This is a genomic window from Streptomyces sp. NPDC052701 (assembly GCF_040678355.1).
Taxonomy (GTDB): domain Bacteria; phylum Actinomycetota; class Actinomycetes; order Streptomycetales; family Streptomycetaceae; genus Streptomyces.
In genome coordinates this window covers 71,953-183,515 of sequence record NZ_JBFATO010000004.1, presented here as the reverse complement: position 1 = coordinate 183,515, position 111,563 = coordinate 71,953, and the positions used below count along the sequence as shown (strand labels likewise).

At 71.5% G+C, this 111,563-nt stretch carries 114 protein-coding genes, 2 tRNA genes and 1 pseudogene (2 of these 117 only partly in view); 54 read left to right on the top strand and 63 right to left on the bottom strand.

Annotation, left to right across the window (positions count from 1 at the left end; all coding sequences use genetic code 11):
* The 5 genes from proB to AB0L29_RS07630 form a co-directional block, all read left to right on the top strand.
* Positions 1-335, top strand: partial view of a glutamate 5-kinase gene (proB, locus tag AB0L29_RS07650; protein ID WP_365824402.1) — the 3' portion only. It extends 811 nt beyond the left edge of the window; only the last 335 of its 1,146 coding nucleotides appear in the window; the start codon falls outside the window, past its left edge; its stop codon occupies positions 333-335.
* A gap of 193 nt (positions 336-528) precedes the next feature.
* Positions 529-987, top strand: coding sequence for a hypothetical protein (locus AB0L29_RS07645; RefSeq protein WP_365824670.1), 459 nt, complete (start codon positions 529-531; stop codon positions 985-987).
* A gap of 106 nt (positions 988-1,093) precedes the next feature.
* The gene (locus AB0L29_RS07640) at positions 1,094-2,380 is read left to right on the top strand and encodes a glutamate-5-semialdehyde dehydrogenase (protein ID WP_365824400.1); all 1,287 of its coding nucleotides are present in this window, start codon (positions 1,094-1,096) and stop codon (positions 2,378-2,380) included.
* Between the two features lie 117 nt (positions 2,381-2,497).
* The gene (locus tag AB0L29_RS07635) at positions 2,498-3,094 is read left to right on the top strand and encodes a hypothetical protein (RefSeq protein WP_365824398.1); all 597 of its coding nucleotides are present in this window, start codon (positions 2,498-2,500) and stop codon (positions 3,092-3,094) included.
* A gap of 100 nt (positions 3,095-3,194) precedes the next feature.
* A complete protein-coding gene (locus AB0L29_RS07630) occupies positions 3,195-4,265 on the top strand; it encodes a hypothetical protein (protein WP_365824396.1) in 1,071 nt (356 codons plus the stop codon).
* A gap of 80 nt (positions 4,266-4,345) precedes the next feature.
* Here AB0L29_RS07630 and AB0L29_RS07625 read toward each other — a convergent pair whose 3' ends face one another.
* Positions 4,346-5,476, bottom strand: a complete 1,131-nt coding sequence (locus tag AB0L29_RS07625) for a M48 family metallopeptidase (RefSeq protein ID WP_365824394.1) — start codon at positions 5,474-5,476, stop codon at positions 4,346-4,348.
* Between the two features lie 457 nt (positions 5,477-5,933).
* On the opposite strand from AB0L29_RS07625, the gene AB0L29_RS07620 reads away from it, so the two are divergent.
* The 9 genes from AB0L29_RS07620 to AB0L29_RS07580 all read left to right on the top strand — a co-directional run bounded on the left by AB0L29_RS07620 (position 5,934) and on the right by AB0L29_RS07580 (position 10,969).
* Positions 5,934-6,101, top strand: a complete 168-nt coding sequence (locus tag AB0L29_RS07620) for a hypothetical protein (protein WP_365824392.1) — start codon at positions 5,934-5,936, stop codon at positions 6,099-6,101.
* A 120-nt stretch (positions 6,102-6,221) separates the two neighbouring features.
* Positions 6,222-6,944 carry a nicotinate-nucleotide adenylyltransferase gene (gene nadD / locus AB0L29_RS07615; protein ID WP_365824391.1) on the top strand — a complete coding sequence of 241 codons (723 nt, stop codon included), beginning with the start codon at positions 6,222-6,224 and terminating at the stop codon, positions 6,942-6,944.
* Positions 6,945-6,960: 16 nt separating this feature from the next.
* A complete protein-coding gene (locus AB0L29_RS07610) occupies positions 6,961-8,709 on the top strand; it encodes an LCP family protein (protein WP_365824389.1) in 1,749 nt (582 codons plus the stop codon).
* Positions 8,710-8,817: 108 nt separating this feature from the next.
* Complete coding sequence (gene rsfS, locus AB0L29_RS07605; protein WP_365824387.1) at positions 8,818-9,264, top strand: ribosome silencing factor; 447 nt, start codon at positions 8,818-8,820, stop codon at positions 9,262-9,264.
* Positions 9,255-9,932: a histidine phosphatase family protein gene (locus AB0L29_RS07600; protein ID WP_365824385.1), complete on the top strand. Its 678-nt coding sequence runs from the start codon at positions 9,255-9,257 to the stop codon at positions 9,930-9,932. Before rsfS ends, AB0L29_RS07600 begins: the two co-directional genes overlap by 10 nt.
* Before the next feature lie 95 nt (positions 9,933-10,027).
* Positions 10,028-10,100 (top strand) — tRNA-Ala (locus tag AB0L29_RS07595).
* 242 nt (positions 10,101-10,342) lie between these two features.
* A complete protein-coding gene (locus AB0L29_RS07590) occupies positions 10,343-10,516 on the top strand; it encodes a hypothetical protein (protein ID WP_365824383.1) in 174 nt (57 codons plus the stop codon).
* 3 nt (positions 10,517-10,519) lie between these two features.
* Complete coding sequence (locus tag AB0L29_RS07585; RefSeq protein WP_006136074.1) at positions 10,520-10,753, top strand: hypothetical protein; 234 nt, start codon at positions 10,520-10,522, stop codon at positions 10,751-10,753.
* A gap of 143 nt (positions 10,754-10,896) precedes the next feature.
* Positions 10,897-10,969, top strand: a tRNA-Ala gene (locus tag AB0L29_RS07580).
* Positions 10,970-11,084: 115 nt separating this feature from the next.
* Here AB0L29_RS07580 and AB0L29_RS07575 read toward each other — a convergent pair.
* Positions 11,085-12,695: an NADH-ubiquinone oxidoreductase-F iron-sulfur binding region domain-containing protein gene (locus AB0L29_RS07575; RefSeq protein WP_365824381.1), complete on the bottom strand. Its 1,611-nt coding sequence runs from the start codon at positions 12,693-12,695 to the stop codon at positions 11,085-11,087.
* The gene (locus tag AB0L29_RS07570) at positions 12,692-13,975 is read right to left on the bottom strand and encodes a cytochrome b/b6 domain-containing protein (protein ID WP_365824379.1); all 1,284 of its coding nucleotides are present in this window, start codon (positions 13,973-13,975) and stop codon (positions 12,692-12,694) included. Before AB0L29_RS07570 ends, AB0L29_RS07575 begins: the two co-directional genes overlap by 4 nt.
* Positions 13,976-14,398: 423 nt before the next feature.
* Between AB0L29_RS07570 and leuS the strand changes: the two genes are divergently transcribed.
* The 6 genes from leuS (at position 14,399) to AB0L29_RS07540 (ending at position 23,800) form a co-directional block, all read left to right on the top strand.
* Complete coding sequence (leuS, locus tag AB0L29_RS07565) at positions 14,399-17,275, top strand: leucine--tRNA ligase (protein ID WP_365824377.1); 2,877 nt, start codon at positions 14,399-14,401, stop codon at positions 17,273-17,275.
* A 377-nt stretch (positions 17,276-17,652) separates the two neighbouring features.
* Positions 17,653-18,390 (top strand): hypothetical protein, encoded by a 738-nt coding sequence (locus AB0L29_RS07560; protein WP_365824375.1) that lies wholly within the window; start codon positions 17,653-17,655, stop codon positions 18,388-18,390.
* Between the two features lie 72 nt (positions 18,391-18,462).
* Complete coding sequence (locus AB0L29_RS07555; protein ID WP_365824373.1) at positions 18,463-19,308, top strand: DegV family protein; 846 nt, start codon at positions 18,463-18,465, stop codon at positions 19,306-19,308.
* A gap of 486 nt (positions 19,309-19,794) precedes the next feature.
* Positions 19,795-20,832 carry a ComEA family DNA-binding protein gene (locus tag AB0L29_RS07550; protein ID WP_365824371.1) on the top strand — a complete coding sequence of 346 codons (1,038 nt, stop codon included), beginning with the start codon at positions 19,795-19,797 and terminating at the stop codon, positions 20,830-20,832.
* A gap of 86 nt (positions 20,833-20,918) precedes the next feature.
* Positions 20,919-23,468 (top strand): ComEC/Rec2 family competence protein, encoded by a 2,550-nt coding sequence (locus AB0L29_RS07545; protein WP_365824369.1) that lies wholly within the window; start codon positions 20,919-20,921, stop codon positions 23,466-23,468.
* Entirely contained in the window at positions 23,438-23,800 is a 363-nt protein-coding gene (locus AB0L29_RS07540; RefSeq protein ID WP_365824367.1) for a hypothetical protein, read from the top strand. The genes AB0L29_RS07545 and AB0L29_RS07540 overlap by 31 nt, the downstream gene beginning before the upstream one ends.
* Before the next feature lie 117 nt (positions 23,801-23,917).
* Here the strand turns inward: AB0L29_RS07540 and AB0L29_RS07535 are convergent, their stop codons facing one another.
* The 35 genes from AB0L29_RS07535 to AB0L29_RS07365 form a co-directional block, all read right to left on the bottom strand.
* On the bottom strand, positions 23,918-24,100 hold the full coding sequence (locus AB0L29_RS07535) for a hypothetical protein (protein ID WP_365824365.1): 183 nt from the start codon (positions 24,098-24,100) through the stop codon (positions 23,918-23,920).
* Positions 24,101-24,183: 83 nt separating this feature from the next.
* Entirely contained in the window at positions 24,184-24,732 is a 549-nt protein-coding gene (locus AB0L29_RS07530) for an NUDIX hydrolase (protein ID WP_365824363.1), read from the bottom strand.
* 5 nt (positions 24,733-24,737) lie between these two features.
* The gene (locus tag AB0L29_RS07525) at positions 24,738-25,862 is read right to left on the bottom strand and encodes an adenosylhomocysteinase (RefSeq protein WP_365824361.1); all 1,125 of its coding nucleotides are present in this window, start codon (positions 25,860-25,862) and stop codon (positions 24,738-24,740) included.
* Positions 25,863-25,982: 120 nt separating this feature from the next.
* Positions 25,983-26,402, bottom strand: coding sequence for an ATP-binding protein (locus AB0L29_RS07520; RefSeq protein WP_365824359.1), 420 nt, complete (start codon positions 26,400-26,402; stop codon positions 25,983-25,985).
* A gap of 156 nt (positions 26,403-26,558) precedes the next feature.
* A complete protein-coding gene (locus AB0L29_RS07515) occupies positions 26,559-27,407 on the bottom strand; it encodes a helix-turn-helix transcriptional regulator (RefSeq protein WP_365824357.1) in 849 nt (282 codons plus the stop codon).
* Positions 27,408-27,417: 10 nt separating this feature from the next.
* On the bottom strand, positions 27,418-27,942 hold the full coding sequence (locus AB0L29_RS07510) for a DUF6879 family protein (RefSeq protein WP_365824355.1): 525 nt from the start codon (positions 27,940-27,942) through the stop codon (positions 27,418-27,420).
* The gene (locus tag AB0L29_RS07505; protein ID WP_365824353.1) at positions 27,914-28,156 is read right to left on the bottom strand and encodes a hypothetical protein; all 243 of its coding nucleotides are present in this window, start codon (positions 28,154-28,156) and stop codon (positions 27,914-27,916) included. Before AB0L29_RS07505 ends, AB0L29_RS07510 begins: the two co-directional genes overlap by 29 nt.
* Before the next feature lie 184 nt (positions 28,157-28,340).
* The gene (locus AB0L29_RS07500) at positions 28,341-29,141 is read right to left on the bottom strand and encodes a peptidoglycan-binding protein (RefSeq protein ID WP_365824351.1); all 801 of its coding nucleotides are present in this window, start codon (positions 29,139-29,141) and stop codon (positions 28,341-28,343) included.
* 85 nt (positions 29,142-29,226) lie between these two features.
* Positions 29,227-29,547, bottom strand: a complete 321-nt coding sequence (locus tag AB0L29_RS07495; RefSeq protein WP_365824349.1) for a hypothetical protein — start codon at positions 29,545-29,547, stop codon at positions 29,227-29,229.
* A gap of 15 nt (positions 29,548-29,562) precedes the next feature.
* The gene (locus AB0L29_RS07490; protein ID WP_365824347.1) at positions 29,563-29,787 is read right to left on the bottom strand and encodes a hypothetical protein; all 225 of its coding nucleotides are present in this window, start codon (positions 29,785-29,787) and stop codon (positions 29,563-29,565) included.
* A 2-nt stretch (positions 29,788-29,789) separates the two neighbouring features.
* Positions 29,790-30,134: a hypothetical protein gene (locus AB0L29_RS07485; protein ID WP_365824345.1), complete on the bottom strand. Its 345-nt coding sequence runs from the start codon at positions 30,132-30,134 to the stop codon at positions 29,790-29,792.
* A gap of 95 nt (positions 30,135-30,229) precedes the next feature.
* Positions 30,230-31,225, bottom strand: coding sequence for a hypothetical protein (locus tag AB0L29_RS07480; RefSeq protein ID WP_365824343.1), 996 nt, complete (start codon positions 31,223-31,225; stop codon positions 30,230-30,232).
* Positions 31,226-31,326: 101 nt separating this feature from the next.
* Positions 31,327-31,488, bottom strand: coding sequence for a hypothetical protein (locus AB0L29_RS07475; RefSeq protein ID WP_365824341.1), 162 nt, complete (start codon positions 31,486-31,488; stop codon positions 31,327-31,329).
* A 21-nt stretch (positions 31,489-31,509) separates the two neighbouring features.
* Positions 31,510-32,886, bottom strand: a complete 1,377-nt coding sequence (locus AB0L29_RS07470) for a hypothetical protein (protein WP_365824339.1) — start codon at positions 32,884-32,886, stop codon at positions 31,510-31,512.
* A 10-nt stretch (positions 32,887-32,896) separates the two neighbouring features.
* Positions 32,897-34,912, bottom strand: coding sequence for a polysaccharide deacetylase family protein (locus AB0L29_RS07465; protein ID WP_365824337.1), 2,016 nt, complete (start codon positions 34,910-34,912; stop codon positions 32,897-32,899).
* A gap of 18 nt (positions 34,913-34,930) precedes the next feature.
* On the bottom strand, positions 34,931-36,241 hold the full coding sequence (locus AB0L29_RS07460) for a hypothetical protein (RefSeq protein WP_365824335.1): 1,311 nt from the start codon (positions 36,239-36,241) through the stop codon (positions 34,931-34,933).
* Positions 36,242-36,308: 67 nt separating this feature from the next.
* On the bottom strand, positions 36,309-37,334 hold the full coding sequence (locus AB0L29_RS07455; RefSeq protein ID WP_365824333.1) for a hypothetical protein: 1,026 nt from the start codon (positions 37,332-37,334) through the stop codon (positions 36,309-36,311).
* A gap of 7 nt (positions 37,335-37,341) precedes the next feature.
* On the bottom strand, positions 37,342-38,586 hold the full coding sequence (locus AB0L29_RS07450; RefSeq protein ID WP_365824331.1) for a siphovirus ReqiPepy6 Gp37-like family protein: 1,245 nt from the start codon (positions 38,584-38,586) through the stop codon (positions 37,342-37,344).
* 9 nt (positions 38,587-38,595) lie between these two features.
* Positions 38,596-39,534 carry a phage tail family protein gene (locus AB0L29_RS07445; RefSeq protein ID WP_365824330.1) on the bottom strand — a complete coding sequence of 313 codons (939 nt, stop codon included), beginning with the start codon at positions 39,532-39,534 and terminating at the stop codon, positions 38,596-38,598.
* Positions 39,535-39,537: 3 nt separating this feature from the next.
* Entirely contained in the window at positions 39,538-44,349 is a 4,812-nt protein-coding gene (locus AB0L29_RS07440) for a peptidoglycan DD-metalloendopeptidase family protein (protein ID WP_365824328.1), read from the bottom strand.
* Positions 44,350-44,358: 9 nt separating this feature from the next.
* Positions 44,359-44,772 (bottom strand): hypothetical protein, encoded by a 414-nt coding sequence (locus AB0L29_RS07435; protein WP_365824326.1) that lies wholly within the window; start codon positions 44,770-44,772, stop codon positions 44,359-44,361.
* A gap of 50 nt (positions 44,773-44,822) precedes the next feature.
* Complete coding sequence (locus AB0L29_RS07430) at positions 44,823-45,257, bottom strand: hypothetical protein (protein WP_365824324.1); 435 nt, start codon at positions 45,255-45,257, stop codon at positions 44,823-44,825.
* 58 nt (positions 45,258-45,315) lie between these two features.
* Positions 45,316-45,903 carry a phage tail protein gene (locus tag AB0L29_RS07425; RefSeq protein WP_365824322.1) on the bottom strand — a complete coding sequence of 196 codons (588 nt, stop codon included), beginning with the start codon at positions 45,901-45,903 and terminating at the stop codon, positions 45,316-45,318.
* 54 nt (positions 45,904-45,957) lie between these two features.
* Entirely contained in the window at positions 45,958-46,377 is a 420-nt protein-coding gene (locus tag AB0L29_RS07420; protein WP_365824320.1) for a hypothetical protein, read from the bottom strand.
* Between the two features lie 9 nt (positions 46,378-46,386).
* Positions 46,387-46,614, bottom strand: coding sequence for a hypothetical protein (locus AB0L29_RS07415; protein ID WP_365824318.1), 228 nt, complete (start codon positions 46,612-46,614; stop codon positions 46,387-46,389).
* Positions 46,615-46,627: 13 nt separating this feature from the next.
* Positions 46,628-46,930 carry an HK97-gp10 family putative phage morphogenesis protein gene (locus AB0L29_RS07410; protein ID WP_365824316.1) on the bottom strand — a complete coding sequence of 101 codons (303 nt, stop codon included), beginning with the start codon at positions 46,928-46,930 and terminating at the stop codon, positions 46,628-46,630.
* Positions 46,931-46,933: 3 nt separating this feature from the next.
* Positions 46,934-47,266 (bottom strand): hypothetical protein, encoded by a 333-nt coding sequence (locus AB0L29_RS07405; protein ID WP_365824314.1) that lies wholly within the window; start codon positions 47,264-47,266, stop codon positions 46,934-46,936.
* Between the two features lie 9 nt (positions 47,267-47,275).
* On the bottom strand, positions 47,276-47,665 hold the full coding sequence (locus AB0L29_RS07400) for a hypothetical protein (RefSeq protein WP_365824312.1): 390 nt from the start codon (positions 47,663-47,665) through the stop codon (positions 47,276-47,278).
* A gap of 8 nt (positions 47,666-47,673) precedes the next feature.
* A complete protein-coding gene (locus AB0L29_RS07395; protein ID WP_365824310.1) occupies positions 47,674-47,910 on the bottom strand; it encodes a hypothetical protein in 237 nt (78 codons plus the stop codon).
* Positions 47,910-48,065 carry a hypothetical protein gene (locus tag AB0L29_RS07390; RefSeq protein WP_365824309.1) on the bottom strand — a complete coding sequence of 52 codons (156 nt, stop codon included), beginning with the start codon at positions 48,063-48,065 and terminating at the stop codon, positions 47,910-47,912. Before AB0L29_RS07390 ends, AB0L29_RS07395 begins: the two co-directional genes overlap by 1 nt.
* A gap of 23 nt (positions 48,066-48,088) precedes the next feature.
* Entirely contained in the window at positions 48,089-49,048 is a 960-nt protein-coding gene (locus AB0L29_RS07385; RefSeq protein ID WP_365824307.1) for a major capsid protein, read from the bottom strand.
* Between the two features lie 61 nt (positions 49,049-49,109).
* The gene (locus AB0L29_RS07380) at positions 49,110-49,847 is read right to left on the bottom strand and encodes a hypothetical protein (RefSeq protein ID WP_365824305.1); all 738 of its coding nucleotides are present in this window, start codon (positions 49,845-49,847) and stop codon (positions 49,110-49,112) included.
* Positions 49,848-49,865: 18 nt separating this feature from the next.
* Entirely contained in the window at positions 49,866-51,437 is a 1,572-nt protein-coding gene (locus AB0L29_RS07375) for a phage portal protein (protein ID WP_365824303.1), read from the bottom strand.
* Positions 51,434-52,777: a phage terminase large subunit gene (locus AB0L29_RS07370; RefSeq protein ID WP_365824301.1), complete on the bottom strand. Its 1,344-nt coding sequence runs from the start codon at positions 52,775-52,777 to the stop codon at positions 51,434-51,436. The genes AB0L29_RS07375 and AB0L29_RS07370 overlap by 4 nt, the downstream gene beginning before the upstream one ends.
* A 3-nt stretch (positions 52,778-52,780) precedes the next feature.
* Complete coding sequence (locus AB0L29_RS07365; RefSeq protein ID WP_365824300.1) at positions 52,781-53,272, bottom strand: DUF3240 family protein; 492 nt, start codon at positions 53,270-53,272, stop codon at positions 52,781-52,783.
* 153 nt (positions 53,273-53,425) lie between these two features.
* Here AB0L29_RS07365 and AB0L29_RS07360 point away from each other — a divergent pair, with 153 nt between their 5' ends.
* The gene (locus AB0L29_RS07360) at positions 53,426-53,617 is read left to right on the top strand and encodes a hypothetical protein (RefSeq protein ID WP_365824299.1); all 192 of its coding nucleotides are present in this window, start codon (positions 53,426-53,428) and stop codon (positions 53,615-53,617) included.
* Positions 53,618-53,620: 3 nt separating this feature from the next.
* Here AB0L29_RS07360 and AB0L29_RS07355 read toward each other — a convergent pair whose 3' ends face one another.
* The 9 genes from AB0L29_RS07355 to AB0L29_RS07315 form a co-directional block, all read right to left on the bottom strand.
* Positions 53,621-53,830, bottom strand: coding sequence for a helix-turn-helix domain-containing protein (locus AB0L29_RS07355; protein WP_365824298.1), 210 nt, complete (start codon positions 53,828-53,830; stop codon positions 53,621-53,623).
* Between the two features lie 250 nt (positions 53,831-54,080).
* Complete coding sequence (locus AB0L29_RS07350; RefSeq protein ID WP_365824297.1) at positions 54,081-54,260, bottom strand: hypothetical protein; 180 nt, start codon at positions 54,258-54,260, stop codon at positions 54,081-54,083.
* 326 nt (positions 54,261-54,586) lie between these two features.
* Complete coding sequence (locus AB0L29_RS07345; RefSeq protein ID WP_365824296.1) at positions 54,587-55,312, bottom strand: hypothetical protein; 726 nt, start codon at positions 55,310-55,312, stop codon at positions 54,587-54,589.
* A gap of 93 nt (positions 55,313-55,405) precedes the next feature.
* Positions 55,406-56,260: a hypothetical protein gene (locus AB0L29_RS07340; protein ID WP_365824295.1), complete on the bottom strand. Its 855-nt coding sequence runs from the start codon at positions 56,258-56,260 to the stop codon at positions 55,406-55,408.
* Positions 56,261-56,265: 5 nt separating this feature from the next.
* The gene (locus AB0L29_RS07335; protein ID WP_365824294.1) at positions 56,266-56,916 is read right to left on the bottom strand and encodes a hypothetical protein; all 651 of its coding nucleotides are present in this window, start codon (positions 56,914-56,916) and stop codon (positions 56,266-56,268) included.
* A 112-nt stretch (positions 56,917-57,028) separates the two neighbouring features.
* Positions 57,029-57,403: a hypothetical protein gene (locus tag AB0L29_RS07330; RefSeq protein WP_365824292.1), complete on the bottom strand. Its 375-nt coding sequence runs from the start codon at positions 57,401-57,403 to the stop codon at positions 57,029-57,031.
* Positions 57,403-57,639 carry a hypothetical protein gene (locus tag AB0L29_RS07325; protein ID WP_365824290.1) on the bottom strand — a complete coding sequence of 79 codons (237 nt, stop codon included), beginning with the start codon at positions 57,637-57,639 and terminating at the stop codon, positions 57,403-57,405. Before AB0L29_RS07325 ends, AB0L29_RS07330 begins: the two co-directional genes overlap by 1 nt.
* Positions 57,636-57,896 carry a hypothetical protein gene (locus AB0L29_RS07320; protein ID WP_365824288.1) on the bottom strand — a complete coding sequence of 87 codons (261 nt, stop codon included), beginning with the start codon at positions 57,894-57,896 and terminating at the stop codon, positions 57,636-57,638. Before AB0L29_RS07320 ends, AB0L29_RS07325 begins: the two co-directional genes overlap by 4 nt.
* Positions 57,896-58,765 carry a hypothetical protein gene (locus tag AB0L29_RS07315; protein ID WP_365824286.1) on the bottom strand — a complete coding sequence of 290 codons (870 nt, stop codon included), beginning with the start codon at positions 58,763-58,765 and terminating at the stop codon, positions 57,896-57,898. The genes AB0L29_RS07320 and AB0L29_RS07315 overlap by 1 nt, the downstream gene beginning before the upstream one ends.
* A 433-nt stretch (positions 58,766-59,198) precedes the next feature.
* Here AB0L29_RS07315 and AB0L29_RS07310 point away from each other — a divergent pair, with 433 nt between their 5' ends.
* Complete coding sequence (locus AB0L29_RS07310) at positions 59,199-60,524, top strand: hypothetical protein (protein WP_365824284.1); 1,326 nt, start codon at positions 59,199-59,201, stop codon at positions 60,522-60,524.
* A 109-nt stretch (positions 60,525-60,633) separates the two neighbouring features.
* Here AB0L29_RS07310 and AB0L29_RS07305 read toward each other — a convergent pair whose 3' ends face one another.
* Entirely contained in the window at positions 60,634-61,353 is a 720-nt protein-coding gene (locus AB0L29_RS07305; protein ID WP_365824282.1) for a TIGR02391 family protein, read from the bottom strand.
* Positions 61,354-61,407: 54 nt separating this feature from the next.
* Between AB0L29_RS07305 and AB0L29_RS07300 the strand changes: the two genes are divergently transcribed.
* The 3 genes from AB0L29_RS07300 (at position 61,408) to AB0L29_RS07290 (ending at position 62,858) form a co-directional block, all read left to right on the top strand.
* Positions 61,408-61,647, top strand: coding sequence for a hypothetical protein (locus AB0L29_RS07300; RefSeq protein WP_365824280.1), 240 nt, complete (start codon positions 61,408-61,410; stop codon positions 61,645-61,647).
* 226 nt (positions 61,648-61,873) lie between these two features.
* Positions 61,874-62,458: a hypothetical protein gene (locus AB0L29_RS07295; protein ID WP_365824278.1), complete on the top strand. Its 585-nt coding sequence runs from the start codon at positions 61,874-61,876 to the stop codon at positions 62,456-62,458.
* Positions 62,459-62,540: 82 nt separating this feature from the next.
* The gene (locus AB0L29_RS07290) at positions 62,541-62,858 is read left to right on the top strand and encodes a hypothetical protein (RefSeq protein ID WP_365824276.1); all 318 of its coding nucleotides are present in this window, start codon (positions 62,541-62,543) and stop codon (positions 62,856-62,858) included.
* A 4-nt stretch (positions 62,859-62,862) separates the two neighbouring features.
* Here the strand turns inward: AB0L29_RS07290 and AB0L29_RS07285 are convergent, their stop codons facing one another.
* On the bottom strand, positions 62,863-64,362 hold the full coding sequence (locus AB0L29_RS07285) for a recombinase family protein (RefSeq protein WP_365824274.1): 1,500 nt from the start codon (positions 64,360-64,362) through the stop codon (positions 62,863-62,865).
* Positions 64,363-64,399: 37 nt separating this feature from the next.
* Between AB0L29_RS07285 and AB0L29_RS07280 the strand changes: the two are divergent.
* The 5 genes and pseudogenes from AB0L29_RS07280 to AB0L29_RS07260 all read left to right on the top strand — a co-directional run.
* Positions 64,400-64,621 (top strand): annotated as a pseudogene (locus AB0L29_RS07280) (hypothetical protein); the annotation flags it as partial.
* 4 nt (positions 64,622-64,625) lie between these two features.
* Positions 64,626-64,781, top strand: a complete 156-nt coding sequence (locus AB0L29_RS07275; protein ID WP_365824272.1) for a hypothetical protein — start codon at positions 64,626-64,628, stop codon at positions 64,779-64,781.
* A 98-nt stretch (positions 64,782-64,879) separates the two neighbouring features.
* Complete coding sequence (locus AB0L29_RS07270; RefSeq protein ID WP_365824270.1) at positions 64,880-65,125, top strand: hypothetical protein; 246 nt, start codon at positions 64,880-64,882, stop codon at positions 65,123-65,125.
* Positions 65,126-65,227: 102 nt separating this feature from the next.
* On the top strand, positions 65,228-66,217 hold the full coding sequence (gene holA, locus AB0L29_RS07265; protein ID WP_365824268.1) for a DNA polymerase III subunit delta: 990 nt from the start codon (positions 65,228-65,230) through the stop codon (positions 66,215-66,217).
* A 218-nt stretch (positions 66,218-66,435) separates the two neighbouring features.
* The gene (locus AB0L29_RS07260; protein WP_365824266.1) at positions 66,436-66,831 is read left to right on the top strand and encodes a nuclear transport factor 2 family protein; all 396 of its coding nucleotides are present in this window, start codon (positions 66,436-66,438) and stop codon (positions 66,829-66,831) included.
* A 216-nt stretch (positions 66,832-67,047) separates the two neighbouring features.
* Here the strand turns inward: AB0L29_RS07260 and rpsT are convergent, their stop codons facing one another.
* A complete protein-coding gene (gene rpsT / locus AB0L29_RS07255) occupies positions 67,048-67,314 on the bottom strand; it encodes a 30S ribosomal protein S20 (protein ID WP_365824265.1) in 267 nt (88 codons plus the stop codon).
* Between the two features lie 378 nt (positions 67,315-67,692).
* Here rpsT and lepA point away from each other — a divergent pair, with 378 nt between their 5' ends.
* From lepA to hemW, 4 genes are all read left to right on the top strand, one after another.
* Positions 67,693-69,561 carry a translation elongation factor 4 gene (gene lepA / locus AB0L29_RS07250; protein WP_365824263.1) on the top strand — a complete coding sequence of 623 codons (1,869 nt, stop codon included), beginning with the start codon at positions 67,693-67,695 and terminating at the stop codon, positions 69,559-69,561.
* Between the two features lie 239 nt (positions 69,562-69,800).
* The gene (locus tag AB0L29_RS07245) at positions 69,801-71,675 is read left to right on the top strand and encodes an AMP-binding protein (RefSeq protein WP_365824261.1); all 1,875 of its coding nucleotides are present in this window, start codon (positions 69,801-69,803) and stop codon (positions 71,673-71,675) included.
* A 553-nt stretch (positions 71,676-72,228) separates the two neighbouring features.
* Entirely contained in the window at positions 72,229-74,178 is a 1,950-nt protein-coding gene (locus AB0L29_RS07240) for a SpoIIE family protein phosphatase (RefSeq protein WP_365824259.1), read from the top strand.
* A gap of 28 nt (positions 74,179-74,206) precedes the next feature.
* The gene (gene hemW, locus AB0L29_RS07235) at positions 74,207-75,439 is read left to right on the top strand and encodes a radical SAM family heme chaperone HemW (protein ID WP_365824257.1); all 1,233 of its coding nucleotides are present in this window, start codon (positions 74,207-74,209) and stop codon (positions 75,437-75,439) included.
* Here the strand turns inward: hemW and AB0L29_RS07230 are convergent, their stop codons facing one another.
* Together AB0L29_RS07230 and AB0L29_RS07225 are read right to left on the bottom strand one after the other, a co-directional pair.
* Complete coding sequence (locus AB0L29_RS07230; protein ID WP_365824255.1) at positions 75,440-76,246, bottom strand: DUF3097 domain-containing protein; 807 nt, start codon at positions 76,244-76,246, stop codon at positions 75,440-75,442.
* A 31-nt stretch (positions 76,247-76,277) separates the two neighbouring features.
* A complete protein-coding gene (locus AB0L29_RS07225; RefSeq protein ID WP_365824253.1) occupies positions 76,278-77,009 on the bottom strand; it encodes an MBL fold metallo-hydrolase in 732 nt (243 codons plus the stop codon).
* Positions 77,010-77,220: 211 nt separating this feature from the next.
* Between AB0L29_RS07225 and hrcA the strand changes: the two genes are divergently transcribed.
* The 9 genes from hrcA to AB0L29_RS07180 all read left to right on the top strand — a co-directional run bounded on the left by hrcA (position 77,221) and on the right by AB0L29_RS07180 (position 87,749).
* Positions 77,221-78,237 carry a heat-inducible transcriptional repressor HrcA gene (hrcA, locus tag AB0L29_RS07220; protein WP_365824251.1) on the top strand — a complete coding sequence of 339 codons (1,017 nt, stop codon included), beginning with the start codon at positions 77,221-77,223 and terminating at the stop codon, positions 78,235-78,237.
* A complete protein-coding gene (dnaJ, locus tag AB0L29_RS07215) occupies positions 78,237-79,370 on the top strand; it encodes a molecular chaperone DnaJ (protein WP_365824249.1) in 1,134 nt (377 codons plus the stop codon). The genes hrcA and dnaJ overlap by 1 nt, the downstream gene beginning before the upstream one ends.
* Positions 79,371-79,571: 201 nt before the next feature.
* Positions 79,572-80,702 carry a nitronate monooxygenase gene (locus AB0L29_RS07210; RefSeq protein ID WP_365824247.1) on the top strand — a complete coding sequence of 377 codons (1,131 nt, stop codon included), beginning with the start codon at positions 79,572-79,574 and terminating at the stop codon, positions 80,700-80,702.
* Positions 80,699-81,439, top strand: a complete 741-nt coding sequence (locus tag AB0L29_RS07205) for a 16S rRNA (uracil(1498)-N(3))-methyltransferase (protein WP_365824245.1) — start codon at positions 80,699-80,701, stop codon at positions 81,437-81,439. The genes AB0L29_RS07210 and AB0L29_RS07205 overlap by 4 nt, the downstream gene beginning before the upstream one ends.
* 122 nt (positions 81,440-81,561) lie before the next feature.
* The gene (locus AB0L29_RS07200; protein ID WP_365824243.1) at positions 81,562-82,065 is read left to right on the top strand and encodes a hypothetical protein; all 504 of its coding nucleotides are present in this window, start codon (positions 81,562-81,564) and stop codon (positions 82,063-82,065) included.
* A gap of 74 nt (positions 82,066-82,139) precedes the next feature.
* Complete coding sequence (locus AB0L29_RS07195; RefSeq protein WP_365824241.1) at positions 82,140-85,373, top strand: S41 family peptidase; 3,234 nt, start codon at positions 82,140-82,142, stop codon at positions 85,371-85,373.
* Positions 85,374-85,437: 64 nt separating this feature from the next.
* Complete coding sequence (locus AB0L29_RS07190) at positions 85,438-85,791, top strand: histidine triad nucleotide-binding protein (RefSeq protein WP_365824239.1); 354 nt, start codon at positions 85,438-85,440, stop codon at positions 85,789-85,791.
* 6 nt (positions 85,792-85,797) lie between these two features.
* Complete coding sequence (locus AB0L29_RS07185) at positions 85,798-86,703, top strand: ribonuclease Z (protein ID WP_365824238.1); 906 nt, start codon at positions 85,798-85,800, stop codon at positions 86,701-86,703.
* The gene (locus tag AB0L29_RS07180; RefSeq protein WP_365824236.1) at positions 86,700-87,749 is read left to right on the top strand and encodes an adenosine deaminase; all 1,050 of its coding nucleotides are present in this window, start codon (positions 86,700-86,702) and stop codon (positions 87,747-87,749) included. The genes AB0L29_RS07185 and AB0L29_RS07180 overlap by 4 nt, the downstream gene beginning before the upstream one ends.
* Here the strand turns inward: AB0L29_RS07180 and AB0L29_RS07175 are convergent.
* Positions 87,719-88,999 (bottom strand): MFS transporter, encoded by a 1,281-nt coding sequence (locus AB0L29_RS07175; protein ID WP_365824234.1) that lies wholly within the window; start codon positions 88,997-88,999, stop codon positions 87,719-87,721. The genes AB0L29_RS07180 and AB0L29_RS07175 overlap by 31 nt on opposite strands.
* A 175-nt stretch (positions 89,000-89,174) precedes the next feature.
* Positions 89,175-89,957, bottom strand: a complete 783-nt coding sequence (locus AB0L29_RS07170; protein ID WP_365824232.1) for an IclR family transcriptional regulator — start codon at positions 89,955-89,957, stop codon at positions 89,175-89,177.
* 142 nt (positions 89,958-90,099) lie between these two features.
* Between AB0L29_RS07170 and AB0L29_RS07165 the strand changes: the two genes are divergently transcribed.
* The 8 genes from AB0L29_RS07165 to era all read left to right on the top strand — a co-directional run bounded on the left by AB0L29_RS07165 (position 90,100) and on the right by era (position 97,593).
* Positions 90,100-91,395 (top strand): glucarate dehydratase family protein, encoded by a 1,296-nt coding sequence (locus AB0L29_RS07165; RefSeq protein WP_365824230.1) that lies wholly within the window; start codon positions 90,100-90,102, stop codon positions 91,393-91,395.
* 120 nt (positions 91,396-91,515) lie between these two features.
* Positions 91,516-92,625 carry a PfkB family carbohydrate kinase gene (locus AB0L29_RS07160; protein ID WP_365824668.1) on the top strand — a complete coding sequence of 370 codons (1,110 nt, stop codon included), beginning with the start codon at positions 91,516-91,518 and terminating at the stop codon, positions 92,623-92,625.
* 136 nt (positions 92,626-92,761) lie between these two features.
* Positions 92,762-93,832 carry a PhoH family protein gene (locus AB0L29_RS07155; protein WP_365824228.1) on the top strand — a complete coding sequence of 357 codons (1,071 nt, stop codon included), beginning with the start codon at positions 92,762-92,764 and terminating at the stop codon, positions 93,830-93,832.
* Positions 93,833-93,845: 13 nt separating this feature from the next.
* Complete coding sequence (gene ybeY / locus AB0L29_RS07150; RefSeq protein ID WP_365824226.1) at positions 93,846-94,343, top strand: rRNA maturation RNase YbeY; 498 nt, start codon at positions 93,846-93,848, stop codon at positions 94,341-94,343.
* 6 nt (positions 94,344-94,349) lie between these two features.
* Entirely contained in the window at positions 94,350-95,654 is a 1,305-nt protein-coding gene (locus AB0L29_RS07145; protein WP_365824224.1) for a hemolysin family protein, read from the top strand.
* Positions 95,651-96,010, top strand: coding sequence for an MmcQ/YjbR family DNA-binding protein (locus AB0L29_RS07140; RefSeq protein WP_365824222.1), 360 nt, complete (start codon positions 95,651-95,653; stop codon positions 96,008-96,010). The genes AB0L29_RS07145 and AB0L29_RS07140 overlap by 4 nt, the downstream gene beginning before the upstream one ends.
* A gap of 32 nt (positions 96,011-96,042) precedes the next feature.
* Positions 96,043-96,396, top strand: coding sequence for a cytidine deaminase (locus AB0L29_RS07135; RefSeq protein WP_365824220.1), 354 nt, complete (start codon positions 96,043-96,045; stop codon positions 96,394-96,396).
* Positions 96,397-96,639: 243 nt separating this feature from the next.
* Entirely contained in the window at positions 96,640-97,593 is a 954-nt protein-coding gene (gene era / locus AB0L29_RS07130; protein WP_365824218.1) for a GTPase Era, read from the top strand.
* Between the two features lie 39 nt (positions 97,594-97,632).
* Here the strand turns inward: era and AB0L29_RS07125 are convergent, their stop codons facing one another.
* From AB0L29_RS07125 to AB0L29_RS07115, 3 genes are read right to left on the bottom strand one after another with little or no spacing between them, the layout of a single operon-like run.
* Positions 97,633-98,943 carry a GH1 family beta-glucosidase gene (locus AB0L29_RS07125; protein ID WP_365824216.1) on the bottom strand — a complete coding sequence of 437 codons (1,311 nt, stop codon included), beginning with the start codon at positions 98,941-98,943 and terminating at the stop codon, positions 97,633-97,635.
* A gap of 56 nt (positions 98,944-98,999) precedes the next feature.
* Positions 99,000-99,266 carry a protealysin inhibitor emfourin gene (locus AB0L29_RS07120; protein WP_365824214.1) on the bottom strand — a complete coding sequence of 89 codons (267 nt, stop codon included), beginning with the start codon at positions 99,264-99,266 and terminating at the stop codon, positions 99,000-99,002.
* Between the two features lie 20 nt (positions 99,267-99,286).
* Positions 99,287-100,357 (bottom strand): M4 family metallopeptidase, encoded by a 1,071-nt coding sequence (locus AB0L29_RS07115; protein ID WP_365824212.1) that lies wholly within the window; start codon positions 100,355-100,357, stop codon positions 99,287-99,289.
* A gap of 327 nt (positions 100,358-100,684) precedes the next feature.
* On the opposite strand from AB0L29_RS07115, the gene leuA reads away from it, so the two are divergent.
* Entirely contained in the window at positions 100,685-102,406 is a 1,722-nt protein-coding gene (leuA, locus tag AB0L29_RS07110) for a 2-isopropylmalate synthase (RefSeq protein WP_365824210.1), read from the top strand.
* Positions 102,407-102,590: 184 nt separating this feature from the next.
* Positions 102,591-103,286 carry a TerB family tellurite resistance protein gene (locus AB0L29_RS07105; protein ID WP_365824208.1) on the top strand — a complete coding sequence of 232 codons (696 nt, stop codon included), beginning with the start codon at positions 102,591-102,593 and terminating at the stop codon, positions 103,284-103,286.
* A gap of 209 nt (positions 103,287-103,495) precedes the next feature.
* Here AB0L29_RS07105 and AB0L29_RS07100 read toward each other — a convergent pair whose 3' ends face one another.
* From AB0L29_RS07100 to AB0L29_RS07080, 5 genes are read right to left on the bottom strand one after another with little or no spacing between them, the layout of a single operon-like run.
* Positions 103,496-104,431 carry a dihydrodipicolinate synthase family protein gene (locus tag AB0L29_RS07100; RefSeq protein ID WP_365824206.1) on the bottom strand — a complete coding sequence of 312 codons (936 nt, stop codon included), beginning with the start codon at positions 104,429-104,431 and terminating at the stop codon, positions 103,496-103,498.
* Positions 104,428-105,495: an ABC transporter ATP-binding protein gene (locus AB0L29_RS07095; RefSeq protein ID WP_365824204.1), complete on the bottom strand. Its 1,068-nt coding sequence runs from the start codon at positions 105,493-105,495 to the stop codon at positions 104,428-104,430. The genes AB0L29_RS07100 and AB0L29_RS07095 overlap by 4 nt, the downstream gene beginning before the upstream one ends.
* The gene (locus tag AB0L29_RS07090) at positions 105,492-107,507 is read right to left on the bottom strand and encodes a dipeptide/oligopeptide/nickel ABC transporter permease/ATP-binding protein (protein WP_365824202.1); all 2,016 of its coding nucleotides are present in this window, start codon (positions 107,505-107,507) and stop codon (positions 105,492-105,494) included. The genes AB0L29_RS07095 and AB0L29_RS07090 overlap by 4 nt, the downstream gene beginning before the upstream one ends.
* Complete coding sequence (locus AB0L29_RS07085) at positions 107,504-108,463, bottom strand: ABC transporter permease (RefSeq protein ID WP_365824200.1); 960 nt, start codon at positions 108,461-108,463, stop codon at positions 107,504-107,506. Before AB0L29_RS07085 ends, AB0L29_RS07090 begins: the two co-directional genes overlap by 4 nt.
* Positions 108,464-108,473: 10 nt before the next feature.
* A complete protein-coding gene (locus AB0L29_RS07080) occupies positions 108,474-110,099 on the bottom strand; it encodes an ABC transporter substrate-binding protein (protein ID WP_365824198.1) in 1,626 nt (541 codons plus the stop codon).
* A 217-nt stretch (positions 110,100-110,316) separates the two neighbouring features.
* On the opposite strand from AB0L29_RS07080, the gene AB0L29_RS07075 reads away from it, so the two are divergent.
* The gene (locus tag AB0L29_RS07075) at positions 110,317-110,754 is read left to right on the top strand and encodes a protein phosphatase (protein ID WP_365824196.1); all 438 of its coding nucleotides are present in this window, start codon (positions 110,317-110,319) and stop codon (positions 110,752-110,754) included.
* A gap of 36 nt (positions 110,755-110,790) precedes the next feature.
* Here the strand turns inward: AB0L29_RS07075 and bla are convergent, their stop codons facing one another.
* On the bottom strand, positions 110,791-111,563 hold the 3' portion of the coding sequence (bla, locus tag AB0L29_RS07070) for a class A beta-lactamase (protein WP_365824194.1). Its footprint extends 97 nt past the window's final position; 773 of the gene's 870 nt are visible here — the last part of the coding sequence; its start codon lies off the right edge, out of view — the gene reads right to left on this strand; the stop codon is at positions 110,791-110,793.

Below are 111,563 nucleotides of genomic sequence, written 5' to 3'. Positions count from 1 at the left end.
AGCGGTCCGCCGACCGGCTGCTGTGGCTCCAGCACGCCTCCACCCCGCAGGGCGCGCTCACGCTGGACGACGGCGCCGTACGGGCGGTCGTGGAGCACCGCAAGTCGCTGCTGCCGGCCGGCATCTGCGCCGTCGAGGGCGAGTTCGGCGCCGGCGACCCGGTGGAGCTGCGGGACGGGGAGGGGCGCGCGGTGGCCCGCGGACTCGTCAACTTCGACGCCAAGGAGATCCCCCGGCTCATCGGCCGTTCGACCCACGACCTCGCCCGCGAGCTCGGGCCGGCCTACGAGCGCGAGGTCGTGCACCGGGACGACCTGGTGGTCCTGCACCCGTGAGCGGACCGGCGCGGGGCGCCCGCGGGCACCCGTGAAGGACCCGCGCGGGCATCCGCAATGAGTTGAAACGTCCGCCCTCGGCGGTGGACGTTCCGCAAAACCGCCCCCGCGATCTCCCCCGGCCTGCTCAACTTTGTCCCAGGGACACGAACCGCACGAGCACCGCTGTGTGAAGGAGGCCGTCGTGAGACGAGTGCGCCCAGGGACGGCGGCGTCCCTCGGTGGTGCCGGCTCCCGGGCGGCCGGCGAGCAGCGCCCCCTGACGAGCGTGGCCGCCGGGGCCCGGTTCCGGGGCGATGAGCCGCAGGACACCCCGCGCCTGTGGCACGTCACCCTCAGCGTCTCCGGGCGGGAGGCCCCGCTGACCGAGGTCCGCCGGGCCCTGGAGCAGCTCGCCCACGACCATCCCTTCCTCCTGACCAGCAGGTACGCGGGCGACCACGCGGAGATCCGCTACTGGGAGGAGGCCCGCGACCTGCACGACGCGGCCGCCGTCGCGCTGCGCCTGTGGGGCGAGCACCGGCAGACCGCCGGGCTGCCGCCCTGGGAGATCGTCGGCCTGGAGGTCATCGACCGCGCCACCTACCACCAGCGCGTCGCCGAGGGCTACGGGCCGGCCCCGGCGTCCCCGGTCGGAGTCCACCCCTTCTGATCCCACCCTCGATCCGTCCCGGGAACGTCCCGGGAACGTCTCGGAGGACGTCTCGGGGTGTGGAACGAGCGGTGAACGGGCCCCCGCGGCGCACTACCCTTCCCTCATGACCACGCTCTCGCCGTACGACTCGATGTCCCCGGTCACCCAGGCCGCCTACCGCGCCAAGGCCGCCGCGGCGACCCTCGCCCCGCTGCCGCGGGCCGAGAAGGACGACGCGCTGCTCGCCGTCGCGGACGCGCTGGAGGTCCGCACGAGCGAGATCGTGGAGGCCAACGCCCAGGACGTCGCCAAGGCCCGCGAGAACGGCATGAGCGAGGGCATGGTCGACCGGCTCACGCTCACCCCGGAGCGGGTGCGCGCCATCGCCTCCGACGTGCGGGACGTGGTCGCCCTGCCCGACCCGGTGGGCGAGGTCGTACGCGGCTCCACGCTGCCCAACGGCATCGACCTGCGCCAGGTCCGCGTGCCGCTCGGCGTCGTCGGGATCATCTACGAGGGCCGGCCGAACGTCACGGTCGACGCCGCCGCCCTGTGCCTGAAGTCCGGCAACGCGGTCCTGCTGCGCGGCTCCTCCTCGGCGTACCGGTCGAACACCGCGCTCGTGCGCGTGCTGCGGGACGCCGTGGGCGGGGCGGGCCTGCCCGCCGACGCGGTCCAGCTCGTGCCCGGCGAGAGCCGCGACAGCGTGCGCGAGCTGATGCGCGCCCGCGGCCTGGTCGACGTCCTCATCCCGCGCGGCGGCGCGTCCCTGATCAACACCGTCGTGCAGGAGTCCGTCGTGCCCGTCATCGAGACCGGCACCGGCAACTGCCACGTCTACGTCGACGCCCGGGCCGACCTCGACACGGCCGTGGAGATCCTGATCAACTCCAAGGCCCAGCGGGTCGGCGTCTGCAACGCCGCCGAGACCCTCCTGGTCCACCAGGACATCGCCCCCGAGTTCCTGCCGCGCGCCCTGGACGCCCTCGCGGACGCGGGCGTCACCGTGCACGCCGATGAGCGCGTGATGGCGTACGCCAAGAACTCCCGCGCGACGGTCGTGGAGGCGACCGCCGAGGACTGGGAGACCGAGTACCTCTCGTACGACATCGCCGCCGCCGTCGTCGACTCCCTCGACAAGGCCGTCGAGCACATCCGCCTGTGGACCTCCGGCCACACCGAGGCCATCGTCACGACCTCCCAGCAGGCGGCCCGCCGCTTCACCCAGCTGGTCGACTCCACCACGGTCGCGGTGAACGCCTCCACCCGCTTCACCGACGGCGGCCAGTTCGGCTTCGGCGCGGAGATCGGCATCTCCACGCAGAAGCTGCACGCCCGGGGGCCGATGGGGCTGCCGGAGCTGACCAGCACGAAGTACATCGTGACCGGGGACGGGCACGTACGGCGCTGAGGTGTGCGGCGGGGCGCGCCTGCGCGGGCCGGGGGCGCCGCGGCCGGGTGCCTGCCGCGCGCGGCCGGCCGGGAGCCGTCTCGGCAGGTGGATGAATTTCCATACCGTCTGCCCAAAATGACCCCCCAGGTCTACTCTGGATCCGTGCCGGAGGACATGGGGGGCACGCCGTTCCCTGACGGCTGGAAGCCCGACGACGACCACGACCGCGGGGTGTCGGACGAAGAGTTCGCCTCCGTGGTCTTCGACGAGGCCTTCGTACGCGCGGCCGTGGTGCACGAGCCGACCGCCGTCGAACGCCTCCTGGCCGCCGCCCAGGCGAGAGCCGAGGCCGAGGCCCGCCGGGCCCGCCCCGGAGGCGAGCGGTACGACGACGGGTACGGCGGCGACGGGCGCCGCGGTTTCGGCCACGACGCCGCCCTCGACGACCCGGACGATCCCGACGTCCTGGAGGACCGCTACGGGGGCGCCCCGGGACCGTACGGCAAGCAGGTCCGCTGGCACCGCCCCGTCGCATGGATCCTCGCCCTGGTGATGGGCGTCGGCATGGTCGCCCTGGCCTTCGCGGCCGTCTACCGGGGCGCCTCCTCCCACCGCCAGGACCAGGTTCCGCCGCCCGCCTCGACCGGTCCGGAGCAGGGCGGCGCGGCGGCCCCCTCCGCCTCCGCCGACTCCTCCCGGCCGGCCGTCTCGGTGATCCCGCGCAGCCCCTGAGCCGGCCTGCCGGCACACCGGCGATCCCCGGTGAGAACCTGTCAGAACTTGGCGTTCGGCAGGGCGTTTACCTGGGCTCCCGGCGACCTACCCTGAAGATATGGGAGGGCCTGGAGATCCACCGGAGGGGACACCCGAGGGCGCCCCAGGAGGTGGAGAGGACGAGTACCGGTCCGTCGTCTTCGACGAATCGTTCGTCCGCGCTGCCCGGCTCCAGGAGTACTCCGCCCAGGAGCGCATCTCCGACCACGCCCCCGCCGTACGCCGTCGCCCGCCCCTGCGCCGCGGCCTGCCCCGGCAGGCGCTCGTGCTGGTCCTGCTGATCGCCCTGGCCTTCGGCACCGCGATCTACATGGGCGTACGCCACCCCTACCAGACCCCCGTCGCCCAGAAGCCCGCCGAGCCGCTGCGGATGACCGTCGTCCCGCTCGCCCCGCAGGGCGAGGTCCCCGGCACCGCCGACGTGGAGCGGCTGTACGCGAGCAGCCCCGCCGCGCAGTTCCGGACCGGCGCGGAGGGCATCCCGCTGCCCGCCTCCCGGCGCACCGCGCACTTCTCCGACAGCCAGGTCGTCGCCGCCCTGACCACCGCCAAGGACTACATCGTCCGGTCCGCGCTCGACCCGGCCGTGCTCACCGGCGGGCAGATCCGCCCGGTGCGCGCGCTGCTCCACCCCGACCAGCTCGACCAGTTCGGCCGGAGCTTCACGCATCCGGCCGCCGACGGCCGGCACGCGCCGACGGGGTGGCTCGTCCGCTTCGACTCCTCCCGCGCCGAGCTGGCCGACCTGAAGATCCGCGTCCAGGGCACCCTGCGGGCCACCGAGGCCGACCCGGCCACCCTCGAGGTCACCGCGGACCACACCTTCGTCTACGCGCTGCGCCCGGCCGGCGCCGGCGACGGCGCCGAGGCGTCGCTGTTCACCGTCCGCCGCGAGCTGCAGTTCCGCTTCGACCGCGAGGACCTGCGCCTGCACCAGGCCCGGCTCGTCGTCTCCTACGTCCGGGCCGGCCCGCTGGCCTGCGCCGAGGACTCCGCCAACCGCCTGCGCCCCCTCCTCGCCGGCCAGACGGCCGAGGCGGGCGCCCCGGCCGGCACGGACCCGTACGCCACGGACGGCGCGACGGCCCTGTGCGGCTCACTGGCGACGAGCGCGCAGCCGAAGGTGTAGACGCGGGTCCCTCCGGCACCGGACCCGGGGCCGGGAGGCCGGCCGGCGACGGGGCCGGCCCGGTCGTCCTCGCGGACCCGTCACACGTCCCCGCGCGGCGGCCGGTCCCCCGGCGCGTCCGACGTGCCCGGCGCCCCCGGCGTCTCCGGGCCCCCCGGCGGCTTCGGCGCGGAGCCGGTGAAGCCGCCGAAGCCGCGCCGCATCCGGTCGCCCAGGTCGCCCGCGCCGCCGGTGAGATCGCTGACCAGCTTCATCAGCGGGTCCTTGGAGCTCTTCACCTGGCTGGCGTAGGCCGACGCCGACTCCCGGAACGAGTCCCGTACCGAGGTGTCCTTGTCCTCGTCCCGCCGCGGGTAGTGGCCGTCCATGAGCCGCTGGTAGTCGCGGGACCCGGCCCACTCCTTCAGCTCGGCCGCCCGCACGGTGGTGAAGGGGTGGGAGCGCGGCAGCACGTTGAGGATCTTCAGCACGGAGTCCCGCAGGTCCCCCCCGGACTCGTACTCCTCGGCCTGCTCCAGGAACGCGTCGACGTTCATCTCGTGCAGGTGGTTGCCGCCCGCGATCTTCATCAGGCCCCGCATGGAGGCCTGCAGGTCCTGGCCGACGAGGAGGCCGGCGCGGTCCGCCGACAGCTCCGACTTGCGGAACCACTCCCGCAGCGCGGTCACGATCGCCATGATCGCGAAGTTGCCCAGCGGGATCCAGGCCACCCGGACGGCGAGGCTGGTCAGGAACAGCAGGATCGTGCGGTACACCGCGTGCCCGGACAGCGCGTGCCCGACCTCGTGGCCGACGACCGCCCGCATCTCCTCCTCGTCGAGCAGCTCGACGAGCCCGGTGGTGACGACGATGATCGGCTCGTCCAGGCCGATGCACATCGCGTTCGGCCGCGGGTCCTGCGTGACGTACATCGGCGGGACCTTCTCCAGGTCCAGGATGTAGCAGGCGTCCCGCAGCATGTCGTTCAGGTGGGCGAACTGCCGGTCCGAGACGCGCACCGAGTCGGACAGGAACAGCAGCCGCAGACTGCGCTCGGGCAGCAGCCCGCTGAGGGCCTTGAAGACCGTGTCGAAACCGCTCAGCTTGCGCAGGGCCACCAGGGCCGAGCGGTCGGCGGGATGTTCGTACGCACGCGAGGAGATCCCGGGGAAGCGCCTGCGCTGTCTGCTCGGCACCTGCTCGGGTCCGTCGTGCTCTCGGCCGTCGGCCATGTCTTCCCCCATGTGCGTATGGATGGACCTTTGCGGCCCCTTGTACGGGCCTTCGCGTCCCGAGGCGGAGTCCAGCCTAGGCGGAGACACCGTGGACGGGCAGTACGGCGAAGGAGCGCGTGCGATGGAGCACCGCCCCCGGCCGCCCGGCTCGTCCGGGCCGCGAGCGCCGCCGGGCGGCAGGGGCGGGGAACCTGCTCCGGGGCGTTCCGGTCGTTCCGGTCGTTCCGGCTCGTGGTGGTCGTGGGCTGTGTGCTGACCGCGTGGTTCCTGTTGCGGGCCTACGGACGGAAGGACGACCGAGCCGGCGGGAAGGTTCCCCGCCGGGCCCGCGCGCCGCGGACCCGGCGCGATCCGGTGTGCCGCAAGGGCGGAGTCGGCGTGATCGCGCCCGGGCGGCCCGCTTACGATGAGCCGACGTCTTTGTCCCGCCGACACGCGATAGGTCCTGCCGAAGATGAGCTTCCACAGCACCGCTGCCCAGCTGGCCACCACCCTCGCCGCCGAGGGCGGGGAGCACGGCGGCAACCACGCGAGCCTCAGCCCCTACCTGACCGGCGGCGGCGCGCTGTTCGTCCTGCTGCTCCTGCTGTGGGTCACCACCCGCTTCAACCGCGACCGCTGAGCCCGCACGGCCCCCCTTCCGCGGGAGCGCCCGTGGAAGCACGGGGCGCCTCCCGCCGGACGGAGCGCAGGACGCGGGGGAGGACGGAGCCCTCGGACCGGGCCGGTAGGGTCTGCACGCATGGGAGAGCAGGACATGCCTACCGGTCCGGCGGACGACACGGCACGGGACCAGGTGCCCGGCGCCGGACGCCGCCCGGCGCCCCGTCGTGCCGACGCCCCGGGAAACGGCCCCGCGAAGGGCCCGTCGCACCAGGGCAGGCGCCGTCTCGGCGTCATGGGCGGCACCTTCGACCCGATCCACCACGGCCACCTCGTGGCGGCCAGCGAGGTCGCCGCGCAGTTCCGCCTCGACGAGGTGGTGTTCGTGCCCACCGGCCAGCCGTGGCAGAAGAGCCACCGCAAGGTCTCCCCGGCCGAGGACCGCTACCTGATGACGGTCATCGCGACCGCCGAGAACCCGCAGTTCTCGGTGAGCCGCATCGACATCGACCGCGGCGGCCCCACCTACACCGTGGACACCCTGCGCGACCTGCGCGCGCTCAACCGGGACACCGACCTGTTCTTCATCACCGGAGCCGACGCCCTCGCCCAGATCCTCACCTGGCGGGACAGCGCGGAACTGTTCTCCCTCGCGCACTTCGTCGGGGTCACCCGCCCGGGCCACCACCTCGACGATCCCGGCCTCCCCGAGGGCGGCGTCTCGTTCGTCGAGGTCCCGGCCCTCGCCATCTCCTCCACGGACTGCCGTGCGAGAGTCGCCGGGGGCGACCCCATCTGGTACCTGGTGCCGGACGGAGTCGTGCGCTACATCGACAAGCGCCAGCTGTACCGCGGCGAGTGAGCCGAGAGGGGCACCGGTGAACGACCGATACGACGCGGGCCACGAGGGCGACCAGTACGAGCTCGTCGGCTACGACGAGTACGGCCGGCCTGTCTACCGCCAGATCCCGGCCCAGCCGCAGACCCACGACCCGTACACGCAGGACGGGCAGTACACGCAGGACGGGCAGCACGGACAGTACGGGCAGCAGGGCTACGCCTACGACCCGTACACCACGGGACAGCAGCAGCCCGCGCACCCGTACACCCCCCACGACACCGGCCTGCAGGCTCCCGCCCCCTCGTACGACGGCTACGACCCGTACGACCCGTACGGCACCGGGGGCCACCCGGGCGCCGGGGCCGCCACGCCGTACGACCCCTACGGGCAGCAGGCCGCGGGCGGCGGCGCGCAGCCCCGTACCGCCGAACAGACCGCCCACATCCCGCAGCAGGCCGGCCCGCCCGAGGAGCCCCAGGCCCCGGAGCCGGCGGAGCGGGCCGAGGACGGCCGGGAGTACCGCACCGAGCAGTTCGCCTTCGTCGAGGAGCCCGACGACGACTCCGAGGACGTCATCGACTGGCTCAAGTTCACCGAGAACCGCACCGAGCGCCGCGAGGAGGCCCGGCGCCGCGCCCGCGCGCGCGTGCTCGCCCTGGCCGTCGTCCTGGCCCTGGCCGCGGCCGGCGGCGTCGGCTACCTCTGGTACGCCGGGAAGCTGCCGGGCCTGTCCTCGTCCGGCTCCGGGACCGGCACCACCACCTCCGCGGGCGCCCAGAAGCGCGACGTGATCGTCGTCCACCTGCACGACACCAAGAAGGGCGGCACCTCGACGGCGCTGCTCGTCGACAACACCACCACCAAGCAGGGCACCACCGTCCTGCTGCCCAACTCCCTCGCGCTGACCGGCGACGACGGCTCCACGACCACGCTCGCCCAGTCGGTCGAGGACGACGGCTCCGAAGGCACCCGCCAGGCACTGGACACGGTCCTCGGCACCGACATCGAGGGCACCTGGCGACTGGACACCCCCTACCTGCAGAACCTCGTCGACCTCGTCGGCACCATCGACATCGACACGAACACCGACGTTCCCGACCCGGCGGCCGAGAAGAAGGGCGAGGCCCCCCTGGTCAACCGGGGCGAGAGCCAGACCCTCAGCGGCAAGATGGCCGTCGCCTACGCCACCTACCGCGCCCCCGGCGAGGCCCAGAACGCGCAGCTGGAGCGGTTCGGGCAGGTCATGCAGGGCGTCCTGCGCAAGATGACCTCCGACCCGGACGCCGCCACGACCACCATCCAGACGCTGGGCCAGATCATCGAGCCGCCCCTGACGGACAAGGAGCTCGCGGGCTTCCTCGCCCGGCTCGCCGACCTCGCCAAGGGCGGCGACCACACGACCGCCCTGCTGCCGGTCCAGGCCGACGGCACGCTCAGCGCCCAGGCGAGCGACAGCGTGGTCAAGGACGTCCTCGGCGGCACCGCCAAGAGCCCCGACAAGGGCGCCGCCGTCAGCGTCTCCGTCCGCAACGCCACCGGTGTGGGGGACACCACGGAGAAGGCCCGCGTGGTGCTCCTCAACGGCGGCTTCACCTTCCTGGAGGGCGGCACGGCCGCCGCGCAGGCGACGTCCCGGGTCACCTACGCCGACGCCGCCGACAAGGAGAACGCCACCGAGGTCGCCAAGACCCTCGGCCTGCCCGCCGGCTCCGTCACGAAGGGCGAGGCGACCGCGAACGCGGACGTCTCGGTGGTCCTCGGCCAGGACTACGAGCCGTCGTCGTGACCGGCCGCCGGACGGCACGGCACGGCGGACCGCCGGGAATCACCCGGGATGCTCCCGGCGGTCCGTGAGACCCTTGATGGCAAGTGACCTCCGACCGAAAGCCGTGTAGTGACCGCGACCGACCGCTCTCTCGAACTCATCAACACCGCCGCCCAGGCGGCCGCCGACAAGCTGGCGCACGACATCGTCGCCTACGACGTCAGCGACGTGCTGTCCATCACGGACGCGTTCCTGCTGGCCTCCGCGCCCAACGACCGCCAGGTCAAGTCGATCGTCGACGAGATCGAGGAACGACTCCTGAAGGAGCTCGGCACCAAGCCGGTACGCCGTGAGGGCGACCGCGAGGCCCGCTGGGTCCTGCTCGACTACGTCGACATCGTCGTCCACGTGCAGCACAGCGAGGAACGCGTCTTCTACGCCCTGGAGCGGCTGTGGAAGGACTGCCCCGAGCTTGAGCTCCCCGAGGACGCCCGGGCCACCCGCGGCAAGGCCGAGGAGCACGCCAGGCTGCAGGCCGCGGAGGAGGCGGCGGACCTGGGCGGTGAGTGGCGGTGAGCGCCGCCGGTGAGGCGGGTGCCGGCGGGCCGCGCCGGGGCCGCCGCATCATCCTGTGGCGCCACGGCCAGACCTCGTGGAACGTGGAGCGCCGCTTCCAGGGCACCACGGACGTTCCGCTCACCGAGACCGGCGTCGCCCAGGCCCGCCGCGCCGCCCGGCTGCTCGCCTCCCTCAAGCCGGACGCGATCGTCGCCTCCGACCTCCAGCGGGCCGCCGGCACGGCCGCCGAGCTCGCCGCGCTCACCGGTCTGGACGTGACCCTCGACGAGGGCCTGCGCGAGACCTACGCGGGCGTCTGGCAGGGCCTGACGCACGAGGAGATCCTCGCCCGCCACGGCGAGGAGTACGCCGCCTGGAAGCGCGGCGAGCCGGTGCGTCGCGGCGGCGGCGAGCTGGAGACCGAGGTCGCCGACCGCGCCGCCCCCGTGGTACTCCGGCACGCCGAGAAGCTCGCCGAGGACGGCACGCTCGTCGTGGTCAGCCACGGCGGCACCATCCGCACCACCATCGGCCGCCTGCTGGGCCTGGAGCCCCGCAACTGGGAGAGCCTCGGCGGGCTCTCCAACTGCTGCTGGTCCGTCCTCGGCGAGGGCGCCCGCGGCTGGCGCCTGCTGGAGCACAACGCCGGCACCCTGCCCGAACCGGTGCTCGGCGACGACGACTGAGCCGGTGCCGGGGGCCCTGGGACCCGGATTTCACTTTCCGGCAGGTCACAGGCTAAAGTTCTTCTTGTTCGCCCCGCCGAGCGGGAAGAACACCAGGGGCTATAGCTCAGTTGGTAGAGCGCCTGCATGGCATGCAGGAGGTCAGGAGTTCAATTCTCCTTAGCTCCACGGTCGAATCCCGTCCCCCTCCCAGGGGGGCGGGATTTTTCGTTGCGCGCGCTTGAGCGGGTGGGCCCCGGCAGGCGTATACCTCGGTGGAGGCGTCGTCGGCGTGCGGAGACGCGCCGGCCGGGAGGGCCGCGGCGTGCGCCGTGTCCGGACCGGCACCACGGCGTCGCTGACCGTATCGGCCCGGCCGTGGCAGAATCAGACGGCCGGAAGGGGGCGCGGCCCGACGGGAGGGAGTTGCGATGCCTGCGAGCATCCTCGAGGAGGTCGACCGCCTTCTCGGAGCAGCGTTGACACGGGGGAAGCGGACCCGCCTCAGCTGCCCCTCCTGCGGCTCCGCGCACGTCGCCCAGGTCCTCGGCGACAACGGCGGGATCTCCTACGTGTGCACGGCCTGCGGCCACAGCTGGAGCTGACCGATGGGTGCACACAGGCGGAAGTGCGACTGGTGCGGCAGCGGGACCCCGATCGTCCGCGACATGGAGCCGATCAATCCCGACTACCAGTACTGGTGCGAGGAGTGCGCGCGGGCGCTGATCATAAAAGGCGACCCGATCGAGACGTACCGCGAGCTGGAGGGCGAGCCGATCTACGGCCGGCTCCTGGAGGAGCACTGCACCCTCAAGCGCTTCTACTCGTTCGTCACGGCCTGACCGGCGAGATCCGACATCGGTGCCGCATCCGGACAGAACGGAAACGATTTGGTGTTGGACCCGGTGGACCGTGTAATGTTGGCGTCGCCGCCGGGGAAACCGGGCGGCGAGGTCGAATACGCGGCTCCGCCGCGTGACCGCCAGGGGCTATAGCTCAGTTGGTAGAGCGCCTGCATGGCATGCAGGAGGTCAGGAGTTCAATTCTCCTTAGCTCCACAAGAGTCGAAAGAGGGCCATCCGATCGGATGGCCTTCTTTCGTTGCGTGGAGGGCGAGGCGTGCCGGCGGGACGGCGGGCCGCCCCGCTCGGGGCGTGCCGCCGTCCCGCGTGCTCAGCGGCCCAGGGCGCGGCGGCCGCGGCCCTGGGACAGGACCGGGAGGTTCCGGGAAGGCGCCTGGCCACGCGTGTCCTCCTCGATGCGCAGGGCCAGCGCCGGGCAGCGGCGCACCGCGCGCAGCGCCTTGGCCTCGGCGTAGCGCGGCACCGAGGCCTGCGCCACGGTCGGGAAGCCGTCGGCGCCGAGCTGGAAGACCTCCGGGAGGATGTCGGCGCACAGGCCGTGGCCCCGGCACAGCGTCCAGTCGACGTAGATCTTCTGGCGGCTGGGGCCGGTCTCCTCGGCCGCTCCGCCGCCCGGGACGCCCGTCGGGGCCCTGCCCCCCTCGAAGAGCGGCAGAACGCCCTCCACGGGCCGTCCGCAGCCGTTTCCGAGGACGTGGGCGGCCAGGTCGTCGGTGAACGCCTTGATGGTCGACTCCAGGAACATCGCCGAGCCGTCCGGGTGCGAGCACGCGCCGCGCCGCTTCACGTTCTTGGCGACCTGCTTGAGCGCCTCCAGCGCGGCCGGCCCGCCGCCGTTGAGGATGTCCTCCAAGCCGCGTGCGGCGGCCGGCAGGCCCAGGTAGCAGGGGCCGCACTGGCCCGCGCTCTCCTCGGCCAGCCACTGGGCCACCCGCAGCGACTCGCCCAGCGGGCAGGTCTCCTGACTGATCGGCAGGATCGCGCCGGCGCCGAGCGAACCGCCCACCGCGTCCAGGGAGTTGCGCGAGACGATCGCCTCGTTGACGGTCGCCGCGTCGATCCACTTGCCGTGGTAGCCGCCCGTCAGCACGCCCTGCGGCACCGGCGGGGCGCCGGCCAGCTGCAGGACGTAGCGCAGCGGCACACCCGTCGGGACCTCGATCACCATGGGGCGGGCGACCGCGCCGGAGACCGTGAGCATGACGGTGCCCGGCTCGTCGTACAGGCCGGTGTTGCCGTAGCGCTCCGGGCCGATGCGGGCGGCGATCGCCAGCTGGGCGAAGGTCTCCGCGTTGGACAGCAGGGTCGGCGCGCCGCCGACGCCGCTCTTGGAGGCGCTGATCTTGCGGCCCGGCGGGACGGCCGGGCCGCCGTCGATGGAGCGGATCAGGGAGGCGGCCGCCCCGGTGACCATGCGGACCGGATTGCGCTGCACCCGTGCGCGCAGCGCCGACCGGCGCCCGTTGCTCAGGCCGCGCTCGGCGAGCGCGGCCTCCATGGAGCGCTGGGTGGACTCGCGGGTGACCCCCACGACGAGCGTGCGGGCCCCCAGCGCCTCGGCGCACAGCAGCGCGCCGTCCAGGATGAGGTGCGGGGCACGGTTGATCAGCACCGTGTCCTTGCGGCAGGCCGGTTCGTCCTCGCTGCCGTTGACGACGACGACCGGCCGGACGCCGCGCTTGATCGCCGATTCGGCGACCGAGCGCAGCTTCTTGTGGAAGGGGAAGCCCGCGCCGCCGCGGCCCCTGAGGTTGATGCGTTCGGCGAGCTGCGCGAGCTGCTCGCCGCCCATCGGTTCGAGCGGCCCGTGCACCTTCAGGTGCATGGGCAGGTCAAGTCGTTCGACAAGGTCGAAGCCCGACGTGAGCTGGGGAAGACCGACCACGCGGACTTCGGGTACGTCGGGCAGGGCCTCGTTCACTTAAAGCCTCCGGAAGGCGTGTTCCAAGGTTCGCCCGAACCCGGTGCGCCGAAGTCGTAGGAGGCACCGGGCAGTGTTTCAGTGGCGGGACCGCTGTTGTTGTACGTGTCGCTCGGGTTGTACGTGCCGAAGGCGGCGTTCGTCTCAGCGGTGTCGTACACATCACTCGAGCCGTACCCGGAGGCGGCCGAATTGTCATAGACCGGGATGGTGTATCCGGTGTCGTTGAGCGGGTCGTAGGCGGACGGCGGGGCCTCGCCGACGGGCGGCGGGGACGGGATCGGCCAGTTGCCCGAGGTGCTGCCCGGGCCGTCGACGCGCGGGACGGCCTGCGTGGGCTGCATGTCCAGCGGCAGGTCCATGCGCGCCGTCTGGCCGGCGGCGAAGGGCTGCTGCGGGCGGGCGGGCGTCGAGACGGCCCGGTAGGCGGCCGCGAAGCCGTTCACGGCCTCCTGGGCGGCGACGGCGCGCTCGGCCGTCTCGTACAGCGGGCCGGAGGCCTTCGTGCGGGCGCGCCGGTCCTCGTAGCCGGGCAGCGCGGACTCGGTCGCCCGGGACCGGCTCTCCTCCAGCTCGTCGCGGGCCGAGCGCTCCTCGGTGCCGAGGAGGGCGGCGATCCGGTCGGCGACCCTGCGCTTGACCGGACGGGGCGCCGCGCGCAGCGCCAGGGCCGTCATGACCCCGAGCAGGGCCAGGCTGTACAGGAAGACGAAGATCGGCTTCGCGGCGCGACCCGCGTAGAGGCCGTGGATCAGCGCCGCGCACCAGGCGGGGTAGGCCAGCATGTGCATGGCGCGCCAGCGGGCGGCGACCGGGGCCGGGGAGGCGAAGGCGCTGCGCAGCGCGCCGGTGATGCCCACGAAGATCATGAGCAGGCCGGCCAGGGAGCCGAGGCCGATGAGCCCCTCGCTGCCGGTGAAGCCGAGCGAGAAGGGGATCAGCGCGGCGATCGGCTCGGTGTGGTCGAGCGCGAGCTTAGTGGTGATGTGCAGCAGCAGGAACGCGATCGAGGCGACCGCGGTCGTCCGGTGGACCGCCTGCCCGATGATCCGCTGGCGCGCGTTGAGGAAGATCCGGTCCTGGGCGAACAGGCCCCAGATGACCGAGCAGCTCAGCGAGACGAGGGAGAGCACGCCCGCGCCGAAGTTGAGGAACTCCTGGAACTTGTCACCTCCGACCAGCACGATCACGGGTATGAGCAGCAGGACGGCAGCCGTCGCCGCCCCGTAGGCCGAGCGGCCTGGTTTGGGGAGCGAGCTGTTACTGCGACGAGGGTTCATGGGGGCAACTCCGAGCGGTTCGGGAAAGCGGTCCCGGAGCGGCACTCTAAGCGGCGTCATACCGAGGAGTACGAGATTTGAGTTATTGCGCCGTTACCAAAGGACGATCTGGTCGTTGTGATGTCCCTTAGCGGATGTTACGCGGAGTAATTTTTGACTTGGGTTCAAGATTCTTTGACTTGGGTTCAGGGTTCGTCGGCCCGTCGCCCCGCCGGAAGCGCGTCGCGGGGCGCCGAGGGCCTGCGGTACCCTAGCGCCATGCGTGCCGTGCGCCTTCTGCTTAGCGGGCCGCGCTGATCAGTCCCGACCCCCGGCGTCACGGGTGGTCGGAATCGGCGCGGCGTCCCCTCCTGTGCGAGGGGATTTTTCGTTTCCTGAGTGTCACAGCCGCCGGCAGAGACGATCGATGGAGCTTTGAGGATCATGAGCGAGACGAACCCCGCCGCCGCCGAGGTGGCGGCGCCGCACCGCTACACGGCCGCCATGGCTGCCGAGATCGAGGCACGCTGGCAGGACTTCTGGGACGCCGAGGGCACCTACGAGGCGCCCAACCCGAAGGGTGACCTGGCGGGCGACCCCGAGCGGGTCGCCAAGCCCAAGAAGTTCATCATGGACATGTTCCCGTACCCCTCCGGTGCGGGCCTGCACGTCGGGCACCCGCTGGGCTACATCGCCACCGACGTCTTCGCGCGCTTCCAGCGCATGACCGGCCACAACGTCCTGCACACCCTGGGCTTCGACGCCTTCGGCCTGCCCGCCGAGCAGTACGCCGTGCAGACCGGCACGCACCCGCGCGTGTCCACCGAGGCCAACATCGAGAACATGCGGAGCCAGCTGCGCCGGCTGGGCCTGGGCCACGACAGGCGCCGGTCGTTCGCCACGATCGACCCGGACTACTACAAGTGGACCCAGTGGATCTTCCTGCAGATCTTCAACTCCTGGTACGACGAGGAGGCCGGCAAGGCCCGTCCGATCTCCGAGCTGGTCGCGCAGTTCGAGTCCGGTGAGCGTCCCGTGCCCGGGCACACGCGTGCGTGGGGCGAACTGAGCGAGGCCGAGCGCGCCGACGTCCTGGGCGGGTTCCGCCTGGCCTACGCCTCGGACGCGCCGGTCAACTGGTGCCCCGGCCTGGGCACCGTGCTGGCCAACGAGGAGGTCACCGCCGACGGCCGCTCCGAGCGCGGCAACTACCCGGTCTTCAAGGCCAAGCTGCGCCAGTGGAACATGCGCATCACCGCCTACGCCGACCGGCTGCTGGAGGACCTGGACGAGCTGGACTGGCCCGAGGCCATCAAGCTGCAGCAGCGCAACTGGATCGGCCGCTCCGAGGGCGCCCGCGTCGACTTCCCGATCGACGGCGAGCACGTCACGATCTTCACCACGCGCCAGGACACCCTGTTCGGCGCGACCTACATGGTGCTGGCGCCCGAGCACCCGCTGGTCGAGAAGTTCACCCCGGCCGCCTGGCCGGAGGGCACCCGTGAGGCGTGGACCGCAGGTCACGCGACCCCGGGCGAGGCCGTCGCCGCCTACCGCGCGCAGGCCGCCTCGAAGTCCGACGTCGAGCGGCAGGCCGAGGCCAAGGACAAGACCGGCGTCTTCACGGGCGCGTACGCCACCAACCCGGTCACCGGCGAGAAGATCCCGGTCTTCATCGCCGACTACGTCCTGATGGGCTACGGCACCGGCGCGATCATGGCCGTCCCGGCGCACGACAGCCGTGACTTCGCCTTCGCGCGCGCCTTCGAGCTGCCGATGCGCTGTGTCGTCGAGCCGACCGACGGGCGCGGCACCGACCCCTCGACGTGGGACGACGCCTTCGTGTCGTACGACGCGAAGATCGTGAACTCCACCGGTGACGAGGTCTCCCTGGACGGTCTGGGCGTCGTCGAGGCCAAGGCCCGCATCACCGAGTGGCTGGAGTCCAGGGGCATCGGCGAGGGCACCGTCAACTACCGGCTGCGCGACTGGCTGTTCAGCCGCCAGCGCTACTGGGGCGAGCCCTTCCCGATCGTCTACGACGAGGACGGCGTCGCCCACGCCCTGCCCGAGTCGATGCTGCCGCTGGAGCTGCCGGAGGTCGAGGACTACAGCCCGCGCACCTTCGACCCGGACGACGCCGACACCCAGCCCGAGACGCCGCTGTCGCGCAACGAGGAGTGGGTCAACGTCACCCTGGACCTGGGCGACGGGCGCGGTCCCCGCAAGTTCCGCCGCGAGACCAACACCATGCCCAACTGGGCCGGCTCCTGCTGGTACGAGCTGCGCTACCTGGACCCGCACAACGGCGACAGGCTGGTGGACCCGGAGGTCGAGCGGTACTGGATGGGCCCGGGCGAGGGCCGGCCGCACGGCGGCGTCGACCTGTACGTCGGCGGCGCCGAGCACGCCGTGCTGCACCTGCTGTACGCGCGCTTCTGGTCCAAGGTGCTGTACGACCTGGGCCACATCTCCTCGGCGGAGCCCTTCCACAAGCTGTTCAACCAGGGCATGATCCAGGCCTACGTCTACCGCGACAGCCGGGGCATCGCGGTGCCGGCCGCCGAGGTGGAGGAGCGCGACGGCGCGTACTACCACCGGGGCGAGAAGGTCAGCCGCCTGCTGGGCAAGATGGGCAAGTCCCTGAAGAACGCGGTCACTCCGGACGAGATCTGCGCCGAGTACGGGGCCGACACGCTGCGCCTGTACGAGATGGCCATGGGCCCGCTGGACGTGTCCCGGCCGTGGGACACGCGCGCGGTGGTGGGCCAGTTCCGGCTGCTGCAGCGGCTGTGGCGCAACGTCGTCGACGAGACCACCGGCGAGGTCACCGTCGTCGACGCCGAGCCGGACGAGGAGACGCTGCGCGCCCTGCACAAGGCGATCGACGGCGTGCGCGGGGACCTGGAGGGCATGCGGTTCAACACCGCGATCGCCAAGATCACCGAGCTGAACAACCACCTGACCAAGTCGGGCAACCCGGTGCCGCGGTCGGTCGCCGAGCCGCTGGTGCTGCTGATCGCCCCGCTGGCCCCGCACATCGCCGAGGAGCTGTGGCGCAAGCTGGGCCACACCGACTCGGTCGTCCACCAGGACTTCCCGGTCGCCGACCCGGCGTACGTGGTCGACGAGACCGTGACCTGCGTCGTGCAGGTCAAGGGCAAGGTCAAGGCGCGGCTGGAGGTCTCCCCGTCCATCTCCGAGGAGGAGCTGGAGAAGGTCGCGCTGGCCGACGACAAGGTCGTCGCCGCGCTGGACGGGGCCGGGATCCGCAAGGTGATCGTGCGGGCGCCGAAGCTGGTGAACATCGTTCCGGCGTAGGTCCGGGGCTGGGCCTGGGTCCGGGGCCGGGTCCGGGTCCGGGGCTGGGCCCGGTGTGAGCACGGGCTTGGTGCGAGTACGGGTCCGGTTCGGGTGTGGGTCAGGTTCGGGCGTGGGTCCGGACCCGAGCCCGGCTCGGGCGGGGGTCCGGCTCGGGCGTACGGGGTACGTGGGCTCGGGAGTACGTGGACTCGGGCGTACGGGGTACGTGGAGGCGTACGGCGTCGGCGCGGGCGTGTCGCGTACGCGGTGACCCCGGTGGGCTCGGGGTGATCCCCTACGGGCAGGTTCGGGGTTTTTCTGGAACTTCGGGCCTGCCCGTTGCGTTTACCGTTGAGAAGTGGCGCGGCAGGCCGAAGGGCCGGAGGAGGAGCATCGTGGAAGCAGTGATCGCAGTGTTCGCCCTGCTCTTCGTGCTCATCGTCGTGCTCGGCGCCTACGCGACGGTGAAGGCGGTCGGTGCCGCCAAGCGCGGCGTGGACCGCACCCTCACGCAGGCCCGCCGCACGGTCGAGGACCACACGCTGCGCGCCAAGTCCCTGGCGCAGTTCGGCCCCGGGGGCGAGATCGCCCAACTGCGCCTGAAGCTGCGCACGTCGATGCGTGCCACGCAGGACGCGCTGCACGCGGGCGCGGCCGAGGACGAGTCGCTCAAGGAGTCCCTCGCCCTCTTCGAGCGGCTCAGCGCGCACGGGCACGAACTCGACGGCGAGCTCAGGCGCCTGGAGTCCGAACCGGACCGCACCGCGCTCGCCGAGCGGCTGCCCGGCCTGCGCGAGCGCACCGAGCGCATCACCGGGGCGGCGGACTCCCTGCGCTGGGCGGCCCGCGACCGCGCACGCCGCTTCGCGGACGACGACCTGGACGCGCTCAGCGCGCAGATCGACATGGAGGCCGGGGCACTTCGGCACTGGACCGCGCCGGAGTCGCAGCCCACACCAGCGCCGTGGCCCGAGGCACCGGCCGCCGACCGTCCGACGCCCGGACAGACCTGGCGGGACGCCGCGCGGTCGGACAGCACGGCGGAGGAGCCCGCGCGGCCCGCCATCACCCCGCCGGCAGCCCGTCCCACGTACCCCTGGCAGAAGAAGCCCCGTCCCGAGAGCACCACTTGATCCGGTCGCGCGCGCCCCGGCCGGAGCGGGCCGGACTGCCGCGCGGGCGCTACGGCAGGTAACCTCCAGCTCATGTCCCGCCATGTCGCGATCGTTACCGATTCAACGGCCTACCTGCCGGCCCGGACGATGGAGCGCCACGGCATCACCGCGGTGCCCCTGACCGTGGTCCTCGGCGATCGCGCGCTGGAGGAGGGCACCGAGATCTCGACCCGCGCCCTGGCGCAGGCTTTGCAGAAGCGGCGTGCGGTGACCACCTCGCGGCCCGGTCCCGAAGTGTTCGCGGAGACCTACCGCAAGGTCGCCGAGTCCGGCGCCACCGGCATCGTCTCCCTCCACCTCTCCGCCGAGCTGTCGGGCACCTACGACGCCGCGGTCGTCGCGGCGCGCGAGGCGCCGGTGCCGGTGCGGGTGGTGGACACTGGCATGATCGCGATGGCGCTCGGATTCTGCGCGGTCGCCGCGGCGGAGGCGGCCGAGGGCGGCGGCACGGTGGACGACGCCGTCACGGCTGCGGAGAAGCGGGCCGCGGACACGTCCGCCTACTTCTACGTCGACACCCTCGACTACCTGCGCCGGGGCGGCCGTATCGGCGCCGCGCAGGCGCTGCTCGGCTCCGCGCTCGCCGTCAAACCGCTGCTGCAGCTGGCCGGTGGCCGTATCGAACCCCTGGAGAAGGTGCGGACGGCGTCCAAGGCGATCGCCCGCCTGGAGGAGATCGCGGCCGACCGTGCGGGCGGTGCCCAGGTCGACATCGCCGTCCACCATCTCGCCGCCCCGGACCGGGCGTCGGCCCTCGCGGACCGGTTGCGGGCGCGGGTGTCCGGGCTGACCGAACTGCACGTCAGCGAGGTCGGGGCGGTGATCGGGGCGCACACGGGGCCTGGGCTGCTGGCGGTCGTGGTCTCGGGGCGGTGACGCCGTGACGTGGTGACTCGCTGATGTGGTGGCTCGGTGACGTGCTGAGGCCTCCCTCGAGGGCTTGCGTCACTCGTGTGGGTGGCGGAGTTTTCCACAACCGGGGGGTTCTCCCCGGGAATTGACCAAGATCATCGCGAAGGGGCCGAGGCGGCGCATCCTCGGCGCATGGCACTTCGATCACGTTCACGCACAGCGACCGCGACGAGCGGCCCGGGCCGCGCACCCGCGTCCGACGGCCGCGTCCGCCATCACCCGCATCCCGTCCGCGCTCGCGCACGGCACCGTCACGCGTCGGCGGAAGAACTCCGACGGCGTGCCGAGACACTCTTCGCCGAACGGGGCGATCGGAGCGGGGAGCGCGTCGATCCGGCTGGGGAATGGGCCGATCGGGCCAGGGAGGGCGCCGAGCCGGCCAAGGAAGGTTCCGAGAGCGCCGGGGAGGGCCCTGAGAGGGCCGGTGAAGGCCCCGAGCAGGCCGGAACGGTGGCTGAACGGGCCGTGCGGTGGCGGGAGTCCGGTGCCGGACCGCCCGGAAGGGGAGGGCGTGCCGGGGGTGCCGGGGAAGGGGTGGCCCGGTCGGCCGGCGGCCCGGTGGCGGAGCCGGATGTGGAGCCGGAGGTGCCCGTCGAGGCGAGGACCGGGACGGGCGTCGGGGGCGCCCGCGGCGGGACGGCCCGGTCGGTGGGCGGCCCGGTCGCAGCGCCGGATGCGGTGCCCGCCGAGACGGCGGTCGGGGTGGATGCCGGGGCGGATTCCGGGACCGCCCCGGTGCCGGCGGGGGCCTGGAGGGAACGGGCCGGGATGGCGCTGCGGGAACGGATGCCGGTGTGGTTGCAGGCCAGGTGCGGCCTGGAACCTCGGAGCGTGCTGGCCCTCGCCGTGGTGCTCGTCGTGGCCGCCGGTTTCGCCGTGCAGCACTTCTGGACCGGCCGGACCCAGCCCGTGCGGGCACCCGAGACGGTGCGCGCGGCAACGCCCCACGGGGAGGACGGACCGAGCGGGCGGCGCGCGGCGGAGCACGGGCCGGGCGCCGCGGCCGATGCGGCACGGGCGCCGGGCACGGCCGGACCCGAGATCGTGGTGGACGTCAGCGGCAAGGTGCGTGACCCGGGGATCCACCGCCTGCCCGCCGGTTCACGGGTCGCGGACGCACTGCGCGCGGCGGGTGGGGTGCGGCCCGGTACGGACATCGACGGCCTGAACCGCGCCCGCTTCCTCGTGGACGGTGAGCAGGTCGTCGTCGGCGCCCCGGCTTCCGCCACGGGGACGGGTGCGGGCGGTCCGGCCGCCGGGGGACCGGCCGGAGCGGCGGCGGGAGCCGGACCCGCGGCCCCGGTCTCCCTCAACACGGCCACCCCGGAGCAGCTCGACACCCTGCCGGGCGTCGGCCCCGTGCTGGCGCAGCACATCGTCGACTACCGCACGCGGCACGGCGGCTTCCGCTCGGTGGAGGAGTTGCGTGAGGTCAACGGCATCGGCGACCGCCGCTTCTCCGACCTGCGTGACCTGGTACGGCCATGAGGCACCGACCTGCGGCGCCTCGCCGGGAGGCGCCCCGTGGGCCGGGGGCCGCCGCCGGTCGCAGGGGGCCCACCGCCAGGCGACCGGTGCACGCCGCGTCCGGGAAGCGGCCCGGGGCCGCTCGTCCGGGGAAGGAGGGGCCGACGGACCTCCGGCTCGTGCCGCCCGCGCTGGCGGCCTGGGCGACGGCAGCGCTGATGCTCGACGCGTCCCCCGGCCGGGTCGTGGGCGTCGTGGCGGTCTGTCTGGTGGCGGCCGGCGCCCTCCTGTCGCTGCGGCACCGCCGTGCACAGGGCCGCCCGGCGCGGGAGACCGCACCCGGGTGCGGTCCGGATCAGGAAGCCGGATCCGGGTGCGGTCCGGATGGGGAGGCAGGACCCGGGTGCGGTCCGGATCGGATCCGCGTGTGGCCGTGTGCCGCAGGCGCGGCCGTGCTGCTCTGCGTCGCGGCGGCCGCCGGCTCGGCCGGTCTGCACGGTGCGGATCTGCGCAGGGGCCCCGTGCCCGGGCTGGCGCGTCAGCACGCGGCGGTGACCGCGGAGGTCGAGGTCACCGCCGACCCCCGGTTGACCCGGCCCAAGGTCAGGGGCGATCACATGGCCCCGACCGCCGTACTGGTCGAGGCCGAGGTGCGGCGGGTCCGGGAGGCGGACGGGAGCACCGTACGGACCCGGACGCCGGTGCTGATGATCATCGACATGCGCACGGCCGGCCGGTCCGCCGACGGCGCGCCGAGTGGGGCACACCCCTCCGCCGAGGGGCGGAGGCCGTCACCCTGGCTGGGGCTGCTGCCCTCCACGCGGCTGCGGGTCAGCGGCCGGTTGGCGCCCGCGCTGGTGGGGGGCGACCGGGTCGCGGCCGTCCTGCGGGTGCGGGGCCGGGCGGCGCCGGAGGTGGTGGGTGAGCCCTCGGGGGCGCAGCGGTTCGCGGGCCGGTTGCGCGCCGGACTGCGGGAGGCGACCGACCCCCTGCCCGCGGACGCGCGGGCGCTGCTGCCGGGGCTGGTGGTGGGGGACACCTCGCGGATCACTCCCGAGCTGGACGAGGCCTTCAAGGAGACCGACCTCGCCCACACACTGGCCGTCTCCGGAAGCAACCTGACGATCATCCTCGCGCTGCTCCTGGGCCCTCCCGGCCTGGCGCAGCACGCGGAGCGACGCGGCCTCGCACCCCGCCTCGGCATCTCCCTGCGCACGACGGCCGTCCTCGGCGGTGCGCTCACCCTGGGCTTCGTCGTCGTGTGCCGGCCGGACCCGAGCGTGCTGCGGGCCGCGGCCTGCGGAGCCGTCGTGCTGCTCGCGCTCGCGACCGGGCGCCGCAGATCGCTGGTCCCGGCGCTCGCGACGGCCGTGCTGCTGCTGGTGCTGTACGACCCGTGGCTGTCCCGGAGCTACGGCTTCCTGCTGTCCGTCGTCGCCACCGGCGCCCTGCTCACGCTCGCGCCGCGCTGGAGCGCGGGCCTGCGACGGCGCGGGGTACCGCCGCGGGCGGCCGAGGCGCTGGCCGCCGCGGCCGCCGCGCAGGCCCTGTGCGCGCCGGTCGTCGCCGTGCTGTCGGCACGGGTGAGCCTGGTGGCGGTGCCGTGCAATCTGCTCGTGGAGTTCGCGGTCGCGCCGGCGACGGTGCTGGGCTTCGCGGCGCTGGCCGCCGCACCCGCGGCGCTGCCGGTGGCCGAGGCGCTGGCGTGGTGCGCGAGTTGGCCCGCCGGATGGATCGCGGGCATCGCCCGTGCCGGGGCGGCGCTGCCCGGCGCGGGCGTGGACTGGCCGGGCAGTTGGGCCGGGGCGGCCCTGCTGGCCGCCGTCATCCTCCTCGTGCTGCCGGCCGGGCGGCTGCTGCTGAGGCGTCCCTGGTGGTGTGCCGCCTGCGCGGTGCTGCTGATGCTGGTGGTCGTGCGGCCGCCGCCGCTGACCCGGGTGATCACGGGCTGGCCGCCGCCTGGCTGGCGGCTGGTGATGTGCGACGTGGGGCAGGGCGACGCGATGGTGCTCGCGGCGGGCGAGGACACCGGCGTGGTCGTGGACGCCGGCCCCGACCCGGCGCTGGTGGACCACTGCCTGCGCTCCCTCGGCATCACCCGTGTCCCGCTCGTCGTACTGACCCACTTCCACGCCGACCACGTGGCGGGGCTGCCCGGTGTGCTGCGCGGACGCGAGGTCGGCGCGATCGAGACGACGGGGCTCGAGGAGCCGGCGGACCAGGCCGAGTTCGTGCGGAGGGAGGCGGCGGCCCGGCACGTCCGTGTGACACGGGCCGTCGCCGGGGAACAGCGGCGCACCGGGGAGCTGTCCTGGCAGGTGGTGTGGCCGCCGCCCCGCCCGGGGCCGGACGCCGGGCCGGAGGGGCCGAACGACGCCAGTGTCAGCATGCTGGTCCGCTCGGCCGGGCTGCGCCTGCTGCTGCTCGGCGACCTCGAACCCCCGTCCCAGCAGGCGCTGGCGAGATCGCCCATGGCGGCGCTGCTGGCCGGCGTGGACGTGCTCAAGGTCGCCCACCACGGGTTCACTCGAACGTATCCACTTGAGGGTTTTCCGCCCGTTCCGCAGTGGGTGATCCCCTACCGGACCGATACTGGCGCTCTTGCATGTTCTCAAGGGGAGGGACCATGGCGCAGAAGCCTGTACCGAAGCATCTGAAGATCACCATCGACTTCGACCTCGCCACCGAAGGGTCGACGGTCCGCTACAAGCGGGCGCATGAAGCGTACGAGGTCGCCGTTGACGCGGCGATCCGTGAGGCGCGAAAGGTGTTGCCGTCCGACAGCATCCGGCAGATCACCAGCGAGATCGACTGGTCGTACCGCTGGCAGCGGGATGTGGACCCCCGTTACACCCGCCCGGATGCCGCTCCTGAAGAGGAGCACTTGACCGAGGACGACTTCTACTTTGACATCGAGAAGGGCGAGTGGAGGCGGCAGTGGCTGGATGAGCGCGGCGATATCGTCGTAGAAGGCGACTTCGACGACTGAGGCAGAGCGGCAAGACGGCTGTGCGGCCGTGGGCTGCGCGTTCTCAGCATGTGGCGCCCCGACCCTCCCGAAGGAGAGCCGGGGCGCCTCTTCACCTCACGGGGGACGGGGGAGCCTCTACGGCATGACCCCGTGAGGGAGTGTGGGGGTGGGGGCGTGCTGGGCCACGAGGACGTCCAGCGCGTGGAGGAACGCGGTGTGGGTCCCGGCGTCCTGAGCGGCCCTGATCACCTGATCCAGGAACTCGTAGGCCTCCTCGTCCGTGAGGGCGCTCAGCCAGGGGAACGCGGTGCTGTCCACGGCTACTCCTCAATGCTGAAGACCGAAGCCCCGGACGACCGGGGCGGGAGAGTCGCCGATTGTCCGGGGCGGTCTGAGGGAGGTCAGCGGGGCGCCAGGATCGCCCGGACCCGCCGACGGAGGGTGTCGTCGGAGATCTCGTCGATCTCACGCCAGGCGAAGTCGGTGACCTCTTCCTCCTGGAGGGAGACGTCACCGGCCGTGGTGCGGAAGACAAACCGGAAGTCGATGTGCTGGTGGTCGGGCTCTCCCCTGGCGTCGTTGGCCGGGATCGGGTGGATGTCGATGTGGACGGGCAGGATGCGGGCCACGGCCACGGAGTCGGCCTGGATGCTGGTCTCCTCGGTCAGCTCGCGCAGCGCGGCGTCCTGGAGGGAATCGTCGCACTCCTCCAGGTGGCCGCCGGGCAGGAGCCACTTGTTCAGGGCGCGGTGGTGGATGTGGAGAACCCGGCCGTGGGGGTCGACCAGGACGGCCCCGGCGGTGGCGTGGCCGCGGAACTCCTTGCGGCTGGTCAGGTCGGCCCCGTCCTTTAGGAGCGTCAGGGCGACGGCCAGGTCCTCCTTCTCCTCCGGGTGCTCGTTGAGGTAGGCGTCCAGGACGGAGCGGATGTGGGCGCGTGGGATGGGCATGGAGATCACCTGTTGTTGAAGTAGGAGAGCCAGGTCGCCGCGATGGCGGCTCGGTCGGATGCGTCGACCTCGTGCATGCCGACTTCGAGGTCGGCGCGGGTGAGCATTCTGATACCGGCGAGGATCTCGGCCTGCACCAGGAAGATGAAAGGCCCCACGGAGGCGCCGTGCAGGAAGTTGACGGCGTTGCCCCCGTTAAGGAGATAGAAGAAGTGCCCGGTGGTCTGGTAGCGGGTGACGCCCTCCCCAGCCTGGGCGCGGTGGTACACCTCCGGCAGCCCGGCCAGTTCCAGCTCGTCCTCGGATGAGGTGACCGTGGCGACGTAGGCGCCGTTGCGCAGGTGCGGGAAGTCCTCGCCCCGCAGGGACAGGGCGCCGGTGGCGCACAGCACCAGACCGGAGTGGGCCAGGGCGTCGTGACGGTCCCGGGCGACGGCGAAGCCCTGGGAGAGGGCCTGGGTGCGCCGTACGGGGTCGATGTCGTAGACCGTGACTTGGACGCCCTTGGCGTGTAGCAGGCGCGCGATGGACGAGCCGAGCTTCCCGAATCCGATGACCAGGGCCGGGCGGCCGTGGAGGATGTCCCCTCTTCCCCTCATCAGGGCCTCGGTGGAGAAGACGACGGACTGCCCGACGAGAAAGTCCTCGGGGTCCTTCAGCGGCGAGCGCGCCACGGAGACGACCGGGCAGGGGATCTTGCTCAGGCCCTCGTAGCGGCGGTGCCCGTTCTCGGTGTCCTCCACCACGCCGACGATCCGGCCGGAGAACCGCTCGCAGACCTCGTTCAGGGAAGAGGCGAAGTAGCCGCCGACATCCAGGAGGACGACGTCCTCACCGGCGGCTCGGGCTTCGAAGTACTCCAGCGCGGAGTCTGGGTCGCGGAACAGTTCGCGGGAGAGGGTGTCGCACGGGGCGATCTGCTCGGTCTCGCGCAGGGCGGCGGCCGTGACCGACTTCGGCTTAGGCAGCACCGCGCGGAGGTCGCTCATCAAGGCCACGGCACGCACAAAGCTCGGGCGTTCGGGGAGCAGGTGGGTGACCAGGAAGGAAGAGACCCTCCGGTCGGTGGGGAACTGGGAGACGATCTTGGCGAAGTGCGCATCCAGCTTGGCGCGCTCGAATGACTCCATCTGTCGCTCCTCTCTACGGCCATCCGGTGGCCTGGTCAGGAGGGAGGAGGTCCCCCTCGTCGGCAAGAGGGTCGGCGTCATGGACCTGGTCGCCGACCCACGGGGGCTTCTGCTCGGTCATCAGGCCGGCTCGCAGACCAGCTCTGCCCAGACTTGCTTGCCCCAGCGGAACAGGTCGGTCCCCCAGCGCTCGGCAAGAGCATCGACCAGGAGGAGCCCCCGGCCGCTCGCGAGGAGATCGTCTCCCGGCCTGGCCAGCTCGGGCATCACCCGGGCCTTGTCGACCACACCGATGCGTACGAACCGCTCACTGGGCCGGGTGATGACCACCCGGATCACACGGCTGTTCGTGTGCTTGACCGCGTTGGCCACCAGCTCCGAGACGAGCAGTAGCGCGGTGTCCGTCAGCTCCTCCAGGTACCAGGCAGCCAGAGCCGTCCGTACGAGCTTGCGGGCGGCCTCGGCGCTCTCCTCCAGACCCGGGAGGGTCTCGGAGTATCCGGGATGCCCGGTGTGGCGCGGCTTCGCTGGCAGGATCATCTGAACCTCGTTCGCCGTCGAACGGTCAGGAAATCGCCGACTTTGCGTCACGGGGCGGCCTGGGCGGCGGGATTCTCCGGGAACAAGTCGGTTGGCAGAGACCGTAGGAAAGGCGTCAGACGGGCCTCAACGAGTTTCTATGGTTTTCTATGCTCTCTACCCGAGATGGGTGATGGCCGCAGTGATCAGGTCACGGGCACGACTGCCGTAGACGGCTGAACGGCTCAGCATCTGGGAGGCCCTGACGTACTGTTCCACCTCACTCGGGGCCGTGATCTTGACCGCTGCCGAGAGCAGTTCCACATGGACCCGGGCGTCGTCGAAGACGTTGAAGGTCTCCAAGGGCCACATCGGACGTTGTGCCGAGAAGGGGATCACGCCGAGGCTGACGGAGGGCAGGGACATCAGCGTGAGCAGATAGCCCAGTTGCCCGGCCATCGTCTCGGCATCGCCGATGCGGTACCGGAGCACGGACTCCTCCACCAGTACCGAGAAGCGGTTCCCCGCGGTGAAGAGCACCCGGGACCGCTGCATCCGGGCCTCCACAGCCTCCTCAACGTCGTTCGGTGTGTTGTGGAAGCGCGCGATCGACTCCAGGAGCGCAGTGGCGTACGCGGGCGTCTGGAGCAGTCCGGGGATGACGGTGGAGCAGTACACCCGAAACAGGCGCGTGTGCTCGTACAGCTCGACACGGGACTCCTGGAGGTGTCGCAGTCCGGTGCGCTGAAGGCGGCGCCACTCCATGTACATGGAGTCGGCGGACTGGGCGGAGGCCACCAGGTCGTCCACGGCGCGGTCGGCCCCGCACGCCGCGCACCAGGCCCTGATGTCCGCTATCGCCGGGGGAGTCCGGGCGTTCTCGATGCGGGAGACCTTCGAGGGGTACCAGTCCAGCCGCCGGGCAAGCTCCGTGGCCGTCAGCCCCGCCTCCGTGCGGATCTCCCGCAGACGGGTGGCAAGCTGGCGTCGGGCAGCTTGAACGGCGACTGTTGGCGACTCGGTCATGCCTCGTGACTCAAACGGTGTAGCGGTCGTGCGGGATGGCGCGGCTCCAGACGTTCTCGAACGCCTCGGACACGTTCTTGATCACGTCAGGATCGTCGCAGAGCGTGTGCTCGACGAAGGCCCCGTCGCCGGAGAACAGGCCAAACCGGATCAGGTCGTTGTCGAACAGCCAGAGGTCGTTGCCGGGGATCAGCAGGTCGGAGGCCAGACGGCGTGGAAGCCAGCGGACGTCCTCGCCCGCCATCACGTTCTGGAACGTGCAGGAGTACTCGTAGCGCACGTACTCGGACAGCGGCTCGGAGACGATGCGGGCACGGCGGACATGGACACCCCGGCTCACGGCTTCGGCGACGCAGGAGTGGAAGGAGTTCCACCACTGTTCCCGGTTCTCCGGGGTGTGCCGGTGGCCGGCTCGCCAGGCCGCGAAGTCCTCGTCCTCCTCCGGAACGCCGTAGACGTCGCGAGTCTCCAGGTGGACCGCACTATGACGGCAGCGGGCCAGCAGGTCAGCGAACGGAGGAACCGTCTGCGACATCACACGCCTCCCTGATCGCGGCCATCATGCGGGCAGGCAGCCGGACGACCGCTTCGGTGTCGGGGATGTTCCCGGTCTTCAGGCACTCCCGCTCCGTCTCACCGTCCGCCTTCCATCCCTGGATGACCAGGTCCTTCGTCTCCTCGTCCACCCACACGGTCGGGCAATTGTCGCCGTTGGTGTTCGGGTCCTTCGCGATGAACCGTAGCGTCACGGATCTCCCCCATTCCTCTGGCTTCTACAGACTTCTACGACCGTCACCCATCGAGTCGCCATGGTCAACACCGCACGCCTGTACCAAAACCTCGCCAAACGAAAAACGCCCCCGACCTCCGCGCGGGAGATCGGGGGCGATCTGTGGCTCCTGCCAGAGAGGCACCAGGAGCAGAGTACGAGAATCAGACCTTCGGGACCTTCAGCTTTGCCCACGAGGTAGGGCCGGGAGGCCACTTGGCACTCGATCCGGTGAACCCGAGTGATCTTTGGAACGCCTCGTACGAGTCGACGTCCGCCTGACCGAGCACCGGGCCCGGACCGACCTTGTACTTCCCGCAGCCGACGGCCACGAGGCGCTTGCCCATGGCGGTGAAGATGGGAGAGGACTTCCCCAGGGCGGGGCGGGAGCCCTTCATGAAGAAGGTGGCGCCGGGGTAGGGCTCGTACTGCTTCGCCGGGGGGTTGGCCGGCTGCGTCCCCCCGGGACGGGGAGCGCCCTTCTGGACCCAGGCGTACAGGGCGTCGCCGGGACAGGTGGTGGCGTACCCGTCGCGATGGCCCTTGATCTCGGTTCCGGCGCCGTGCTTGCGCAGCAGTTCGATGCCGTCCCGGATGGCGTGCAGCATGGCGTCCGTGGGCTCGGTGAGCCCCGAGGAGCCGAGCAGGGCCACGATCGCGTAGTGGGCCTGGTTCAGAGCCTGGTTGCCGTTGGCCCCGGTGCGCTTGCCGATGCCCCGGCCCTCCAGGAGGTACCCGTGTGGGCAGGCGGCGTAGTTGTACGCCACGTCGGAGTACTTCTCGGTCTTGTTGGCCAGGTGGGACTTCCGTATGGCCTTCCACTCGGCGATGCACAGGGCGTGATCGGTGAGCAGGTCCTCGGAGACGGCCGTCCCCTCGTAGTGGACCTTCACGCCGTCGGTCTTCGCCTGGGCCGGAGCGGCAGAGGCGGGCCATCCGAGCTGGGCTCTGGTGACGAGCTTCATGGGTGTTCCTCGGGGTGTGCGGGCATGAAGAGGCCCCCTCCGGTGCCGTGAGGCGTTGCCCGGAGGGGGCTGGTTGGGGGACGGCTCAGGAGGCCGTGGGCGGGTCCTCAGGGTGGTCCCGGCGGTACCGGAGGTACGAGAAGAACCGGACCAGGAGGAGGCCGTCGATGGCCGCCAGGAGGCCGAGGGAGAGGGCGACGTCCCACCAGGGGCCGCTGGGAGAGGCACCGCGGATTCCCACGAGAATCAGGGACCGCGCGTACCAGAGGGCCACGATGATGACCCACCAGGAGGCGTTGATCTCCACGGTGCGGAAGAAGCGCCGGGGCCGGTGGAGGACAAGGAAGCCGATCGAGGCCGCCAGGCCCACGCCCAGCAGGGCGTACAGGGTCAGGGTGTAGAGCACGGGGACCTCCTTGCGTCAGGCGTCGCCGTGGAGCCGGCCGAGGACGATGCCCTCGATCCAGTCGCTGTACTGGTTGGCGCGGTTATGGGCCTTGAGCTGCTCCTTCACCCGGCGGCTCTCGGTGAGCTTGGCCTCCACCTCGGGGTGGTGGGCCAGCGCTTCCTGGAGGGACTTCTCGGCGGCCCTCTTCGCGGTCTCCGCCTCGGGAGACACCTGCGTCTGTCGGGTGAAGGGCCACATAGTCAAGCGCTCCTGGGAAGGTCGGGCTGGTGTCCGAGTCCTTGGAGCAGCGCGGTCAGTGTCCTGCCCTGCTCGACCGCGACGTCCCCGCGCTCTTCGGCCTTGGCGAGCTGCTCCCTGGTGAGCTGATGCGCCTCGCGCTCCTTCTCAAACGCCTCACGCCACTTGTCCCGGTCGGCCGTGAGCGCGGTCATCACGTACTTCGGCACGATCACGCCGAGGATCAACAGGACGACGACCAGCCCGACGACGCCGTACTGGGCGAACTGGCCAAGGATCTTGCCGATATCGGGGCCTCCGCCCGCCTCCTCGGCTGCGGCCAGGACTCTGATCAGGTCAGGGACCACGGGGCTCTCCTTGCGTGGGTGTGCGCAGGAAGATCCGTGCGCGGTGGGGGCATGCGAAAGCCCCGGCTAGGAGCCGGGGCTTGGGATGGGATGGGTCAGTCCGTTACGTGGACGAAGTTTGTGGCGAAGCGGGCATTGAGTGACGCGGCCAGGACCCCAGCTTCGAGGTCGGACAGTCCCAACTCTGGGTCAGTCTGCATCAGGCGGCCCAACGCTTCGACGTCCTCGCTGCTCATTTCCAGCGAGAACAAGCGTTTAATGCCCACCGCCTGAAACTCCTCCCGTCCCTTGAGCTGGAGGCCGCAGTGCTGGCAAGCGAAGGTGTGAGCCTCGAACCTCACGTGAGATTCGGTCTCAAGTGTCATGACCATTGTCGTGAGTACTTCGGACGGGCACTCACATGCAGGGCATTCGGCTGGCCGTGAGACGTGCAGGCCTTCGACGTCTCGTTGAAAGCGTGGCTTCGGAGGCAGCGCCGTCGCGCGGTAAGACCTGAGCGGTTTCCCTGGCATCCCGTGGAACTTCTCCTCGAAGCGCTCCTTCGCCGCCCGAATCCGGAGCCGGACGGATCGCTCCAGCTCGCTCTGCGCCTCGCTCAGTGCGATGGTGGCGAGGGACTGCATGCGACCCCAGTAGTCCGCTGGGGTTACCCCCAGATCCTTTAGAAGCTCCTCGGATGTGCGCGCGAAAGTGACCACTGGATCGAACTTCTTAGCCGCTTCGGCATGTAGATGGGCTACGCCGTTCCGCAACTCGATCAGTTCGTCCAGGTCGGCGTCCTTCTGTCGCAAGACCCCCAGCTTCCGGAGGCGACCGATCGCCACGGAGGCGCTGATGGTGCGGATTCGCGTGTTGAGCGCTGGGCCTACACCGACGAAGTGGAGGAGCATGTCCTCCTTCGCGTTCGTCTCCATCAGGAGGACACGGTTCCTCTTCGAAAGCGCTGCCTTGGCCAGCCGCTCGATGCTTACGCCGGCGTGGAGCACGAAGAGTTCGAGATCTTGAGTGTGACGATTGTGTGCATGCCAGGCACTGAGTGCGAACTTCCTCGCCCCTTCAAGCAGGCTTTCGTGCGACAGCGGATCACTCATAGAGCGACGGTAACCGCCCCTGTAGTACAGGGCGATCAATTTGAGAGACCCGGCCCCAGGGCGAACCACACCCAGGAACTCCCGGGGCCGGGGGCTTGAGGTCAGCTCTCGGGGGAGCTGGCCGGCTCGTCGGGCTTGGGCGCGAGCTGGGCCCTCAGGGAGGCGTTCTCGGCCTCCAGAGCGGCCAGGCGGCGCCGGGTGAGGTGAAGCTCCAGGACGGTGTCCCGGTACTCCTCCAAGAGCTGCTCAGGGGTCATCTGCATGACGTGCTCCAGGGGTGCGGATCAGGCCGGGGCGATGGTGGTGACGGTGCCGGACGAGCCGCGGTACTTCAGGGCCCCGGCTTCGACGTACAGGTAGCCGCCACCGGTGGGGTTGGAGGACGGGGCCGCCGTGGTGTTGCCCAGCAGCAGGACGTTCGTGCCATCGTTCCACTGGGAGGCGCCGATGTTGATCGTGCCCTTGGTGGCGTGCGCCGTGGAGCGGAGCGTCAGGGTGCCGCCGGAGGCCACCGAGCCTTGGACCGTCGGAACCCGGAGAGCGCCGCCGACCACCAGGGAGTCGTCGGTCTGGAGGACGTCGGCGGAGCCCCGGTAGAGGTTGACGTCACGGGAGTTTGTGCCGTCGCCCCACTCGTGCTTGCCATCCGTGTACACGACCACGCGGGCGTTGGCGTCTCCGGAGACCCGGACGTCCAGAACTCGGTCCGTGGTGGCGGTGGTGACCGCCGCGTAGGCCGAGTTGTTCCCCTGGCTGGCAGGCGGGACAACGGCCACACCGTGCTTGTTGGCCGGCGGCGTGAGCAGGAGCCGAGCGGGCGAGCTGACGGCAGAGCCCCCAAGGGCCACGTTGCCCGTGGAGCGCTCGATGGACAGGGCCGTCTCGATGACGTTGCCGTTGTCGGCATGCCGCCGGATCTCGAAGTTTGTGCCCGCGTTGCCGCTGCCAGTCTCCGTGTCGTTGTTCGCGCGGATCTTCCACCGCTCGCCCGCAGGGTCCCGGTCCGAGCTGGCGGACAGCAGGATGTCCTTGTTGTAGGCGTTGCTCGCACCGATCCGCAGGACACCCGTGGAGGCCCTGACGGTGAAGTCCGCGAGGTTCGTGCGGATGTTCGTGGTGGCCACGCCGATGGGTTGGCCGGGTGCCGGAGGGTTCGTCTGGTCGATGAACGGGACCTCCAGACGAGTCTGGAGCGCACCACTCAAGTCGGGGACCTCGATGGAGCCGTGGCCATGGATCGAGGCGTTGTCGTTGGCCTCCCAGTGCGCGCCGATCCACCACCAGGGACTCCAGCCCTGTGACTCGTCCGGCTCCTCGGTGGTCTCGTTGTACCCGGCCTTGGGGCCGTACCAGGCGATCATCGCCTTGGAGTCGGAGCGCATCAGGAAGTGCCGGATCGTCTCGCCGAAGGAGCCGTTCTGGGCCCGCTGGTACGAGTACAGGTTGAGCCGGCCGGTGGTGTCCGTGCCTGATCCGTTGTCCTCGCCGCCCGCGAACGAGGAGGCGATGTTGATCCCGGTGTTCAGCGCTCCCGCCCGGCCCAGGGGCAGGCTGGCGGTGCTGTTCGTCTGGTTCACCGTCAGCGGGCCGCCGGTGACCAGCGCCTTGCTGGTCTTCAGGGCTCCGCCGGAGTACTTCAGGTCGATGTCCCGGAGGGTCATCGCGCCCTCCTCACGTGTAGTAGCGCATGGCCTCGGAGACCGTGACCACGGGGATTCCGCGCGAGTTGATCGCGTCCATGAGCGTGTTGAAGCCCGCCTGGCCGATCTCTGTGGAGTCGGTCGGCGTCCCGGTGACGATCTTGTGGAGGCAGAGGATCAACCAGTCCCCGTTGTTCAGGCAGCGGTCGAGCTTGCCGCCCGTGGCAGTCAGGGACGAGACGGTGACTCCGCCGATGCCCAAGGCGTCGTTGATGCCGGTGACGGCCTTCAGGCGGTGGGGCATGGCAGGGGTGAAGGACTCCACGGTCTCCGAGATGATCGAGCGAGCCGTGGTGAAGTACCGGGCCGCGATCTGGTCCACCGGGACGCCGTCCGTCGTCTTGCCGAACTGCCCGCCGGGGTAAGCGAAGTGCTCCGAGGTGAAGCCGTTGGAGACCATCCATGAGCGGAGCTTGCGGAAGTCGTCGTCCACAGCCTGCTCGGTCAGTGTGGTGTACCGGGCCGCATGGGCCGCCGTGCCGTAGGCGTGGCCTCCCTGCTCCCACCCGGAGTAGTCCTGCATGATCCGCATCTGGGGAACCGTGAGGTACGAGGGCCCGGAACCGATGGCCTCGGCGATGTTGAACATCGTGCCCTGGAAGCCGAGGGCGTCCATCTTCGGCTTGGCCAGGCTGAAGACCGAGGCGTACGAGTCGTCGAAGGTGATCGAGACAACGCCGTTGGGGAAGGTCTCCGAGGTGTCCGGGACCAGCTCAATGGCCTGGAGGCGGTACGTCACCGCTCCGGCCGCGTCGTCATAGCAATTGAACTGCATGTCCGTGAAGCCGGAACGGATATTCGGGATGCCGCTGGCGCTGATGGAGTACGTACCGCCCGCAGCGGTCACGTCTGCCCAGTTCAGGTGGATCGTGACCCACTCACCGGACTGGACGTAGTTCGGGTTCGAGGCGCTGTGCGTGTGGACGGTCCACCGGTAGTAGTTCGCCAGGCTGCTGGTGCCCACCAGGAACTCGAAGCGGTTCAGGTGGGTGACGTCGTCGACCTTCAGGACGATCCGGATCATCTTGCCGGTCATGTCGATGGCGGTCCCGGCGAGCTTGCGGACCTGGGACTGGACGCCATTCGCCGCCGTGGTCACTCGGACGGACTGGGTGCCCCGTACGAACTCCGTGCCGTCGTTGGCGTTCGAGCTGGCCGTCCCGCCTCCGCCGACTGCCCAGCCGTGTCCGGTCTGGAACTGCTGTGACCAGGTCGCCTTGCGGTACGCCGGGCGCCGTCCGGAGGGCACGATCAAAGGCAGTGGACGCCCACCCGTGGTGAGCCGGCCAGCAACCTCCAAGTTGCCCGTCACGGTTCCGCCGGAAACGCTTAGAAGCCCGCTGACAGCCGAGTCGACGTACGCCTTGGTGCTGGCCTCCATCGGGTCCGTGGGGTTCTCGTGGAGGGCCAGGGGGCCCTGCATCGTGCCGCCCGTGATCGGCAGCGCCCCCACGTCGTCAGCGCCCAGGGAGACCACACCGGAAGCTCCGTTGACCGAGGCGACCCCGGCGGAGATCGGGGGGATGGCCTCGGCCGGGATCTTGCCGTCCTCGTCCAGCGGGGCGTACTTGCCCTCCAGGGAGACCGTCCCGGTCTCCCCGTCTACCGAGGTGACGGTGGGCTTGATGTCGTCCGCCGGGAAGACCGGTCCCACGGTCACCAGGTCGATGCCCGGCTCCGGGGTGTCCTGGGGGACCGCGATCGAGAAGGACCGTCCCGCCCTCCGGTTGAACGATTCGGTGACCGTCCAGGTGAAGCCCTGCGGGGTGACGTCCGGGTCGTCGGTCGCGGGGATCTCGATCTCGAAGTACCCGGTCTCGTCCAGTGTGGCCACGAGCGGAGCCGAGAAGATCAGGACGTCCGCGCTCGGGTTGGTGACGTACTTCTGGCTCGGAGTGAACGTCACGGTGCCCTGCATGGGGGCGCCCGTGAAGTCGATGTACCGGCCGAAGACCGTCACCGTCGTGTAGTTGGCGGGCAGCGCCACGAGGCAGCTCCCTTCGGATCAGGCCAGGCCGACCCAGTACGCATTGGCGTCCGGGGTGGCTGAGGCGATGCTGATGCTGCTGGGCAGCGAGGTCTGGCCCGTGGCGCCGATGCAGTACCGGTAGCCGCCGGAGGAGAGGTTGGCGTTGCCCGGGGTCCTCGTGGCGCCGAGGGTCGTGGCGCAGACGAAGCCGGGCCGGGTCGAGCCGTTGGAGACGAAGGCCACGTAGTAGTCCCCGGCCGCCGCGCTGTAGGACGAGGTCAGGTTCATCGAGAGCGTGTTGTTCGCCGTGGTCCAGGCGCTGGACTGGTTGGCCGTGACGCCCACCCGGGTGCCGCTCGCGGTGTACAGCCCGGCGTAGTTCTGGTTGGCGGTGAGCCCCGAGCCGGCGGCCACCGTCATCATCACGATCTTCGAGATCGTGGCGGCCTTCCGCAGCTTGACCCGGATCAGGTACACCGAGCCGCCTACGGGCGCCGAGGCGAAGCCCGCCAGCGAGGGGTCGTAGCTCCAGGCCTTCAGGCCCTGGTCGGCCGGTCCCCACTGGTTGCCCCACTGGTCCTCGAAGGCCAGGTAGGAGGCCGTCAGGTCGGGGATCTGGGCCATCGGCACCTTGGTGCCCGCGTCCAGCGAGGCCACGCCGTTGGCAGCACCGCGGGCTGTGGTGGCGAGAGCTCCGACGTTCGCAGCCGTCAGGTTCACGACGCCCGTCTGGCTGTTGACCGAGGCGACGGCCCCGCCCCCGCCGCCTCCGAGCGAGTCCACGTACTGCTTCGTCGCGGCGTGCAGAGGGCTCGTGGGGTTCCCCGGCAGGGTCAGTGGCCCCGTCATGGTGTCGCCCGCCTTGGAGACCTTCAGGGCCGCCTGGGAGTCCGTGTAGGCCTTGGCCGAGGTCAGGGTGGCCGCGTCCCCGGAGGAGACCTGGGCGTCCGTGTACGCCTTGTTCACGGCCTCGCCCGCAGCGGAGGGGACGCCGGACGTGATGATCGGCCCCAGCATCGTGCCGCCGGTGAGGTCGAGCTTGTTCAGGCCCAGGTCGTCGATCTGGTCGCCGAGGTCGACGGCCATCATCAGGAACCGCCGGGAGTACCCGAAGTCCGCGTAGACCGTGCTGACGCCATCGGGGCCGTAGAAGCCCACGGCCGCGTCGGTGTCGGCGGTGATCTGGGTGATCGCGTTGCCGCTGAGGTCGGTCAGATCGGTGATCTGCGTGCCGCCCACCAGGGAGTCCCAGACCGTGCCGACGGCCCCGGCCCGGAGCCGGACCTCGTCCCCGACCTTCTCCATGGCCAGGTCGGCGGCCGAGAGCCCGAAGAGGTGTCGACTCATCGTGCTGCCTTTCGATCATGAAAAAGCCCCCGCAGGCAGCGCCTCGGGGGTGCGTCGTCGGAGGTGGTCAGGCCAGCTCGTATGTGCCGGAGATCGTGATGCAGTCTCCGTTGCGGATGTTGAAGGGCTCGTTGGTGAGCAGGTTCACCGAGTTGATCGTCTCGGCGCCCGGCGTGCCGGAGGTCCCGGAGCTGAGCGGGAACCGGATGCGGGAGATCCTGGACGTGCCCTCGGTGGGGAAGATGACCGCCGCGCCGACGGCCGAGCCTTCACCGTTGTCCGAGGTGAACCAGACGTTGAAGACCTCGCGCATGATGCTCTGTGCGGCGAAGGGAAGGGTCACCTGGATCGGGTCGTCGTACGCGGGCGGGTTGCCCGTCGGGATGATCTGGATCTTCACGTGGCAGGTCTTGCCGAAGAGCTTGTAGCGGCCGACGTTCTGGGAGCCGGAGCCCCAGTTGATCGTGGTCGATCCGGCAGTCCAGACCGGGGTGTACGTGCTCCACGCTTGGGACCCTGCGGTCCCCACGTAGTTCCACGCGGTGCCGTCGCCCAGGTAGATGTCGTTGCCCTCCACCAGGAGCTGGCCCTTGCGGGACGGCCGGCGGGCTCCAGGCGTCCCGTAGGCGACCGGGCGGCCGACTCCCCAGCGGCGGTCCACGACGGCTCCGGAGGCCACCACGGAGGCTCCGGCGGCCACGGTGCACTCGGCGAGCGGGATCTCCACCACGCCCGTCTCGGGGCTGTTGGTGAGGCTCGGGGCGTTCGCGCCGCCGGTCTTGTACATGGGGGTGATGGCGTCCGCCGAGGCGTCGTACCGCAGGACCACGAGGTCCTTCCGGGCCGAGGAACCGCCGGAATTGGAGACCACCGGGAGCGAGTACGGGCCGTCGTTGATGACGGTCGCGCCGTTCACGAAGCCGGAGCCGGCCGCGATGGAGACGCTGCTCGTGCCGTTCGCCGTGACCTTCAGCGCGGTGCTCGTGAGGTCGTCGGTGTGGACCCCGTCATTGCCCCAGCGGCTGGCCGTCAGGGCGTACTGGGCCTCGGTGGACAGCGGCGAGGAGCTGAAGGGGAAGGAGGTGAAGGCCACACCGACCTCACTTTCGGGTGTTGAGCTTCTTGATCATGTCGGCGAGCGTGTTCAGCCGCTTCGTGGCGCCGGAGGTCTTGTGGGAGGTGGTGGCCTCGGTGCCTACGGTGATCTCGGTGGTGAGGCCGCCGGTGGCGTCGAAGGTCAGCTCCGCCTCGCGGACCTGCTCCTGGACCACTCCGGCGTACGGCACGACGACCGTGACCTGGTCACCCAGGAAGTAGTCCTTGCCGAAGGTCAGCTGGTTCGTGTCCTGCGGATCCATCGAGACGCTGACGGAGGTGGCGCCCGTGTACAGGGCGTCCTGGCCCTTCTCGTCGAGCTGGGCCTGCGCGTCGGCCGCCGTGGGGTCGATCTCGCCGACGTCCACGAAGCCCTCCACCCGGTACCCGGGGAAGACGGGCTGGGTGTCGACGCGGGTGTAGCCGAACAGTTCCTTGGCGACGACGGCCGCGTTCGTCGCACCGTCCACGGCCGACCGTCCGGCCCCCAGGACCGCGTACGTCATGGTGGGTGCCGTGACCTGGTACGAGGACGAGACGAGGTTGCCCCGGCCCTCGGAGAAGGTCGCGGTGTCCCTGCGGTTCGTCGTCGAGTAGACCTGGAACTCGATCCCGGCGGAGGCGTCCTTCTGCCGGATGCGGAAGCCGAGGTACCCCGGCGGGCTCCCGATCGGAGCTCCTCGCGCGATCTCGGTGAGGGCCTCCAGGACCGTCTCGAAGCGGTACTTGAAGGACTGCCCGGTCTTGCCCCGGTTGCCGGAGGGCTCCACGGTGAGTCCGCTCTTGCGGCGCTCCGTGAGGGCCCCGGGCCCCAGGTTCAGGTTGACCAGGTTCTTCATCAGGGTCTCGGTGGACGAGGCCGAGTTGGTCACCGCGTAGTACGCCGTGGCCTGGGAATCGATCGCGTGGGCCGGGTCGGGCCAGACCAGCGCGTTGGCCAGGTACTGGGTGTCGTCCGGGCCCGCCGCGGTGAGCTTCCGGGTGCCGTCCTCGTTCGTGGCGTACCCGAAGGCGTGGATCGGGCCCGAGAGCAGAGTGGTCCCGTACAGCTTGAAGATCAGCCCGCCGTTCGGATTCGAGCCGGGCGCCAGGAGGGCCGCGTTCCGGTCGGTCGCCGAGATGTTCAGGATCCAGTTGGAGACGGCGTTGTACCGCATGACCAACTGGACCTGGGTGAAATCGTCGAGCTGGCCGATGATCTGGTGGCCGGAGTTGCGGATGTACACCTGGAGGTCGAGCGGGCTGTACACGCCACCCCCTCAGTACGCGGTGAGGTAGCGGGACGTGTACGAGAGCTGGACCGAGCTGTCCTCCGTGGCGCCCGTGACGGTCAGGCTGAGGCTGTTCTCGCCAGGGCTGAGCGGCCACAGGACGGCCGTGGAGTTCAGGTTGGGCCAGAGATTGGTCGAGCCGTTCAGAAGGGCGCTCTTGACGCCCTCGCGAGTGTCGATGACGGCCGTGTCCGAGGACGTCATGGACCGCGTCAGGACGAAGCTCTCGCCCGTCGTGACGTTCGTGATCGTCGCGGCCGTGGCCGGGCCCCGGATCGTCCACACCGGGTAGGTGGGGACCTCACCGAGGTTGATGACCTTCACGGAGCCGAGGACCTGGGAGTCCTTGACCCTCCACGGCAGGATCGGCAGGAACGTGCTCGCGCCGCCACCGACGTGGAAGGTCACCGTCTTGTCCTCGCCGAGAAAGTACGGCGAAGGGGCGACGAAGGTCAGGACCGCCGTCATCCAGTGGCGACCGGTCCTGTCGTCGTCGTCCTGGACGGTGAGGCCGTCCGAGTAGTACGCCGAGATGCGCCGGGTCGAGCCGTCGGCCTCCGTGAAGGCCAGCGTCCCGGGCCCGAACGCCGGGTTGAGGTCCTGCACCAGCCGGTGGAAGCGGGCCAGGCACGAGGGCCTGTCCGGCCCCCACAGGTGCAGGGGGATGGTGATCTGGCGCTGGCCGGCTCGCACCCCACGGACCATCGAGCCGTCGAAGGCCGGGGACTGGTCCGAGTAGAAGGCGTAGTCCGGCAGCCCGGTGCCCGCCACGCCAGGCATGACGAAGGCACCGGAGGTCGGGTCGTCGAAGTCGGACAGCGACGTGATCCGCCCCGAGGAGGACGTCCAGGTCACCGTGGTGGCCCGGACGTCCCGTACGGAGGGGCCGGTGGGGAGGGTGTTCGAGCCGCCGACGAGCAGAGGCATCGGTCACCTCCCCAGCAGTTCCATGCGGTACAGCACGTCCGCCACCTGCTTCTCGCCGGTGGGCTGCGGAGGGTTGATCACCGTGATCTGGTGGCCGCTTGCCTGATCGCGCTTCACCTTCTCGGCGAGCGTGATCATGGCGTCCCACTGAGCGGGGTTGAGGATCGCCTCGGGGACTCCGGTCTCGTTGACCACCGGGGTGATCCCCGGCGGCAGCCATCCGCCGTTGTCGTATCCGCCAGGGCGGTTGTACGCCTTCGAGAGCGACCCGTAGGCCGCCAAGGCGTACCGCATGGAGGAGTAGACGTTGGCGAGCGGGTCGATCGAGGTCCCGTAGAGGAACGGTCCCTTGTTCTTGAAGCGCCCCGCATAGGCCCGGAAGGTGGGCCCGATGACCTGCATGAGGCCGACGCTGGGGTGGCCAGCCTTCCAGTTGGCGTCCCACTTGTTGACCGCCCGCGGATTGCCGCCGCTTTCCTGGTTCATCCGGCGCAAGGTCGTCTGCACCAGGGACGAGGGCTGGCCGACTAGGCCCAGGGCCTGACGGACCACCCCGGCCCACCGCTGGACGCCCGAGCCGGGTGTGTTCAGGGCACTGCCGCCCCCGGTGAGGTACGGCATCGGGTCCACCGGCTTGCCGTTGACCCGGGCCTCCAGGTGGAGGTGCGGGCCGGTGGTGTTGCCGGTGGCGCCCACCCGGCCGAGCAGCGAGCCGGCCGCGACCGTGTCCTTCGCCTTGGCGATGATCTCGGACATGTGGGCGTACAGCGACGTGAGGCCGCCGCCGTGGTCCACGGTGAGGTGGTTGCCGTACGGGCCCGTCCGGCTGAGGGAGGAGACCCGGCCTGCGGCCACGGCCTTGATGGCCGTACCGACGGCCGCCGGGAAGTCCAGGCCCGTGTGATACCCGGAGGACCACATGTGGCCCTTGACGCCGAACTTCGTGCCGTAGGCGGCGTTGACGGGCTTGATCCAGGAGCCTCCGCCCCCGGTCTCGGCCTCCTTGCCCCGGATGAAGTCGACGATCTTGTCCGCCAGCACCACGGGGATGTTGCCGACGAGCTTGGACCAGATCTGATTCTTGGTGTCGACCGTCAGGGACTTGACCCCGAGCAGGGTCTTCAGCGCCTTCTCGGCCAGGTCGGCCACGCCGCCCCGAGCCCAGTCGACGCCCTTCCCCAGCAGATCGCCGCCCTTGCCGACGGCGCCCTTCACGGCGTTCGTGACGGGGTTGTCGGTGATCGTGTCCCAGATGCCGCCGCCCCAGAAGGCGCGGTGCGGCAGGCCGTTGGCCAGCAGGGCCTGAACTCCCGCGACGCCGCCCTGGCGGGCAGCGGCGTTGAGAGCATTGACCCCGCTGCGGCCCATCACCTTGGTGACCTCGGGCCGCATGATGGCCTCGCCGCCGGAGAGGTCCAGCACGCCGCCCGTGGGGGAGACGAACCGGTGGACGTCCCGTCCCGGCGTGTAGCCGGGGAGCACGCCACCCGAGGCGAAGCCCTTGGGGAGCTTCATCTCGCTGATCGTGCCGATGCCCGGGAGCTTGGCCGCCGTGTTGTTCCAGACCTTGCGGAGGCCTTCGTTGAAGACCGTCTGGATCAAGAACTTCACGGGCTTCTTGGCGACGTCCTGGAGCTTGTCCCAGGCCGTCTTGACCCCGCTGACCGCCTTCGAGAAGAAGCCGACCACCGCGTTCTTGAAGTCGGCGACCTTGCCCTCGATGGTCTTGCGCATCGAGGTGACGGTCCCGGAAACACCGGACCAGAGGCTGTTCCACTTCTCAGTGGTCCAGCGCTTGGCGTCGTTGAACCGGTCCCGGATCCCGCGGGCGAAGCCCGCCACCTTGTCGCCCACGATGCGAGCGGCGGAAGTGGCGCGCCCGATCGTGTTCTCCCAGACGGCGTCCCAGATGTTCTTGATCCACCGCTTGCCGGTGTCGAACCATTCCCGGATCTTTCTGATCAGGCCCGGGATGATCGAGTCCCCGCCGACCAGCTTGTCGTAGAGCCACTGGAACTTTTCGGCGATCCACTCGGTGACGTGCTTGACCGCGTCGATGAAGGGCTGGAGCTTGCGCCCCATGTCCTTCACGAAATCGATCAGGCCCTGGATGGCCGGGAGGACGGTCTCCTTGATCGTCCAGACGGCCAGCTTCACCAGGAGGTCGACGAGCTGGAGGATCGGCGGCAGGAGCGGCAGGATCGCCGGGAGCAGCACCAGGAGGAGCTGCGTGCCCAGCATGAGGAGCTGCGGCAGCAGCGGCGCGATGGCCAGCAGCAGGTCACCCAGGGACTGGGTGATCCCCAGCAGGGGCGGGATCAGCTCCGGGATGACCGGGAGCAACTGCTCCAGGATCGCCAGGAACTGAGTCGCTGCCGTCTCGGCGATCTCCACCAGGATGTCGCCGACGATCTCCAGGATCGGGGTCAGGATCTGGCTCAGTGCGTCGGCCAGGATGACCACGACCGGGGCTATGGCCTCGATCAGCCGGCCCACCACCTGGACGATGGGCTTCAGCGGCTCCAGCGCCAGGGCGATCAGGTCCCCGATCACAGGGATCAGGGGTGCGACGGCCTCCAGGACCTGGCCGAGGAGCTCAGCGACGATCACGAGGACCGGGCCCAGAGCGTCGATCACGGGCTTCAGGGCGTCGCCCAGGGCCACCACGATCGTCTCGATCGGGGGACCGAGCTGCTCGAAGATCTGACCGATGAACTTCAGGGCCGTGCCGAGGAGCGGCGCCACCGTGGTGGCGAGCGTCCCCATCACCGAGAAGAGCGCCTTCAGCCCGGCCTGGACCTCGGGGCTTGAGGTGATCTCCGAGATGGCCCCGGTGATCTCCTTCAGGACCTGGATGGTCCCTCCGCCGGTGTCCTCCCCGGCCATGAAGATGTCGCCGAGGATCGAAAAGACGTTCCCCGCGACGTCCATCAGGTCGCCGAGCAGGGTGACCGCCTGGTCGATGGCCTGCTCCATGGCGCCCGACTCGAACGCCTTGGTGAGCTTGTCGAAGACCTTGTCCGCCGCGCCGGCCGCGCCCTCCGTGATGCGCTGGAAGGCGGGCTGGGCCGCGACGGCCACCTGGCCGAAGGCGGTGACGAACTGGCCCGGGATCCGGCTCAGCGGCGAAAGGGACTTGGTGGCCCCGTCGAAGATCTGCTTGAGCATCCCCGTACGGGCCAGGTTGTCGACGGCCGTCAGGGCGCCTTGGGCCATCCGGTTCAGGACGCCCGCAGTGCCCTCCAGGCCGCCCCGCAGGATCGGGATGACCCGGGAGCCCACATCCGTGAGCCGGCCGCCTATCCCGGCGAGCAGGCGGTCCTGGACCCCGAGCTGCATGGAGTCCCAGGAGGGCTTCAGACCCTTGACCGCGTTGACGAACGACTGGGCGTTCGGGCTGAGCTTGGAGAAGTTCTCCGTGAGCTTGGCCGTCTGTGCCGCAGAGTTGGCCTGGGCGTCCGCCAGGGCCCGAGCTGCGTCGGCTACCCCCCTTTGGGCGTCCTGCACCCGGCGCTGGGCGTCGGCGACACCCCGCTGGGCGTCGGCGACCTGACGGGCACCGTCGGCCTGAGCCTTGGCCACCGCGGCCTCGGCGTCCCTGACGCCCTGAGCCTTGTCGGTGACGTTCTGGTTGGCCTCGGCGAGCCGTTCCTTGGCCGCCAAGACCCTGTCGGAGCCCTCGACACCGGCCTTGTTCGCGGCCTCGGTGTCCTTCTGGAGCCGCCGGGTCTCGACCTGCTGTTCCTTCAGCCCTTGCTGGGCCTCGGCCAGACGGAGACGAGCACGCTCCCGGTCGATCTCGCTCGATCGCGGGTCCAGGAGGGTCTTGTTCAGCTCCTCCTGGGCCTCCTTGACCCGGAGTACGGCCTCCTTCTCGTCGAGCTTGGCGCCCGAGAGCCGGAGCCTCATGTCCTCCAGCTCGCGCGAGGCGTCCCGACGGGCCTCGGTCAGGTCCTCCTGGGCCCTCTTCGCGTCGCGCTGGGCATCCGCCAGGTCCCGCTCGGCGTCCAGGACCGCCTTCTGGGCCTGGGCCACCTCCTCGGCCGCACGACGCTGGGCGTCGCCAACGGCCCGCTCAGCGTCCGCGACACCGCGCTTGGCGTCCTGGACGGACCGCTGGGCGTCCGCCAGGGACCGCTGGGCCTGCTCGACCTGACGGGTGGCGGAGGCCGCTCCAGAAGCCGCTGAGGCCGCCGGGTTGAACGCCTCCTTGAAGGCCTCCCCGAGCCCCGCCGTGCCGAGCCGGATGGCCCCGATGACGGAGCCCAGGGCAGCGATGGCCGGGAGGGCCACGGCAGCAGCCGGAGCGATGGCGGCCACCACGTTGACGACCGCACCGATCAGGGGAGCGGCGGAGCCGAGCATGGCGAGCCGGGAGCCGAGGTTCCCGACCATCCCGAGGGCTGAGCCGGCCGCCGAGGTGATGCGGTCGATCGTGCTGGCCGCTCCACGGTCGACGTCGACCCGGATGTTCGCCCTGCGGTCCTCTGCCAGGCGGGCCAGACGGGCCTGGGCCTCCTGGTCGCCCTGGAGGCTGACGTTGACGTTGACCTGCTGGTCCCGCAGCAGGGCGGCGAGCTGGGCGCGGTACTGCGCCTGGGCCGTCCGTTCGAGCTGGACCAGCACCGGCAGGGTCACCGGACGGGTCAGGTTCGCCACGTCGGCCCGGAAACGGGCGACCGAGGCGCGGTCGATCTCGATCGGGACGGCCACCGACGTGACACCGCTCGCCCGCAGGCGCTGGGACAGCTCCTGCCCGAAGCGGCTGACGTCCGGAGAGACCCGGAGGGAGACAGTGCCGACAGGAGTGGTCACGACCGCCCCCTATTCAGTTGGTGGCCGTGCTTCCTGCGGAGGCTGCTCGGCGCGGGGAAGGCTGCGGGGGACCTGGCCCGGAGCTGCGGTGCCGCTGATCTGTCCGGGCACCTGCTGGCCCTCCAGGGCTCCGCTCGACAGCAGTTCGAGGTAGTCCTCGGCCCTGGCGTTGGCCTCGGCCTCCTCGGCCGTCTCCCGCTGATCCGCCTCAGGGCGGGGATACGGCGTCATCTGCGGCGGCTGCTTGTTCGTGACACCGACGTACGACACGCCGTAGATGGCCTGGAGCATGTCGGCGATGTAGGCGAGGAGGTACGTCTCGTCGCCCCAGCGCTGGCCGTCCGTGATGCCCCTGAGTTTCGCCTTGTACGGCGAGTGCGAGGGAAGCCCGGCGATCAGGACCTTCAACCGCCGGACGGTCATCTCCCCCCGGTAGAACTTGAGGAGGTCGCCCTCCGCGCCGTACTCGGAGATCAGCGACGCTTCGAGCGCGTCCGAGTACTCCTCGACGTGCGCGCGGAAGCTCGCCGTTCCCCCCGGTTCAGCCCCGCCTTCGAGGTCTCGTTGAGGATCTCGATCACACGCTCCATGGCGGGCCGCATGACGTAGCGGGGCTCGTCCAGGAAGGACTGGGCCAGGTCGGCGTCACCGTCGAAGACGTCCATGGCCCACGCGGCCAGGTCGCCCTGGGTGAGAGAGATCTCCGAGCGGGTCGGCCACAGGTCCGGGTGGGGGACCGTGTACACGGTGCCCGTGGCTCCACGGAAGCGGTACGACTTCCTGGTCGCCTCGCGCTTGGCGAGGTCGGCACCGCTGAAGTCGTCGTCCAGTTCGAGGTCGTCGACCTCGTCCTCCGGCTCGTCGAAGCGCTCCGGCTCGTCGTACTCGTCGTCCCGGTACTCGGGCATGGGTGTCTCCAGGAAGGTGGGTGTGGTTCGTCGTGCGGGGTGAGCGGAGCCGCTCAGATCACGGGGTCAGGGCCGGAACGACCAAGCCGCCGATCTTGTAGTGGACGGAGGTGCCGTCCGAGGCGGTGAGCGCCGTGAAGGTCATCTGGTAGGAGACCAGGGTGTCGCCCTTGTAGACCTTGTTGCCGCGCTCGGTGACCTCGCAGCGCGGGATGATGATCCGCGTGTGGAAGTCGCCGTCCACGATGTCCAGGCCCAGGGCACGGACGTCCGGCTCGGTGTTCTGACCGGTGGAGAACGAGGTGTACGCCGCGTCCCCGGTGCCCGTGGTGGTCATGTCGTCCAGCGCCACCGAGTGGTACAGGCTGACCACGTGCGGGTTGCTGGTCTGGATGAACGTGAGCTGGAACGTGGTGGTCTTGGACGTGAGCTGGGTCCGCACGGGGGCGTCGTAGCCCCACGCCTTGAACTCGGCGCGGGCCTGGTCGGTCGCCTCGGTGAGGCCGTCCTCGGAGACCTTGCCGAGGTCGAACCACTCGTCCGCGTCCCAGGCCGACGTCAGGTCGGTGGGCACGGTGGCGCCGACGGCACCGATGTACGCCTTGCCCGCGTATCCGACCCGGACGCCGTCATTGGCGTCAGCCATGAGGGTCCCTCCTTCAGGGGGTGATGATCCGGGTCAGGCCCGGGAGACAGTCGGTCACGCGGGGCGCACGAGGAGCCCGGCGCTGAAGCCGACGCGGTAGACCTTCGGGTTGTCCTCCGGGCGTCTACCGGGCCCGGAGATCTCGGCGGTGTGCGTGCACAGCCCGCCGTCGCGCTGGTCTCCTGCCATGTCCGCCAGGGCCGCACGGGTCCGATTGGCGGTGGAGCGGGCGGAGGCCAGGGAGCTGGCCCAGACGTCGATGTCGACCATCGGTTCGTCCAGGGACCTGCGGAAGCGCCAGGAGCCGCCGATCCGCATCACGCGGATCACGGGCCTGTCCTGGATCAGCTCGTCGAACTGGGCGTCCTCCGGCAGCACGGTGCACAGATGCGCCTCGTCGCCGAAGAACTCGGCGAGGAAGTTCCTGGCCATCAGCTCCGCGTCCGGGAAGACCTTCACGCCGCTGAGGGCCATGGCGACCTCCTACGCGGAAGGGGCCTTGTCCTCGGCGGCCTTGCGGGACTGCTCGGTCTTGGCGGGCTTGGACTCGGCCTTGGGGGCCGGCTGGGCCTCCCCGTCCACGCGACGGACAAAGCCGTCCCGGACGCGGGTGTCGGCCTCCTGCTCGGAGCAGGCGTAGACCTCGCCCGGTTCGTGGTGGTTGCCCTGCCAGTCCTTGTGGGGGAAGGAGACCTTCACCTGGACGGACATGTTGTTCCTCTCGTCATGCCTTGCCGCCGCTCTTCAGGTGGTCGAGCGTCCGGCCGAAGATGTGCTGGCCCTCCATGTGCCGGGTGCCGTACTCGACGTGAGCCGCGTAGTCGACGTCCGAGACGATCTCCGCCCCGTCGCCGTCCTTGCGGACCTCGATCGAGTCCCGGTACCGCCCGGTGTCCACGGGGGCGATGGAGCGGGCGAAGTCCCGCCCGCGCTCTGCGGTGTCCTGGACGGCCTTCTGGACCGCCGGGTGATCCGCGAGGGCCTTGATGGCCTGCTCATCGAGCTGGATGCCGGTGATGCCGTCCACGGCTCACCCCCGGATGCGTACGGCGGTGAGCTGGAGGTGGTCCAGCAGCGCCAGGCCCGACCAGGGGAGCGGATCGCCGGTGACCTCCAGGGTCATGCCGTTCCACTCCAGGCGGTCCCTGGGGCCCACCGCAGTGCCCGGCGCGAGCCTCACCAGGTAGGTCGTAGCGACCTGATCCCGGTTGTCGCGGTTCTCCGAGGAGGCCGCGGGCTCCACCTGGCCCTGGACGGTCGTCCGCTGAGCACCGGACCAGTCGGTGCTGCTGTTCCCCTCGGCGTCGAAGCCCTCGGGGGCCTTCACCACGGTGATCGTGTGGGGAGTGAGGAGGAGCGCCACGGCACCCCCTCAGCGCGTGCGAGGACGGACCGGGAGGAGCCCTTGACGCCTCAGCACCCCGATGGCGTTCTCCGAGTACCTGGGGGTCCTGCCGGGACCTCCGGAGCCGAAGGAGCGCGCGATGCTCAGACCACCCTGCGACATGGACGAGACGTTGGCGTTGGCCCCCGTCTCGTCCCCTGTCGTCATCAGGTAGTGCGCCTGGTAGATCGTCGCCTTCGTCAGGGCGTCGGCGACCTTGACAGACACCGGGTCGCCCTCGGCGTCGACCTCGTACACGGCGAGCCGGATCAGCTCGTCGATCTGGTCCGAGGCCGTGTCGAGCAGCCTGCGGGCGTGAGCCGGCGGGGTGTCGGGGGCCAGGAACGCGGCGAGCTCTGCCTCCGTCGCGTACGCCATGGCCCCTCCTACTGCTTGGGCGTGCCCTTGGCCGGCTCGGGTTCCTCGGCCATGTCGCGGATGCGCTTGGGCATCCGGCCGTCGGGGGCCATGGAGTTGGTGTCCTCGCTGAGGACCCAGCCGTCCTCGCCCGTCATGGCCTTGCGGGCCAGCTCGTAATCCTCGGGGGACTCCTCGGTGACCTTGCGGGTCTCCTGGGCCTGCGGGACGCCGTCGATGTACTTCAGACGCTGGTAGGTCCGCATCAGCGGGACACCTCCTGGACGCCGCAGTCCACGCACCGCTTGACGGGCACCTGGTCCACGGAGTGGTCGCGGTTGTGGCGGTCGACCTCGAAGGTCTCCACGCGCTTGGCCGGGCACCCCTCGCGGTGCCGGAGGCCGTCGTTCTTCTCGGCCATGACCGAGTCCTCCTTGGAAGTGATCAGGACGCGGCGACGCGCACGCCACGGAGGCGGGCGGCACCCTTGCCCAGGACGGCGATCGAGCCGTACAGCTCGATGCGGGTCCGGTAGACCGGCATGGACTGGAGCATCCCGAGGTCGTCGACCATGAGCCCGCCGTTCCACAGGCCGAGGACACCCACGTCGCCTTCACCGCTCGACCAGCGCACGGCGTAGATCGAGGAAGCGTCGTTCGCGGTGCCCTGGGTTTCGGTCTGCGGCAGGATCGGGTTGCCGGAGGCGTCGTTGCCCATGTCGAGCAGGGCCACGCCGTTGTAGGTGTCGATGCTCTTGCCGAACTCGGTCCGCTGCTGGTCCCAGGCGTTCAGGCGCCGGGCCGCCGACTTGATGCGGGCCTTGGTGGCGGCGTTCATGTACAGGGCGTTGGCCCCGCCGGGGACGGCCGCGATCAGGGCGTCCAGGGCGTCGAAGAAGTCCTGGGCCGAGCTGGCCGGGTTGGCTGCCGTGAAGACCGGGAGACCGTTGGTCGCGGCGTCGATGACCTGCGAACCCACGAGGCGCTTCTTGAGGCCGTCGAACGACTTCGGATTCACCGCGGAGTCGCCGTTGATGAAGGCGGTCTGGAAGCCCAGACGCAGCGCCTTGATCTTCAGCGCGGTCTGGGTGGCCCGCTGGCTCGCCAGGTTGCCCCGGGTCTGCTCGATGAAGCGGTCCACATCCGCGTCGCCACCGAAGATCTTCAAGGTCTCGGTCTTGGTGTTGAGCGTGCCGGTCGACTCGGTGTACGCCTCGTTGACGTCACGGAAGGCGACACCCGGGAGGGTGGCCTCCTCGTTGTACGCCCAGGCGTTGCCGGTGACGTCCTCGAACTGGATCTGGTCCAGGACGACCGACTCGGTGTCCGTGAGGAACGTCTCCATGACGCCCCGCACGAGCTGGTTGGTGCTGAGCTTCGCGGACTCAGCCAGGGAAACGGCCACTGCCGTCCTCCTTCGGACATGCAAAAGCCCCGGTCAGTGCCGGGGCTGATGGGATGGGCGGTTACTTCTCCGCGTAGTAGGCGGTGAGTCGGGGCCTGCCGGGAGCGGCCTTGGCCACACGGTCGCCGTCGGAGTCGGAGCCGCCGAAGTTCCCTCCCGAGCGCGTGGGGGCGCTGCGGTACTTGGGGGTCTTCGCGGCCTCCCTGACCTCCCGGAGGACGTCCCTGTCGAAGGAGTCCCCGGTGTGGTCCAGAGCGGACACGGTCGCCAGGAAGGCCCGGCTGTCCAGCAGAGCGTCCGGGTCGGCTCCCGCCTTCGTGGCGGCCTTGTAGACGGCCAGCTCCACCGCGCGCTGCTTGGCGTCCGCCTGGGCCGCCGTGAGCTTCTCGTTGAGCTGTTCGGCGTCGTCGCCGTCGGTCTCCAGGCCGAGCGCCTTCAGCACCTTCTGGAGCTGCTCGCTCTGCTCGGTCCCGCCGTTCTTGGCCTTCACGCGGTTGGCGGCTGCCTCCCGGCGCAGGCGCAGGATCTCCTTGCGCGCCTTGTCGGGCAGGTCGTCCAGCCAGCTCTCGCCGTCCTGGTCTCCCTGGCCGTTCTGGCCACCCTGCTGGGCAGCCGAGCTCTGGTCCGTGTCCTGGTTGCCGCCCTCGTTCCCTTGGCCGCCTTCGGAGCCGCCTTCGCCCTCACCGGACCCGCCGGCGATGGCGTAGATCGGGCGGCCGTCCTTGCGGTGGCCGAGCACCGTGCCGGGCGGCACGGAGATGTACGGGGTGCCGAGGTCCGGCGTGGTGCTGTGCTGCATGACGAAGCCCTCCTGGAGCTAGGTCGTAGGAGGCGCGGTCCTGCCGCGCTCTGGGGGTGTTTCGGTGTCGCCCTCGTCCTCGGAGTCCTGCTCCGGGGGCTGGGTGAGCTGTGCTGGCTCGGGGGCTTCCCCCTGGATCCGGGTGACTTCCTCGTCCACCTGGTCGTCGGGCACCAGGCCCGCGAGACGGACGAGCGTCTGAAGGGAGGCGGCACCGGCCGCCTTGAACGCCTGGACGGTCTGGGCCAGCGTGAGTTGGTCGGTCTGGACGGCGTCCGGAAACGTGATCTCGATGCGCTGGGGTTTGACGCCGGAGTGGAAGATCCGGGCGTCGATCGTGAGCAGGATTTCCAGCAGCTCCCTGAGCTGCGGTATCCAGTAGAGGATCTTCTTGCCCCGAGTGCTCAGGGACGCGCGCTCACGGGCGTTGACCTCGGTCGCGGTCTTCTGGCCGTTGCTGCCTTCCTGGGCGAGCCCGAAGGTCTGGGCCGAGTAGCCCGCCCCCCGGATGACCTGCTGGATCAAGTCGCCAGCCGTGCCCAGGTGCTCCTGGTACCGGAGGTTCGGCTGGACCATCGTGATCTCCTGCCGGAGACCGCCCGCGTCCGTCAGGACGTCCAGGGGCGTGAAGACCGACGCCTCCAGGTCGAACCAGGCGCCCTTGCCCCGCTCGTCCTGTGCCTGCATCAGGAAGTCCTGCGGCACGATCAGCCGGGCCTTGCCGAGCTGGATGTCCCGCATCAGCGCGCTGAGCGTCATGTCCAGCGAGTCCATGAGCTTCTCGACGCCCGCGTAGTCCGAGCGGCCGAGGGCGGGCTCCTTGAAGAACCGAGAGGGCCGCATGTTCGGCACGTACACGCACGCGAGCCGGGGCAGGCCCGTGGGGATCGCGCCGTCCCCGTTGACGGCCCTGGCGTACGGCTCGGTGTCCGGGAGGGTCTCCAGCGGCACTCGGTGGCCCAGGCGCTGTCCCGTGCCCTCGTAGAGGCCGTGGAAGACCACGCCGGGCTCGTGCCGCTCCAGGTGCCGGTACACCTTGCCGCTCTCGATGGCGACCTCGGTCCAGAAGGTGCAGGCTCTGAGCCGGCCCCACTGGAACTCCGGGACGGCCTTCTCGGGCTGGATGGCCTGGGCGACGGGGGTGTCCGCCACATCCAGATCCCAGTCGACCTTGATGAAGACCCCACCGAACGCCGCCGAGATCTCGGCGGCCTCCAGGAGGAGAGCGTGCAGTCCCTCCTGCATCAGGTCGTCGATGCGCTGCTGGGTGGTGTCGTCCTCGGCCTTCAGGGCCGGGGGATCGGCGAAGAGGAGGTTGGCGCTCGTGGCCGCGATGTCCCCGGCGAGGGGGACGTGCTCACGGATCGGCACCTGGGTGGGGTCGATGGGGGCACCCCACCAGAACGGAGCGTCGTACCGGGCGGACCCGAGGACCGCACCGGAGGCCGCGGTGCCGAACTGGCCCGAGTAGACCTTGGAGAGCTGGTGGATCGAGCCCGACCACCAGGCGTTCCACTCGGTGAAGCGCTGGTAGGGCTTCTCGCAGGAGGCCGGGGGCCAGGCGATGTCCTCGGACGGGAGTCCCGTCATGCGGCAGCCACCTCCCCCGAGTCGAGCCGTATGCGACGGCGGTAGCTGCTGCGGGTCGTGAAGAGCACGTAGCGGGCGGCGTCGATCGAGTGGTCGTTCCGCTTGATCGGCGCGTCCTCACCCTGCTCGCTGGCCTTGGGGTCCCAGACGTACGAGGAGATCTCCTCGATCAGCCCGGTGCACGAGCGGTGGATCTTCAGGACGCCCTGCTGGAGCAGGGAGGCCATCCAGTTGATGCCGGGCATGACGTCCTTGTCGGCGAGCTGGATGCTCCCGTACCGGCTCCCGAGCCGCCGCAGGTCGGCGTGGAGCTGGAGGCGGAAGTCCTTGGCCGCCGAGTCGACGACGTGGTACCGGGGCCGTACACCGGTCTGAGGGCCGAACCGGGACCCCTGGGGCTTCCGGTACGTCCTCAGCCAGTTCAGGTACTCGGGCGAGAGCTGGGCGTTGGTCTTGCCGATGCCCTGGTTCTCCTTGGCGTTCGGGTCGTACCGGTGCTCGCCCGTGAAGTACAGCCGGCCGTCTTCCCCGAGCCCGAGGAGCACAGCGGCAAAGGGCACGGAGTGACCTACGTCGATGCCTGTCCCGATCCAGTCGGTGATGTACGGCATCTCGTCCACGACGTGGAGGTCCTCGTCGAACATCGAGAAGACGGCGCCCTCGGCCACGCACCACTCGCCGAGGATCAGGCGCTTGTACAGCAGGCCGGAGTACTCGGCCTTGCGCTGCTGCACGTACGTGGGCGTCAGCGTGGGGTTGTCGTCGATGACGAAGGTCAGCCGGGCCAGGTCCAGGTCGCTGCTCAGGTCCCGTACCTCGCCGGTGCGGGTCAGGTGCACCTGGGCCTTGTCCAGGTAATTCTTCTTCAACCAGTGGTTGGCGCTGTCCGGGTTGCTCGTCCCGATCAGACGCGGGTCGGTGTCCGACATGCGGGAGGTGAGCATCGAGAAGAAGCTCTCCGGCATCGTGGACAGCTCGTCGCAGTACGCGCCGACCAGGGAGAGTCCGCGGATCTTGTCCTTGCTGCTCTCGTCGTTGCCGCTCGCGACGATGATCCGGCGGCCCAGCAGCGTCAGGACACCCTTGCCCTCGTTGTACGCGCAAAGCTGGGGCCCGAGCATCTCCACCAGCACGTCGATCACGTTCTGGCGCAGGGTCCTGGTGGTCTTCCCGGCCATCAGCAGGTTCCCGCGGGGCCCGTTGCGTACGAAGTCCAGCCAGTCGATCAGGGACGTGATGGTCTTGGCGGACCGGACCGAGCCCTCGTAGATCGAGATCTGGTGCTGGCGGCTGATCTGGACGGCCAGGCGCTGCTTCGGGGTGAGCGGCTGGAGGTCCACGGCCTACTCGTCCTGCTGGGGCTTCTCGCCCATGGCCGCGCTCAGGAACCGGTCGATGGCCGAGAGCTGTTCGTCCTTGTCGTGCTCCGCGTCGTCCTTGGCCTTCTGATCGAACCGGGCCAGAGCGCTCATCGCGGAAGTCGTCAGGTCCTTGGACTCCTTGGCCGGGGGAAGGTCCAGCCACTGGGCGGCGATCTCTCCGGTCTGGGTCATGCCCGTCAGGAGGTACCGGCTCCGGGCCCGTGCCATCTGCTCCCGGGCCAGCTCCAGCAACTCCTGCTGGAGCTCCTGGCGCTGGGCCTTCAGGTCGATCTGACGGGCGTCAGTGGCGGCCCTGACGGCCTCCCGGTCGAAGGCGAGCCCGAGGCGCCGCGCGTGGTTCGAGATGGTCCCCAGAGCCCACCCCGTCTGACGGTGGATCTCGTTCCTGGACAGCCCGTCAGCGTGGAGCTGACGGAGCCGCTCCTCGTCCTCGGCGGTGAAGGTTCGGGCCACGGCCGGCTCACCCCCTCATGCGCGTGTGGTGGCGGGTGACCGGTCAGGTCCTGACGGGCGTCACAGGGCTTCACGATCCGTCCTCGGACGTGATCTCCTCGCCGTATGGAGAAGCGTTGGGGTGACGAGTGGCGTCCGGGGATGCGGGTCCGGATGTACGATCGCGATAGTCCGACCCGGGAGATCCGGGACGGCGTGATCAAGAACCGGAGTTGGGGCCGGGAACGAGGCAAGCCGATCTGGTGGTTCGAAGTCCTCTTCGACGGCGACTCCGAGGTGCGCGTGTACAAGCCCGGTGAGATTCACGTGGGGATCGACAACGCCAAGGAGGCCGAGGAGTCGTAACTGTCAGGCCGCCGGGATTAGTACGCGCTTGGCCTTCGCCCTGGTGGCCTTCTCGGCTCGGGCGACGGCGATGTGTCGGAGGAGCTTCTGGCCTCGGTGATCGAGGCCTTCGACTTCGAGATGTCCTCGGCGGATCCAGCTGTAGACCGTCTGCGGGCTGACGCCCGTCAGGTCGGCGGCCTCTCGGATCGTCAGCCAGAGTTCGTCCTCCATTGAAGCCCTCCCGCACATGCGAAAGGCCCCGGTCTGCAAATGGCGTCGGGGCCTGCACGAGGACACACGAGTCCTGCCGTGTTCGATTATGCGGTCGTTCGTTAGGGAAAGCAAGTGCTGCTTCTGGCGGGCGTCATGACGTCGGAGTAGACGGGCTTGTAGTTGAGCCACGACCAGGCGTGGATGACGACCTCGCGCAGGCCTACCTCTGTTCCTACACAGACGTTCCCGCCAGGGGCAGACCCGGCGCCTACGGATCAAGTACGGGCGCCAGCCCTTCCGGCGGCGCATCGACGCACGTGGTGGCCGTCATGACGAAGGTGTCGGCGACAAGAACACGCATTTCTCTCGCGGTGGGGTGGCTGGTTTTGCACAGCCGCCCATTCTGATCACCGTTCGGTCCTAGAGTATGGCCACGGACGTTTTCCACGCTCCACTCCTCTGCGCCCCGGCCGGCCGGGCGTGCAGGTGGCTCGGCACCCACAGTGTCATCGGCTGTCGAGAGGAGGAATCCCGTGTCGGGATGGGAAAGCGAACCGCCGGACCCGGCCTGGCTGGCGTTGTACGTGGCGCTTCTGGATCTTGCCATCCAGTTGGCGGCCTACCTGTCGGGCTGAGTCCGGCGTCCGTTCGGGGCCGCCCCTTCGGGGGCGGCCCGTCTCTTCTCCTAGGGCAACCATAGTTGCCCTAGAGTGTGGATCCAGCATAACGGCGGCCTAGGTCATCTGCCCACGGATCAGCGGATCCGGCGGGTGTCTACCAGCGGCCCCGTGGCATGTCGGCGATGGCGCTTTGGATCGCCGACGCAGCGTCCTCCAGCCGCCTCGCAGCCATCATCAGTCCCTTGGCCTTGTCCTCCAGGCCGCCGAGCTTGTCGGCGGCGTGGGCGAGGACATGGACGTTGTCCTCGAAGCTGCCCAACGACCGTGCAGAGTCGCTGAACAGCTCGATAGCGTCGGGACTAATGCCGAAGCCGTGGATGCGGGGATCTGCCAGTTCATCCAGCAGGGTGTTGAGGAGGCCGGCCAACTCCGGGGCGGTCTTGGAGAACTCGGCCAGTGCCGGGCGGACCTGATCGAGAAACTGTCCCTGGGCTTCGGCCAACATCTCACCCAGACGGGTTTCGGTCAGCCCGGTCAGGCCCTCCAGCGCCTCCACGGCCTCGCCCTCGCGGTCAGCCTTCCAGCGTTCGAGGAGCTTCACTGGGTAGTCGTCGCTGCTGGCGCCGTCGATGGTGGTGTGGTGGGGGACGCACAGCAGCAGCAGGTTCTTGAAGCTGTTGCGCTCCGGCACGGACCATGTGGCGTCGAACCGTTTCCCGCCAGGGTTGATGGCCCGGATGTGGGCGATCTCCGCGTTCAGTTTGGGCACACCGTTGACCATCGTGATGACGCGGCTCGTACATCCGGGCCAGTAGCAGTAGCCCCTGCACAGGGTCATCAGCCCGGCGAGTGTGGCGTTGTCGTACTTCCTCTGTGCCATGCGTCCCCCTCTACGACAGCTCCTTCGGGACTGTAGGACGTTGTGTGGCATCCCTGCTACGGGGCGTGTCGGAGCACGGGGGGCTCATGGAGTTCAGGCGGGCGGCAGAGTTTTCAACCCTGGCTCCCGCTGCTCGACCCTCAGCCGGGCCTGTCGGCACGAGCCGTCGGAGTTCGGGAGGTTGGCGTCAGCGAGGGCCTGACGGATGTGACGGGTTCCCGGGCGCTTTCCTCCCAGTCGGTCGTACAACTTCCTCACGACATCGTCCGCCGTGGGCTTCTGCGGGTTCTGGGCGGACTTCTCCGGCTCCGTATTGACGCGGGCCGTCACGACCTCCGGGCGGGGCTTCGGGGCAGCGCTGACGGGCTTGGCGGCAGGCGGCTGGAGAGCGGGGGCCCACTTGGCCACTGCGGGCTTCCACAGAGGAGCACCGGTCCTGACGACGTTCACCGACGGCTTTGACGGCTCCGCCTTGGTGGTGGACGGCACCTCAGGTCTACGCACGGTGGCGGTCAGGTGCAGTACGTGGGCAGCCACCGCCGGGGGAGTGGCCGAGACGATGACCACGATCCAGGCGCTCTTCTGGAGGTAGCCGCCACTGATCAGGTGCTCGCAGATCTGGGCGGCCATGGCCAGGGCGAGGGCGATGATCGCGCCGACGTTCGCCTGGCGCCTCTCGGGACTCCGCCGGGAGAGGCTCCCGGCGATGGCGGCGGCCACAGCGGCGTACAGGCTCAGGCTCGCAGGCATGATCAGGGCGAACCGCCAGTCCCACCCGGCCAAGACGGCCAGGCGGTACTCGCCCGGAGCGCTGAGCGCCAGGGCTGCGGCAAGGACGGCGGGACGGCCGGCTGAGGTGGCGAGCCGGACCAGAGGCGGCTGGACGGTCTCCGGACAAGGGGAAGGCCCCGCGGCCTTCGTGGGCGCGGGGCTCTCGCGGTGGTGCACGAGCGTCAGGCCTCCTGCGGCGTGCCGAGGGCCTGGGCGGCCTGACGAACGAGGGCACCGTAGTCCTGGGCGTCGAGCTTCACGACGCACATCACGCACTCGGCAGCCCAGCCGGACCAGTCCTCTCTGACGAGCGTCAGCATGTCGCAGCTCGGGCACGGCACCGGCAGGGGCAACCGTCGGGGCTCGGTGCGGGTGACGGTCTTGACGGCCCTCATCAGCTCGCGCAGCTCCAGCTCGAAGTCGGCGACCCAGGGCTGCTCGACGATCCAGCCGAGGTGCGTCAGCAACCGGTCCGTCAGGGAACTGACGTGGACCCTGACGGGCGCCAGGCGGCGCTCCTCGGTGACCACCTGAGCCCAGGCCTCCAGCACCGCCAGGACGGGCACCGGACCCACCTGGTCCTCGGCGTTAGTGACGTTCTGACGGGCGTATGGGCCCAGCAGGTTCAAGGTGTCCTCCCGGCCCGGGACAGGGGCGTGGAGGCGGGTGGAAGACCTGCCGTCGCCGCCCCTCTGCTCTCGCTCGCGGCTCATGTGGAGGTAGGTCCATTGCTCGGGGATCGCGGCGATGAGCCCGCGGATCCGGCTCTGGCAGACGACGCAGGTGTGCGTCTCGGAGGTCCGGTTGCACACTGCGCACGCGGCCCCAGTCATCGGGCCCTCCGGATCCGGCGAACGACCGCGACGACCAGGCCCGTGACGATGCCGAGGGCGATGAGGTGGAGGCCGTAGTTGACGAAGTCGATCATCTGGGGGTTCTTGGTCATCAGCCCTGGGCCTTCTCGAACTCGCGGCGAACGTCGCTGAGGTGGTAGAGCGAGCCGCAGGTGAAGCCGCCCACACCCTCGTCGAGCAGATCGACATCGGTCACGGGGAGCTGCGGATCCAAGACCGGCTCATCCACGTTGAACATCCCCAGCAGCTCGGCGGCCTGTCGATGGGTCAGCAGTGCCTCTCCGCAGACTCCGGATCCGTGATCGGCTCCGCAGACCCACCGCTCCACGGTCGCGGCCGAACCGATCTGGAGGACGCGACCTTCGCCGTCGGCGGTGGGCAGGACGCGGTGGTTGCGCCAGGCCGCCTCGGCGATCTCGGTCATCCGGGTCCGGATCAAGTCGTTGATGTTGATCTCGATCGTCATCAGTCGTTCTCCTCATCGGCAAGGCGCTCGTACTCGGCCCAGAAGGCCTCCAGCGCGCGGTCGGCGTCCTCGCCGAACAGCTCCTTCAGGGAGCGGTCGGGCTGGTACTCGAAGATCCGGACGGGCTTGTAGGTGATCTCCTCGATCACGGCGGACCCGTCGGGGCGTTCGTGTATCTCGACGTTCGCGATCTGTTCCGGGCCGTAGCCCACGAAGTAGTCGTCCAAGGCGGTCATCGGCCCTCCCCCTCCGGGGCGACGGCGGTCCAGACGCCGTCCTCCTCGGCGATCAGGCCGCGCTCGGTGAGGGCCTTGACCGCGCGATAGACCACGGCCTTGTCCACCCCGAGGGCGCGAACGATGGTGGCCTTGCGCTGGCCGGAGGGGCGGTTGCGCAGGTGGGCCCAGACGATCCGGGCCGAGAGGACCAGCTCGGTGTCCCGGAGGACCTGGTCGAGCGCGGGGTCGATCGGGCGCAGGGCGGTGTTCTCCATCAGGCGCCCCGCCGGAACTCGATCACGTGGCCGTCGATGACCTCGGTCGACGACAGGACGGGCCGGCTCGGGCTCGGGAACCAGGAGATGGAGGGGTTCGCCCGCAGGCCCTCGCTGATGAGCTGCTGGACCAACTCCCTGACCCGGTCGGGCCGGACGACGGCACGGCCACGCGGACGTCCGTTGGGGTCGACCCACATGTCCTCGGGGAGCTGGAAGAACTTGTCGCCCTTGCCCGCCCTCGGGTGGCCGTGGCGGTACCCGTCCTTGGTGAGGTTCCCGAATGCGTCCCTGCGCTGATTGCGCTGGTCCAGCAGGTAGCCGTGGGTGTACAGGTGCTCCCAGAAGGCGTTCTCGGGAACGTCGCTGAAGTAGACCTGGCGGAAGAGCGTGGGCGTCATGCGGCGGGCCGCTATGGCCTGACGCGGCTGGATCTCCTGTCGGACGACCTGCTCGGTGTTCAGCAGGTACTGGCGGACCCGGCGGGCAACCTCGGACTCGGTCAGGAGCTGGCCGACGTTCAGCAGGGCCCTGCGGGTGAACAGCCGCAACGATCGGACCCCGTTGAACAGGTGGTCACCCTGACCACCTGTCTCCGTCTTGAAGGCACGGAGCTCGGCACCCTGGATGGTTCGCATGCCGTTTTGCGTCAGCTCATCGCGATTGCGGCGGACGAGACTGTGGATCGCCTGGGTGTCCACCTCGTAGTACGCGGCGGCCATCTCGGTCGTGACGTGCAGACTGTCCGGCAACATCGACAGGGCCTTGACCTTGTCGAGCACGTCCGTGCGCTCGATCGTCTGCATCCGCATGGTGCGGGACTCCGTGAGGATCAGCTCATTGCTGACCGGGGGAGCGATGGTGGCCATCGGCGTTCCCTTTCGACTCTGTTGTGCGGGAGTACTCCAAGGGGCATCCAGCACAGGAGGCATTCCCCCGTGCGGGGTGCCTCCTGAAGAGTCGATATCGCCTCGGTGGCGATGTATTCACATTACCACTCCGTGGTGGGTCTGAGCACCCTTAAAGGAGCCCTGAGGGCATACTCGTTGGCTTTATGACTTCTCTCGGACTTTTCTTGGAGCAGTGCCCTCTACAAGAATTCCTGGAGTATTCAGAGGTTGGCGGGCGGGTCACGCGCGTGCGTATCCTTGGTCGCAGACGCGACGAAGCCCCCGGCCTAGGAACCAGGGGCCGCGTCAGACGGCTTCCTTTTTAAAAACGAAGCCAGGTTGGTCCGGGAGGGCTCCCACCCTCATCCGAACCGGCTGTCCCCACGCCTCCAAGCAGATTGGGAACAACCACATGAACTCTGACGCCGATTCTATCGGCCAGGCCGTCTCGGGACGAACCGCTCACCGGGAATCCCCGGAGAAGGTCTCCGGCGTCCGCCTCAATGAGATTCGTGAGCGCCTCCTCCTGGAGCCCAAGGCCCTCAACGAGGCCACGATCTCCTGGGCCGTGGAGATCCACTCGTTCCTGTCCGGCACCCGGGGCATCGCTCGCTGGACCGACATGCACAAGGAGACCGTCCAGAAGATCGCCGGTCCCACTGGGGGCACCTCCGTTTTTAAATTCCTCTACACGGCCACCCGGGGCCGCTCCTCGGTGATCGAGGAGGAGCGCGAGGACATGCAGCTCCGGTTCAACTCTCTGGTCGGGAGGTCCTGGTCTCCTCTGGGCCCCTCGGGATACCGGTCGTTTGCCGCCCAGTACCTCTCTGACTACTTCATCCCCTCTGGGTCCTGGACCCTGGAGCTTCTGGAGGATGGGGCCCCTCAGAGAGGTAATGGGCGGAAGGCGACCGGTATCGGAGAGTCACACCTGAAAAACTCTGAGCGACTGGAGATCCAGCTCGTCCTGGCCCAGGAGAAGATCAGCTCTCTCACCGAGTGGGGACGGATCCGAGGGGAGTCCTGGACACTCCTGACGATCTTGGACCCGGCCAACGACTCCTGGACCGACGAGCAGTACGGCAAGCACGCCTGGCGTCTCGCGGTCCTCTTCGCCGGACAGAACGTCGTGCTCACCCAGAAGGACGTCATGGCCCTCACAGGCCTGGCCGAGAGCCCGGTCCGCCGTCTGCTGAAGAAGTGGAAGGACGCCCTGCTGGTGACCGAGGAGAAGGTCGGCCGGGCCAAGCACTTCCACTTCGGCTTCTACTCGGTGCTCCACCCGGACGGCCAGATGTACGACGGGGGCCTGGGTGACAAGACCAAGCTCTACGCGGCCATGAGCCGAGATGCCAAGGAGCGGGCCACCGCGGCCCGTCGGGGAATCCCCGAGGGGACCATCGCCTGGAAGGCCGCTAACCCCCGTACGCGCCAGGCGTTCCTGGACGGGCTCCCCGAGGATGCGGACCCGGTCTGGCGAGCCCTGGTCGAACGAGGCGACGAGGTGGAGATGTATGAGCACCTGGTGGCCCAGGCCAAGGAGGCGGGGTCTGCCCCATCGAACCCTGCGGTCTTGGTCGCCGGGGTTGTCGAGCCCGGCAACCTGAAGCGGCCGGCTCAGGCGCCCCCGGGCCTCATGAGCACTGAGACCCAGCGGTTCCTTGAGCAGTCCGCGGAGGTCCAGCAGGAGACCCTGGCCGCCATGCGCAGGAGGATGGCCGGAGTCAGCTCGACCTGACGTGTGTGAACGATGTGCCAGGCGGACTCGCAGGCCGTGGAGGAGGGCGACATCGTCCTCCTCCACGGCCTTGAATGCCTCGTCCAGCAGCTCAGGGAGCGCGGAGCGTTCACGGAGCCGTCTCGACCGTGCACTCCTCTACCCAGTGCGCGATGACGCTGAGGGTCGCGAGGTATTCCAACGCCTCCTGCTGGCCCCAGTCCGTATCCTCCTCGTGCGCCGCTACGTTGCGAATCGCCAGGAACGCGCCCGCCGTCATGTACTTCGCCCCCTCCTGCCGAGCACGCCAAGAGGGCGATGTCCGATCTCCTGGAGACCGCAGTCGCGGTTTGCCGGCCACCGGGTCCTTCAGGTCGAACGCCTGCATCGCCAAGTCGTACTCGCCTACGTCATGGCGACCGAGCTTCTGTTGGAGACGTCGGTTGACCGTGCGGGCTGCGGCGAGGACGGCGTCCTGGTACGCCTCGGCGGCCCAGAGCGGCGCTGCTGGATCCCAGATCCACGGGTGCAGGTCGTCTGCCGCTAGAGCGGGCGAGGTGGGGCGCAGGAAGGCCGCCATCTCCTCGGCCGACTGCGCCAACCCGAGGGCGTGTAGTGCTGCCGCCCGAGCGGCGTACCAGTCATCTTTGGCGTGCCCGTCATAGTCGCCGAGACCAGGCGAGTAGACGTTTTCGATCTGGCGCACCAGCACCTCCTGACTCACGAGGTCCTTAGGGAACTCGGGCCACTCCGTCGTCTGAGCCTTCAGTGCTCTCTCGACGGCAGCAAGGTGGTCAGTGACGCCCTCCACGAACTCGGTCAACTTCTCGATGGCGAAGGAGTGATCCATAGTCGGAGAGTAGGGACCAACAGCCACGCTGTTCGGGGATGGAGGAAAAGTGGTGTGCGAGGAGCGCAGGAGGCGCTGGAGCGGTACGGCCTGACGGAGACCTCGGACGGCTTCGCGTTGACGCTCAAGGGCTTCCAGAGGGCCTCCCGGCGGGCTCTGGACCTTCGGAAGCAGGGAGACCCGGAGGCGATCCGGGTACTGGCCTTGCCCCCCGACGATCCGCTCCGGTGGGAGTACGCCCGGTGTCTCCAGATCGACTCGTTCGTCTCCGAGGTGCACCACTCGGAAATTTAAAAAGTTGACCCGAAAGTCCCACGTCGAACGAATGCGCCGTGTAACGGAGGGATCGCTTCCCGTCATTTCAAACGGCTAACATGTTGATGGCCGCACGCTGAAGGCCCGCCCCTGGGGAGAGGTGGGCCTTCGAATTTTTAAAAATCTCTGGCGAGAGATCAGTCGGGTGGTGGGACGCCCGAGGTTTGGGGAAACCGTGAGCGAGCTTAGCCGTATTCGTTCAGCAGTGCTAGACGATGAGCTGCACTTCTCGTTGTGGGATGCCGTCCGTGTCCTGGGATACCGCTCGGTTGCCGGGTACGGTTCGGGATACCGGAAGATCCCTAAGGAGCTGAAGCGGCGCGTTTCGTGGGAGGTCTTCGGCGAGGAAGGACCCCGGGCGCGAACCTTGACCACCGCCGTGACCAGGGACGGCTTGCGACGCCTGGTGGCGAATTCTCGCCGGGCCGCCGCTGTGAATCTGGCGATCGAGCTGAACATGGAAGTGGTGTGCGTCCCGACGCCCGAGGCGGAGGCCCTCCGGATTATCGCCGCCGCCCTGAAGCCGCTGGACTTTGTGGAGGAGTATCGGGTCGGCGACTACACCGTGGACGCCTATCTCCCCGAGCTCAACGTGGTCGTCGAGCACGACCGGCTCAACGACCTCAGCCGCGACAAGACCGCCGAATGGTGGAGGCGGACCTTGATCGAGGACCGGCTCGGTTGCGCGTACGTCTCGTTCGACACGAGGCGCCGGGACTTCAACCCCGGCGACGTCATCAACACGATCTTGACGATGGACTTGCCGGAACGGACTGAACAGGCCGCCTAATTTCTCCAAGAAATCCTGGAGAGAATCCGGTCGGTCAAAGCGGTGGTTGTGCTGTCACCCGAATGGGTGGCAGCATTTCCGCATGCCCGCCAGGAAGAAGCTCGTCATCCTCGACCCGGAGGCCCCTACGGGCTTCAGGCGGGTCTCGTACGGACCTGTAGTGGACGGCCAGCCCCTGAGGTCCCCGGCGATGCGGAAGCTCGTCCAGGGCCTCGTGCGGGACCAGGCGGCCTTCGCCGAGCGGGAGCGGCTGGAGGAGGAGTGGGTGAAGAAGCAGCTCGCCACCGCACCCCCGCTGACCGTCCGGCAGATTCAGATGCTTCGAATGGTGAAGGCGGACCTCATTCAGGCCGCCCAGCGACGTAAGGAAGAGGAGAGGGCCGACCGGAAGGTGGCCTGAAGGGCTAACGCCACTTCACCTCAACCCGGTTTGGGTTCCAACGGTTGAAGGGCCTGGTCGCGGGGTGGATCAGGATCTCCCGGATGAGACTCCGGTACAGGCCCTGCTTCCGGGGGATCGAGTAGTCCGCCCACTCCTTGCGCAACTCGGCGACGCTGATCTCGGTGAGGTTGGCCTTGACCCCGTACTCCGCGATCTGCCTACGGGCGTTGGCCATCCTGACATTGAGTTTGTCGATCGCGTTCTGGATCTCCCGGGCCGGACGGTCGCCGTCGAGCAGCTCGTCCTCCAGTTCCGCCTTCCGCTTCTCCCAGTTCAGGAGCTTGGTCTCCAGAGCCGGCCGGGGGTCGTCGGGATCCTTGTGAGTGGCCGCCTCGATCTCCTCCAGGTGTCTAAAGGTGAGCTTCTCCACCAGCGGCTCCAGGTCACCGATCTGGATCGTCCTGCCGCCACAGCCCCCGTTCTCCTTCCGGCACGTGTAGAGAGGGGTATCGGGCTTGTCCCCCCGCTGGCTCGTGCTCATCTTGTGGTGCTGCCGCCCCTCCTCCTCGCAGGAGCAGGGCTCACCCACGACGTGCGGGACCTTGCAGGTGCAGCGGACCAGGCCGGAGATCGGGTGCTTCAGGGCGGTGGCGTCGCGCTCGCCGAACTCCGCCTTGAACTCCTCGGAGCGCGCGGAGAGCAGGGCCCGGAGGGCGTCGCTCTTCTCCGGAGAGATGATCGCGGGCCAGACGGCCGTCCCCTTGATCACGCACTTGTGCTCCTTGCGGCCCGAGATCCGGGCGGACATCAGGAGGGTCCGCATGGCCTGATACGTGAAGTCGCCCCCAGTGGTGGTCCTCACGCCGTGCTCGTGGGCGTCCAGTACCAAGGAGTACAGCTTCTCTCCCGCCAGGGCCCTGTCCGTCCAGCGCTCGACCCAGCGAGCTTCGTCCTCGTTCAGAATCTCCCCGAGGATCTTCCGGCGCGGGCCCTTGCCGTCGTAGAGCCGTGTGTAGCCGAAGGGCCGGTGACCCGAGTTGTGGATCTTTCCCTCGGCGACCAGCTCCTGGACCTTGCGGAGGATGCGCTCCTGCTTGTGCTCCACCTCGTACTTCGCGATGGCACCGAGCATGCGGGCCACGAGACGGCCAGTGGGGGTGCTCAGATCGAGGTCGCCCGCCTTGACGGTCGCGATCTCGGTCTTGTGCTCCTCCACGATGATGATCAGGTCCTCCAGCTCGGCGGGCTGGCGGTACAGGCGGTCTGGGTGCCAGGAGACCACGGCATCGATGTGGCCGGACTTCACGTCCTCCAGCATCCGCAAGTAGTCCTTGCGCTTCTTCCGGCGGTCAGCGGCCGTCACGTCGTTGTCGACGTACACCTCTACGACCTTCCAGCCGAGCGAGGCGGTGAGGAGGCGGCAGTCGTCCTCCTGGCGCTTCACGCCGAGACCGCCGCCCTCGCGGTCGTCACTGATGCGGACGTAGATGCCGACGCGGCGAACCCTGGCGGTGGTCTTCATGTCGTGAGGGTAGAGGAGTTGGTGGGTTCGAAGGAACTTATGGCACCACGGCTCGGTCTACCAGGACCCGGACCTGATGCGCAGGGCGGCACCGCGGCTGGCGCTGATCTCCTGCGGCGCGGACAACCCGTACGGTCACCCCGCCCCGAGCACCGTGGCGGCGCTGCGCGCCGGGGGAGCGAGAGTGCTGAGGACGGACCGGGACGGGGCGCTGGCGGTCGTCGGCGGAGGCGGTGAACTGCGGGTGGCGCGAGACTGAGGGCATGGACCCCGCACAGGCCGACGCCTACCTCCACCGCCTGGGAGCCGGGCGGCCGGCACGGCCCGCCGTCGGCGTCCTGCGCGAACCGGGTGCCGACCGTGCGGGGCACCGACCGGACGGAGTGACGGACCGGCGGACTGACGGACTGACGGACTGACGGACTGGCGGACCGGGGACCGACGGCGGACGCCCCGGACGTCGCCCTGGCGGAGGGAGCCGGCGGGCGACCGCCGCCGGTGCCGGACAATGGCCGGCGTGAGTGATGTGCGACATGTGCTGGTGCTGCCCGACCGTGATGCCGCCGAAGAGGCGGCGCAGGCGCTCGGGGAGCGGTTCGGGATCGCGGAGGAGCCGCAGCTGGTGCGGGACGCCCTGGCCGGGGAGGACGACGCCGAGGACGCGCAGTGGCTCGTCGTCCTGCGGGACGAGGAGGGGCGGCTGGATCCCGGGGAGCTGGACGAGTTCGCGGGGGAGTGGGAGGGGTGGCGGGAGGAGCCGTGATCCCGTCGGACCGGAGGGGGAGGGGGAGAGGCCGGACAGGCGGTCCCGTCGGTGCGGGACGGCCGGCCCGCGTTGTCGGTGGCGCGTGGGATGCTTGTCGCGATGGCCAGGAAGACTGCGAACGACGATCCCCTCGCCCCGGTGACCCTGGCCGTGGGCCAGGAGGAGCTGCTGCTCGACCGTGCCGTGCGGGAGGTGGTGGCCGCCGCGAAGGCGTCCGACGCCGACACGGACGTCCGTGACCTGACCCCGGACCAGTTGCAGCCCGGCACCCTCGCCGAACTGACCAGCCCGTCGCTCTTCGCGGAGCGCAAGGTCGTGGTCGTCCGCAATGCGCAGGACCTCTCGGCCGACACGGTCAAGGACGTGAAGGCGTATCTCGCGGCGCCCGCCGAGGAGATCACGCTCGTGCTGCTGCACGCGGGCGGGGCCAAGGGCAAGGGGCTGCTCGACGCGGCCCGCAAGGCGGGGGCGCGGGAGGTGGCGTGCCCGAAGATGACGAAGCCGGCGGACCGGCTGGCGTTCGTGCGGGGGGAGTTCCGGACCACCGGGCGGTCGGCCACGCCCGAGGCGTGCCAGGCGCTGGTCGACGCGATCGGAAGTGATCTGCGCGAGCTGGCCTCGGCGGTGTCCCAGCTGGTCGCGGATGTCGAGGGCACGATCGACGAGGAGGTCGTCGGCCGGTACTACACCGGACGGGCCGAGGCGTCGAGCTTCACGGTCGCCGACCGGGCGGTCGAGGGGCGGGCGGCGGAGGCGCTGGAGGCGCTGCGCTGGTCGCTGGCGACCGGGGTGGCGCCGGTGATGATCACGAGTGCGCTGGCGCAGGGGGTGCGGGCGATCGGGAAGCTGTCGTCGGCGCGTGGGGGCAGGCCCGCCGACCTCGCCCGCGAGCTCGGGATGCCGCCGTGGAAGATCGACCGGGTGCGGCAGCAGATGCGGGGATGGACGCCGGACGGGGTGGCTGTGGCCCTGCGGGCGGTGGCCGAGGCGGACGCGGGGGTCAAGGGCGGCGGGGACGATCCCGAGTACGCGCTGGAGAAGGCGGTCGTGACGATCGCGCGCGCGGCGCGGTCCAGAGGGCGCGGCTAGGTGTGCTGTCCGGGGACGTCGGTGACGGGCGACACGCCTTGAGGGGTGCTCGAAAAGGGGAGTGAGGGCCTTTCCGGCGCGGGCTCGGGGCGCTGTGGCCGCCGCCGGGTGGCCGCCGCACCGCCGCACCCCGTGATCGAGTGGCCCTCACCCCACCGAGGAGGAGAATCGGGATTGTCAGCCGTACATCGCCGGACTCCGGGAAGGTGGCGAGTGCCATGGCTGAACACCCCCACGCCGCGCTGGTGCGCAAGGGCTACGAGGCCTTCTCACGCGGGGACATGGACACGGTGCGCGGGCTGCTGGCGTCGGACGCCACGCATCACGTGCCCGGGAGTCACATCCTGTCGGGAGACTTCAAGGGGCAGGACGCGATCATCGGCATGTACCGGCGGCTCTTCGAGGAGAGCGACGGGACGTTCGCCGTCGAACTGAGTCACGTCCTGGTCGACGGCCGGGGGCACGCGGTGGCGGTGCACCGCTTCACGGCCGAGCGTAAGGGCAAGCGGATGGACGAGAGGGGAGGCATCGTCTTCCGGATCGTCGGGGACAAGATGACCGATCTCGACGAGTGCGTCGAGGACATCGACAAGACCGACGACTTCTGGTCGTGACGGTCCGGTCCCCGTCATGCCGAAGGCCCCGCCCGCCGCCCTGGGGAAGAGCGGCGGGCGGGGCCTTCGGTTCACGCCGGTTGAGCTCGCTCCCGCGTGGCGAACGCAGGCCGCGAGCGAGCTCGGGGTGCCGGTCGGGAGCGGATGAGAGAGGGCCCGCTCTGGGTCCTTCCGGCGGCTGGGTCCACTCGGGACCCGGTCAGATCAGGGAAGGGTTCAGCCCTTGATCGCGGCGACCTTCTGAGCCAGCGCCGACTTCTTGTTGGCGGCCTGGTTCTTGTGGATGACGCCCTTGGAGACGGCCTTGTCGAGCTGGCGCGCGGCAGCGCGCTGGTACTCGGTGGCCTTCTCGACGTCACCCGCGGCGGCAGCCTCACGGGCCTTGCGGATCGCGGTCTTCAGGGAGGACTTGACGGCCTTGTTGCGCAGCCGGGCCTTCTCGTTGGTCTTGATCCGCTTGATCTGGGACTTGATGTTCGCCACGAATGAGCCTCTACAGGTTCTGGCACGGGGCCGCAGGGGTCCCGTGCCGGTGATTTCTTGAAGGTGTGCCTCCTGCGGAGAGGGCATGAGACACAGCCACTCAGACTACCAGCGGCTCTCCGGGCGGCCCAAACCGGCCGCCGGCGACCGCCCGCTCCAGCTCAAGCCGGCCGCCCGCTCCGGTCCGAACCGGCTGGCTGTCGGCGGCCGTCCGCTCCGGCCAGGTCGGCCGTCCGCCCCGGCCCCGCCCGGCCGCCGGCGGCCGCTTGCTTCGGGGTAAACCGCCCCCCGCCTCCCGCCCGTGGGACCATGGAACCTACGTATCGATCCGACCCGAGACCGCAGACACTGCGGACGCCTCAAGAATCAGGACCCTGCGTGCCCGCGATCCCTAGCCATGTGCCCGAGCCGAGCCGTACCGACCCGGCTCTGATCCGCAACTTCTGCATCATCGCGCACATCGACCACGGCAAGTCCACGCTCGCCGACCGGATGCTCCAGCTGACCGGTGTGGTCGAGCAGCGGCAGATGCGCGCTCAGTACCTCGACCGCATGGACATCGAGCGCGAGCGCGGCATCACGATCAAGTCCCAGGCGGTGCGTCTGCCGTGGGCCCCGACCCACGACCCGGGCAACACGCACATCCTCAACATGATCGACACCCCGGGGCACGTCGACTTCACCTACGAGGTCTCGCGGTCGCTCGCCGCCTGCGAGGGGACCATCCTCCTGGTCGACGCCGCCCAGGGCATCGAGGCCCAGACCCTCGCCAACCTCTACCTGGCGATGGAGAACGACCTCACGATCATCCCCGTACTGAACAAGATCGACCTCCCCGCGGCGCAGCCCGAGAAGTTCGCCGAGGAGCTGGCGAACCTCGTCGGCTGCGAGCCGGGCGACGTGCTCAAGGTGTCCGCCAAGACGGGGCTCGGCGTCGAGGCCCTGCTCGACCGGGTCGTCGACGAGATCCCCGCCCCGGTCGGCGTCCAGGACGCCCCCGCCCGCGCCATGATCTTCGACTCCGTCTACGACTCCTACCGGGGCGTGGTCACCTACGTCCGCGTCATCGACGGGCAGCTCAACAAGCGCGAGCGCATCAGGATGATGTCCACCGGCGCCACGCACGAGCTGCTGGAGATCGGCACCAACTCGCCCGAGATGCTCCCGGCCGACGGCCTCGGCGTCGGCGAGGTGGGATACCTGATCACGGGTGTGAAGGACGTCCGCCAGTCCAAGGTCGGTGACACCGTCACCAGCCAGCACAAGGGCGCCACGGAGGCGCTCGGCGGCTACAAGGACCCCAAGCCCATGGTCTTCTCCGGGCTGTATCCGCTGGACGGCTCCGACTACCCCGAGCTGCGCGAGGCCCTGGACAAGCTCCAGCTCAACGACGCCGCGCTGGTCTACGAGCCGGAGACCTCCGCCGCCCTCGGCTTCGGTTTCCGCGTCGGCTTCCTGGGCCTGCTGCACCTGGACGTGATCCGGGAGCGGCTGGAGCGCGAGTTCGGGCTCGACCTGATCGCGACCGCGCCCAACGTGGTCTACCGCGTGATCATGGAGGACGGCACCGAGCACACCGTCACCAATCCGAGCGAGTTCCCCGAGGGCAAGATCCAGGAGGTCTTCGAGCCGGTCGTGCGGGCCACGATCCTCGCGCCCACCGAGTTCATCGGCGCGATCATGGAGCTGTGCCAGACCCGGCGCGGGACGCTGCTCGGCATGGACTACCTCTCCGAGGACCGGGTGGAGATCCGCTACACCCTGCCGCTCGCGGAGATCGTCTTCGACTTCTTCGACCAGCTGAAGTCCAAGACCCGCGGGTACGCCTCCCTGGACTACGAGCCCACGGGGGAGCAGTCCTCCAGCCTCGTCAAGGTCGACATCCTGCTGCACGGCGACAAGGTGGACGCCTTCTCGGCGATCACCCACAAGGACCAGGCGTACGCGTACGGCGTCCGGCTCGTCGCCAAGCTCAAGGAGCTCATCCCGCGGCAGAACTTCGAGGTGCCGGTGCAGGCCGCCATCGGCTCCCGGGTCATCGCCCGCGAGACCATCCGCGCCATCCGCAAGGACGTCCTCGCCAAGTGCTACGGCGGTGACATCTCCCGCAAGCGCAAGCTGCTGGAGAAGCAGAAGGAAGGCAAGAAGCGGATGAAGATGGTGGGCTCCGTGGAGGTTCCGCAGGAGGCCTTCATCGCGGTCCTGTCGAGCGATGACAGCGCGGGATCGGCCAAGGGCAAGAAGTAACCGCGGGTTACCGCCCGGGCCGGGCGGAACAGGGGCCCGTCGTGCGAGAGCGCGGCGGGCCCCTCGCGTTCCCGGGGTAGGCATCTGTGGGAAGTGACAGGCCGGAGGCCCTTACGCAGGGGCCGGTCGGCCTTTACTCTGATCCCTGCTCGATAGTTACTCGCGAGTTAAACAACAGCCCGCGAGGGAACCCAGCCGCACCTGAGCCAGCCGCACTGTCGCGGGCCCCGGAGGATGTCGTGAGCGACGCACAGCAACTGATCGAGAACCGTCCGCCGTCCGTGGCGGCCCTCTTCCTGGAGCGCGTGGCGGCCACGCCGGACGCCGAGGCCTACCGCTACCCCGTCCCGTCGGCCTCCGGCCAGGGCCCGGACGAATGGAAGGGGCTGAGCTGGGCGCAGGCCGCCGAGCGGGTCTTCGCGATCGCGGCCGGCCTGATCGAGCTGGGCGTGCGGCCGGAGCAGCGGGTGGCGCTGGCGTCCTCGACGCGGGTCGAGTGGATCCTCGCCGACCTGGGCATCCTGTGCGCGGGCGCCGCGACGACCACGGTCTACCCGCAGACCAACGCCGACGAGTCCGCGTACATCCTCTCGGACTCCGGGAGCAAGGTGCTCGTCGCGGAGAACGCCGAGCAGCTGGCCAAGGCGAGGGAGAAGCGGGCCGAGCTGCCCGAGCTCACCCATGTCGTGGTGATCGACCCGGCCGGTGTCGAGACGGCCGACTGGATCCTCACCCTCGACGAGCTGGAGAAGCGCGGCGCGGCCCGCCTGGAGAAGGACCCCGAGCTGATCAGGGAGCGCGTCTCCGCGATCACCAGGGACCAGCTGGCCACCCTCATCTACACCTCCGGCACCACCGGCCGCCCCAAGGGCGTGCGCCTGCCGCACGACAACTGGTCGTACATGGCCAAGGCGATCGCCGCGACCGGGCTGGTCGGCGCGGACGACGTGCAGTACCTGTGGCTGCCGCTCGCCCACGTCTTCGGCAAGGTGCTCACCTCCGGCCAGATCGAGGTCGGGCACGTCACCGCCGTCGACGGCCGCGTCGACAAGATCATCGAGAACCTGCCGGTCGTGCAGCCGACGTACATGGCCGCCGTGCCGCGCATCTTCGAGAAGGTCTACAACGGGGTCGCGGCCAAGGCGAAGGCCGGCGGCGGCGCCAAGTACAAGATCTTCCAGTGGGCCGCCGAGGTGGCCCGGGAGTACGCCAAGGTCACCCAGGACAACTTCCGCCGCACCGGCAACCGCACCGCGCCCCTCGGCCTGTCCGCCAAGCACAGGATCGCCGACGCCCTGGTCTACTCCAAGATCCGCGAGGCCTTCGGCGGCCGGCTGCGCGCCTGCGTGTCGGGTTCGGCGGCCCTGGCTCCCGAGATCGGCTACTTCTTCTCCGGCGCCGGCATCCACATCCTGGAGGGCTACGGCCTCACCGAGTCCTCGGCCGCCTCCTTCGTCAACCCGGGCGAGGCCTACCGCACCGGCACCGTCGGCAAGCCGCTGCCCGGCACCGAGGTGCGCATCGCCGACGACGGCGAGATCCTGCTGCGCGGCCCCGGCATCATGCAGGGGTACCACGGGCTGCCCGAGAAGACCGCCGAGGTGCTGGAGCCGGACGGCTGGTTCCACACCGGTGACATCGGCGAGCTCTCGCCCGACGGCTATCTGCGGATCACCGACCGCAAGAAGGACCTGATCAAGACGTCCGGCGGCAAGTACGTCGCGCCGGCCGAGGTCGAGGGACAGTTCAAGGCGATCTGCCCGTACGTCTCCAACATCCTCGTGCACGGCGCCGACCGGAACTACTGCACCGCCCTAATCGCCCTCGACGAGGCGGCCGTCCGGGACTGGGCGGAGGAGAACGGGCTGGAGGGCAGGTCGTACGCCGAGATCGTCGCCGCGCCCGCCACGGTCGAGATGGTCGACGGGTACGTGCAGCGGCTCAACGCCGGACTGCAGCGCTGGCAGACCATCAAGAAGTTCCGCCTCCTGCCGCGCGACCTCGACGTCGAGCACGGGGAGATCACCCCGAGCCTGAAGCTGAAGCGGCCGGTCGTCGAGCGGGAGTACAAGCACCTGATCGACGAGATGTACCAGGGCACGCGCGAGGCGTAGGGGCAGGGCGGTCCCCCTGGCCCCGGGTCTCCCCTTGGCCCGGGGCGTCCGGCTGGCCCCGGCTGTCCCCCCTGGCCCCGGCTGTCCCCCGTGGCCCGGGTGTCCGGCGCCGTGGTTCCCGGACCCCTGCGCGCGGGCGCTCCGCCCGGGCCCCGCCGTCGGACTCCCGCCCGCCCGGTGCGGCGGGAACCGCTCGTCGAGCCGGCCCTCCCCTCACCCGCCGCGCCCCCGGGGCGCAGCGGACGCCGCGGTCGGTGGTCCGGTGGCGGACCGCAGGAGTCCGGCGACGATCCCGTGGCCGGCCCCCGGTCCCCGGCGACTTCACGAGGGCCGCCGCCCCGGCCCCCGGCCCCCCGCCCTCGCGGCGAGCGGGGGGACGTCGACCGGATGCTCGAATGTGAGCGTCTTCCCGCCCGTGTCCGACCGCACGCGCAGCGGTGTTCTCACCCATCGCGACCCACTTCGGTAACTCGGCGCTCACGGGCGCACCCGGTCTGTCACCCTGTCGGCATCGGCCGAGGCGTATCCGCACGAACCGCACGGGGAGCTGTCCATGGGGGCCATTCCTACGCAACGGGAGACGCTGTCCCGTGCCTCCGAGGTGCCTGCGCACGCGTCCGAGGCGTCCGCGCCGGCGCACCCGCGGGCGCACGCGAACCTGCCCGGCAGCTCCCTCGCCCCCGGCTCCGCCCGCGCGCTGGTGCGCACGGCGCTCGCCGACTGGACCGGCCTCGGGGCGCCCGGCACCGAGCACCTCACCGACCGCCTCGCCGAGGACGCCCTGCTGGTCGTCAGCGAACTCGTCACCAACGCCGTCGTCCACGCCGGCACCGGCGTCGAGCTGACGTGCCGGCTGGAGGAGACCGGCGCGCTCCTCCTGGAGGTCCGCGACCACCACCCCTCGCGCGCCCCGCGCGGCGGCGAGTCCGACCCGCCCGGCGGGGAACCGGAGTACGGGCGCGGCCTGCGGCTCGTCGCCGCGCTGGCGGAGGCCTGGGGCATCACCTACCGCACGGACGCCAAGACGGTGTGGGCGCGGCTGGCCCCCGAGGGCCGCCCCGCCGGCCAGGAGGCCGAGGCGTGCACCGAGGAGCGCGCCCTGGAGCGCGGGCTCGAGGTCGCCGGGATGCTCGCCCCCGAGCCCCCTCGGGCCGAGGCCGGCCGGGACTGGCTGGGCCGCGGGGCCCTGTCCTTCCTCGCCGAGGCCTCCGACCTGCTCGCCGGGCAGCTCGACGAGAACCTGGTCGCCGCCCTGACCGGACAGCTGATCGTGCCGCGGCTGGCCGACTGGTGCGCGGTGTGGCTGGAGGACGAGGCCACCGGCCGCGGGGGCTGGAGCGACGGCACGGACCCGGCCGGGGCCCGTCTCGCCCGGGTCTGGCACGGCAGCGAGAGCCGCGTCGAGGAACTGCGCCGGGCCCTGGAGAAGGACCCGCCGCACCCGTACGACCCGCCGGGGGAGCCCCCGTTCGGGCGCGGCCGGGAGTGGGGGAGGTCCGGCCCCCTCGCCTACCCCTGGCCCGCCGACGCCCTGGGCGGCCCCGGCGCGGCGCTCGCCTACCGGCTCACCGCCGGCGGGCGGCCGCTGGGCACCCTGGTCATCGGGCGGTCCGGGACCGGCCGCTTCCCCGACGAGATCACCGGCCTGGTCGAGGACCTCAGCCGCCGGGTGGCGCTCGCCGTCGGCGCCGCCCGCCAGTACGCCCGGCAGGCCACCATCAGCGCCGTCCTCCAGCGCGGGCTGCTGCCCGGCGCCGTCGCCGAGATCCCCGGGGTGCGCAGCGCCCTCGTCTACGAGCCGTACGACAAGGGCGGGCCGAGCGGCGACTTCTACGACGTGTTCCCGGCCGGCGACGGCCGCTGGTGCTTCGCCGTCGGCGACGTCCAGGGCAAGGGGCCCGAGGCCGCCGTCGTCATCGGCCTCGCCCGCCCCTGGCTGCGGCTGCTGGCCCGCGAGGGATACCGGGTCGCCGACGTCCTGGACCGCCTCAACCAGCTCCTGCTCGACGACGCCACCGAGGCCGCCGACGCCGCCGCCCGCGCCCTGGTGGCCGCCGGCGCCCGACCGGCCCTGCCCGGCGACGGCCCCCAGACCCGCTTCCTGTCCCTCCTCTACGGCGAGCTGGTCCCCTTCGACGGCGGCGTCCGCTGCACCCTCGCCTCCGCGGGGCACCCGCTGCCGCTGCTCCTCGGCCCCGACGGCACGGTCCGTACCGTCGCGCGGCCGCAGACCCTCCTCGGGGTCGTCGAGGACACGGCCTACACCGGCGAGACGTTCGAGCTGCGCTCCGGCGACACCCTGCTGTGCGTCACGGACGGCGTGACCGAGCGGCGCGACGGCTCGCGCCAGTTCGACGACGGGGACGGGCTCGCGGCGGCGCTGGCGGGCTGCGCCGGGCTGGACGCGGAGCTGACGGCGGAGCGGATCAAGCGGCTCGTCCACGAGTTCGGGCCGCGTCCGCCGGCCGACGACCTGGCGCTGCTGGTGCTCCAGGCGGAGTGACCTCCCGCGGTGCTGGACAATGGAGGGCATGCCTTCCGCACTCCCCGACGGCGAGCCCGTCCCCGCCGACGGCGCGCTGCCCCCGCACGCGCTGGCCGGGGCCGCCGGCCGGCCCCTCGGGTTCTACCTGCACGTCCCCTACTGCGCGACCCGCTGCGGCTACTGCGACTTCAACACCTACACCGCCACCGAGCTGCGCGGCACCGGCGGCGTGCTCGCCTCCCGCGACAACTACGCCGAGACGCTGATCGACGAGGTCCGCCTGGCCCGCAAGGTCCTCGGCGACGACCCGCGCGAGGTCCGCACGGTCTTCGTGGGCGGCGGTACGCCGACGCTGCTGGCCGCGGACGACCTGGTACGGATGCTCGCCGCGATCCGCGACGAGTTCGGGCTGGCGGCGGACGCGGAGATCACCACGGAGGCGAACCCGGAGTCGGTCGGCCCCGCGTACCTCGCGACCCTGCGCGAGGGCGGCTTCAACCGGGTCTCCTTCGGGATGCAGAGCGCGAGGCGGCACGTGCTGAGGGTCCTGGACCGCACGCACACGCCCGGACGCCCGCAGGCGTGCGTCGCGGAGGCGCGCGCGGCGGGCTTCGAGCACGTCAACCTGGACCTGATCTACGGCACGCCGGGCGAGTCCGACGACGACTGGCGGGCCTCCCTGGACGCGGCCCTCGGCGCCGGGCCCGACCACGTCTCCGCCTACGCCCTGATCGTGGAGGAGGGCACGCAGCTCGCCCGCCGCATCCGCCGGGGCGAGATCCCGGCGACCGACGACGACGTCCACGCCGACCGTTACCTGATCGCCGAGGAGACCCTGTCCGCGGCGGGCTTCGAGTGGTACGAGGTGTCGAACTGGGCCACCTCCCGGGCGGCCCGCTGCCTGCACAACGAGCTGTACTGGCGGGGCGCCGACTGGTGGGGCGCGGGACCCGGCGCGCACAGCCACGTCGGCGGGGTGCGCTGGTGGAACGTGAAGCACCCGGGAGCGTACGCGGCGGCGCTGGCGGCCGGACGGTCGCCGGGTGCCGGGCGCGAGGTGCTGTCGCGGGAGGACCGCCGGGTGGAGCGGATCCTGCTGGAGCTGCGGCTGCGGGAGGGGGTGCCGCTGGCGCTGCTGCGGGAGGAGGGCCTGGCCGCCTCCCGGCGGGCCCTGTCGCAGGGGCTGCTGCAGGAAGGACCGTACGAGGAGGGGCGGGCGGTGCTGACGCTGCGGGGCCGGCTGCTGGCGGACGCCGTGGTCAGGGACCTGGTGGACTGATCAGCCCGCGGGGGCCGTCACGAAGTCGATCAGCTCCTCCACCCGCCCCAGCAGCTCCGGCTCCAGGTCCTTGTACGACCGCACCCGCCCCAGGATCGCCCGCCAGGCGGCGCCGGTGTTCTCGGGCCAGCCCAGCGCGCGGCACACCCCCGTCTTCCAGTCCTGGCCGCGCGGCACCCGCGGCCACGCCTCGATGCCCAGGGCGGCCGGTTTCACCGCTTCCCAGACATCGACGAACGGGTGGCCCACCACCAGCGCGTGCTCACTCGTCACCGCCTGGGCGATGCGCCACTCCTTCGTGCCCGGCACCAGGTGGTCGACCAGGACGCCCAGCCGGGCGTCGGGGCCCGGCCCGAACTCCTCGACGACGGACGGCAGGTCGTCGATACCCTCCAGGTACTCCACGACCACGCCCTCGACGCGCAGGTCGTCGCCCCACACCTTCTCCACCAGCTCGGCGTCGTGCCGGCCCTCGACGTAGATCCGCCCGGCGCGCGCCACGCGCGCGCGTGCGGTGGGGACGGCGACCGAGCCGGAGGCGGTGCGGGTGGGGCGGACCGGCCCCGAGGGCGGCCGCACCAGCGTCACCGCCCGGCCCTCCAGCAGGAACCCGCGCGGCTCCAGGGGGAACACCCGGTGCTTGCCGAAGCGGTCCTCCAGCGTCACCGTGCCCGCCTCGCAGCGGATCACCGCGCCGCAGAACCCCGTTCCCGCCTCCTCCACCACCAGGCCCGGCTCCGCCGGGACCTCGGGGACGGGCCGGGGCTTCTTCCACGGGGGTGTCAGGTCCGGAGAGTACTGGCGCATTCGGATGACGATAGGAGAAGCCCGGCGCCGGTCATCGCGACACGCCGAAACGCGCCGCCAGGGCGTCCCGCTGCGCCCGCAGGAACGCCGCGTCGACGACCGCTCCGTGACCGGGCACGTACAGCGCGTCCTCGCCGCCCAGGTCCAGCAGCCGGTCCAGGGCCGCCGGCCAGCGGGAGGGCACGGCGTCCGGGCCCGCCTGCGGGTCGCCGGACTCCTCGACCAGGTCGCCGCAGAAGACGACCTCCGGGGTGCCCGGCACCAGCACGGCGAGGTCGTGGGCCGTGTGACCCGGGCCCACGTTCGCCAGCAGCACCTGGCGGCCCGCGCCCAGGTCGAGGGTCCGCTCGCCGGAGACCAGGTGGCGCGGCGGGACCAGCGCGTCCACCGCCTCCCGGGCCGTCCGGGCGTCCAGGCCGTGGCGGACCGCGTCCGCGCGCAGCTCCTCGCGGTCACGCGCGCGCGTGAACACCCCGTCCACGCCCACCGCGCCGAACGTCTGCGCGCCGGCGAACGCCGCCGCCCCGAAGACGTGGTCGAAGTGCGGGTGGGTCAGCGCGAGATGCGTCACACGGTGCCCGGCGAGCTCCCGCGCCTGGGCGCGCAGCCGCGCGCCCTCGGCCGGGCTGGATCCGGCGTCGACGAGCAGCGCGGCCCCCGCGCCGACGACGAGCCCCGCCGTGCAGTCCCACACCGGCAGCCGGCACCGCCCCACCCCGGCCGCGACCCGCTCCCACCCCAGCTCTTCCCAAGTCACCGTCATACGGCGACGCTAACGGGGAAGCGGTGCGGGGAGGCCCCCGCGGGACCGACCTTGCCCGGGGTGTACCCCACCGCCGTACACTGGGCCGGGGAAGCTTGGCACTCGCACGCGCAGAGTGCCAGGCGGTGCCAGGCAGTGTCGGGTCATGACGGGCCACGACAGGCCATGACGGGCAGGACACCGGGCGGACGACTTCTGGAGGTGTGCGCGGATGCTCAGTGAACGCAGGCTTCAGGTGCTGCGCGCCATCGTCCAGGACTACGTGGGCACCGAGGAGCCCGTCGGCTCCAAGGCGCTCACCGAGCGGCACAACCTCGGCGTCTCCCCGGCCACCGTCCGCAACGACATGGCGGCCCTGGAGGAGGAGGGGTACATCGCCCAGCCGCACACCAGCGCCGGGCGCATCCCCACCGACAAGGGCTACCGCCTGTTCGTCGACAAGCTAGCCGGCGTCAAGCCGATGAGCCCGCCCGAGCGGCGCGCCATCCAGAACTTCCTCGAGGGCGCCGTCGACCTGGACGACGTGGTGGCCCGCACGGTGCGGCTGCTCGCGCAGCTGACCCGGCAGGTCGCGGTCGTGCAGTACCCGTCGCTGACGCGTTCGACCGTGCGGCACGTGGAGCTGCTGTCGCTGGCGCCGGCCCGGGTGATGCTCGTGCTGATCACGGACACCGGGCGCGTCGAGCAGCGCGTGGTCGACTGTCCGGCGCCCTTCGGCGAGACGTCCCTCGCGGACCTGCGCGCGCGGCTCAACAGCCGGGTCGCGGGTCGCCGTTTCACGGACGTGCCGGGCCTGGTGGAGGACCTGCCCGAGGCCTTCGAGGTCGAGGACCGCGGTACGGTCTCGACCGTGCTCTCCACCCTGCTGGAGACACTCGTCGAGGAGAACGAGGAGCGGCTGATGATCGGCGGGACCGCCAATCTGACCCGCTTCGCGCACGACTTCCCCCTCACGATCCGGCCGGTGCTGGAGGCGCTGGAGGAGCAGGTCGTGCTCCTCAAGCTGCTCGGCGAGGCCAAGGATCCGGGCGTGACCGTCCGCATCGGTCACGAGAACGCCCACGAAGGACTCAACTCCACGTCCGTCGTGTCGGTCGGCTACGGTTCGGGCGGCGAGGCAGTCGCCAAGCTCGGCGTGGTCGGACCGACCCGCATGGACTACCCGGGAACGATGGGAGCGGTACGCGCAGTGGCACGGTACGTCGGACAGATCCTGGCGGAGTCGTAGTGGCCACGGACTACTACGCCGTACTCGGCGTGCGCCGCGACGCGTCGCAGGAAGAGATCAAGAAGGCCTTCCGGCGGCTCGCGCGCGAGCTGCACCCGGACGTCAACCCCGATCCGAAGACCCAGGAGCGGTTCAAGGAGATCAACGCCGCCTACGAGGTGCTGTCGGACCCGCAGAAGAAGCAGGTCTACGACCTCGGCGGCGACCCGCTCTCGCAGTCCGGCGGCGGCGCCGGCGGCTTCGGGGCCGGCGGTTTCGGGAACTTCTCCGACATCATGGACGCGTTCTTCGGCACGGCGTCGCAGCGTGGTCCGCGCTCGCGCACCCGCCGCGGCCAGGACGCGATGATCCGCATCGAGGTCGAGCTCGACGAGGCCGCCTTCGGCACCACGAAGGACCTCCAGGTCGACACGGCCGTGGTGTGCACCACCTGCAACGGCGAGGGCGCCGCGCCGGGGACCTCGGCGCAGACCTGTGACATGTGCCGGGGCCGGGGCGAGGTCTCGCAGGTCACCCGGTCCTTCCTGGGCCAGGTCATGACCTCCCGCCCCTGCCCGCAGTGCCAGGGCTTCGGCACGGTGGTCCCGACGCCGTGCCCCGAGTGCGCGGGCGACGGCCGGGTGCGCTCCCGCCGCACGCTCACCGTCAAGATCCCGGCCGGCGTCGACAACGGCACCCGCATCCAGCTCGCCGGCGAGGGCGAGGTCGGCCCCGGCGGCGGTCCCGCCGGTGACCTGTACGTCGAGATCCACGAACTGCCGCACCCGATGTTCCAGCGGCGCGGCGACGACCTGCACTGCACGGTGACGATCCCGATGACGGCGGCGGCCCTCGGCACCAAGGTGCCGCTGGAGACGCTGGACGGCATGGAGGAGGTCGACATCCGCCCGGGTACGCAGTCCGGGCAGTCGATCCCGCTGCACGGCCGGGGCGTGACGCACCTGCGGGGCGGCGGTCGCGGTGACCTCATCGTCCACGTCGAGGTGCAGACGCCGACCAAGCTCGACCCGGAGCAGGAGCGCCTGCTGCGCGAGCTGGCCAAGCTGCGCGGCGAGGAGCGCCCGCAGGGGCAGTTCCAGCCGGGGCAGCAGGGGCTGTTCTCGCGCTTGAAGGACGCCTTCAACGGCCGCTGACGTGAGGGCCGGGGCCCGGGGGCCGTCCCTCCGGGCGGGCCCGGCCGGCCGGGGCGGCAGGGGTCGTCCTCACGGTCGAAGGACGCCTTCGGCGGGCGCCGGGACCGGGTCCGCCGGGGGACCGTGCCGGTCGGGTTCCCGGCCCGTGCCGGACGGAGGGCCGGATTCGGGCTCGTCCGGGGAGCGTGACACCATGCCGTCATGTCCTCCGCGCTGACCGATCTCTTCCCCCACCCGATCGTGCAGGCCCCCATGGCGGGCGGCGTCTCCGTGCCGCGGCTCGCCGCCGCCGTGTCCGAGGCGGGCGGGCTCGGCTTCCTCGCCGCCGGGTACAAGACCGCCGACGGGATGTACCAGGAGATCAAGCAGCTGCGGAGCCTGACGGGCCGGCCCTTCGGCGTGAACCTGTTCGTGCCGCAGCCCGAGCACCCCGGCGCGGGCGCCGGCTCCCCCCGCGCGGCCGACGCCGCGCCCTCCCACGCGGCCGCCGTGGAAATCTACGCCCACCAACTCTCCGGCGAGGCCGCCTGGTACGAGACCGAGCTCGGCGACCCCGACAGCGGCCGGGACGACGGCTACGAGGCCAAGCTCGCCGTACTCCTCGACAACCCCGTGCCGGTGGTGTCGTTCCACTTCGGCGTGCCGAGCCGCGAGGTCGTCGACTCCCTGCACCGCGCCGGCACCTTCGTCCTGGTCACCGCGACCACCGCCGAGGAGGCCCGCGCCGTGGAGCGGGCGGGCGCGGACGCGGTGATCGCGCAGGGCGTCGAGGCGGGCGGCCACCAGGGCACGCACCGGGACGTCCCCGAGGCGGACGGGTCCGGGCTCGGGCTGCTGTCGCTGCTCGCCCAGGTCCGGGAGGCGGTCGGCCTGCCCGTCGTCGCCGCCGGCGGCATCATGCGCGGCAGCCAGATCGCCGCGGTGCTCGCGGCGGGCGCGAGCGCCGCCCAGCTCGGCACGGCCTTCCTCGCCACCCACGAGTCCGGGGCGCACACCCTGCACAAGCAGGCGCTGACCAACCCGCTGTTCGTCCGCACCGAGCTGACCCGGGCCTTCTCCGGGCGCCCGGCCCGCGGCCTGGTCAACCGCTTCGTGCGCGAGCACGGACCGTACGCGCCCGCCGCCTACCCCGAGGTCCACCACCTCACCGCGCCGCTGCGCAAGGCCGCGGCCAAGGCGGGCGACGCGCAGGGCATGGCGCTGTGGGCGGGACAGGGGCACCGGATGGCGCGGGAGGTGCCGGCGGGGCGGCTCGTGGAGCTGCTGGCCGGTGAACTCGCCGCCGCCCGGACAGCGTTGTCGGGGTTCCCGGCGGGGGGTGCGGGCCGATGACCGCGCCGGTGTTCGTGATCGAGCACTTCGCGGCGGACGGCGGCGGCCGGTACGTGCTCGACGGGCCCGAGGGGCGGCACGCCGTCTCCGTGAAGAGGCTGCGGCCGGGGGAGCGGGTCGTCCTCACCGACGGCGCCGGGCGCTGGGCGGAGGGCGAGGTGGTCGGCGCCGAGGGCAAGGACCGGCTGGTCGTCCACCTGTCGGCGGTCGACGAGGAACCGCCCCAGTCGCCCCGCATCACGGTGGTGCAGGCGCTGCCCAAGGGAGACCGCGGGGAGTTGGCCGTTGAGACGATGACCGAGGTCGGCGTCGACGCGATCGTGCCGTGGGCGGCGGCGCGCTGCATCACGCAGTGGAAGGGCGAGCGGGGGCTGAAGGCCCTCGCCAAGTGGCGGGCGACGGCCCGGGAGGCCGGCAAGCAGTCCCGCCGGGTGCGTTTCCCGCAGGTGGCGGACGCGGCGACGACCCGGCAGGTTGCCTCACTTCTCGCCGACGCGGACTTCGCCGCCGTCCTGCACGAGACCGGGTCGGAGCCGCTGGCCACGGCCGAACTGCCCTCCCGCGGCGAGATCGTGCTGGTCGTCGGTCCCGAAGGCGGGGTCTCCCCCGAGGAGTTGGCGCTCTTCGAGGAGGCGGGCGCCAGGGCGTACCGGCTGGGGCGCAGCGTGCTGCGCACCTCGACCGCCGGGACCGCGGCGGCGGCTCTGCTGCTGGGCCGCACGGGCCGCTGGTCCTGAACGCCCGCCGGGGGCGCCCGCCGTGGCCGTATGCGCTCTACCGCGCCGGGCGCGTCGGTGGCAGGCTGCCCTCCATGGGGGCGTCGAGGAGGATTTGGCAGCGGGCGCGAGGGACCAGGGCGATGGCCGCGGCGGGCGTCGCGGCGGTCGTCGTGGGCGGGCTCGCCGCGTGTGAACCGGGCGGGCTGAGCTCCGCGTCCGTGGCCTACACCACCGACCAGACCGTGACCAGGGAACTCGAACGGCAGAAGGCGGACGTGCGCTGGCTCAGCTGCACCGCCTCCTACGGGGACGACGGGGACGGCGGCGACGCCTCCTCGGCGGGCGAGGACACCGTCGCCACGGTCGACTGCCGGGGCGAGACGGACGACGGCAAGGAGATCACCGTCGACGGCAAGGTCACCCACGCGGTGGACGGCGCCTGCGTGCGCGGCGAGCTCACCGCGAAGGTGGACGGCAAGGTGTGGTTCGACGTGAAGGGGCTCGGCGACTGCGACGCCACCAGCCCTCCGTCCGTCGGCGACGACCCCACCTACCGGCGGCCCGGGCCCACCGCCACCGTGACCGTCACGACGACCGTCTGGTGCCAGCAGTACCCGAAGTGCGAGCCCGTCCGGGGCAAGTGACGTGCGGGCGGGCCCTTTCCGGCAAGTGACCGGAACCCCTGTCCGCGGCCACCGCGCCTGCGTAGGGTGATCGGGTGACCCAGTCCGCAGCGCCCGCGTATCTCCGCTTCCCCCACGTGCACGGCGACTTGGTCGCCTTCACCGCCGAGGACGACGTATGGCTCGCGCCCCTCGACGGCGGGCGCGCCTGGCGGGTCAGCGCCGACAACGTGCCGGTGACCCATCCGCGGATCTCGCCCGACGGCTCCACCGTCGCCTGGACCTCCACCCGCGACGGCGCCCCCGAGGTGCACACCGCCCCCGTCGCTGGCGGCCCCGCCAGGCGCCTGACGCACTGGGGCAGTTGGCGGACCCAGGTGCGCGGCTGGACCCCGGACGGCCGGGTCCTGGCGGTCACCACCCACGGCCAGGCCAACCTGCGCCGCTCCTGGGCGCACGCCGTCCCGCTGGACGGCGGACCGGCCACCGCCCTGCCCTACGGGTGGGTCGGCGACGTCGCGTACGGCCCGCACACCGTGCTGCTCTCCGCGCCGATGGGCCGCGAGGCCGCCTGGTGGAAGCGGTACCGGGGCGGCACGGCGGGCAAGCTGTGGATCGACCGCCAGGGGGACGGGGAGTTCGTGCGGCTGCACGAGGAACTCGACGGCAACATCGAGTACCCCTTCTGGGTCGGTGACCGGATCGCCTTCCTCAGCGACCACGAGGGCACCGGAGCGCTGTACTCCTCCCTCGCCGACGGCTCCGACCTGCGCCGGCACACTCCTCATGGGGGCACCTCCCGCTCGAGCGAAGCCGAGAGCGGGGGAAGCTTCTACGCCCGGCACGCCGCCACCGACGGCAGCCGGGTCGTCTACTGCGCCGCCGGTGAACTGTGGCTGCTGGAGGACCTGGAGGGGGCCGAGCCGCGCCGGCTCGACGTCCGGCTCGGCGGGCAGCGCGTCGACCTGCAGCCGTTCCCGGTGAACGCCGCCCGCTGGTTCGACTCGGCCTCCCCCGACCACACCGCGCGCGGCAGCGCCGTCTGCGTCCGCGGCTGCGTGCACTGGGTCACCCACCGCTCCGGCCCGGCCCGCGCGCTGGCCGCGACGCCCGGTGTGCGGGCCCGGTCGCCGCGCGCCTTCCGCGCCGACGGCGAGGAGTGGGTGGTGTGGGTGACGGACGCCGAGGGCGAGGACGCCCTGGAGTTCGCGCCCGCCACCGGCCTCGCCCCCGGCGCGACCCCGCGCCGCATCGCCGTCGGGCAGCTCGGCCGCGTGCTGGAGCTCGCCATGGCGCCCGACGGCAGCCGCGCCGCGATCGCCTCCCACGACGGCCGCGTGCTGCTCGTGGAACGGGAGACCGGTGAGGTGCGGGAGGTGGACCGCAGCGAGGACGGCGACGCCTCGGGGCTGGTCTTCTCGCCCGACTCCGCCTGGCTCGCCTGGTCCCACCCCGGCCCGCGCCCCCTGAGCCAGCTCAGGCTCGCCAACACCACGGACCTGTCGGTCACCGAGGCGACCCCGCTGCGCTTCCAGGACTACGACCCGGCGTTCACCCTCGACGGCAGGCACCTCGCCTTCCTGTCCACCCGCTCCTTCGACCCGGTCTACGACGAGCACGCCTTCGACCTGGCCTTCGTCGAGGGCGCCCGCCCGCACCTCATCACGCTCGCGGCCACCACCCCCTCCCCGTTCGGCCCGCAGCGGCACGGCCGCCCCTTCGAGACGTCCGACCGGGACGAGACGCCCGACGGCGAGGGCCCCCCGGCCACCCGCGTCGACCTCGAGGGCCTCGCCGACCGCATCGTGCCCTTCCCGGTCGAGGCCGCCCGCTACTCGGGCCTGCGCGCCGCCAAGGACGGCGTGCTGTGGCTGCGCCATCCGGTGACCGGCGTCCTCGGCGCCTCCCGGGCCACCCTCGACGACCCCGACCCCAAGACCGAGCTGGAGCGCTACGACCTCGTCCAGCAGCGCATCGAGCACCTCGCCGCGGACGCCGACCACTTCGAGGTCAGCGGCGACGGCAGGCGGGTGCTGCTGTGGACCGACGGGCGGCTCAAGGTCGTCCCCAGCGACCGGCGCGCCTCCCACGACGACGACAGCGACACCAACGTCACCGTCGACCTCGGCCGGGTCCGCCAGTTCTGCGACCCGGCGGCCGAGTGGCGGCAGATGTACGAGGAGACCGGCCGCGTCATGCGGGACCACTTCTGGCGGCCGGACATGAACGGCGTCGACTGGGACGGCGTCCTCGACCGCTACCGGCCGGTCCTGGACCGCGTCGCGACCCACGACGACCTGGTGGACCTCCTGTGGGAGGTGCAGGGCGAACTCGGCACCTCCCACGCGTACGTCCTGCCGCACGGCACCCACGGCGGCGGCCCCCGGCAGGGCCTGCTCGGCGCCGACCTCTCCCGCCACGAGGACGGCACCTGGCGTGTCGACCGCATCCTGCCCTCGGAGACCTCCGACCCCCGGGCGCGCAGCCCGCTGGCCGCGCCCGGCGTCGCGGTGCGCCCCGGCGACGCGATCGTCGCGGTCGCCGGCCGGCCGGTCGACCCGGTGACGGGCCCGGCCCCGCTGCTGGTCGGCACGGCGGGCCGGCCGGTGGAACTGACCGTCCTGCCGTCCGGCGGCGGCGACCCGCGCCACGCCGTGGTCGTGCCGGTCGCCGACGAGGAGCCCCTGCGCTACCACGCCTGGGTCGCCGACCGGCGGGCCCACGTCCACGACAGGTCCCAGGGCCGCCTGGGATACGTGCACGTCCCGGACATGCAGGCGCCCGGCTGGGCGCAGATCCACCGCGACCTGCGCGTCGAGGTGGCCCGCGAGGGCCTGGTCGTGGACGTCCGGGAGAACCGCGGCGGCCACACCTCCCAGCTGGTCGTCGAGAAGCTCGCCCGCCGCGTCGTCGGCTGGGCCGTGCCGCGCGGCATGCGTCCCTACAGCTACCCGATGGAGGCGCCCCGCGGTCCGGTCGTCGCGGTCGCCAACGAGTTCTCCGGCTCCGACGGCGACATCGTCAACGCGGCGATCAAGGCGCTGGGGCTCGGCCCGGTGGTCGGCACCCGCACCTGGGGCGGCGTCATCGGCATCGACAGCCGCTACCACCTGGTCGACGGCACCCTCGTCACCCAGCCCAAGTACGCGTTCTGGCTGGAGGGTTACGGGTGGGGCGTGGAGAACCACGGGGTGGATCCGGACGTGGAGGTGGTGCAGCGCCCGCAGGACTTCGCCGCGGGCCGCGACGCCCAGCTCGACGAGGCGGTCAGGATCGCGCTGGAGGCGCTGGAGGAGACCCCGGCGAAGACGCCGCCGCGGCCGGCGTAGCCCGGGCCGGCGGAGCCCTCGCTACCATGCCCGTACGAGATCACCGCCGGCACGAGGAGGCCGTATGGCAGGGGAGCCGCAGGACGACTGCCTGTTCTGCAAGATCGTCGCGGGGGCGGTCCCGGCGACGGTCGTCCGCGAGACGGACACCACCGTCGCGTTCCGGGACATCAACCCCCAGGCGCCCACCCACGTCCTGGTGATCCCCAAGGCGCACTACCGGGACGCCGCCGCGCTCGCCGCCGGCGCCCCGGAGCTCGCCGCCGACGTACTGCGCGAGACGCAGGCCGTCGCCGACGAGGAGAAGCTGGAGAGCTACCGCATCGTCTTCAACACCGGCAGCGGCGCCGGCCAGACCGTCTGGCACGCGCACGCCCACGTCCTGGGCGGCCGCGGCCTCCAGTGGCCCCCGGGGTAGGCCGCCTTGTCCGTACGCGAACTGGTGGTCCTCGGCACCGCGAGCCAGGTGCCGACCCGGCACCGCAACCACAACGGCTACCTGCTGCGCTGGGACGGCGAGGGCGTCCTGTTCGACCCCGGCGAGGGCACGCAGCGCCAGATGCTGCGGGCCGGGGTCGCCGCGCACGACCTGAACCGGATCTGCGTCACGCACTTCCACGGCGACCACTGCCTGGGCCTGGCCGGGGTGATCCAGCGCATCAACCTCGACCGGGTGCCGCACGAGGTCACCGCCCACTACCCGGCCTCCGGACGGCGCTTCTTCGGCCGTCTGCGGTACGCCACCGCCTACCGCGAGACCGTCGGCATCACCGAGGCCCCCGTCGCCGCGGACGGCGTCCTCGCGGTCACGCCGGCCTACACGCTCGAGGCCCGCAGGCTCTCGCACCCGGTGGAGTCGTACGGCTACCGGCTGACCGAGCCCGACGGGCGCCGCATGCTGCCCGACCGCCTCGCCGCGCACGGCATCCAGGGCCCGGACGTCGGCCGCATCCAGCGCGAGGGCTCCCTGAACGGCGTCCCCCTCGAAGCGGTCAGCGAGGTCCGCCGGGGCCAGCGGTTCGCGTTCGTCATGGACACCCGGCTGTGCGACGGCGTGCACGCGCTCGCCGAGGGCTGCGACCTGCTCGTCATCGAGTCCACCTTCCTCGACGAGGACGAGGGACTCGCCGCCGAGCACGGCCACCTGACGGCCGGCCAGGCGGCGCGGGTGGCCCGGGACGCCGGTGTGCGGCACCTGGTCCTGACCCACTTCAGCCAGCGCTACGCCGAGCCGGACGAGTTCGAGCGCCAGGCGCGGGCGGCCGGGTACGAGGGCGAGCTGACCGTGGCGTACGACCTGCTGAGGGTGCCACTTCCGAAACGTCGATGAAACACCCGTACGATATTTCGATGCCCCTCCCCAAAGCCGAACTGCACCTTCACATCGAAGGCACCCTGGAGCCCGAGCTGGCCTTCGAGCTCGCCGCGCGCAACGGTGTCACGCTGCCGTACGCCGGCACGGACGCGCTGCGCGAGGCGTACCGGTTCGAGGACCTGCAGTCCTTCCTGGACCTGTACTACGAGCTCATGGCCGTCCTGCGCACCGAGCGCGACTTCGAGGACCTGGCCGACGCCTACCTCGCCCGCGCCGCCGCGCAGGGCGTGCGGCACGCGGAGATCTTCTTCGACCCGCAGGCGCACATGGCCCGGGGGATCGGCATGGGGACGGTCGTCGAGGGGCTGTGGCGGGCGCTCGGCCGCAGCGAGGAGAACCACGGCGTCTCCACCCGGCTGATCATGTGCTTCCTGCGCGACGAGTCCGCCGAGTCGGCCCTGGAGACGCTGCGGGCCGCCCGGCCGTACCTGGACCGGATCACCGGCGTCGGCCTGGACTCGGCCGAGACCGGGCACCCGCCGGCGAAGTTCCGCGAGGTGTACGAGGAGGCCGCGGCGCTCGGCCTGAGAAGGGTGGCGCACGCCGGGGAGGAGGGCCCGCCGGAGTACATCACCGAGGCCCTGGACGTCCTCGGCGTCGAACGGGTCGACCACGGCCTGCGCTGCATGGAGGACCCGGAGCTGGTGGAGCGGCTGGTGCGCGAGCGCGTCCCGCTCACCCTGTGCCCGCTGTCCAACGTCCGGCTGCGCGCGGTCGGCACCCTCGCCGACCACCCCCTGCCCGCCATGCTCGACGCCGGCCTGATGTGCACGGTCAACTCCGACGACCCGGCCTACTTCGGCGGTTACGCCGGCGACGCCTTCGACGCCGTGCGGGACACCCTCGGGCTCGGTCCCGAGCGGCTGCGCGAGCTGGCCCGCAACTCCTTCCTCGCCTCCTTCCTGGAGCACGACGAGGAGCGGCGGGCGCGGTACCTGGCCGAGGTGGAGGCCTACACGTTCCCGAGTCCTCAGCGGGTCCCGGACCCGGCCGTGCCGTAGGCGCGCCGCACGGGCACGGCCGGGCCGTCCACCTCGATCTCGACGACCGGCCGCCCCGGGGCGCCTGCCCCGGGCTCCGCGAGCAGGGGGCGCCCCCGGCGGCGGACCGCGCCGGACGGCAGCGGGCGCCCGTCGGCGCGCAGGGCCACGGCGGTCATCGGCACGGCGGCCACCAGCAGTACGGCCCCGAGCACCAGGCCCATCACCGGGAACCCGGCCTGCGCGGACAGCACGCTGCCGGTCAGCGGCCCGGCGGCCGTGCCGAGCGAGGACGCCGACCCGACGAGCACCGCCCACCGGCCGCGCGGGTCGAGCGAGGCGGCCAGCCCGATCAGGTGCGACAGCACCACGGGGTAGAGCGCGTTCCAGACGATCTCACCGCCCGCGAAGCTCACCGGGCCGGTCGCGCAGGCGCTGACCGCGACGCAGCCGGCGATGGCCGCCGTCCCCGCCCCGACGGGCACCGCCCGCCCCAGCCGCGCCCCGAGCACGCCCGCGCCGGCGACCCCCAGCAGCCCGGCGCCCAGCGCCGCGGCGAGGACGGCGCCGACGGCCGTCTCGCTCAGGTGCGCCTGGGTCAGCCCGATCCGCCCGCTCACGCCCCACAGGGCGTTCTGGGCGAGGGACCAGCACAGCACGGCGCCGGCGAGGACGAGTCCCGGACGGCGGTGCGGCAGCCCGCCGTCGTCCCGCCGGGCCCGCGGGGCGGCTGCCGTCCCGGCGGGCAGACGGCCGGTCAGGGGCCAGACGGCGAGCGCGGTGAGGGCGATCGCCGCCAACGGCAGGCCGTGACCCGGGCCGAGGCGCGGAACGACGAGGTACACCGCGCCCGCGAGCGCGCAGACGCCGAGCAGCCCGAGCGTGGAGGCCCGGTGCGGATCGCGCCGGGCGGCGATCCCGGCGGCGGCGACGGTGGTGGCCGTCCCCGATCCGAACCCGCCGACGACCGCGCCGGCGACGACGGCGGGAACGGCGGTGGTGAGCGCGGCACCGCCGTAGCCGAGGGCGGCGAGCCCCAGCCCGGCGCGGGCCAGGGTCCGGGCCCCCACCCGCTCGACGCGGGAGGCCAGGACGAAGCCGGCCGCGGCCGAACTCAGCAGCAGCGCGCTGCCGACGGCCCCCGCCTGGGTGGCCGACAGGGCGAGCCCGGAGTCGAGCCGGCCGACGGTGGTCGGCAGCAGGTACGGAGCGAGGTAGCCGGCCGTGAAGAGGGCGACGAGGGGCCGGGCGGTGGTGCGGGGGGCGGACACGGGCGTTCCCGGGGCATGCGGAAGGAGCGGCTCTGAGGGGGGAGGGGCGACGACCGTCGACGGACAGGAACGCGCGGGCCATTTGTATCAAGGGCGGGGGAGGCACGGGCGGGCAGGGGGTGTGATCCGGGGCACACACGCGTTTGAGGCGGGGGCGCCCGGGTAGAAGCGCGCGCTACCGCCAGTGCACCGGCCCGTCGCCCGCGGGGAGGCTCGCCTCGATCCTCGCCCGGACGTCCCGCATCACCGCGACGATCCGCTCCTCGTGCGCCGGCGTGAGCCGGGCCACCGGCACCGAGCAGCTGATCGCGTCCCGCGCGGGCACGTCGTGGCGCAGCGCGAACCCGAAGCCCACGATGCCGGGCACGCCCTCCTCCCGGTCCACGGAGTAGCCTCGCGCCCGCACCCGCGCCAGGTCGGCCGCGAGGGACTCCCGGCTGGTGTGCGAGTTCGGCGTCAGCGCCTCGTACGGCCCCTCGGGCAGCTCCCCGTCCGGCCGCTCCGCCAGCAGCGCCTTTCCCAGCGCCCCCGCGTGCGCCGGCAGCCGGCGCCCCACCCGGCTGATCGTCCGCAGGTACTCGTGCGACTCCCGGGTCGCCAGGTACACCACGTCCCGCCCGTCCAGCCGGCCCAGGTGGACGGTCTCGCCCAGCGCCTCGGACGCCTCGTCGAGATACGGCCGGACGGCCCGCACGCGCGGGTCGGAGTCGAGGTAGCCGGTGCCGGTGAGCAGGGCGCGGATGCCGATGCCGTACAGGGAGCCGGTGACGTCGGTGCGGACCCAGCCGCGGGCGGCCAGCGTCCGCAGCAGCGCGTACATCGAACTGCGCGGCACGCCCAGGCCGTCCGCGAGCTCCTGCAGGCGCGCGGGGCGGTCGCCGCGCGCGGCGAGCAGTTCCAGCAATTCCACCGTGCGCGCCGCGGACTTCACCTCGCGGACGCCCCCTGCCTCGGACATGGCCCGATCGTAGTCGGGCCGTGCCGGGGCCATTGACGGCCGGTGTTCGCGTATCTAGCCTCCATTTTCATACGTGGACGACATCTACATCGGGAGATGTCGTCCTGCCCGGCACCGGCCTCGACCCCGTGGGAGCCGCCCCGTGACACGCGACCTGACCATCACCGACGTACGGCTGACGCCGGTCCTGGTCGCCGACCCGCCGCTGCTGAACACCCAGGGCGTCCACCAGCCGTACACCCCCCGGCTGATCGTCGAGGTGGTCACGGCCGGCGGCGTCACGGGCCTCGGCGAGACCTACGGCGACACCAAGTACCTGGAACTCGCCCGGCCCTTCGCCCGGAGGCTGAAGGGCCGCCGGGTCGACGACCTCAACGGCCTGTCCGCGGTCGCCGGCCAGGTGCCCGTCGACGGCTCGCGGGTCCGGGACGCCCTCGACGTGGGCGGACTGCGGGGCGTGCAGACCGCCGGCAAACTGCGGCTGTCCGTCCTGTCCGCCTTCGAGGTCGCCTGCCTGGACGCCCTGGGCCGGGCACTGGACCTGCCCGTGCACGCGCTGCTCGGCGGCAGGGTGCGCGACACCGTCGAGTACAGCGCCTACCTGTTCTACAAATGGGCCGCGCACCCCGAGGGCGTGCCGGCCGAGCCGGACGACTGGGGCGCCGCGCTCGACCCGGCCGGGATCGTGGCACAGGCCCGCCGGTTCGCGCGGCGGTACGGCTTCACCTCCTTCAAGCTCAAGGGCGGCGTCCTGCCGCCCGACGAGGAGGTCGCGGCCGTACGGGCCCTCGCCGAGGCGTTCCCCGGACATCCGCTGCGGCTGGACCCCAACGGCGCCTGGTCGGTGGAGACCTCGGTGAAGGTGGCCGGGGAACTGCGCGGGGTCCTGGAGTACCTGGAGGACCCGACGCTGGGCACCTCCGCCATGGCGGAGGTCGCCGCGCGGACCCGCGTGCCGCTGGCCACCAACATGTGCGTGACGACCTTCGCCGAGATCAAGGAGGCGTTCACCCGCGACGCCGTCCAGGTGGTCCTCTCCGACCACCACTACTGGGGCGGGCTGCGCAGCACCCAGCACCTGGCCGCCGTCTGCCGCGCCTTCGGCGTCGGGGTGTCGATGCACTCCAACACCCACCTCGGGATCAGCCTGGCCGCGATGACCCAGGTGGCCTCGACCGTCCCGGACCTCCACCACGCCTGCGACTCCCACTACCCCTGGCAGTCCGAGGACGTCCTCACCGAACGCCTCGCCTTCCACGGCGGCCGGGTCGCCGTCTCCGACGCCCCCGGTCTCGGCGTCGAACTCGACCGCGACCGGCTCGCGGCGCTGCACCGGCGGTGGCTGGAAGACGACGGCTCGCTCCGGGACCGCGACGACACCGCGGCGATGCGCGTCGCCGACCCCGGCTGGGTCACCCCCGCTCTGCCCCGCTGGTAGCCCTTGACGGTGGCTCCCGCGCGATCGCCGCCGCGCTGTCGGCGGTGTGGTGCACACTGGCCGGATCGGCACCACGTCAGGGAGTGCACCGTGATCGCGTCCACCGCGTCCACCGCGTCCATCGGGTCGGCCGGAGAGGGAACGCGCCGCCCGGCCCAGGTCGACCCCCTCGCCGCGCTGCGCGCGCCGGACGACCCGCCCTGGGACGTCTACCTCACCGGCACCGTCTTCCTCGACATCGTCTTCACCGGGCTCGACTCCGCCCCGGTGCGCGGCACCGAGTCCTGGGCGCGCGGCATGGGGTCCAGCCCCGGCGGCGTCGCCAACATGGCCACCGCGCTGGCCCGCCTCGGGCTGCGGACCTCCCTCGCGGCGGCCTTCGGCGACGACCACTACGGCGAGTACTGCTGGGACACGCTCGAACAGGGCGAGGGCATCGACCTCTCCCCGTCCCGCACCGTCCCCGGCTGGCACTCCCCGGTCACCGTGTCGATGGCGTACGAGGGGGAGCGCACGATGGTCTCCCACGGCCACGAGCCGCCCCCCGAGGAGCCCGCGCCCGACTGCCCGCCCCGCGCGCGGGCCGCCATCGCCTCCCTCACGCCCGGGACCGGCGCGCCCTGGATCGCCCAGGCCGCGAGCAAGGGCGCGCTGGTCTTCGGCGACGTCGGCTGGGACGACACCGGCGCCTGGGACCTGGCGCGGCTGCCCGACCTGAAGTACTGCGAGGCGTTCCTGCCGAACGCGCAGGAGGCCATGCGCTACACGGGCGCCGGCACCCCGCGCGCCGCCGCGCACGCCCTCACCGAGCACGTCCCGGTCGCCGTGGTCACCCTCGGCGCCGAGGGCGCGTACGCCGTGGACCGGCGCACCGGCGAGACCGCCGAGGTCCCCGCCATCGCCGTCGAGGCCCTCGACCCGACCGGCGCCGGGGACGTCTTCGTCGCCGGCTTCGTCACCGGCACCCTGGCCGGCTGGCCGCTGGCCGACCGTCTCGCCTTCGCCGGGCTGACCGCCGCGCTGTCGGTGCAGGAGTTCGGCGGCTCCCTCTCCGCCCCCGGCTGGTCCGAGATCGCGGCCTGGTGGCGCAGGGTCCAGTCGGTCGAGGGCCAGGACCCGGCGGCGCTGCGCCGGTACGCGTTCCTGGCGGACCTGGTGCCGGACGAGCTGGTGCGGCCGTGGCCGCTGCGCAGGGCGGTGCCGACGATCGGGTTCCGCAGGTCGGTGTGAGGGAAGGGAACCGGGAGTCCCGCCGGTGAAAAGTCCTACGGCGTTGTCACCGCGGCGTCGTACCCTGGAAAGCGCGAGGCCGCCCACAGCCGAGCGGCCGTGAAGAGGAGGAACCGCAGGCCTTCAGCGCCGGCCCATGACTCAGACACCCACAGCTCACACCCCCGCGCAGGGGCAGGCGAGAGTGCAGTTCACCGTCCCCGCCCAGCACCCCATGGTGACCGTGCTGGGTTCCGGGGACGCCCTTCTGCGCGTGATCGAGAAGGCCTTCCCGGGGGCCGACATCCACGTCCGGGGCAATGAGATCAGCGCGGTCGGCGACCCGGCGGAGGTCGCCCTCGTCTCGCGCGTGTTCGACGAGATGATGCTCGTGCTCCGCACCGGGCAGCCGATGACGGAGGACGCCGTGGAACGCTCGATCGCCATGCTCAAGGCGAGCGGGAACGGGGAGGGCGACGACCAGGAGACCCCGGCCCAGGTGCTCACCCAGAACATCCTCTCCTCGCGCGGCCGCACCATCCGCCCCAAGACGCTCAACCAGAAGCGGTACGTCGACGCGATCGACAAGCACACGATCGTCTTCGGCATCGGCCCGGCGGGCACCGGCAAGACCTACCTGGCGATGGCCAAGGCGGTGCAGGCCCTGCAGTCCAAGCAGGTCAACCGCATCATCCTGACCCGCCCGGCGGTCGAGGCCGGCGAGCGCCTCGGCTTCCTGCCCGGCACGCTGTACGAGAAGATCGACCCGTACCTGCGCCCGCTGTACGACGCGCTGCACGACATGCTCGACCCCGACTCGATCCCGAGGCTCATGGCCGCGGGCACGATCGAGGTCGCCCCGCTCGCGTACATGCGCGGCCGCACGCTCAACGACGCCTTCATCATCCTGGACGAGGCCCAGAACACCAGCCCCGAGCAGATGAAGATGTTCCTCACCCGCCTCGGCTTCGACTCGAAGATCGTGATCACGGGTGACGTGACGCAGGTCGACCTGCCCGACGGGCAGAAGTCCGGTCTGCGGCAGGTCCAGGAGATCCTGGAGGGAGTGGAGGACGTCCACTTCTCCCGGCTGTCGTCCCACGACGTCGTCCGGCACAAGCTGGTGGGCCGTATCGTCGACGCGTACGAGCAGTACGACAGCAAGCACGGCACCCAGAACGGCGCCCACAAGGGCGGCCGGGGCAAGTCCGGGCACCAGGGGAAGTAGACCGAGCACCAGCATGTCGATCGACGTCAACAACGAGTCCGGCACCGAGGTCGACGAGCAGGCGATCCTCGACATCGCCCGCTACGCGCTCGCGCGGATGCGCATCCACCCGCTCTCCGAGCTCTCGGTGATCATCGTGGACGCCGACGCCATGGAGCAGCTCCACATCCAGTGGATGGACCTGCCCGGGCCGACGGACGTCATGTCGTTCCCGATGGACGAGCTGCGGCCGCCCTCGAAGGACGACGACGAGCCGCCGCAGGGCCTGCTCGGCGACATCGTGCTGTGCCCCGAGGTCGCCGCCAAGCAGGGCGCCGAGGCGCCGACGCAGCACACCATGGACGAGGAGCTCCAGCTCCTCACCGTCCACGGTGTGCTGCACCTGCTCGGCTACGACCACGAGGAGCCGGACGAGAAGGCCGAGATGTTCGGCCTGCAGGCGGCCATCGTGGACGGCTGGCGCGCGGAGCGGGGCCTGACCGGCCCGTCCCCGGCGCCGACGGTCTCGTAACCGCCGATGAGTCCACACCTCGTTCTCGGCGCGATCGCCCTGGTCGTGGTCGCCTGGCTCGCCGCCTGCGCGGAGGCGGGCCTGGCGCGGGTCTCCAGCTTCCGCGCCGAGGAGGCCGTACGCTCCGGCCGCCGCGGCAGCGCCAGGCTCGCCCGGGTCGCCGCGGACCCCACCCGCTACCTCAACGTGGCGCTGCTGGTCCGGGTCGCCTGCGAGATGGCCGCCGCCGCGCTGGTCACCCACGCCTGCCTGGCGCAGTTCGACAGCACCGCCGAGGCGCTGCTGATCGCCATCGCGGTCATGGTGCTCGTGTCGTACGTCGCGGTCGGGGTCTCCCCGCGCACCATCGGCCGCCAGCACCCGCTGACCACCGCGACGGTGGCCGCCTACGTCCTGGTGCCGCTGGCGAGGATCATGGGCCCCGTCCCGTCCCTGCTGATCCTCCTCGGCAACGCGCTCACCCCCGGCAAGGGCTTCCCCCGCGGCCCGTTCGCCTCCGAGGCGGAGCTGCGGGCCCTGGTCGACCTGGCCGAGGCCGAGTCGCTGATCGAGGACGAGGAGCGCCGCATGGTGCACTCCGTCTTCGAACTGGGCGACACCCTGGTGCGCGAGGTCATGGTCCCGCGCACGGACCTGGTGGTCATCGAGCGCTACAAGACCATCCGCCAGGCCCTCACCCTCGCCCTGCGCTCCGGTTTCTCGCGCATCCCGGTGACCGGCGAGAGCGAGGACGACGTCGTCGGGATCGTGTACCTGAAGGACCTGGTCCGCAGGACGCACATCAGCCGCGACGCCGAGTCGGAGCTGGTGTCCACAGCGATGCGCCCGGCGTTCTTCGTGCCCGACACCAAGAACGCCGGCGACCTGCTGCGCGAGATGCAGAAGGAGCGCAACCACGTCGCCGTCGTCATCGACGAGTACGGCGGCACCGCGGGCATCGTCACCATCGAGGACATCCTCGAGGAGATCGTCGGCGAGATCACCGACGAGTACGACCGCGAACTGCCCCCGGTGGAGGACCTCGGCGAGAACCGCCACCGGGTCACCGCCCGCCTCGACATCGGCGACCTCGGCGAGCTGTACGGCCTGGAGTCCTTCGACGACGAGGACGTGGAGACCGTCGGCGGCCTGCTGGCCAAGGCGCTCGGCCGGGTCCCGATCGCCGGCGCCTCCGCGGCCGTGGACCTGCCCGACGGCCGTGCGCTGCGGCTCACCGCGGAGGCCGCCGCCGGCCGCCGCAACAAGATCGTCACCGTGCTGGTGGAGCCGGTGGGCCCGCCCGAAGCCGGGCAGGAGGAGAAGCCGGAGTGACCCCGCGGGAACTGCGCGCGTTCTGCCTGTCCTTCGACGCGGCCGTGGAGGACTTCCCGTTCGGCCCGCAGACCTCGGTCTTCAAGGTGCTGGGCCGGATGTTCGCCCTGGCGGACCTGGACGCGCGCCCCCTGACGGTCAACCTCAAGTGCGACCCGGAGGACGCGCTGCGGCTGCGCGCCGGGCACCCGGACCTGATCGTCCCGGGCTGGCACATGAACAAGCGCCACTGGAACACGGTGACCGTCGACGGCGCGCTCCCCGACGCTCTCGTCCGCGAACTGATCGAGGACTCCTACGACCTGGTCGTCGCGAAGCTCCCGCGGGCCGACCGCCTCCGCCTCGACCGGCCCTGAGACCGGCCCGGGCCGTTCCGTATGCTCGGCTCATGACCGACAGCAGCGCGCTCGACCCCGAGGACCGCAAGATCGTCACCCTGGCCCGTTCCGCGCGGGCCCGCAACGGCGTCCCCGAGGGGGCGGCCGTACGCGACGAGACCGGGCGTACGTACGTGGCGGGGACCGTCGCCCTCGACTCGCTGCGGCTCAGCGCCCTGCGCACGGCGGTGGCGATGGCGGTGGCCTCGGGCGCGAAGTCGCTGGAGGCGGCGGCGGTCGTGACCGAGGCCGGGACCGCGGTGGAGGAGGACCTGGCGGCCGTCCGGGACCTCGGGGGACCGGGGACGCCGGTGCTGGTGGCCGGTCCGGACGGGACGGTCCGGGCGACGGTGGCCGCCGGCTGAACCGCGTCCGCTTCCCGCGCGCGGGACCCGGCCCCGGCGACGCTCATCCCGGCGACGGCGACGGCGACGGCGACGGCGACGGCGGGCGACGGGCGGCGGGCCCGGCGGCCACGGGTCACGGGTCACGAGGGCCGGCCGGGGCACGGCGCCCCGGGACCCCGTGCCGTGACCGCGGGGCGGTGCGGGTGCGCCGTGACGGATCGTGGTGCGGTGGGGCTCCGGGGATCAGGGAGAATGGGCGGCATGAGCGTTCGTACCCAGTCATCCGAACAGTCGGCCGAGGCCGTCCACCGGGCCGGCTTCGCCTGCTTCGTCGGCCGCCCCAACGCGGGCAAGTCCACCCTCACGAACGCTCTGGTCGGGCAGAAGGTGGCGATCACCTCGAACCGGCCGCAGACGACCCGGCACACGGTGCGCGGGATCGTGCACCGGCCGGACGCGCAGCTGATCCTCGTCGACACCCCGGGCCTGCACAAGCCGCGCACGCTGCTCGGCGAGCGGCTCAACGACGTGGTCCGCACGACATGGGCCGAGGTCGACGTGATCGGCTTCTGCCTGCCCGCCGACCAGAAGATCGGCCCGGGCGACCGCTTCATCGCCAAGGAGCTCGCCGGGATCAGGAAGACGCCGAAGGTCGCGATCGTCACCAAGACCGACCTGGTCGACTCCAAGGCGCTGGCCGAGCAGCTGATCGCCGTCGACCAGCTGGGCAAGGAGCTCGGGATCACCTGGGCGGAGATCGTGCCGGTCTCGGCGACCGCGAACAAGCAGGTGGACCTGCTGGCGGACCTGCTGATCCCGCTGCTGCCCGAGGGCCCGGCGCTCTACCCCGAGGGCGACCTGACGGACGAGCCCGAGCAGGTCATGGTGGCGGAGCTGATCCGGGAGGCCGCGCTGGAGGGCGTGCGCGACGAGCTGCCGCACTCCATCGCCGTGGTCGTCGAGGAGATGCTGCCGCGCGAGGACCGCCCGGCCGACAAGCCGCTGCTGGACATCCACGCCAACCTCTTCATCGAACGCCCCAGCCAGAAGGGCATCATCATCGGCCCCAAGGGCAAGCGCCTGAAGGAGGTCGGCATCAGGTCCCGCAAGCAGATCGAGGCGCTGCTGGGGACCCCGGTCTTCCTGGACCTGCACGTGAAGGTGGCGAAGGACTGGCAGCGGGACCCCAAGCAGCTGCGCCGCCTGGGCTTTTGAGGCACGCCCCTCGCGGGCACCCGGCCCGGGCGGGCGGGCTCACCCCTGGGCCCGCAGCACCTCCCGGAACCAGGCGTACGACGCCTTCGGGGTGCGCTCCAGCGTCTCGAAGTCCACGTGGACCAGCCCGAAGCGCTGCGTGTACCCCTGCGCCCACTCGAAGTTGTCCAGCAGCGACCACACGAAGTACCCGCGGACGTCCACGCCCGCCTCGACCGCCCGGTGCAGCGCCCGGATGTGGCCGTCGAGGTAGGCGATGCGGTCCTGGTCGTCGAGGCCCCCGTAGCTGCAGCCGTTCTCGGTGACGACGACCGGCGGGAGGCGGTCGCCGTAGCGGTCGCGGAAGGCGGTCAGGAGGTCCGTGAGCCCTTCGGGGACCACCGGCCAGCCGGAGTCGGTCACCGGGCGGTCCTCGATCTCCCGCACGGAGAAGGGCAGTCCGGCGGGCAGGGGCACCCCGCCGAACCCGGTCCGCCCGCCCCGCGGGGCCCCGATCCGCGTCGGGGCGTAGTAGTTGACGCCGTACCAGTCGACCGGCTCGGCGAGGACCTCCAGGTCCGCCTCGGCGCCGCCGGGCAGTGACGCGACGATGCCGTCCGGGTACCGGCCCAGCAGCAGCGGGTCGGCGAACAGGCGGTTCAGCAGGGTGTCGTAGAACTCCGCGGCCGCCACGTCCGCGGGCTCCCGCGAGGCCGGCCACGTCGGGCCGTGCGAGTTGGCGATGCCGATGTCCGTGGCGCCGTGGGCGCGCAGCGCCCGTACGGCCAGGCCGTGGGCCAGCAGCTGGTGGTGGGCGACCGGGAGGGCGTCGAGGAGCAGCCGCTCGCCGGGGGCGTGGACGCCCAGGGCGTGGCCGAGCAGGGTGTGCTCGGCCGGTTCGTTGAGGGTGATCCACTTCGTCACGCGGTCGCCTAGGCGGCCGGCGACCACCGAGACGTACTCGGCGAAACGCGACGCCGTGTCCCGCTGCCGCCAGTCGAGCCCGGCCGGCAGGTCCCAGTGGAACAGCGTCGGCACCGGGCGCACGCCCGCGGCGCACAGGTCGTCCACCAGGCGGTCGTAGAAGCCGAGGTCCCCGGAGCGCACCCTGGGCCAGGAGACGGAGAACCGGTACGCCCGCACGCCCAGGCCGGCCAGCAGGGCCACGTCCTCGCGGTGGCGGTGGTAGTGGTCGCAGGCCACCGCCGCCGTCGAGCCGTCCCTCACCCGGCCCGGCCCGGCCGTGAAGACGTCCCACACGGACGGCTCGCGCCGGTCGGCCGCGCCCTCGATCTGGTGCGCCGAGGTCGACACGCCCCACAGGAAGCCGGCCGGGAACCGGGGGATCGGGCCGCCCGCGTCAGTCGCCATGCGCGGATCGTCCGCGCCCGCGCGGGGGAAGTCAACGCCCGTGCGGGAAGAGGCGGTCAGGCCCCTTCCCGCAGCACCCGCGAGACCAGCTCGCGCTGCTCCTCCGTCAGCCGGGGGTCCGCGCAGTACACGGTCCTGCCGTCCACGGTGATCCGGTAGCCGAAGCCGTCCGGCACCCCGGCCGGCGGGGTGTCCCGGCCCGCGGCGACCGCCTTCTCGGCCAGGACGTGCCACTCGTGCGCGTCGGCGCGTCCCGAGGTGTCCACCTCGGCCCGGCGCTCGATGCCCGCGAACCCGCCCGTGCGCCTCACCTGAATCCGCATGGCCCCTGTCTAGTACGGAACTACAGCGTGCGCACCCCGACCCGCTCCCACGCCTTGGTCACGGCTTCGGCCTCCGCGCCGTCGCCGTACCGGGCCCGCGCCGCCTTCACCGTGAGCGTCGCGAACTCGGCGAACAGCGCGTCCTGCTTCAGCTCCCCGCCGGCCAGCACGTCGTACCAGACCTGCCCGGCCCGCTCCCAGGCGTGGCCGCCGAGGGCCGTGGCGGCCAGGTAGAAGGCGTGGTTGGGGATGCCGGAGTCGATGTGGACGCCGCCGTTGTCGCGGCCGGTGCGCACATAGCCGTCCATCGTCGCGGGCTGCGGGTCCCTGCCGAGGACGTCGTCGTCGTACGCCGTGCCCGGCTCCTTCATCGAGCGCAGCGCCCTGCCCGTCACGCGCGGGGCGAGCAGGCCCGCGCCGATCAGCCAGTCGGCCTCGGCGGCGGTCTGGCCGAGCGCGTACTGCTTGACGAGGGAGCCGAAGACGTCCGACAGGGACTCGTTCAGGGCGCCGGGCTGGCCGAAGTAGGTGAGGTTGGCCGTGTACTGCGTGACGCCGTGGGCGAGTTCGTGGCCGATGACGTCGAGCGGGAGGGTGAAGTCGAGGAAGACCTCCCCGTCCCCGTCGCCGAAGACCATCTGCTCGCCGTTCCAGAAGGCGTTGCCGTAGTCGCGGTCGTAGTGGACGGTCGCGTCGAGCGGCAGCCCGCCGCCGTCGACGGAGTCGCGCCCGAACGCCGTGAGGAACAGCTCGAAGGTGGCGCCGAGGCCCGCGTAGGCGCGGTTGACGGTGGCGTCCCTGCCGGGTTCGTCGCCCTCGCGGCGCACCGCGCGGCCGGGCAGGTCGGTGCCGTGCCTGGCGTCGAAGACCGTGCGCTGCGGCCTGGCGGGCTCGGCCCCGGCGCGCGGGGCCGCGGCCGGGGCGCCGACGACCGTGGTCAGACGGCGGCGGGTGCGCTCGAAGGCGTCGCGCTCCAGGGTGCGGCGCGCGGGGCGGGCGAGCGCGGGGTCCTCGGCCCGGGCGAGGCGGTCGAGGACATGGGGCGGAACGATGGTGCAGAAGACGGGCTCGAAGCCCCCGTGGGTCGTCATGCCCGGCACCTTCGCACTGCGTGACACTCCTGTCACCCGCCGCAACCATGATTGGTGAAATGCCGGGGCAAGGCGGCCCGCGCCCCCCGTCCCGGTGGTATGACGCGGGTTTCGCCCCCTTTGCGCCCGCGGTCCCGCATACTGATACGGACCCGCGCACCCGGAGGAGCTCGGCTAGCATGCTGCGCATCATGCGTTTCGGGCTGCTTCTCCTTAGCTGCCGCGGCGAGGGCCTGTAACCGAGGCCGACCCCCTCCCCGCGGAGTTTGGCGCTGCGCCGTCGGCCGTCCATCCGGACCCGCGGACCCCCAGAGGAGCCCACGCACCATGGCCAACCGCCAGCAGCCCAGTTCCATGCCGATCCACAAGTACGGCCGCTACGAGCAGGTCGACATCCCCGACCGCACCTGGCCGGACAACCGGATCACCGTCGCCCCCCGCTGGCTCTCCACCGACCTGCGCGACGGCAACCAGGCCCTGATCGACCCGATGTCGCCCGCCCGCAAGCGCGCGATGTTCGACCTGCTGGTCAAGATGGGCTACAAGGAGATCGAGGTCGGCTTCCCGGCCTCCGGCCAGACCGACTACGACTTCGTGCGCTCCATCGTCGAGGAGCCCGGCGCCATCCCCGAGGACGTGACGATCTCCGTCCTCACCCAGGCCCGCGAGGACCTGATCGAGCGGACGGTGGAGTCCCTGAAGGGCGCCCACCGCGCCACCGTCCACCTGTACAACGCCACCGCCCCGGTCTTCCGCCGGGTGGTCTTCCGCGGCTCCAGGGACGACATCAGGCAGATCGCCGTCGACGGCACGCGGCTGGTCATGGAGTACGCCGAGAAGCTGCTGGGCCCGGAGACGCACTTCGGCTACCAGTACAGCCCCGAGATCTTCACCGACACCGAGCTGGACTTCGCGCTGGAGGTCTGCGAGTCGGTGATGGACGTCTGGCAGCCCGGCCCGGACCGCGAGATCATCCTCAACCTGCCCGCCACGGTGGAGCGTTCGACGCCCTCCACGCACGCCGACCGCTTCGAGTGGATGCACCGCCACCTGTCGCGGCGCGAGTTCGTGTGCCTGTCCGTGCACCCGCACAACGACCGCGGCACCGCCGTCGCCGCCGCCGAGCTGGCGCTGATGGCCGGCGCCGACCGCGTCGAGGGCTGCCTGTTCGGGCAGGGCGAGCGCACCGGCAACGTCGACCTGGTCACCCTGGGCATGAACCTGTTCTCCCAGGGCGTCGACCCGCAGATCGACTTCTCCGACATCGACGAGATCCGCCGTACGTGGGAGTACTGCAACCAGATGGAGGTCCACCCGCGCCACCCGTACGTGGGCGACCTGGTCTACACGTCCTTCTCCGGCTCCCACCAGGACGCCATCAAGAAGGGCTTCGACGCCATGGAGGCCGACGCGAAGGCCAGGGGCGTCACCGTCGACGACATCGAGTGGGCCGTGCCGTACCTGCCCATCGACCCCAAGGACGTGGGCCGCTCCTACGAGGCGGTCATCCGCGTCAACTCGCAGTCCGGCAAGGGCGGTGTCGCCTACGTGCTGAAGAACGAGCACAAGCTGGACCTGCCGCGCCGGATGCAGATCGAGTTCTCGAAGATCATCCAGGCGAAGACGGACGCCGAGGGCGGCGAGATCACGCCGAAGGACATCTGGGCGGTCTTCCAGGACGAGTACCTGCCCAACCCCGGCAACCCCTGGGGCCGCATCCAGGTCAAGAACGGCCAGTCCACCACGGACCGCGACGGCGTCGACACGCTCACCGTCGAGGCCGCGGTCGACGGCCGGGACACGGTCCTGACCGGCACCGGCAACGGTCCGATCTCTGCCTTCTTCGACGCGCTGCAGTCCATCGGCATCGACGTACGCCTGCTGGACTACCAGGAGCACACGATGAGCGAGGGCGCCTCCGCGCAGGCCGCCTCCTACATCGAGTGCGCCATCGACGGCAAGGTCCTGTGGGGCATCGGAATCGACGCGAACACGACGCGGGCCTCGCTCAAGGCCGTCGTCTCCGCCGTCAACCGAGCGGCCCGCTGACCAGCCGAACCGGGGATTCGCGGGCCCCGTCCACCGTTGTCCGGTGGACGGGGCCCCGTCGTATACCGGCCAATTGCTGTAGAGGTCACGGAAAGGTCTCCTCCGGGGTACTGACTCTGCCTCGCGGATGTGGCTAACATCACGCAAGCGCGGCGATGTTGCCGTGGGGTTACGGAGGTGCGACGTGCTGCCAGGACGGGGACGAAACGGCCGTGTCGCCAGACTTGCGCGCGTCCTGGGCACCCGGACCGCGTGGACGGCCGTCGGCGACGGGGAGTTCTTCTGCCCCGGCTGCGGCGGCGACCGCAACTACCAGCGGCTGACCGGGCAGCGCCGCTTCTCCCTGCTCGGCGTGCCCGTGCTGCCGCGCGGCGAGACCGGGCCGGTCGTCGAGTGCGCGGCCTGCCGCCGCCACTTCGGCACCGAGGTGCTGGACCACCCGACCACCGTCCGCTTCTCCGCGATGCTCCGCGACGCCGTCCACACCGTCGCCCTCGCCGTGCTCGCCGCGGGCGGCGCCGGCTCCCGCTCGGCCCTGGACGCGGCGGCCGGCGCGGTGCGCGCGGCCGGCTTCGACGACTGCACCCAGGAGCAGCTGGCCGCCCTCGTCGAGGCCCTGGAGGCGGACACCGGCCGGATCGCCGGGGAGCCGTGCGGCGCGGGCCTGGCCATAGAGCTGCACGAGGCGCTGGACCCGCTGACCCCGCACCTGGCCCCCACCGGCCGCGAGTCGATCCTGCTCCAGGGCGCCCGCATCGCCCTGGCCGACGGCCCCTACACCCCCGCCGAGCGGGACGTCCTGGCCACCGTCGGGGCCGCCCTCACCATCTGCTCGGACGACGTGACGCGGCTGCTGGCGGCGGCGCGGACACCGTCGTGACCCCCGTGCCGATGCTGTCGTGACCCCCGTGCCGGCGCCGTCGTGACTCCCGTGCGGATGCCGTCGTGACCCGTGCGGGCGCCGCGGCCCGCGCCGGGCGCCTCCGGGACACCCGGTTCACGGACACGGCACAGGGGTGCCGCCGGGTCCGACGGCCCGGCCGGCCGGGCGGTTCCCGCGCGGCCCCCGGCGCCGTCGCCCGCCGGTCCTCACAGCAGCCCCGCGCCGGCGAGGAACACCCCCACCCGCTCCACCTCGTCCGCCGACAGCGGCACCTGCGGCTCGGCCGTCGCCGGGCAGGCGATCACGCCCCGCAGGTGCAGGGCGGCCTTGAAGGCGCCGATGGCCGAGGAACCGGCGCCCATGCGGGCCGGGTCGCCGACGTCCACCATGCCGAACAGGGCGCACAGGCGTTCCTGCTCGGCGCGGGCCCGCTCCGGGTCCCCGGCGCGCCACGACCGGTCGAGGCGGACGTAGCCGTGCGGGTCGACGTTGGCGAGGCCGGGCACCGCCCCGTCGGCGCCCACCGCGAGCGCCGCGTCGACGATCAGTTCGGAGCCGGTCAGGACGCTGAAGCCGGTGATGCCGGGGTGGGCCCGGGCGCCGGTTGCGACCGCGCGGAAGCCGCCCAGGTCGCCGCTGGAGTCCTTCAGCCCGGCGAGCACGCCCTCGGCGGCCAGCTCCAGCACCAGTTCGGCGGCCAGCTTGGTGTGCACCGCGACCGGCAGGTCGTAGGCCAGGACCGGGACCGGGCAGGCCGCGGCGACCAGGCGGTAGTGGCGGGCGACCTCCGCCGGATGGGTGCGGCTGTAGAACGGGGAGGTGACGACGACCGCGTCCGCGCCCGCCCGCGTGACCTGGCGCACGTGGTCCAGGACCCGGGGCGTCGACATGTCGATGGCGCCCGCCAGGACCGGGAGCTGTCCGCCCACGTGGGCCGTCACCGACTCCACCACCAGCCCGCGCTGCCGGTCCGTCAGGTACGCCGCCTCCGAGGTCGAGCCCAGCACGAACAGGCCGCGCACCCCGCCCGCCACCAGGTGGTCGACCAGCCGGAGCAGTGAGGGGACGTCCACCTCGCGGTCCGGTGTCAGGGGCGTGCACACGGGCGGGACGACACCGGTGAGCGGGGCGGGAAAGGTCACGAGGGCTCCCTGGGCTGGTTCCGGCGTACGAGGTCGCGGGTCGACTCGTCCTCCTCGACAGGATGGTGGCAGCGGAAGCGGTGTCCCGGGGCCGACGCGGCCGAGAAGTCCGGCATCAGCCGCGCGCACGCCTCGTCCGCCTTCCAGCAGCGGGTGCGGAACGGGCAGCCGCTCGGCGGGCGGGTCGCCGACGGCACCGGGCCGGTCAGCGGGATCGGGTCGATCGGGTGCAGCAGGCCGGGCGTGGCGGAGAACAGGGCACGCGTGTACGGGTGCCGGGCCCGGTCGGCGACCCGGGCGGCCGGGGTCTCCTCCACGATCCGGCCCAGGTACATGGTGATCACGCGGTCGCTCATCCGCCGCACCGTCTGGATGTCGTGCGAGACGAAGACCAGGGCCAGGGCCAGGCGTTCCTTCAGGTCGAGGAGCAGGTTGAGGATCTGGGCCCGCACGGACACGTCCAGGGCGCTGGTCGGCTCGTCCGCCACGACCAGGTCCGGGTCGAGGGCGAGCGCGCGGGCGATGGCGACGCGCTGGCGCTGGCCGCCGGACAACTGGCCGGGCAGGGCGTCGGCCAGGGCGCGCGGGAGACCGACCAGGGACATCAGCTCCCGTACCCGGTCCTCACGCTGCGCTTTCGTGCCCCGGTCGTGCACGTCCAGCGGGTCCCGCAGGATCCGCCGGACGGTCAGGCGGCGGTTCAGGGCCGTCGACGGATCCTGGAAGACCATGCCGATGCTGCCGCCGACGGCCCTGCGGCGCTCGGCCGGTGCCATCGCCCACAGGTCCCGGCCCCGGAACGCCACCGTCCCGGACACCGGCCGCTCCACGCCCACCAGCACCTTCGCCAGCGTCGACTTCCCGCAGCCCGACTCACCGACCACACCGACCGTCTCGCCGGGCGCGACGGTGAGGTCGGCGCCGGTCAGGGCGTACACCCGGTCGCGGCGGAACAGGCCGCCGCCGCGGGCCCGGTGGACGACGTGCGCGTCGGACAGCTCCACCAGCGGGCCTCCGGGCGGCTCCACCGGCGGGCCGCCGGACGGCTTCCCCGACGCGCTCACGTCACGGCCTCCGGACTCTCCGGGCTCTCCGGGCTCTTCGGGGCTCGCGCCGTCGGCAGGACGACGGCCGGGTGGTGGCAGGCCGCGGTGTGCGTCGGCGTGCCCGCCGGGACGGGCGCCGTCGTCCGGCAGACCTCGCTCGCCAGGGGGCACCGGCCGGCGAAGCGGCAGCCCGCGGGGAAGTCGGCGGGGGAGGGCACCACGCCCCTGATCTGCGCCAGCCGCTCGGCCGCCGACTCCAGCGACAGCACACTGGCGAGCAGCCCGCGCGTGTAGTGGTGGGCCGGCGCCTCCACCAGGTCGGCGGTCACGCCCGTCTCCACGATCTGCCCGCCGTACATCACGGCCACCCGGTCGGTGACGTCCGCGACCAGCGCCAGATCGTGGGAGACCAGGATCAGCGCGAAGCCCAGCTCCTCCCGCAGCCCGAGCAGCAGCTCGACGACCTGCGCCTGCACGGTCACGTCCAGGGCGGTCGTCGGCTCGTCGGCGACGATCAGTCTCGGCTCGCGGGACAGGGCCATGGCGATCAGCACGCGCTGGCGCTGGCCCCCCGAGAGCTCGTGCGGGTAGCTGCGCAGGGTGCGGCCGGGGTCGAGGCCGACCATCGTGAGGAGTTCGGCGGGGCCGCGGCGCCCGCCGCGCCGTACGACCTGCCTCAGCTGTGCGCGGATCGTCATCGCCGGGTTCAGCGACGACAGCGCGTCCTGGTAGATCATCGCCATCTCGTGGCCGAGCAGTCCGCGCCGCACGCGCACCGGCTCGGCGAGCAGGTCCCGCCCGCCGAAGCGCACGTGGCCGCGCACCCGGGCGCCCTTCGGTTCCAGTCCCATCACGGCGAGTGCGGTCAGCGACTTGCCGCAGCCCGACTCGCCGACCAGGCCGAGGACCTCGCCGGGGTGCACCTCGAAGCTGATGCCGTCCAGGACGTCCACGCCGCCGTGGCGGTGGCCGAAGCCGAGGGCGAGGTTCTCGACGGCCAGCACCGGCCGCCCGTCGCGGGGGAGGTCGCGGGCACGCGCGCGCAGCCGCCGGGCCGCCTCGGCCAGGCCGGGCAGCCGGACGACGTCGCCGCCGGGCTCCGGCGCCTCCAGCCGGTCCTCGTCCCGTACCCCGTCCCGCATCTGCGCCTCCCGCGCCGACGGGGCCGCCCACGCGTCGGACACGCCCTCGGACAGGACGTTCAGCGACAGCACGGTGAGCAGCATCAGCAGCCCCGGGAAGACGGTCGCCCACCAGCCCCCGGTCAGCACCATGTTCTTGCCGTCGGCGATGACGCTCCCCCAGGAGGGGTCCGGGGGCCGCACGCCCGCGCCGATGAAGGACAGCGACGCCTCGAACACGATCGCCTCGGCGACCTGGACCGTGCAGAACACCAGCACCGGGGCGGTGCAGTTGACCGCCACGTGCTTCAGCACGATGTGGGGGGTGCGCGCGCCGATGACCCGTTCCGCGGTCACGTAGTCCTCGCCGTACTGGTCGAGGACGTTGGCCCGGACGACCCGCGCCACCGGTGGCGTGAACAGGAACGCGATCGCGCAGACCAGCACCGTGACCCCGCCGCCGAACACGGCGACCAGCACGGCCGCCAGCGCGATGCCGGGGAACGCCATCACCACGTCCAGGCAGCGCATCAGCGTCTCGTCGACCGCCTTGCGGGAGGTGGCCGCGACCGCGCCGAGGAGCGCCCCGGCGACGAGGGCGAGCGCGGTGGCGCCGAACCCGATCGCCAGGGACCAGCGGGCGCCGTACATCAGCCGGGCGAGGACGTCCCGGCCGAGGCTGTCCTGGCCCATCCAGTGCCCGGCGGACGGCCGGCCGGTGCCGTCGACGGGCGGCTGCTGGTCGAGCGGGTCGTGCGGGGCGAGCAGGGGCGCGAGGAACGCCGCCAGGAGGACGACCGCCAGGAAGCAGACGGCGGCCCTGGACAGCGGCGGCAGCCGGCGCCGGCCGCGCAGCCGGACGCCGGGACGGGACAGGGCTTCGGTGAGGCGCTTGCGGCCGAAGATCACGCCGTCCCCCTCAGCCGCGGGTTGACCAGCAGGTACAGCAGGTCGATGACGAGGTTCACGACGACGAAGCCGGCCGCCGTGGTCAGGACGACCCCCTGGACCACGGCCGGGTCGCCGTTCTTCACGGCGTCGATCATCAGCTTGCCCATGCCGGGCAGCGAGAAGATCGTCTCGATCACGACCGCGCCGCCCAGGAGGTAGCCGACGCGCAGGCCGAGCACCGTCAGGGGGTTGATCAGGGCGTTCCTGAGGACGTTGCGCCCGATCACCACCCGGGGCGGCAGTCCGCTGCCGATCGCCGTGCGGACGTAGTCCTTGTCCAGTTCCTCGACCACGGCCGTGCGCACGATCCGCGTGAGCTGGGCGGCGACGGGCAGCGACAGGGCGAGGGCGGGCAACGTCATCGTCCGCAGCCAGCCGGTGAGGGAGTCGGCCGGGTTGACGTAGCCGCCGGTCGGGAACCAGCCCAGGTCGACCGCCAGGTACTGGATCATCAGCAGCGCCAGCCAGAAGCCGGGCGCGGCGACCCCGGTCAGGGACACCACCCGGACGATCTGGTCGGGCAGCCGGTCCCGGTGGATCGCGGCGGTCACCCCGCCCAGCAGCGCCAGCACCACCGCGACGCCCAGGCCGAGGAAGGTGAGCTGGAGGGTGAGCGGCAGCGCGGTGGCGACCTGCTCGGCCACCGGTGCCCGGGTCAGCGCGCTGGTGCCCAGGTCGCCGTGGAGCAGGTCGGCGACGAAGTGGGCGTAGCGCACCGGGAGCGGGTCGAGCAGGCCGTGTTCCTCGCGGAAGTCGTGCAGCTGGCGCGGGGTCGGGTTGGCGCCCTGGAAGAAGGCGGACGCCGGGTCGACGTCCGAGAACCGCATCACCAGGAACACGAACAGCACGATGCCGAGCATCAGCGGGACGAGCAGCGCGATGCGGCGGACCAGGACGCGCAGGACGGCTGCCACGGGCGGGCCCCTAGGCCCACTTGGCCCGGAGCAGGTTGATGCCGGGGTAGGGCTGGGCCCTTATCCCGGTGAGCCGGTCGGCGTCCCAGGCCGTCATCAGCTCGTTGTGGAGGACCGGGTAGAGCACGGCCTGTTCGGCGACGACGTCGATGTAGTCCTGGATCATCGCCTTCTTCCGCTCCGGGTCGGGCTCGCGGGTGGCGGCGGCCATGTCCCGGAACAGCCGCTCGGCGACGGGGTGGCCGGCCCAGCGCGTGTACTGCATCCACAGGTTCCCGGGCCCGTGGTTGTAGTGCATGATCAGGTCGGCGTCGAGGCCGAACTGGTTGGGGTTCGAGGCGGCGGCGACGACCTGGTAGTCCCGCTTCTGGTCCAGCTTCGTGAAGACGGCGGTGGTCTCCTGCGGGGAGAGGGTGGTGCGCACGCCGACGGCGTCCCAGGAGGACTTCAGGGTCGGCAGGCAGTCGGCGATCCAGCTCACGTTCACCGCGAGGACGTCGATCTCCAGCCCGCTGACCCCGGCCTGCCTCAGCAGGGCCCTGGCCCGGTCGGGGTCGTGGTCGTAGACGGTCCCCGCCCGCCGGTGGCAGGGGTTGGCCTCGTCGAGGAAGGACGTCGCCGGCCTGCCGTGGCCCTTGAGCGCCACCTCGACCATCTGCTCGGTGTCGATGGCGTAGTGCAGGGCCTGGCGCACCCGCACGTCGTCGAAGGGCTTGCGCCGGGTGTTGAACATCAGGAAGAGGTTGTTCATCCCGGCCCCGCCGGCGACGGTCAGCCCGCCGCGCTCCAGCCGGCCGATGTTGGCGTACGGGATGTTGTCGGCGATCTGGGCGTCCGCGCCGGAGCCGGAGATCTTCGCGACGCGGGGTGCCGCGTCGACGATCGTCAGCCAGTTCATCCGCCGGAAGGCGGGCGGGCGCGGGCCGTTGTAGCCGTCGAACGCCTCGAAGGCGGTGTTGGACTTCGGGTGGTGCGCGGTCTGCCGGTACGGCCCCGAGCCGACCGCCAGCCCCTTGACCGCGTCGTTCCAGGCGCCGGGCCGGGAGAAGACGTGCTTCGGCATGACCTTGGCGAGGGTGAGCCGTGCCAGCCCGTCCGGGAAGGGGAACCTCAGCACCAGCTCCACGGTCCGCCGGTCGACCGCGCGGGCCTTCTCCAGCCAGCTCGCGAAGAAGCCCTTGGCGAGGGTCTGGGTGTCCGGGTCGAGGATCCGGTCGAAGACGAAGACGACGTCGTCGGCGGTGACGGGCTTCCCGTCGTGGAAGGTGGCGCCCTCCCGCAGCGTGAACCGCCACACCGTGCCGTGCGGGTCCTTCGGCACCTCGGTCGCCAGCGCCGCGTACGGCTCGCGGGAGATCGGGTCGGTGTCGAGCAGGCCCTCGTAGATGTGGTGGTTGGCGGCCATGGAGAACGCGGAGGCGGTCTGGGTGGGGTCCCAGCTGCCGTCGTTGCCGTAGCCGATGACCGCCGTGAGCGTCCCGTCCCGGCCGCCGCCCCCGCCGCCGGTGTCGTTGGTGGACTCCGGTCCGCCGCAGGCCGGCAGCGAGGCGGCGGCGGCGCCCGCCCCCAGCGCGCCGGTGTACTTCAACAGCGTCCGGCGGCGCGGCGCCGGCACGCCGCGGGTCACGTCGCGCACGGGTCCTCCAGCGGAAGAGGGGGTGGGGGAGGGCGGACGGCACAAGGCAGGTGGGAGAGGAGGTACGACGTCCTACGTCCGGTGGACAGCGCGACCTTAGGAGGGGCCGTGGGGGTGGTCAAGGGCCCGCGCACGAATGGGGTGGCCGCCAGAGGTCCGGTCCAATGACACTGGGGGCCGGACGTGTCGGACGATCGTGGGCCGGGGAGGGCGCGGCATGGGCGGGCGGTGGAACGAGGGGGACCCCGGTGTGCTGCGGCTGCCGTCCGGGCGGCTGGTGCGGGGCCGGGCCCTGCGGCGGCCCCTGGACCCGGCCGCGCCCGTCCCCGCGTACGGCGTCTACCTGCTCGGCGGGCGTCCGCCCGAGGTCCCCTGGGAGTCCCGCTGGATCCGCTGGCCCGACTTCCGGCTCCCGGCGGACCGGGCGGACGCCCGCGCGGCGCTCACCGAGGCGTGGGAGCGGGCCGCGCGGGACCGGGTGGAGATCGCCTGCGGGGGTGGGCGCGGCCGCACCGGAACCGCCCTGGCCTGCCTGGCGGTCCTGGACGGCGTGCCGCCGCGGGAGGCGGTGGCGTACGTCCGCCGGGCCTACGACCGGCACGCCGTGGAGACGCCCTGGCAGCGCCGGTACGTAAGGCGGTTCGGCGCCGGGTGAGGGGCCCCGCCGGCAGGGCGGGGCCCCCGGCGGGGCTCAGACGAGGGCGTCCGCCAGCAGGGCCGCCGTCTTCGCGAGGAGCGGGTGGTCCCACGGGGCGGCCCGGTCCGGCTTGGTCGACTGGATCGCCAGCACCAGCGGGGTGCCGTCCTCGGTCCAGGCGATGCCCACGTTGTTGTTGGTGCCGTACGAGCCGGCGCCGGTCTTGTCGGCCACCGTCCAGGTCGGCGGCAGCCCGGCCCTGAGCCGGTTGCCGCTGGTGGTGTTGTTCAGCAGCCAGTGCGTGAGGAGGTCGCGGTCACCGCGCTCCAGCGCGTCGCCGAGCACCAGACGGGCGTAGGTCCGCCCGATCGCGCGCGGGCTGGTGGTGTCGGTGATCCGCCACGGCTCGGCCGAGTTGAGCTCGGTCTCCCAGCGGTCCAGGCGGGTCACCGGGTCGCCGAGCGAACGGGCGAAGCGGGTGATCGCGGTGGGGCCGCCCAGCTCGCGCAGGAGCAGGTTGCCGGCGCCGTTGTCGCTGTAGCGGATCGCCGCGTCGCACAGTTCGGCGACCGTCATGCCCTCGGCCAGGTGCTCCCTGGTCCTGTCGGAGCCGTCCTCGGGCAGGTCGGCCGCCGTGTAGTGGATCCGGCGGGACAGCACCTCGCCGTCCCGGTCCAGGTCACGCAGCACGGCCGCGGCGGCGAGGGTCTTGAACAGCGAGCAGACCGGGAAGAGTTCGTCCGCGCGGTGCCGCACGGTCCGCTTCGTGCGGAGGTTGTGGGCGAAGACGCCCAGGCGGGCGCCGTGCTGCTCCTCCAGTTCGCGCA

What these genes read in the sequence shown, in the direction of transcription:
- AB0L29_RS07470 (WP_365824339.1), bottom strand. Translation starts at nt 32,886, where the DNA reads ATGACCCTCCGGGACATCGACCTGAAGTACTCCGGCGGAGCCCTGAAG.
- AB0L29_RS07520 (WP_365824359.1), bottom strand. Translation starts at nt 26,402, where the DNA reads ATGATCCTGCCAGCGAAGCCGCGCCACACCGGGCATCCCGGATACTCC.
- AB0L29_RS07330 (WP_365824292.1), bottom strand. Translation starts at nt 57,403, where the DNA reads ATGACGATCGAGATCAACATCAACGACTTGATCCGGACCCGGATGACC.
- AB0L29_RS07275 (WP_365824272.1), top strand. Translation starts at nt 64,626, where the DNA reads ATGGACCCCGCACAGGCCGACGCCTACCTCCACCGCCTGGGAGCCGGG.
- AB0L29_RS07205 (WP_365824245.1), top strand. Translation starts at nt 80,699, where the DNA reads ATGACCGCGCCGGTGTTCGTGATCGAGCACTTCGCGGCGGACGGCGGC.
- AB0L29_RS07425 (WP_365824322.1), bottom strand. Translation starts at nt 45,903, where the DNA reads ATGGCTGACGCCAATGACGGCGTCCGGGTCGGATACGCGGGCAAGGCG.
- AB0L29_RS07445 (WP_365824330.1), bottom strand. Translation starts at nt 39,534, where the DNA reads ATGCCTCTGCTCGTCGGCGGCTCGAACACCCTCCCCACCGGCCCCTCC.
- AB0L29_RS07355 (WP_365824298.1), bottom strand. Translation starts at nt 53,830, where the DNA reads ATGGAGGACGAACTCTGGCTGACGATCCGAGAGGCCGCCGACCTGACG.
- AB0L29_RS07145 (WP_365824224.1), top strand. Translation starts at nt 94,350, where the DNA reads ATGAGTCCACACCTCGTTCTCGGCGCGATCGCCCTGGTCGTGGTCGCC.
- AB0L29_RS07210 (WP_365824247.1), top strand. Translation starts at nt 79,572, where the DNA reads ATGTCCTCCGCGCTGACCGATCTCTTCCCCCACCCGATCGTGCAGGCC.
- AB0L29_RS07345 (WP_365824296.1), bottom strand. Translation starts at nt 55,312, where the DNA reads ATGGCACAGAGGAAGTACGACAACGCCACACTCGCCGGGCTGATGACC.
- AB0L29_RS07230 (WP_365824255.1), bottom strand. Translation starts at nt 76,246, where the DNA reads ATGCGCCAGTACTCTCCGGACCTGACACCCCCGTGGAAGAAGCCCCGG.
- ybeY (WP_365824226.1), top strand. Translation starts at nt 93,846, where the DNA reads ATGTCGATCGACGTCAACAACGAGTCCGGCACCGAGGTCGACGAGCAG.
- AB0L29_RS07585 (WP_006136074.1), top strand. Translation starts at nt 10,520, where the DNA reads ATGGGTGCACACAGGCGGAAGTGCGACTGGTGCGGCAGCGGGACCCCG.
- AB0L29_RS07400 (WP_365824312.1), bottom strand. Translation starts at nt 47,665, where the DNA reads ATGGCGTACGCGACGGAGGCAGAGCTCGCCGCGTTCCTGGCCCCCGAC.
- AB0L29_RS07435 (WP_365824326.1), bottom strand. Translation starts at nt 44,772, where the DNA reads ATGACCGTCCGGCGGTTGAAGGTCCTGATCGCCGGGCTTCCCTCGCAC.
- AB0L29_RS07285 (WP_365824274.1), bottom strand. Translation starts at nt 64,362, where the DNA reads ATGAAGACCACCGCCAGGGTTCGCCGCGTCGGCATCTACGTCCGCATC.
- AB0L29_RS07395 (WP_365824310.1), bottom strand. Translation starts at nt 47,910, where the DNA reads ATGCGGACCTACCAGCGTCTGAAGTACATCGACGGCGTCCCGCAGGCC.
- AB0L29_RS07460 (WP_365824335.1), bottom strand. Translation starts at nt 36,241, where the DNA reads ATGAGTCGACACCTCTTCGGGCTCTCGGCCGCCGACCTGGCCATGGAG.
- AB0L29_RS07390 (WP_365824309.1), bottom strand. Translation starts at nt 48,065, where the DNA reads ATGGCCGAGAAGAACGACGGCCTCCGGCACCGCGAGGGGTGCCCGGCC.
- AB0L29_RS07475 (WP_365824341.1), bottom strand. Translation starts at nt 31,488, where the DNA reads ATGCAGATGACCCCTGAGCAGCTCTTGGAGGAGTACCGGGACACCGTC.
- AB0L29_RS07500 (WP_365824351.1), bottom strand. Translation starts at nt 29,141, where the DNA reads ATGAAGCTCGTCACCAGAGCCCAGCTCGGATGGCCCGCCTCTGCCGCT.
- AB0L29_RS07190 (WP_365824239.1), top strand. Translation starts at nt 85,438, where the DNA reads ATGGCAGGGGAGCCGCAGGACGACTGCCTGTTCTGCAAGATCGTCGCG.
- nadD (WP_365824391.1), top strand. Translation starts at nt 6,222, where the DNA reads ATGGGAGAGCAGGACATGCCTACCGGTCCGGCGGACGACACGGCACGG.
- AB0L29_RS07135 (WP_365824220.1), top strand. Translation starts at nt 96,043, where the DNA reads ATGACCGACAGCAGCGCGCTCGACCCCGAGGACCGCAAGATCGTCACC.
- AB0L29_RS07305 (WP_365824282.1), bottom strand. Translation starts at nt 61,353, where the DNA reads ATGGATCACTCCTTCGCCATCGAGAAGTTGACCGAGTTCGTGGAGGGC.
- AB0L29_RS07430 (WP_365824324.1), bottom strand. Translation starts at nt 45,257, where the DNA reads ATGCCCGAGTACCGGGACGACGAGTACGACGAGCCGGAGCGCTTCGAC.
- AB0L29_RS07115 (WP_365824212.1), bottom strand. Translation starts at nt 100,357, where the DNA reads ATGACGACCCACGGGGGCTTCGAGCCCGTCTTCTGCACCATCGTTCCG.
- AB0L29_RS07290 (WP_365824276.1), top strand. Translation starts at nt 62,541, where the DNA reads ATGCCCGCCAGGAAGAAGCTCGTCATCCTCGACCCGGAGGCCCCTACG.
- AB0L29_RS07510 (WP_365824355.1), bottom strand. Translation starts at nt 27,942, where the DNA reads ATGTCGCAGACGGTTCCTCCGTTCGCTGACCTGCTGGCCCGCTGCCGT.
- AB0L29_RS07640 (WP_365824400.1), top strand. Translation starts at nt 1,094, where the DNA reads ATGACCACGCTCTCGCCGTACGACTCGATGTCCCCGGTCACCCAGGCC.
- hemW (WP_365824257.1), top strand. Translation starts at nt 74,207, where the DNA reads ATGCCTTCCGCACTCCCCGACGGCGAGCCCGTCCCCGCCGACGGCGCG.
- AB0L29_RS07555 (WP_365824373.1), top strand. Translation starts at nt 18,463, where the DNA reads ATGTCCCGCCATGTCGCGATCGTTACCGATTCAACGGCCTACCTGCCG.
- AB0L29_RS07120 (WP_365824214.1), bottom strand. Translation starts at nt 99,266, where the DNA reads ATGCGGATTCAGGTGAGGCGCACGGGCGGGTTCGCGGGCATCGAGCGC.
- holA (WP_365824268.1), top strand. Translation starts at nt 65,228, where the DNA reads ATGGCCAGGAAGACTGCGAACGACGATCCCCTCGCCCCGGTGACCCTG.
- AB0L29_RS07620 (WP_365824392.1), top strand. Translation starts at nt 5,934, where the DNA reads ATGAGCTTCCACAGCACCGCTGCCCAGCTGGCCACCACCCTCGCCGCC.
- AB0L29_RS07480 (WP_365824343.1), bottom strand. Translation starts at nt 31,225, where the DNA reads ATGAGTGATCCGCTGTCGCACGAAAGCCTGCTTGAAGGGGCGAGGAAG.
- AB0L29_RS07490 (WP_365824347.1), bottom strand. Translation starts at nt 29,787, where the DNA reads ATGTGGCCCTTCACCCGACAGACGCAGGTGTCTCCCGAGGCGGAGACC.
- AB0L29_RS07315 (WP_365824286.1), bottom strand. Translation starts at nt 58,765, where the DNA reads ATGGCCACCATCGCTCCCCCGGTCAGCAATGAGCTGATCCTCACGGAG.
- AB0L29_RS07335 (WP_365824294.1), bottom strand. Translation starts at nt 56,916, where the DNA reads ATGACTGGGGCCGCGTGCGCAGTGTGCAACCGGACCTCCGAGACGCAC.
- AB0L29_RS07320 (WP_365824288.1), bottom strand. Translation starts at nt 57,896, where the DNA reads ATGGAGAACACCGCCCTGCGCCCGATCGACCCCGCGCTCGACCAGGTC.
- leuA (WP_365824210.1), top strand. Translation starts at nt 100,685, where the DNA reads ATGGCCAACCGCCAGCAGCCCAGTTCCATGCCGATCCACAAGTACGGC.
- AB0L29_RS07375 (WP_365824303.1), bottom strand. Translation starts at nt 51,437, where the DNA reads ATGACGGGACTCCCGTCCGAGGACATCGCCTGGCCCCCGGCCTCCTGC.
- AB0L29_RS07180 (WP_365824236.1), top strand. Translation starts at nt 86,700, where the DNA reads ATGAAACACCCGTACGATATTTCGATGCCCCTCCCCAAAGCCGAACTG.
- AB0L29_RS07075 (WP_365824196.1), top strand. Translation starts at nt 110,317, where the DNA reads ATGGGCGGGCGGTGGAACGAGGGGGACCCCGGTGTGCTGCGGCTGCCG.
- AB0L29_RS07525 (WP_365824361.1), bottom strand. Translation starts at nt 25,862, where the DNA reads ATGGAGTCATTCGAGCGCGCCAAGCTGGATGCGCACTTCGCCAAGATC.
- AB0L29_RS07420 (WP_365824320.1), bottom strand. Translation starts at nt 46,377, where the DNA reads ATGGCCCTCAGCGGCGTGAAGGTCTTCCCGGACGCGGAGCTGATGGCC.
- AB0L29_RS07635 (WP_365824398.1), top strand. Translation starts at nt 2,498, where the DNA reads ATGACCCCCCAGGTCTACTCTGGATCCGTGCCGGAGGACATGGGGGGC.
- AB0L29_RS07625 (WP_365824394.1), bottom strand. Translation starts at nt 5,476, where the DNA reads ATGGCCGACGGCCGAGAGCACGACGGACCCGAGCAGGTGCCGAGCAGA.
- AB0L29_RS07200 (WP_365824243.1), top strand. Translation starts at nt 81,562, where the DNA reads ATGGCCGCGGCGGGCGTCGCGGCGGTCGTCGTGGGCGGGCTCGCCGCG.
- leuS (WP_365824377.1), top strand. Translation starts at nt 14,399, where the DNA reads ATGAGCGAGACGAACCCCGCCGCCGCCGAGGTGGCGGCGCCGCACCGC.
- AB0L29_RS07260 (WP_365824266.1), top strand. Translation starts at nt 66,436, where the DNA reads ATGGCTGAACACCCCCACGCCGCGCTGGTGCGCAAGGGCTACGAGGCC.
- AB0L29_RS07515 (WP_365824357.1), bottom strand. Translation starts at nt 27,407, where the DNA reads ATGACCGAGTCGCCAACAGTCGCCGTTCAAGCTGCCCGACGCCAGCTT.
- AB0L29_RS07540 (WP_365824367.1), top strand. Translation starts at nt 23,438, where the DNA reads ATGGCGCAGAAGCCTGTACCGAAGCATCTGAAGATCACCATCGACTTC.
- hrcA (WP_365824251.1), top strand. Translation starts at nt 77,221, where the DNA reads ATGCTCAGTGAACGCAGGCTTCAGGTGCTGCGCGCCATCGTCCAGGAC.
- AB0L29_RS07570 (WP_365824379.1), bottom strand. Translation starts at nt 13,975, where the DNA reads ATGAACCCTCGTCGCAGTAACAGCTCGCTCCCCAAACCAGGCCGCTCG.
- AB0L29_RS07170 (WP_365824232.1), bottom strand. Translation starts at nt 89,957, where the DNA reads ATGTCCGAGGCAGGGGGCGTCCGCGAGGTGAAGTCCGCGGCGCGCACG.
- AB0L29_RS07590 (WP_365824383.1), top strand. Translation starts at nt 10,343, where the DNA reads ATGCCTGCGAGCATCCTCGAGGAGGTCGACCGCCTTCTCGGAGCAGCG.
- AB0L29_RS07125 (WP_365824216.1), bottom strand. Translation starts at nt 98,943, where the DNA reads ATGGCGACTGACGCGGGCGGCCCGATCCCCCGGTTCCCGGCCGGCTTC.
- AB0L29_RS07530 (WP_365824363.1), bottom strand. Translation starts at nt 24,732, where the DNA reads ATGCCCATCCCACGCGCCCACATCCGCTCCGTCCTGGACGCCTACCTC.
- AB0L29_RS07360 (WP_365824299.1), top strand. Translation starts at nt 53,426, where the DNA reads ATGTACGATCGCGATAGTCCGACCCGGGAGATCCGGGACGGCGTGATC.
- AB0L29_RS07415 (WP_365824318.1), bottom strand. Translation starts at nt 46,614, where the DNA reads ATGTCCGTCCAGGTGAAGGTCTCCTTCCCCCACAAGGACTGGCAGGGC.
- AB0L29_RS07225 (WP_365824253.1), bottom strand. Translation starts at nt 77,009, where the DNA reads ATGACGGTGACTTGGGAAGAGCTGGGGTGGGAGCGGGTCGCGGCCGGG.
- AB0L29_RS07310 (WP_365824284.1), top strand. Translation starts at nt 59,199, where the DNA reads ATGAACTCTGACGCCGATTCTATCGGCCAGGCCGTCTCGGGACGAACC.
- era (WP_365824218.1), top strand. Translation starts at nt 96,640, where the DNA reads ATGAGCGTTCGTACCCAGTCATCCGAACAGTCGGCCGAGGCCGTCCAC.
- AB0L29_RS07630 (WP_365824396.1), top strand. Translation starts at nt 3,195, where the DNA reads ATGGGAGGGCCTGGAGATCCACCGGAGGGGACACCCGAGGGCGCCCCA.
- AB0L29_RS07155 (WP_365824228.1), top strand. Translation starts at nt 92,762, where the DNA reads ATGACTCAGACACCCACAGCTCACACCCCCGCGCAGGGGCAGGCGAGA.
- AB0L29_RS07380 (WP_365824305.1), bottom strand. Translation starts at nt 49,847, where the DNA reads ATGCAGCACAGCACCACGCCGGACCTCGGCACCCCGTACATCTCCGTG.
- AB0L29_RS07325 (WP_365824290.1), bottom strand. Translation starts at nt 57,639, where the DNA reads ATGACCGCCTTGGACGACTACTTCGTGGGCTACGGCCCGGAACAGATC.
- AB0L29_RS07240 (WP_365824259.1), top strand. Translation starts at nt 72,229, where the DNA reads ATGGGGGCCATTCCTACGCAACGGGAGACGCTGTCCCGTGCCTCCGAG.